77 protein-coding genes and 1 pseudogene are annotated in these 87,567 nt (G+C 67.9%); 46 read left to right on the forward strand and 32 right to left on the reverse strand.

Annotated elements, in window-relative coordinates:
* The first annotated feature begins 133 nt into the window (after positions 1-133).
* Positions 134-817, forward strand: coding sequence for a pentapeptide repeat-containing protein (locus tag ABE434_RS15340; RefSeq protein WP_346479439.1), 684 nt, complete (start codon positions 134-136; stop codon positions 815-817).
* 72 nt (positions 818-889) lie between these two features.
* Here ABE434_RS15340 and dapE read toward each other — a convergent pair whose 3' ends face one another.
* Genes dapE through map form a run of 5 tightly spaced genes read right to left on the reverse strand, consistent with a single transcriptional unit; the run spans position 890 to position 6,876 of the window.
* Positions 890-2,017, reverse strand: coding sequence for a succinyl-diaminopimelate desuccinylase (gene dapE / locus ABE434_RS15345; protein WP_346479440.1), 1,128 nt, complete (start codon positions 2,015-2,017; stop codon positions 890-892).
* Positions 2,014-2,376 carry a Spx/MgsR family RNA polymerase-binding regulatory protein gene (locus ABE434_RS15350; RefSeq protein WP_346479441.1) on the reverse strand — a complete coding sequence of 121 codons (363 nt, stop codon included), beginning with the start codon at positions 2,374-2,376 and terminating at the stop codon, positions 2,014-2,016. Before ABE434_RS15350 ends, dapE begins: the two co-directional genes overlap by 4 nt.
* Before the next feature lie 8 nt (positions 2,377-2,384).
* Positions 2,385-3,461 carry a 2,3,4,5-tetrahydropyridine-2,6-dicarboxylate N-succinyltransferase gene (gene dapD, locus ABE434_RS15355; protein WP_070473271.1) on the reverse strand — a complete coding sequence of 359 codons (1,077 nt, stop codon included), beginning with the start codon at positions 3,459-3,461 and terminating at the stop codon, positions 2,385-2,387.
* Complete coding sequence (locus tag ABE434_RS15360; RefSeq protein ID WP_346479442.1) at positions 3,461-6,100, reverse strand: [protein-PII] uridylyltransferase; 2,640 nt, start codon at positions 6,098-6,100, stop codon at positions 3,461-3,463. Before ABE434_RS15360 ends, dapD begins: the two co-directional genes overlap by 1 nt.
* A gap of 2 nt (positions 6,101-6,102) precedes the next feature.
* Positions 6,103-6,876 (reverse strand): type I methionyl aminopeptidase, encoded by a 774-nt coding sequence (map, locus tag ABE434_RS15365; RefSeq protein ID WP_206677554.1) that lies wholly within the window; start codon positions 6,874-6,876, stop codon positions 6,103-6,105.
* 272 nt (positions 6,877-7,148) lie between these two features.
* On the opposite strand from map, the gene ABE434_RS15370 reads away from it, so the two are divergent.
* The 8 genes from ABE434_RS15370 (at position 7,149) to tsf (ending at position 14,970) form a co-directional block, all read left to right on the forward strand.
* Positions 7,149-7,673, forward strand: a complete 525-nt coding sequence (locus tag ABE434_RS15370) for a spore coat U domain-containing protein (protein ID WP_346479443.1) — start codon at positions 7,149-7,151, stop codon at positions 7,671-7,673.
* Positions 7,674-7,681: 8 nt separating this feature from the next.
* Positions 7,682-8,428 carry a molecular chaperone gene (locus ABE434_RS15375; protein ID WP_346479444.1) on the forward strand — a complete coding sequence of 249 codons (747 nt, stop codon included), beginning with the start codon at positions 7,682-7,684 and terminating at the stop codon, positions 8,426-8,428.
* A gap of 7 nt (positions 8,429-8,435) precedes the next feature.
* Complete coding sequence (locus ABE434_RS15380) at positions 8,436-10,790, forward strand: fimbria/pilus outer membrane usher protein (RefSeq protein WP_346479445.1); 2,355 nt, start codon at positions 8,436-8,438, stop codon at positions 10,788-10,790.
* A complete protein-coding gene (locus ABE434_RS15385; protein WP_346479446.1) occupies positions 10,787-11,836 on the forward strand; it encodes a spore coat U domain-containing protein in 1,050 nt (349 codons plus the stop codon). Before ABE434_RS15380 ends, ABE434_RS15385 begins: the two co-directional genes overlap by 4 nt.
* A 68-nt stretch (positions 11,837-11,904) precedes the next feature.
* Positions 11,905-12,180 (forward strand): hypothetical protein, encoded by a 276-nt coding sequence (locus ABE434_RS15390; RefSeq protein WP_346479447.1) that lies wholly within the window; start codon positions 11,905-11,907, stop codon positions 12,178-12,180.
* Entirely contained in the window at positions 12,180-12,890 is a 711-nt protein-coding gene (locus ABE434_RS15395; RefSeq protein ID WP_346479448.1) for a fimbria/pilus periplasmic chaperone, read from the forward strand. The genes ABE434_RS15390 and ABE434_RS15395 overlap by 1 nt, the downstream gene beginning before the upstream one ends.
* A gap of 214 nt (positions 12,891-13,104) precedes the next feature.
* Positions 13,105-13,965 carry a 30S ribosomal protein S2 gene (gene rpsB, locus ABE434_RS15400; RefSeq protein WP_346479449.1) on the forward strand — a complete coding sequence of 287 codons (861 nt, stop codon included), beginning with the start codon at positions 13,105-13,107 and terminating at the stop codon, positions 13,963-13,965.
* A 126-nt stretch (positions 13,966-14,091) separates the two neighbouring features.
* Entirely contained in the window at positions 14,092-14,970 is an 879-nt protein-coding gene (tsf, locus tag ABE434_RS15405; RefSeq protein WP_176989960.1) for a translation elongation factor Ts, read from the forward strand.
* A 95-nt stretch (positions 14,971-15,065) separates the two neighbouring features.
* Here tsf and ABE434_RS15410 read toward each other — a convergent pair whose 3' ends face one another.
* Positions 15,066-15,761 carry an AIM24 family protein gene (locus tag ABE434_RS15410; RefSeq protein WP_346479450.1) on the reverse strand — a complete coding sequence of 232 codons (696 nt, stop codon included), beginning with the start codon at positions 15,759-15,761 and terminating at the stop codon, positions 15,066-15,068.
* Positions 15,762-16,064: 303 nt separating this feature from the next.
* Between ABE434_RS15410 and ABE434_RS15415 the strand changes: the two genes are divergently transcribed.
* From ABE434_RS15415 to ABE434_RS15490, 16 genes and pseudogenes are all read left to right on the forward strand, one after another.
* Positions 16,065-17,564, forward strand: a complete 1,500-nt coding sequence (locus ABE434_RS15415) for a GGDEF domain-containing protein (RefSeq protein WP_346479451.1) — start codon at positions 16,065-16,067, stop codon at positions 17,562-17,564.
* Between the two features lie 133 nt (positions 17,565-17,697).
* Positions 17,698-18,426 (forward strand): UMP kinase, encoded by a 729-nt coding sequence (gene pyrH, locus ABE434_RS15420; RefSeq protein ID WP_019184398.1) that lies wholly within the window; start codon positions 17,698-17,700, stop codon positions 18,424-18,426.
* Positions 18,427-18,525: 99 nt separating this feature from the next.
* Positions 18,526-19,083 (forward strand): ribosome recycling factor, encoded by a 558-nt coding sequence (gene frr, locus ABE434_RS15425; RefSeq protein ID WP_123728764.1) that lies wholly within the window; start codon positions 18,526-18,528, stop codon positions 19,081-19,083.
* Between the two features lie 41 nt (positions 19,084-19,124).
* A complete protein-coding gene (gene uppS / locus ABE434_RS15430) occupies positions 19,125-19,859 on the forward strand; it encodes a polyprenyl diphosphate synthase (RefSeq protein ID WP_346479486.1) in 735 nt (244 codons plus the stop codon).
* Positions 19,856-20,680: a phosphatidate cytidylyltransferase gene (locus tag ABE434_RS15435; RefSeq protein ID WP_176989963.1), complete on the forward strand. Its 825-nt coding sequence runs from the start codon at positions 19,856-19,858 to the stop codon at positions 20,678-20,680. Before uppS ends, ABE434_RS15435 begins: the two co-directional genes overlap by 4 nt.
* Before the next feature lie 2 nt (positions 20,681-20,682).
* On the forward strand, positions 20,683-21,873 hold the full coding sequence (locus ABE434_RS15440; protein ID WP_346479452.1) for a 1-deoxy-D-xylulose-5-phosphate reductoisomerase: 1,191 nt from the start codon (positions 20,683-20,685) through the stop codon (positions 21,871-21,873).
* A 34-nt stretch (positions 21,874-21,907) separates the two neighbouring features.
* Positions 21,908-23,266, forward strand: coding sequence for an RIP metalloprotease RseP (gene rseP, locus ABE434_RS15445; RefSeq protein WP_346479453.1), 1,359 nt, complete (start codon positions 21,908-21,910; stop codon positions 23,264-23,266).
* A 73-nt stretch (positions 23,267-23,339) separates the two neighbouring features.
* Positions 23,340-25,706, forward strand: coding sequence for an outer membrane protein assembly factor BamA (gene bamA / locus ABE434_RS15450; protein WP_176989966.1), 2,367 nt, complete (start codon positions 23,340-23,342; stop codon positions 25,704-25,706).
* Positions 25,707-26,300: 594 nt separating this feature from the next.
* Positions 26,301-27,323 (forward strand): UDP-3-O-(3-hydroxymyristoyl)glucosamine N-acyltransferase, encoded by a 1,023-nt coding sequence (gene lpxD, locus ABE434_RS15455; RefSeq protein ID WP_121041474.1) that lies wholly within the window; start codon positions 26,301-26,303, stop codon positions 27,321-27,323.
* Positions 27,320-27,775 (forward strand): 3-hydroxyacyl-ACP dehydratase FabZ, encoded by a 456-nt coding sequence (fabZ, locus tag ABE434_RS15460; protein ID WP_019184406.1) that lies wholly within the window; start codon positions 27,320-27,322, stop codon positions 27,773-27,775. Before lpxD ends, fabZ begins: the two co-directional genes overlap by 4 nt.
* Before the next feature lie 19 nt (positions 27,776-27,794).
* Positions 27,795-28,586: an acyl-ACP--UDP-N-acetylglucosamine O-acyltransferase gene (lpxA, locus tag ABE434_RS15465; protein WP_176989967.1), complete on the forward strand. Its 792-nt coding sequence runs from the start codon at positions 27,795-27,797 to the stop codon at positions 28,584-28,586.
* A 104-nt stretch (positions 28,587-28,690) separates the two neighbouring features.
* Positions 28,691-29,863 (forward strand): annotated as a pseudogene (gene lpxB, locus ABE434_RS15470) (lipid-A-disaccharide synthase); the annotation flags it as partial.
* Positions 29,860-30,522 (forward strand): ribonuclease HII, encoded by a 663-nt coding sequence (locus ABE434_RS15475; RefSeq protein WP_176989969.1) that lies wholly within the window; start codon positions 29,860-29,862, stop codon positions 30,520-30,522. The pseudogene lpxB and the gene ABE434_RS15475, both read left to right, overlap by 4 nt.
* 162 nt (positions 30,523-30,684) lie before the next feature.
* The gene (dnaE, locus tag ABE434_RS15480; protein ID WP_346479454.1) at positions 30,685-34,266 is read left to right on the forward strand and encodes a DNA polymerase III subunit alpha; all 3,582 of its coding nucleotides are present in this window, start codon (positions 30,685-30,687) and stop codon (positions 34,264-34,266) included.
* Between the two features lie 33 nt (positions 34,267-34,299).
* The gene (locus ABE434_RS15485) at positions 34,300-35,172 is read left to right on the forward strand and encodes a hypothetical protein (RefSeq protein ID WP_346479455.1); all 873 of its coding nucleotides are present in this window, start codon (positions 34,300-34,302) and stop codon (positions 35,170-35,172) included.
* Between the two features lie 113 nt (positions 35,173-35,285).
* Positions 35,286-36,245 carry an acetyl-CoA carboxylase carboxyltransferase subunit alpha gene (locus tag ABE434_RS15490; RefSeq protein ID WP_176989972.1) on the forward strand — a complete coding sequence of 320 codons (960 nt, stop codon included), beginning with the start codon at positions 35,286-35,288 and terminating at the stop codon, positions 36,243-36,245.
* A 52-nt stretch (positions 36,246-36,297) separates the two neighbouring features.
* Here ABE434_RS15490 and ABE434_RS15495 read toward each other — a convergent pair whose 3' ends face one another.
* Positions 36,298-36,753, reverse strand: coding sequence for a CopD family protein (locus ABE434_RS15495; RefSeq protein WP_176989973.1), 456 nt, complete (start codon positions 36,751-36,753; stop codon positions 36,298-36,300).
* Positions 36,754-36,914: 161 nt separating this feature from the next.
* Here ABE434_RS15495 and ABE434_RS15500 point away from each other — a divergent pair, with 161 nt between their 5' ends.
* Positions 36,915-37,511 (forward strand): class I SAM-dependent methyltransferase, encoded by a 597-nt coding sequence (locus tag ABE434_RS15500; protein WP_346479456.1) that lies wholly within the window; start codon positions 36,915-36,917, stop codon positions 37,509-37,511.
* A gap of 57 nt (positions 37,512-37,568) precedes the next feature.
* Positions 37,569-38,924, forward strand: a complete 1,356-nt coding sequence (gene phaZ / locus ABE434_RS15505; RefSeq protein WP_176989975.1) for a polyhydroxyalkanoate depolymerase — start codon at positions 37,569-37,571, stop codon at positions 38,922-38,924.
* A 174-nt stretch (positions 38,925-39,098) separates the two neighbouring features.
* Here the strand turns inward: phaZ and ABE434_RS15510 are convergent, their stop codons facing one another.
* Both ABE434_RS15510 and ABE434_RS15515 read right to left on the reverse strand, forming a co-directional pair.
* Complete coding sequence (locus ABE434_RS15510) at positions 39,099-40,076, reverse strand: sensor domain-containing protein (protein ID WP_346479457.1); 978 nt, start codon at positions 40,074-40,076, stop codon at positions 39,099-39,101.
* The gene (locus ABE434_RS15515; RefSeq protein WP_176989977.1) at positions 40,073-40,438 is read right to left on the reverse strand and encodes a PadR family transcriptional regulator; all 366 of its coding nucleotides are present in this window, start codon (positions 40,436-40,438) and stop codon (positions 40,073-40,075) included. The genes ABE434_RS15510 and ABE434_RS15515 overlap by 4 nt, the downstream gene beginning before the upstream one ends.
* 149 nt (positions 40,439-40,587) lie before the next feature.
* Here ABE434_RS15515 and ABE434_RS15520 point away from each other — a divergent pair, with 149 nt between their 5' ends.
* Positions 40,588-41,487: a peptidylprolyl isomerase gene (locus tag ABE434_RS15520; RefSeq protein ID WP_346479458.1), complete on the forward strand. Its 900-nt coding sequence runs from the start codon at positions 40,588-40,590 to the stop codon at positions 41,485-41,487.
* Positions 41,488-41,566: 79 nt separating this feature from the next.
* Here the strand turns inward: ABE434_RS15520 and ABE434_RS15525 are convergent, their stop codons facing one another.
* Positions 41,567-42,445 carry a DMT family transporter gene (locus tag ABE434_RS15525; RefSeq protein ID WP_346479487.1) on the reverse strand — a complete coding sequence of 293 codons (879 nt, stop codon included), beginning with the start codon at positions 42,443-42,445 and terminating at the stop codon, positions 41,567-41,569.
* 159 nt (positions 42,446-42,604) lie between these two features.
* Here ABE434_RS15525 and ABE434_RS15530 point away from each other — a divergent pair, with 159 nt between their 5' ends.
* Complete coding sequence (locus ABE434_RS15530; protein WP_346479459.1) at positions 42,605-43,555, forward strand: LysR substrate-binding domain-containing protein; 951 nt, start codon at positions 42,605-42,607, stop codon at positions 43,553-43,555.
* Between the two features lie 87 nt (positions 43,556-43,642).
* Positions 43,643-43,936, forward strand: coding sequence for a hypothetical protein (locus ABE434_RS15535; RefSeq protein WP_019184421.1), 294 nt, complete (start codon positions 43,643-43,645; stop codon positions 43,934-43,936).
* Positions 43,937-43,981: 45 nt separating this feature from the next.
* On the opposite strand, the gene ABE434_RS15540 is transcribed toward ABE434_RS15535, so the two are convergent.
* Positions 43,982-44,752 (reverse strand): DUF4349 domain-containing protein, encoded by a 771-nt coding sequence (locus ABE434_RS15540; RefSeq protein WP_346479460.1) that lies wholly within the window; start codon positions 44,750-44,752, stop codon positions 43,982-43,984.
* Positions 44,753-44,908: 156 nt separating this feature from the next.
* Here ABE434_RS15540 and ABE434_RS15545 point away from each other — a divergent pair, with 156 nt between their 5' ends.
* The gene (locus ABE434_RS15545) at positions 44,909-46,717 is read left to right on the forward strand and encodes a DUF885 domain-containing protein (RefSeq protein ID WP_346479461.1); all 1,809 of its coding nucleotides are present in this window, start codon (positions 44,909-44,911) and stop codon (positions 46,715-46,717) included.
* Between the two features lie 94 nt (positions 46,718-46,811).
* Here ABE434_RS15545 and smrA read toward each other — a convergent pair whose 3' ends face one another.
* Both smrA and ABE434_RS15555 read right to left on the reverse strand, forming a co-directional pair.
* Positions 46,812-48,644: a multidrug efflux ABC transporter SmrA gene (gene smrA / locus ABE434_RS15550; RefSeq protein WP_346479462.1), complete on the reverse strand. Its 1,833-nt coding sequence runs from the start codon at positions 48,642-48,644 to the stop codon at positions 46,812-46,814.
* A gap of 89 nt (positions 48,645-48,733) precedes the next feature.
* Positions 48,734-50,311 carry a serine hydrolase gene (locus ABE434_RS15555; RefSeq protein WP_346479463.1) on the reverse strand — a complete coding sequence of 526 codons (1,578 nt, stop codon included), beginning with the start codon at positions 50,309-50,311 and terminating at the stop codon, positions 48,734-48,736.
* A 111-nt stretch (positions 50,312-50,422) separates the two neighbouring features.
* Here ABE434_RS15555 and ABE434_RS15560 point away from each other — a divergent pair, with 111 nt between their 5' ends.
* Positions 50,423-50,863: a VOC family protein gene (locus tag ABE434_RS15560; RefSeq protein WP_346479464.1), complete on the forward strand. Its 441-nt coding sequence runs from the start codon at positions 50,423-50,425 to the stop codon at positions 50,861-50,863.
* On the forward strand, positions 50,860-51,678 hold the full coding sequence (locus tag ABE434_RS15565) for a DUF72 domain-containing protein (protein ID WP_346479465.1): 819 nt from the start codon (positions 50,860-50,862) through the stop codon (positions 51,676-51,678). Before ABE434_RS15560 ends, ABE434_RS15565 begins: the two co-directional genes overlap by 4 nt.
* 5 nt (positions 51,679-51,683) lie before the next feature.
* On the opposite strand, the gene ABE434_RS15570 is transcribed toward ABE434_RS15565, so the two are convergent.
* Positions 51,684-52,340 (reverse strand): Pr6Pr family membrane protein, encoded by a 657-nt coding sequence (locus ABE434_RS15570; protein ID WP_346479466.1) that lies wholly within the window; start codon positions 52,338-52,340, stop codon positions 51,684-51,686.
* 78 nt (positions 52,341-52,418) lie between these two features.
* Here ABE434_RS15570 and ABE434_RS15575 point away from each other — a divergent pair, with 78 nt between their 5' ends.
* Positions 52,419-53,366 carry a DMT family transporter gene (locus ABE434_RS15575; RefSeq protein ID WP_179459402.1) on the forward strand — a complete coding sequence of 316 codons (948 nt, stop codon included), beginning with the start codon at positions 52,419-52,421 and terminating at the stop codon, positions 53,364-53,366.
* Positions 53,367-53,379: 13 nt separating this feature from the next.
* On the opposite strand, the gene ABE434_RS15580 is transcribed toward ABE434_RS15575, so the two are convergent.
* The 5 genes from ABE434_RS15580 to ABE434_RS15600 form a co-directional block, all read right to left on the reverse strand.
* Positions 53,380-54,450: a sensor domain-containing diguanylate cyclase gene (locus ABE434_RS15580; protein WP_346479467.1), complete on the reverse strand. Its 1,071-nt coding sequence runs from the start codon at positions 54,448-54,450 to the stop codon at positions 53,380-53,382.
* Positions 54,451-54,516: 66 nt separating this feature from the next.
* Complete coding sequence (locus ABE434_RS15585; RefSeq protein ID WP_019184431.1) at positions 54,517-55,239, reverse strand: pseudouridine synthase; 723 nt, start codon at positions 55,237-55,239, stop codon at positions 54,517-54,519.
* A gap of 56 nt (positions 55,240-55,295) precedes the next feature.
* Positions 55,296-56,963 (reverse strand): diguanylate cyclase, encoded by a 1,668-nt coding sequence (locus ABE434_RS15590; RefSeq protein ID WP_346479468.1) that lies wholly within the window; start codon positions 56,961-56,963, stop codon positions 55,296-55,298.
* A 69-nt stretch (positions 56,964-57,032) separates the two neighbouring features.
* On the reverse strand, positions 57,033-59,462 hold the full coding sequence (locus ABE434_RS15595; RefSeq protein WP_346479469.1) for an EAL domain-containing protein: 2,430 nt from the start codon (positions 59,460-59,462) through the stop codon (positions 57,033-57,035).
* 175 nt (positions 59,463-59,637) lie between these two features.
* Entirely contained in the window at positions 59,638-61,590 is a 1,953-nt protein-coding gene (locus ABE434_RS15600; protein WP_346479470.1) for a DEAD/DEAH box helicase, read from the reverse strand.
* A 266-nt stretch (positions 61,591-61,856) separates the two neighbouring features.
* On the opposite strand from ABE434_RS15600, the gene ABE434_RS15605 reads away from it, so the two are divergent.
* A complete protein-coding gene (locus ABE434_RS15605) occupies positions 61,857-62,087 on the forward strand; it encodes an RNA-binding S4 domain-containing protein (protein ID WP_019184435.1) in 231 nt (76 codons plus the stop codon).
* Positions 62,088-62,110: 23 nt separating this feature from the next.
* Here ABE434_RS15605 and ubiM read toward each other — a convergent pair whose 3' ends face one another.
* The 4 genes from ubiM to ABE434_RS15625 form a co-directional block, all read right to left on the reverse strand.
* Entirely contained in the window at positions 62,111-63,283 is a 1,173-nt protein-coding gene (ubiM, locus tag ABE434_RS15610; protein WP_346479471.1) for a 5-demethoxyubiquinol-8 5-hydroxylase UbiM, read from the reverse strand.
* An 89-nt stretch (positions 63,284-63,372) separates the two neighbouring features.
* Positions 63,373-63,762, reverse strand: a complete 390-nt coding sequence (locus ABE434_RS15615; protein WP_346479472.1) for an MAPEG family protein — start codon at positions 63,760-63,762, stop codon at positions 63,373-63,375.
* Between the two features lie 18 nt (positions 63,763-63,780).
* Positions 63,781-64,314: a DUF4019 domain-containing protein gene (locus ABE434_RS15620; RefSeq protein ID WP_346479473.1), complete on the reverse strand. Its 534-nt coding sequence runs from the start codon at positions 64,312-64,314 to the stop codon at positions 63,781-63,783.
* A gap of 62 nt (positions 64,315-64,376) precedes the next feature.
* The gene (locus ABE434_RS15625) at positions 64,377-65,519 is read right to left on the reverse strand and encodes a hypothetical protein (protein WP_346479488.1); all 1,143 of its coding nucleotides are present in this window, start codon (positions 65,517-65,519) and stop codon (positions 64,377-64,379) included.
* Between the two features lie 176 nt (positions 65,520-65,695).
* Between ABE434_RS15625 and ABE434_RS15630 the strand changes: the two genes are divergently transcribed.
* The 3 genes from ABE434_RS15630 to ABE434_RS15640 all read left to right on the forward strand — a co-directional run bounded on the left by ABE434_RS15630 (position 65,696) and on the right by ABE434_RS15640 (position 68,987).
* Complete coding sequence (locus tag ABE434_RS15630) at positions 65,696-67,162, forward strand: AlkA N-terminal domain-containing protein (RefSeq protein WP_346479474.1); 1,467 nt, start codon at positions 65,696-65,698, stop codon at positions 67,160-67,162.
* Positions 67,159-67,650 (forward strand): methylated-DNA--[protein]-cysteine S-methyltransferase, encoded by a 492-nt coding sequence (locus tag ABE434_RS15635; protein ID WP_346479475.1) that lies wholly within the window; start codon positions 67,159-67,161, stop codon positions 67,648-67,650. Before ABE434_RS15630 ends, ABE434_RS15635 begins: the two co-directional genes overlap by 4 nt.
* A gap of 74 nt (positions 67,651-67,724) precedes the next feature.
* On the forward strand, positions 67,725-68,987 hold the full coding sequence (locus tag ABE434_RS15640) for an ectonucleotide pyrophosphatase/phosphodiesterase (protein ID WP_346479476.1): 1,263 nt from the start codon (positions 67,725-67,727) through the stop codon (positions 68,985-68,987).
* Positions 68,988-69,071: 84 nt separating this feature from the next.
* On the opposite strand, the gene ABE434_RS15645 is transcribed toward ABE434_RS15640, so the two are convergent.
* Entirely contained in the window at positions 69,072-69,254 is a 183-nt protein-coding gene (locus tag ABE434_RS15645) for a 30S ribosomal protein THX (RefSeq protein WP_019184443.1), read from the reverse strand.
* A 118-nt stretch (positions 69,255-69,372) separates the two neighbouring features.
* On the reverse strand, positions 69,373-69,786 hold the full coding sequence (locus tag ABE434_RS15650) for a MerC domain-containing protein (protein WP_176990000.1): 414 nt from the start codon (positions 69,784-69,786) through the stop codon (positions 69,373-69,375).
* 156 nt (positions 69,787-69,942) lie between these two features.
* Here ABE434_RS15650 and ABE434_RS15655 point away from each other — a divergent pair, with 156 nt between their 5' ends.
* The 5 genes from ABE434_RS15655 to ABE434_RS15675 all read left to right on the forward strand — a co-directional run bounded on the left by ABE434_RS15655 (position 69,943) and on the right by ABE434_RS15675 (position 77,075).
* A complete protein-coding gene (locus ABE434_RS15655) occupies positions 69,943-72,138 on the forward strand; it encodes a TonB-dependent receptor (protein ID WP_346479477.1) in 2,196 nt (731 codons plus the stop codon).
* Between the two features lie 152 nt (positions 72,139-72,290).
* Positions 72,291-73,532 carry an MFS transporter gene (locus tag ABE434_RS15660; protein ID WP_346479478.1) on the forward strand — a complete coding sequence of 414 codons (1,242 nt, stop codon included), beginning with the start codon at positions 72,291-72,293 and terminating at the stop codon, positions 73,530-73,532.
* A 101-nt stretch (positions 73,533-73,633) separates the two neighbouring features.
* On the forward strand, positions 73,634-74,200 hold the full coding sequence (locus ABE434_RS15665; protein WP_179459416.1) for a TetR/AcrR family transcriptional regulator: 567 nt from the start codon (positions 73,634-73,636) through the stop codon (positions 74,198-74,200).
* Complete coding sequence (locus ABE434_RS15670; RefSeq protein WP_346479479.1) at positions 74,197-75,882, forward strand: MFS transporter; 1,686 nt, start codon at positions 74,197-74,199, stop codon at positions 75,880-75,882. Before ABE434_RS15665 ends, ABE434_RS15670 begins: the two co-directional genes overlap by 4 nt.
* An 8-nt stretch (positions 75,883-75,890) precedes the next feature.
* The gene (locus tag ABE434_RS15675; RefSeq protein WP_346479480.1) at positions 75,891-77,075 is read left to right on the forward strand and encodes an HlyD family secretion protein; all 1,185 of its coding nucleotides are present in this window, start codon (positions 75,891-75,893) and stop codon (positions 77,073-77,075) included.
* A gap of 362 nt (positions 77,076-77,437) precedes the next feature.
* On the opposite strand, the gene ABE434_RS15680 is transcribed toward ABE434_RS15675, so the two are convergent.
* Together ABE434_RS15680 and gltX are read right to left on the reverse strand one after the other, a co-directional pair.
* Positions 77,438-77,923 (reverse strand): Fur family transcriptional regulator, encoded by a 486-nt coding sequence (locus tag ABE434_RS15680; protein WP_019184450.1) that lies wholly within the window; start codon positions 77,921-77,923, stop codon positions 77,438-77,440.
* Between the two features lie 16 nt (positions 77,924-77,939).
* Positions 77,940-79,343 (reverse strand): glutamate--tRNA ligase, encoded by a 1,404-nt coding sequence (gene gltX, locus ABE434_RS15685; protein WP_346479481.1) that lies wholly within the window; start codon positions 79,341-79,343, stop codon positions 77,940-77,942.
* A 138-nt stretch (positions 79,344-79,481) separates the two neighbouring features.
* On the opposite strand from gltX, the gene ABE434_RS15690 reads away from it, so the two are divergent.
* Positions 79,482-80,180: a hypothetical protein gene (locus ABE434_RS15690; RefSeq protein WP_346479482.1), complete on the forward strand. Its 699-nt coding sequence runs from the start codon at positions 79,482-79,484 to the stop codon at positions 80,178-80,180.
* Between the two features lie 8 nt (positions 80,181-80,188).
* On the opposite strand, the gene ABE434_RS15695 is transcribed toward ABE434_RS15690, so the two are convergent.
* From ABE434_RS15695 to creB, 5 genes are all read right to left on the reverse strand, one after another.
* The gene (locus ABE434_RS15695; RefSeq protein WP_346479489.1) at positions 80,189-81,775 is read right to left on the reverse strand and encodes a M20/M25/M40 family metallo-hydrolase; all 1,587 of its coding nucleotides are present in this window, start codon (positions 81,773-81,775) and stop codon (positions 80,189-80,191) included.
* Between the two features lie 94 nt (positions 81,776-81,869).
* Positions 81,870-82,307, reverse strand: coding sequence for a hypothetical protein (locus ABE434_RS15700; protein ID WP_346479483.1), 438 nt, complete (start codon positions 82,305-82,307; stop codon positions 81,870-81,872).
* A 9-nt stretch (positions 82,308-82,316) separates the two neighbouring features.
* Positions 82,317-83,636, reverse strand: a complete 1,320-nt coding sequence (gene creD / locus ABE434_RS15705; protein WP_346479484.1) for a cell envelope integrity protein CreD — start codon at positions 83,634-83,636, stop codon at positions 82,317-82,319.
* A gap of 94 nt (positions 83,637-83,730) precedes the next feature.
* Positions 83,731-85,188, reverse strand: a complete 1,458-nt coding sequence (creC, locus tag ABE434_RS15710) for a two-component system sensor histidine kinase CreC (RefSeq protein WP_176990009.1) — start codon at positions 85,186-85,188, stop codon at positions 83,731-83,733.
* 2 nt (positions 85,189-85,190) lie between these two features.
* Positions 85,191-85,880, reverse strand: a complete 690-nt coding sequence (creB, locus tag ABE434_RS15715; protein ID WP_346479485.1) for a two-component system response regulator CreB — start codon at positions 85,878-85,880, stop codon at positions 85,191-85,193.
* A 45-nt stretch (positions 85,881-85,925) separates the two neighbouring features.
* Between creB and rlmJ the strand changes: the two genes are divergently transcribed.
* Positions 85,926-86,783, forward strand: coding sequence for a 23S rRNA (adenine(2030)-N(6))-methyltransferase RlmJ (rlmJ, locus tag ABE434_RS15720; RefSeq protein ID WP_176990011.1), 858 nt, complete (start codon positions 85,926-85,928; stop codon positions 86,781-86,783).
* A gap of 126 nt (positions 86,784-86,909) precedes the next feature.
* Positions 86,910-87,455 (forward strand): GNAT family N-acetyltransferase, encoded by a 546-nt coding sequence (locus ABE434_RS15725; RefSeq protein WP_019184458.1) that lies wholly within the window; start codon positions 86,910-86,912, stop codon positions 87,453-87,455.
* Positions 87,456-87,567 lie beyond the last annotated feature (112 nt).

The following is an 87,567-nucleotide window of genomic DNA, read 5'->3' on the forward strand; positions in this document are numbered from 1 at the left end:
TGATTGCGTGGCGACGTGGGGAGCCGGCCAGCGGCCGGCACTACCGCGACGTAGGTCTACGACGTGGCTTGTACACACTCCAGAGGGACGTTCAAGTCTGCCGCTCGCGTGCTGCATCACCCAGAATGGCGGCATGAATACCGCTACCTTCCGCGATGAGACCGTCACCCGCGAGCGCATGCAGGCCATCATCGCCGCACATCCGCGGGCAGCCATTTTCGAGAGCTGCAGCTTCGATCACGGCGACTTCTCGCGGCTGGACATGGATGGCTTCCAGTTCCACCAGTGCTCGGTCACCGGCGCGTCCTGGCTGGCGGCCTCACTGGAAGAAAGCCAGTGGACGAAGTGCCGTGGCAGCCAATGCGATTTCAGCTCGGCGCTGCTCAGCGACGCGCGCTTCTCGCACTGCGATCTCAACAACAGTCACTGGCGCCGCGCGACGTTGTCCTCGGTGCAGTTCCAGGACTGCAAGCTGACCGGCGCGCACCTGCAGGAAGTCACCGGCTGGGCGCTGGAATTCCGCGATTGCCTGCTGGTGAGCGCGGACCTGCGCGGGATGTCGTTCCGCAAGGCCCAGCTGGAGGGCATGGATTTCTCCGAGGCTGAGCTGTCCGGCTGCGACTTCCGCGATGCGGTGTTCAACGGCGGCAGCCTGCGCAACGCACAGACGCGGCTGACCCGGTTTGAAGGTGCGGACCTGCGCGGCACCGACATCAGCGGGCTCAACGTGATGGATGCCAAGCTGTTCAAGAAGGCGGTGATCTCGCAGCGCCAGGCGGCGGCCGCGTTGGCGTCGTTCGGGCTGATCGTGGCGTAGGGGCGAACCGACCAACGGTCGGTTCCTACCTGAGGCGGTAGGCGCCGACCGTTGGTCGGCGCAGCACGTGCATCAGGCCAACAAACGCTCGATCAAGCGCTGGTACAGCGCCGGCAAGGCTTCCAGATCCGCCACCCGGACGTTCTCGTCGACCTGGTGGATGCTCGCATTGACCGGCCCCACTTCGATGCACTGCGCGCCCAGCGGCGCGATGAAGCGCGCATCGGAGGTACCACCGCCGGTGCTCTCCTCCGGCGGCGCACCGGCGAACTCACCCAGGACGTCGCGGGCAACCCTGCGCAGCGTGCCTTCCGGCGTGTAGAAGGGCTCGCCACTGCGATGCCACGTGAGGGTGTACTCGAGCGCATGCCGCTCCAGCAGCGTGGCGATCTCCCGCTCCAGTGCCGGTGCAGTCCAGTGTGGGTTGTAGCGCAGGTTGAACAGCACCTGCAGCTCGCCCGGGATCACATTGTTCGCACCGGTGCCGGCATGGATGTTGGAGACCTGCAGGCTGGTCGGCGGGAAGCTCTCGAAGCCATCGTCCCAGTGCCGTGCGGTCAGTTCCGCCAGTGCCGGGGCAGCGAGATGGATCGGATTGCGCGCCTTGTCCGGATACGCGACATGGCCCTGCACGCCTTTCACCGTGAGCGTACCCGACAAGCTGCCGCGGCGGCCGACGCGCAGCAGATCGCCGAGCACGGCGGTGGAGGACGGCTCACCGGTAATGCACCAGTCGATGGCCTGGCCGCGCGCGCGGAAGATGTCCGCCACGCGCCGCACACCATCGATAGCGTCGCCTTCCTCGTCGCTGGTCAGCAGCACGGCCAGCGTGCCGGGATGGTCTGGATGGGCGGCCACGAACTGCTCGGCAGCTACCACGAAGGCGGCCACGCTGCCTTTCATGTCGGCCGCGCCGCGCCCGTACAGCACGCCCTCGCGGATCTGCGGATCGAACGGATCACTGGTCCAGGCCGAGATCGGGCCGGTCGGCACCACATCGGTATGCCCGAGCAGCACCAGCACCGGTGCGCCCTGCCCGTGTGTGGCCCACAGGTTGTCGACCTCGCCGAGGCGCAGGTGTTCGCAGTGGAAGCCGGCGCGTTCAAGACGGCCGGCCAGCAGCGCCTGGCAACCGGCGTCCTCGGGCGTGACCGAGGCGCGCGCGATCAGGTCGCAGGTCAGCGCGACGACGTCGTTCACGCGCCCACTCCGAACCGCTGCTTGAAGCCGTTGTCCGAGAAGCCCTGGGTCATCACGCCCTCGGCACTCACCACCACCGGGCGCTTGATCAGCTGCGGGTACTCGCGCAGCAGCAGCTTCCATTCGGCCTCCGAATCGGCCGCTTTGCGGTTCTCCGGCAGCTGCCGCCACGTGGTGGAGGATCTGTTGATCAACGCGGGGAAGCCACCAGCCTGGGCCGCCCAGTCGATCAGGGTCTCCGGGGTGGGCTTTTGGTCGCGGTAGTCGACGAAGGTGTACGGCACCTGGAAACGGTCCAGCCACTTGGTAGCTTTCCTGCAGGTGTCGCAGTTCTTCAATCCGTACACGATGGTGGTCATGGCGGTACTCAGTCGGCCAGGCCGCGCAGCAGGTCGTTGACGCTGGTCTTGCTGCGGGTTTTGGCATCGACCTGCTTGACGATCACGGCGCAGTACAGCGAATGCGAGCCGTCCTTGGACGGCAGCTGGCCGGAGACCACCACGCTGTAGGGCGGCACCGAGCCGTAGCTGATCTCGCCGGTGGCGCGGTTGTACACGCGGGTGCTCTGGCCGAGGAACACGCCCATGCCGATCACGCTGTGGTGGCCGACCACGAAGCCTTCCACCACTTCCGAACGCGCACCGATGAAGCAATGGTCTTCGATGATGGTCGGGCTGGCCTGCAGCGGCTCGAGCACGCCACCGATGCCGGCGCCGCCGGACAGGTGGCAGTGCTTGCCGATCTGCGCGCACGAACCGACCGTGGCCCAGGTGTCGACCATGGTGCCCTCGCCCACGTAGGCGCCGATGTTGGTGAAGCTCGGCATCAGCACCACGTCCTTGCCGAAGTAGCTGCCACGACGCGCGATCGCACCGGGCACCACGCGCACGCCGGCGCGACGGAACTTGGCTTCATCGAAGCCGGCGAAACGCGATTCGACCTTGTCCCAGAACGGCGCCGGGCGCGCATCGACCACGGCCATGTCGTTGACGCGGAAGTACAGCAGGACCGCCTTCTTCAGCCACTCGTTGACCTTCCAGCCGCCGTGGCCATCCGGCTCGGCAACGCGGAACTCGCCGGTTTCCAGGCCATCGATGACGCGGCCGACCAGCGGCTTGGTGGAACCTTCGATCTCATGCAGGGTCAGCGTGGCACGGCGCTCGAACGCGCTCTCGATGCCGAACTTGAGCTCTTCCACGCCCGGCGTGGCCGGCTTGCGCAGCGACTTGCGCGCGATGGTGGCGTCACGGCTGGCACTGCGCTTGGCGGCGCTCTCGGCCGGGGTAGCAGCGACCTTGCGTGCCGGCGCCTTTTTGACCGGCGCTTTCTTCACCGCGGGCGCCGCCTTCTTTGCGGCGGCGGTCTTCTTCACCGCAGGCGCGGCAGCAGGGGTCTTGGCCGCCGCGGTCTTCGCGGCGGTCTTCTTGGCAGGCTTGGTGGCCATCAGTGGGGGTCTCCGGCTTTTCGATCAGGGTCCAGGCAAGCGAGCATCGTGTCTTGCAGCTGCTGTCTGGCGGATTCGGTCAGGGCGTGATCATGCTCATCGCTGATCACGAACATGTCTTCGGCGCGCTCGCCGAAGGTGGCGATGCGCGCATCATGCACGCGCAGCCGCTGGTTGCGCAGCACGAACGCCACGTCGGCCAGCAGGCCGGGGCGGTCGGGCGCGACCAGGCTGAAACGGGTGCTGGTGGTGTCGCCATCGGTGATGTCGCGGAACTCGATGCGCGGCGCGAAGCGGAAGTGGCGCAGCTGGCGCGGGATGACCCGGCGCGACGGGCGCAGGCGGGTCAGGTCGCCGGCCAACGCTTCACGCAGGCCGGCTTCCAGGCGCAGCGCATCCCCGTCGGCGAAGCTGTCGGCCGGGGTCACCTCGAACGTATCGAAGATGGTGTCGACCGGGCCGTCCAGCACGCGGGCGCGATGGATGCCGTAGCCCTTGCGGTCCAGCGTCATCACGATCGCGGCGAACAGGCCGTCGCGATCGGGCGAGTGCACGAACACTTCCAGCGCATGGTCGTCCGGGGTGATCCGTCGCACCTTGACCAGGGTCTGGCCCTGCTTGATCGGCACCAGCGCGGCCGCCTGCCAGGCGAGTTGTTCGGGCCGCAGCCGGATGAAGCTCTCATCGGGCATCACCGTGAACTGGCGCTCGATCGTCGCATCGTCATAGCCGCGCTCGCGCACCAGCTGGCGCACCGATTCGCGCGCTTCGGCGACACGCTCGGCGGCCGGCATCTGGTTTTCCAGGCCATCGCGCAGCGCGCGTCGCGCGGCGAAATACAGGTCGGCCAGCAGACGATCCTTCCACGCATTCCACAGCTTGGGGCTGGTTCCGGCGATGTCGGCGCAGGTCAGCAGATAGAGGTAGTCGAGCCGGTCGCGGCTGGCCACCAGGGTAGCGAAGCGGTGGATCACGTCCGGATCGGAGATGTCCTGCTTCTGCGCTGTGATCGACATGCGCAGGTGCTGCTCGACCAGCCAGGCCACCAGCTCGGTATCGGAACTGCTCAGCGCCAGCGCCTGGCAGAACTCACGCGCATCCACCGCACCGAGTTCGGAGTGATCGCCTCCGCGGCCCTTGGCGATGTCGTGGAACAGGCCGGCCAGCAGGAGCAGCTCCGGCTTGCGCAGGCGCGGCCACACTTCATGTGCGATCGAGAAGCGCTCGTCGGCACGGCTGCTGGCGAACAGACCGATGTTCCGCAGCACCATCAGGGTGTGCTGGTCGACGGTGTAGACATGGAACAGATCGAACTGCATGCGCCCGGAGACCTGCGCGAACGCAGGAATCCACTGGCCGAGCACGCCCAGGCGCGCCATCCGCGCGAGGGTATCCACCGCGCGCGGGCTGCGCAGCAGCGCAAGGAACTGTTCGCGGGCGGCGGGGCTGGCGTCGGTATACGCGGCCAGCTCGGGCAGGGCTTCGGCCAGCGCGCGGGCGGTCAGCGAATGCAGGCCGCGCACGTCCGGGTTGTAGGCCCAGCTGGAGAACAGCGCGAACACCTGTTCGATGTCGCCCTGCGGCCACGCGGCATCATTGGCCGCCAGGTAGCCGCGACGCAGCGAGAAACCGACGCTGACCGGCTCGGGCACCGCTTCGCCATCGAACTGTTCTTCAAAGCGCTGCAGCAGGCGATCACTGATCCGCCGCACCACGGTGGCGCTGCGGTAGAAGCCCTGCATCATTTTTTCCACGGCCAGGCTTTCGATGTCGTCTTCGAAACCCAGGCGGGCGGCAAGTGTCTTCTGGTAATCGAAGCGCAGGCGCTCTTCCGGCCGGTTAGCGACCAGGTGCAGGCCGAAGCGCAGCCGAGCCAGCGCACAGCGTTCGCGCTTGAGCGCAGCCGCCTCATCCGGGCCGAGATGGCCCAGGCCGACCAGGGCTTCCAGGTCGCGCACGCCGAACGCGCGCAACGCCATCCAGCCCAGCGTATTGAGATCGCGCAGCCCGCCGGGGCCGTCCTTGATATCCGGCTCGAGGTTGTCGGCGGTGTCGCCGAAGCGCTGGTGGCGGGCCAGCAGTTCCTCGCGCTTGGCGAGGAAGAATTCGCGTGGGGGCCACAGGCCTTCCACGTTGACCGCCGCCTTCAGGGCCTGGCGGGCCGCGTCATCGGCGACCACCGGGCGCGACTCGATCAGTGCGGTCAGCACGGTCTGGTCGGCGCTGGCCTGGGTGCACTCGGCCGGCGAACGCACCGCGTGGCTGACCGGCAGGCCGCAATCCCACAGCAGCGCGAAGAAGCGCGCCAGACCGGATTCGTGGCGTCGCTGCTGCTCGGGCGTGCCCAGCACCAGCACGTCGATATCCGAGCGCGGAAACAATTCGCCGCGCCCGTAGCCGCCCACCGCGAACAGCGCCAGCCCCGACCCCGCTGGCAGGCAGCGATGCCAGGCCAGCCTGATCAGGTGATCGGCCGCGCGGGCGCGCAGCGCGAGCAGGCGCTCGATGTTGTCGCCCTGGTCGAAGCGGCGATACAGCCGCGCGTCGGTCTGCTGCAGCGACTGGCGCGCCAGTGCCGCCCAGTCCGGGTCGGCGACGGATTCGGCCGGCGCGTCCAGCATCGGGCTCGCCGGCAGCATGCTCAGACCTGCGATTCGCCGGGCGAGAGGGTCAGCACGTCGACGCCGGTCTCGGTGACCGCGACCATGTGCTCCCACTGCGCCGACAGCTTGCGGTCCTTGGTGACCACGGTCCAGCCGTCCGGGAGCACCTTGTTGTAGCGGGTGCCCTCGTTGATCATCGGCTCGATGGTGAAGGTCATGCCGGGCTGCAGCACCAGGCCCTGGCCCGGACGCCCGTAATGCACCACCTGCGGCTCGTCGTGGTAGACCTTGCCGATGCCGTGGCCGCAGTACTCGCGCACCACGCTGAAACGCTCGGCTTCGGCATAGCTCTGGATCGCATGGCCGATGTCGCCCAGCGTCGCGCCCGGCCGCACCGCGCGGATGCCGCGCCACATGGCTTCGTAGGTCGCATCGACCAGGCGCTTGGCCATGACCGACGGGGTGCCGACGCAGTACATGCGGCTGGTGTCGCCGTGCCAGCCATCCTTGATCACGGTGACATCGATGTTGACGATGTCGCCGTCCTTGAGGACCTTGGCTTCGCTGGGGATGCCGTGGCAGATCACGTTGTTGACCGACGTGCAGACCGTCTTGGGGAAGCCGCGGTAACCGACATTGGCCGGCGTCGCCTTCTGCACATTGATGATGTGGTCGTGGCAGATGCGGTCCAGCTCTTCGGTCGTCACGCCCGGCTTGACGTGGGGGGTGACGATGTCGAGCACCTCGCTGGCCAGACGGCCGGCGATGCGCATCAGTTCGATTTCCTCGGGGGTTTTCAGATTCACGCTCATGGCGGCCATTATCGCCGATCCGGGGCCAATCTGAACGGGATCGGGTGGAACGCTGACAGCCGCGGTTTGGGCACAGGGCGAGTCAGGTCGATGAATGAATGCGATGGGCGTCGCAGAAATCGGTTTTGTGCCGAAAACGGCCATCGAATCGCCCAAATCTCACGGGGTCCCTACGCCGGCAAACCTATAACCAGATCAACACCGTTCCACCGCCCCACCGTTCGGCAGCATCGTGTTGTTCAGCAAAGGACCCGCGTCCAAGGAGCATGCCCATGCGATTTCTCCGTCCCGCCCTGCTGAGCCTGGCCTTCGCCAGCCTCGCTTCGCCCGCCCTGGCGGCCGATACCACGACCTTCAACGTCAAGATCATCATCACCAAGGCCTGCACGATCACCGCAGCCGCCGCCACGGACGTGGATTTCGGCTCCGCACTGTCCACGGCCACCACCCCTTCCAATGCCCAGGGCACGATCACGGCACAGTGCTCGGCGCTGACCCCGTACACCGTCGCGCTCAATGCCGGCTCCAATGCGGGCACCGCCAACGATGTGACCACGCGGCGCATGAAGAACACCGACGCCGGCGTCACCGCCAACAATTTCGTCGGCTACCAGCTCTATCGCGACGCCGCGCACACCGATGTGTGGGGCGCCACGGCGGGCACCAACACCGCCGCCGGCATCGGCACCGGTCTTGCGCAGACGCTCAATGTCTACGGCCAGATCGCCAACCCCAGCGTCAACAACGCCGCTGCGGGTAACTATCAGGACACGATCACCGCCACGATCACCTACTGAGGTCCGCCATGCCGATTTCCGCAGGGCGTCGCCCTGGGCGGTTCGGGTGCGCGGCCCTGGGCTGGCTGTGGCTGCTGATGGGGAGCGCCACCGCCGCAAGCCTGCAGGTCGCCCCTACATCACTGCAGCTCACACCGCGGCAGAACGCCGATGCACTCTGGCTGACCAACAGCGGCACCTCGCCCGTACAGGTGCAGGTGCGGGTGTTCGAGTGGCGCCAGGACGCCGGCCAGGATCACCTTGTGCCCACCACGGACCTCCAGGTGAGTCCGCCGATGCAGTCGCTGGCCGCCGGCCAGCAGCAGCTGATCCGGGTCGTGCGCAGCGTGCCCACCCCGCCCGCATCGCAACGCGCTTACCGGGTGGTGGTCGATGAACTGCCCACGGTGGATCCGCGCCGCACCGGGATGCAGTTCGTCTTGCGCTATTCGATGCCGGTATTCGTCCAACCCGACGCGGACGCCCCGCTGCGACACGCCCTGCAGGCGCGCCTGACCCGGCTGGATGACGGGCGACCGGCCCTGGAGGTGTCCAACAGCGGCAACAGCTACGCGCAGCTGGCCGATCTCGGCCTGGGCCCGGCCAACCGCCCCCAGATCATCCATCCCGGCCTGCTCGGCTATGTCCTTGGCGGACAGACCATGCGCTGGCCACTGGAGGTTCCGGCGGCCCGCCTGGCGGGCGCCACGTTCTCGGCAAAGATCAATGGCGAGTCGGCCCAGACGCCACTGCCCGCCGCGCCGCCGGCTCGCTGAGGCCTGCATGCGGATGCTGCTTACCGCGACGCTGACCCCATGCGCCGCGATGGCAGCCGACGCAGACATCGGCGCTTCGGGCGATGCGATGCTGCCCCCGCCCACGCCGCTGACCGCGGCGCAGACGCTGTACCTGGACGTGACGCTCAACCAGACCCCGCGCGGGTTGCTGCCGTTCACCGAGCTGCAGGGCCGGCTGATGGCCGCCGGCGCCACGCTGCGCCAGCTCGGCTTTCCGGCACGCGGCGAGGAGCCGGTCGCGCTCGATCAGCTCGGCGGCGTGGTCGTGCGCTACGACGCGGCATTGCAGACGCTGGCCCTGGACGTTCCCCTGGAACAATTGTCGCTGCCCACCACGCGGCTGGAGCGCCCGACCGAGACCGCACCGGCGGCAGCCGCCTCGCCCGGCGTGGTGCTCAACTACGACGTCTATGGGAGCCACAACGAAGGCGGCGGCAACCTGGCCCTGACCACCGAGCTGCGCGTGTTCGGGCTGGGCCAGGGGGTGCTGGAGACCAGTGCGCTGCTGCGCACGTACCAGGACCCGGCCGATCATCAATGGCAGGGCGAAAGCGTGCGCCTGGACACCGCGTGGCGCCTGGATTTCCCGGATTCCGCGGTCTCCCTGACCGTGGGCGACTTCTACAGCGGCTTCGTGGACTGGAGCCGACCGGTGCGGATGGGCGGCGTGCAGGTGGGACGCAATTACGGGCTGCAGCCCTACCGCGTGCTGACCCCCACGCCCACCTTCCTCGGCGAGGCGGTCGTCCCCTCCAATGTGGAGCTGTATGTGGACGGCCTGCGCCAGTACAACGGCGAGGTGCCGATCGGCCCCTTCCAGCTGGCCGCGCAGCCCGGCATCAACGGCACCGGCAATGCGCAGGTGGTGATCACCGACGCCTTCGGCCGCATGCAGACGCTGGATTTTTCCTTCTACGGTACGCAGCAGCTCCTGGCCAAGGGCCTGTCCGACTGGTCGGCCGGCGTGGGCAGGATGCGCCGGGACTACGGTATCCGCTCATTCGCCTACGAAACGCCGGTGATCGGCAGTGCCACCTGGCGCTACGGCGCGAGCGACCGGTTTACCGCCGAGGCGCATGCGGAAGGCGGTGGCGGCGTACTCAACGGCGGTGCCGGCGGGTGGTGGCTGCTGGGCGGCGCCGGCGTGGTCAACGCTGCTTACGCGCACAGCCGCCATGCGGGGCTGCAGGGCGGCCAATATTCCCTGGGGTACAGCTGGAACAACCGCCGATTCAACGTCAACGTGCTGACCCGGCGAACGCATGGCGCGTATCGCGACCTTGGCGCGCTGCAGGACACGCTGCCGCCGGACATCAGCGAGCAGGCCACGCTGGGCATCAACCTGCAGGGCGCCGGCTCGCTCAGCGCCAGCTACCTGCGGCTGCGCTATCCCGACGGCGACGACAACCGCTACGCCAGCCTGTTCTGGTCGCGCAGCTTCGGCGATCGCTGGTCGGCCTACCTCTCGTTCAACCAGAACCTGGCCGACAGTGATGACCGCAGTGCGTATCTGTCCGTCTCGGCCGCGCTCGGGCGCAACCGGCAGAGCAGCGTGTCCGCACAGCGCAACGGTGAGCGGCTGACCTATGTCGCCGATCTGTCCCAGCCCGTGCCGGGCGACGGCAGCCAGGGCGGTTATGGCTGGCGGGTGCAGGCGCGCGGGGGCGACGACGGTGCCGGCGGACTGGCCGAACTCGGCTGGCTCAACCGGGTCGGGCGCTATTCGATGGGCTATGCGCGCCAGGGTGATGTCGATTACGGCTACGCCAGTGCCAGCGGCAGCGTCGTCTGGATGGGCGGACACGTCTTTGCCGCCCGCGAAGTACCCGACGCCTTTGCCGTGGTGTCCACCGATGGTTTCGGCGGAATCCCGGTGCGGCTGGAAAACCGGCTGATCGGCAGCACCGACAGGAACGGCCTGCTGCTGGTCACCCCGTTGCTGTCCTGGCAACGCAACCGGCTGTCCATCGACACGCTGGACCTGCCGGCGGACATGCGCGCCGATCGCGTGGATACCTGGGTCACGCCGCGGCAGAGCGCAGGGCTGGGCGTCAACTTCGGCCTGCGCCGCACCCAGGCGATGCATGTGGTCCTGCACGATCCCGCCGGCGCCCCCCTGCCCGTCGGCAGCCAGGTGCGCCTGCCCGGCGGCGGTTCCGCCACGGTGGGCTACGACGGCGAAACCTACCTGGAGGACGTGGCCACGCCGGTCCAGCTCGAGGTCGACCTGCCCGACGGGCACTGCCGCGTGCACCTGGCGCGGCCCGTCGCCGCGACCTCGCCGGGCGTGCCCTCGATCGGCCCCCTCCGCTGCCTGCCGCTGCCGGCGCCGCTGCCATGACGGCCGTGCGCCCGCTCGCGATCGTGCTGGCGGTGATGGCGTCGTGCTGGGCAGCGCCGGCACGCGCGGCTACGACATGCACGGCCACGCCACCGACCGCCCTGGCGTTCGGCACGATCACCAATGGTGCGGCGACCCCGACCAACGCCACGACCAGCTTCACCATTACCTGCAACACGGCCGCGCTGAGCCTTCTGGGCAGCGCCAGCGTGCGTGCCTGCCTGAAGATCGGCACCGGCAGCACCGGCAGCACGCTGCTGCCGACCCGCAGCATGACCAATGCCACCGCCGACCCGATGGCCTTCCAGCTCTATACCAACGCTGCACGCACCACGGTGTGGGGCGCGGTGCCGGGCGCTTCACCGCCGGCGGCGGTGGTGACCCTCAGCTACAGCGTGCCCTTGATCACCGGCGGCAGCGGCGCACAGTCGGTCACCGTGTATGGCCAGATTCCCGCCGCCCAGGTGCTGTCGGCCGGCGCTTTTACCAGCAGCTTCACCGCCGCCAACGTCAGCCTGGAATACGCCTACAACGAAAGCATCATCGGCACCGCCCAGCCCCCGACGCTGTGCACCAGCACCAGCGGAGTCAGCGGACACAAAACCGCCGACGGCGCGTTCCCGTTCACGGTCAGCGCCAACGTCCTGCCCCAGTGCAGCACCTATGTCACCACCGACATGGACTTCGGCAGCAACGCCGGCGCGATCAGCGCCAACCTCGATCGCACCTCGACGATCGGGCTGACCTGCATCAATCGCACTGCCTACAGCATCGGCCTGAACAACGGACAGAACGCATCGGGCAACGTGCGCCGCATGCGCTTCACCGCACCGGACAGCAGCGTCTACTACATCCCCTACGAGCTCTACCGCGATGCGGCGCGCTCACAGCGCTGGGGCAACACGATCAACACCGATACCCAGGCCGGCACCGGCACCGGCGCCGCGCAGAGCCTGACCGTCTACGGGCGGGCGCCGCCCACCACCGGGGCGATTCCCGCCCAGGGCAGCTACAACGACGTGATCACGGTGACCATCACCTATTGAGGGGAAGAACGCTCAAGGCGCGCTGATCGCAGCCGTTAACGGTCGCATCCCCTGCCGTCCGATGTTCGATGCCTCCGCGACCGCCGTCCCTCGTCCTGGCCTGCCTGCTGGCTGCCTGCGCCACCGCCCCCGCTGGCGCACGTCCGGGCGTGGGCACGGCCACCACGCTGCGGATCGGGGTACGGATCATCGCCGACTGCCACGGTGCCGGGGCGCGCGACATCAGCTGCCGGCCGGCCCGGCAGCGCAGCGATGACACGCGCCCGGTACCTGCCCAGGTCGCGGCATTGAGTCCCGCCCTCAAGGCCACGGACCGCCCCGTCCCGGTCACCGTGACCTACTGATGCGCTGGCTGCTGGCCCCCTTGCTGGCGGTGGTGGGCATCCTGCCGGTGCGGGCCCTGGAGATCCGCCCGGTCAGCGTCTCGGTCCCGGCGGGCACCTCGCATGCCGAGGTGTGGCTGGAAAACACCGGAAACACGCCCTGGGATGGCCAGGCCCACCTGTACCGCTGGGAGCAGGCCGGCGACCAGGAGCACCTGCTGCCCGCCGGCGGGGTCGCGGTCAGCCCCGTCCATCTCACCCTCGCCCCAGGCCAGGGCCAGCGGGTGCGCGTGGTCCGGCTTGGCGGCGCCCCCGACGTCGTCCAGCAGGCCTATCGGCTGGTGCTCAGCCCCGGGCCGGATGCGGCGGCCGGAACCGCGCGCTATTCGCTGCCGGTGTTCCTCGAGCCGCAGGCGGTGGCGCCCCGCTCGCGGCTGCGGGTGGCGATCGCCGGCGGCACCGGCGCCCCGCTGCTGCGGCTGTACAATGACGGCGCGGCACACGCCCACCTTGCCGATCTGGCGTTCGTGGATGCCCAAGGCCGGCGACACGGCCTGATCGACGGGCTGGCGGGATATGTCCTGCCGCACAGCGCCCGCAGCTGGACCCTGCCGCCGCGCCCGGATGGCTACGCCGGCGGCCGCTTCCAGGCCCGCCTGGACCACGCCGCAGAGGCCGCCCTGCCCTCCGCAGCGCCCGAGATTGCGGCGCCAGCACAAGCCGGGCTATAATCGACCGGATCTCCTGCCTCATCGAAGCAGGAAACACGTCAACACCGGACGTCACCGGTGAATCCACACCTGCCGCCCATATCCGTGCCGGGGTGCTCCGCAAGGAGTTCGGTCACGGAAGCGACAGGGAAGCCAAACCCCGGAACCACCCGCCTTGCGGCGGACCGCCCAACTATTACCCGTGGCGGCCGGTTCCCTATCAGGAGTTATTGCAATGCCCCAGGTCACCATGCGTCAGATGCTGGAAGCCGGCGTCCATTTCGGCCACCAGACCCGTTACTGGAACCCCAAGATGGGCCAGTACATCTTCGGCGCCCGCGGCAAGATCCACATCATCAACCTGGAAAAGACCGTTCCGCTCTTCAATGACGCGATGAACTTCATTTCCAGCGTTGCGCAGAAGCGCGGCACCATCCTGTTCCTGGGCACCAAGCGCAGCGCCCGCGAGTCGATCCGCGAAGAAGCCGAGCGTTGCGGCATGCCCTTCATGAACCAGCGTTGGCTGGGCGGCACCCTGACCAACTTCCGTACCGTGAAGCAGTCGGTTGCCCGCCTGAAGGAACTGGAAGCCGGTGAGACCGACGGCAGCTTCGAGAAGCTGGTCAAGCACGAAGTGCTGGGCCTGCGTCGCGAGCGCGACAAGCTGGAAGCCTCGCTGGGCGGCATCAAGGACATGAACCGTCTGCCCGACGCGATCTTCGTCATCGATATCGGCCACGAAGACATCGCCATCAAGGAAGCCAAGAAGCTCGGCATTCCGGTGATCGCTGTCGTCGATACCAACTACAACCCGGAACTGGTCGATTACGCGATCCCGGGCAACGATGACGCCATCCGCGCCGTGCAGCTGTACGCCCGCGCCGCTGCCGACGCCGTGCTGGAAGGCAAGGCTGCTGCTCCGCACGCTGCCACCGTCCGTGAAGAAGAGTTCGCCGACGCTGCCGCCACCGAAGAAGCCAAGCCGGCCCGCCGCGCTCCGGCCAAGAAGGCTGCTGCCGCTCCGGCCGCCGCTGAAGCCCCGGCCGCTGAAGCTCCGGCTGCCGACGCTCCGGCCGCTGGCGAAGCCCAGGCCTGATCCAGGCCCACGGTGGGCGCAGCGCGCCCACCGTTCCTGTCCGCAGCCGATGGCGCGACGACAGGACACTGTCATACGGGCCGGCCACCATGCCGGCCCAACCCCTTTCTTTCGTGAGGAAATCCCGTGGAAATCACTGCTTCCCTGGTCAAGGAACTGCGCGAGCGCACTGGCGCCGGCATGATGGAGTGCAAGAAGGCACTCGTCGAAAACGGCGGCAACATCGACGCCTCGGCCGAATGGCTGCGCAAGTCCGGCCTGGCCAAGGCCGACAAGAAGGCTGACCGCGTGGCTGCCGAAGGCATCATCGTGGCAGCCCAGGACGGCGGCAAGGCCGTGCTGGTCGAAGTCAACTCCGAAACCGACTTCGTCGCCAAGGACAGCAACTTCCTGGACTTCACCAAGGCTGTCGCCGGCACCGCGCTGAGCTCGGGCGCTGCCGACATCGACACCCTGAAGGCCGCCAAGCTGCCGTCCGGCGAGTCGATCGAAGAAGCCCGCGCCGCCGTCATCGCCAAGGTCGGCGAGAAGGTCGACGTGCGTCGCATCGTGCGCCTGGAATCGACCAACAACGTCGCTGCCTACGTGCACGGCGGCCGCATCGGCGTGCTGGTTGAACTGGCCGGTGGCAGCGAAGAGCTGGCCCGCGGCCTGGCCATGCACGTGGCTGCCATGAACCCGCCGCACAACAAGGCTGCCGATGTGCCGGCCGAGTTCGTCGCCAAGGAAAAGGAAATCGAACTGGCCAAGATGTCCGACAAGGACAAGTCCAAGCCGGCCGATATCCTGGAAAAGATCATCAGCGGCAAGATCGCCAAGATCGTCAACGAAGTGACCCTGTACGGCCAGCCGTACGTGCTGGACACCAACCAGTCGGTCGAGCAGGTCCTGAAGGCCGCCGGTGCCGAAGTGGTCGGCTTCCAGCGCCTGGCGGTCGGCGAAGGCATCGAAAAGGTGGTGGAAGACTACGCCGCCGAAGTGATGAAGCAGGCCGGCCTGGCCTGATCCATCGCAGGACTGCCGCAACGCAGTCCCTGTAAGACGGAAAAGCCCGGCTTGCGCCGGGCTTTTTCATGTCTGGGGGATTTGCAGGGCTCAGCTCACCCCTTGGCCTGGAAGGTGACTTCCTCGTAGGGCTGCACCACCACCCAGCCTTCACCGGCGAACCGCATCTGCAGGCTCTCGCCCGAGCCGCGGCCGAGCAGCGTCCCCAGCGAAATGTCGGTGACCAGCTCCGGGGTCAGGGTGCCGGCCCAGGCCACGGTCGCATTCGGATCGGTGAAGATCGGCCCCGTCCTGGCATTGACCGGCAGGGTCAGCGGCTCGTAGTGCGAGGTGATCGCCACGATGCCGTGGCCACTCAGACGGATGTTGAACAGCCCCCCGGAGAGCATGCCGGCGACCTTGCGCATCATCGTGATCTTCGACTGCACGCCGGACTCGAACGCCAGCACATCATTGCCATTGACGAAGATCGATTCCCCGTCCAGTCGCAGCAGGGTGATCTGCTTGCCGGCATCGGCCAGGTAGACGCGGCCCTGACCTTCAGCCTTCATCAGCTTCAGCCCTTCGCCACTGGCCATCTTCTTCAACAGCGTGCCCAACCCCTGTTCCAGGATGCCTTCCCGGGTGAACTTGACCGCCCCCTTGCGCGCGACCATGGCGCCGGACTTGGCCCAGACCATGCCGTCCAGACGGACTTCCAGCAGATGCGGATTCTCCAGCTCGAAGGCGTCGGCACTGACATCCTTTTCCTGGGTGGTGGCGAGGAACTGCTCGAGGGTACGTACGGTCATTGCGCTGGACTGCCATGGGGACGGGAGCGCGATGGTAGCCTCCCGGCGTTGCAAAGGGTGACGGAGCCGGACGTGCATGTGCGCAATCCACCCGCCGAGACCCCTTCCGCATCCCTTCCTGCGATGGATGTGATACCAAGGCAGGCACCTGCCGTACTGCACGCGACGTCACCCTTGGCTTTGCTTTGTGTGCCGGATCGGGGCAATACTCCCAAACCGATCTGCCGCGTCAACGCAAGAAATCAAGGACGAAACTGTGATGTACCTCAGGTATTCTTGCCCCAACATACTGAAAGCCCCGCCATGCCTCCCGAGCTGACAGCCGCCCTGGCGCTCTGCCGCAACCTGCCCTCCCCGCCCGGTATTGCCCTGCGCATCATCGAACTGGCGCAGGATCCGGAAGCGGACATCACCACCGCCGCCGACATCATCGCCATCGACATGGCGCTGAGCGCCCGCATGCTGCGCATCGCCAATTCGCCGCTGTATGCCAGCCGGCGCCGGATCGAGAACCTCGGCCAGGCATTGACCATGCTCGGCCTCAACGCCACGGTCAGCCTCGCGCTGGGCTTCACCGTGACCCAGAACCTGACCGCGGCCGGTGACGGCCAGGACCTGCGTGAGCGCGCGTGGCGCCGCAGCATCCTCAGCGCACTGGCGGCCAGCCTGCTCGGCCAGGCCCGTGGCCTGCGCAAGGCCGAGGAGCTGATGCTGGCCGGCCTGCTGCAGGACATCGGCGTGCTGGCGCTCGCCCAGGCGCAACCGGACACCTACCTGCCGCTGCTGCGCCAGGCGACCGACAACGACGCCCTGGTCGCGCTGGAGGGCGAGCACCTGCAGTGCACCCATGCCGATGTCGGGGCGTGGGTCGCCGAAGAGTGGGGCCTGCCGCGCTACCTGGTGGACAGCATCGCGCACAGCGAATCGCCCGCCACCAGCGAAGACAATTTCCAGAACTGCGTGGCCCTGTCCGGCGCCGTGGCCGACATCTGGCTCGGCCCCGATGCCGATGCCGCGCGCGAACACGCCCTGCAGCAGGTGCACGACACGCTCGGACTGGACAGCGCCCAGTTCGACCAGGTGCTGGCCCGCATCGGCGAATCGCTGCCGGACATCAGCACGCTGTTCGAGACCCCGCTGTTCTCGCCGTCGCGCGTCCAGCAGCTGATCGACCACGCCCAGGAGCTGGCCACCCTGCGCAACCTGCGCGAGATGCAGGATGCCGCCCTGGCCCGCCAGCGCGCGGACGAGTTCGAAGCCCGCGCCAACCGGCTGGCCGAACAGGCCCACCGCGATGCCCTGACCGGCGTGCTCAACCGCCGCCAGCTCGAGGCCGTGCTGGAGCAGGAGTTCCTGCGCGCCACCCGGCATGGCTGGCCGCTGTCGGTCGCCTTCATCGACCTGGACGATTTCAAGAAGATCAACGACGCCCACGGCCACCTCATGGGCGACCAGGTGCTGCGGATGTTCGCCACGAAGCTGCAGGAGCAACTGCGCAACAGCGATACCGTGGCGCGCTTCGGCGGCGAGGAATTCATCGCGCTGCTGCCCAACACCACCGAGCCGGTCGCCCTTGAAGTCGTGCGGCGGGTGCTGGCCACCATCGTCAACACGCCGATGGCCGAGGCCGCCAGCGGCCCGCTGTTCGTCACCTTCTCGGCCGGCGTCGCCACCCAGGGGGGATATGAGCGTTTCGCCGATGTTCAGGACCTGCTGAAGGCCGCCGACGACGTGCTGTACCGGTCCAAGAACCTCGGCCGGAACCGCGTCATCGCGCGCTCGCCGAGCACCGCGCCGGCCTGAGCCGAATCCGCGTGCGGGGCCGTGTCCGCGGCGCCTGCGGCGCCTCCATACGCCGCAGTGCAGCAAATTTATGCTGCCCGATGGCCCGGCTTCCAGTAGAATCCGGGCGTTTTCCACGCACCCAGAGATCGCCATGTCAAAGCTCGCCTATCGCCGCATCCTGTTGAAAGTTTCCGGGGAGGCGCTGATGGGAGACGAGGACTACGGCATCGACCCCAAGGTGATCCACCGCCTCGCCCGCGAGGTGATGGAAGCGCAGGCAGCCGGTGCCGAAGTGGCGCTGGTGATCGGCGGCGGCAACATTTTCCGCGGCGCCGGCCTGGCAGCTGGCGGCATGGACCGGGTCACCGGTGACCAGATGGGCATGCTCGCCACCGTGATCAACGCGCTGGCCATGCAGGACGCCCTGGAGAAGCTGGGCGCCAAGGCCCGCGTGATGAGCGCGATCAAGATCAACGACGTCTGCGAGGATTACATCCGTCGCCGCGCCATCCGCCACCTCGAAAAGGGCCGCCTGGTGATCTTCGCCGCCGGCGTCGGCAGCCCGTTCTTCACCACCGATTCCGGCGCCGCCCTGCGCGCGATCGAGATCGGCGCGGACCTGCTGCTGAAGGCCACCAAGGTCGACGGCGTGTACGACAAGGACCCGAACAAGTACAGCGATGCGGTCCGTTTCGACAGCCTGACCTACGACGAAGTGATCCGCCGCGGCCTGGAAGTGATGGATACGGCCGCCTTCGCGCTGGCCCGCGACAGCGATCTGCCGCTGCGCGTGTTCGACATGGGCCAGCCGGGCGAGCTGCTCAAGATCCTGCACGGCGACAACATCGGCACCCTGGTCCAGGGCCGCGACAACGCCTGAGCCTGAGCGGCGCCCCACGCCGGGCGCCCGGAACGGCCCGGAAAGGGTCGGTATTCGCCTATAATCGCCCGATTCCCAGTGACATCCAGGATTCGGGCGATGCTCAACGAAATCAAGCAGGACGCGCAGACGCGCATGGCAAAGAGCATCGATGCTCTGAAGCACACCCTTACCTCCATCCGCACCGGCCGTGCTTCCCCGGCCCTGCTGGATCGCATCACCGTCAAGGCCTACGGCACCGACACCCCCCTGAACCAGGTCGCCTCGATCAGCGTTTCCGAAGGCCACTCGCTGGTCATCACGCTGTTCGACAAGGGCATGATCAAGGACGTCGAGAAGGCGATCTACGCCTCCGACCTCGGCCTGACCCCGAACGTGGCCGGCACCGTCATCCGCCTGAACCTGCCGCCGCCGACCGAAGAGCGCCGCAAGGAGCTGGGCAAGCAGGTGCAGAAGGAAGGCGAAGGCGCCAAGATCGCCATCCGCAACATCCGCCAGGACGCCAACAAGGCGATCGCCAGCCTGATCAAGGACAAGGCGATCAGCGAAGACGACAAGAAGCGCGGCGAAGACGACATCCAGAAGCTGACCGACAAGTCCATCAAGGACGTCGATAGTGTTGTCGCCGAGAAAGAAAAGGAACTGATGGCGGTCTGAGCCCCATGACCCAGGCCCCGACCAGCGGCTCTGCCGCGCCCATGCCGCGCCACGTCGCCATCATCATGGATGGCAACGGGCGCTGGGCACAGAAGCGTCGTCGCCCGCGCGTGATCGGCCATCGTGCCGGCGCGCGCGCGGTCAACCGCACCATCGATTTCTGCCTCGACCACGGCATCGCCGCGCTGACCCTGTTCGCCTTCTCCAGTGAGAACTGGGGCCGGCCGACCGACGAAGTCGATGCGTTGATGAAGCTGTTCCTCAATGCCCTCGACCGCGAAGTGGACGAGCTGCATCGCCGTGGCGTGCGCGTGCGTTTCATCGGCGAGCGCGAGCGTTTCGGCGCCAGCCTGGTCAGCCGCATGCAGCTGGCCGAGCAGCGCACGGCCGACAACCGCGCGCTCACCCTGAGCATCGCCGCCAGCTACGGCGGCCGCCAGGACATTGCCCGCGCCGCGCGCGAACTGGCTGCCGAGGTCGCGGCCGGCCGGCTGCTGCCCGAGCAGATCGACGAAGCGATGCTCAGCAGCCGCGTCGCCCTGGCCGACCTGCCGCCGCCGGACCTGTTCATCCGCACCGGTGGCGACACCCGCATCAGCAATTTCCTGCTCTGGCAGCTGGCCTACACCGAACTGTGGTTCACCGACGTACTGTGGCCCGAGTTCGATGCCGCCGTCCTGCAGCAGGCGATCGACGCCTATGCCTCGCGTGAACGCCGTTTCGGCCTGACCAGCGCCCAGATCGCCGCCTTGGCCACCGAGACCTCTTCCCCATGACCAAGACCCGAGTCATCGCCGCGCTGATCATGGCGCCGGTCGCCATCCTCGCCATTCTGATGCTGCCGACCCAGTGGCTGGCCGCCGCCGCGGCCGCCGTGTTCCTGATCGGCCTGTGGGAATGGCTGAAGCTGGCCGACGTCGAGGACACCCTCGCCCGCACCATCCTGCTGGTGCTGAACCTGGTGCTGATGGTGCTGATCGTGTGGGCCGATGCCGGCTCGCTGGTGCTGTATCAGATCGCCGCACTGGTGGGCATCGGGTGGTGGCTGCTGGCCCTGCTGTGGCTGCGCTTTTTCAACTTCGGCGCCAGCCCGAGCAGTCCGGCGCGTGCGCTCAAGCTGCTGGCCGGCACCCTGGCGATCGTCCCGGCCTGGGCCTCGCTGGTGCTCATCCATGCCAGCGGTGACAACGGCCACCTGTGGCTGCTGACCGCGCTGGCCGTGGTCTGGGCCGCCGATTCGGGCGCCTACTTCGCCGGCCGTACCTTCGGCCGCACCAAGCTGGCCCCGCGCATCAGCCCCAACAAGACCTGGGAAGGCCTGGGTGGCGGCATGGTCGCCGGCCTGATCGTGGCGCTGGGCTTCGGCTGGCTGGCCGGCATCGACAGCGGCCACCTGGTCGGCCTGGTGATCACCGCCGTGGTCACCGTGTTCGCTTCGGTCCTGGGCGATCTCTACGAGAGCCTGATCAAACGCCACGCCGGTGCCAAGGACTCGGGGCACATCATCCCCGGCCATGGCGGCGTGCTCGATCGCATCGACGGCGTGCTCGCCGCCCTGCCGGTGTTCGCACTCGGCAAGGAAATCTTCGGGTTCTAACCATGGCCAGCGCTTCCGCCCCCCGCCAGGTCGCCGTGTTCGGCGCCACCGGTTCCATCGGCGCATCCGCGCTGGATGTGATCGCGCGCCACCCGGACCGTTACCAGGTCACCGTGCTGGCCGCCGGCCGCCAGGTCGATGCGCTGGTCGCGCTGTGCGCCACGCACCGTCCGGCCCACGCGGTGATCGCCGACGCATCGCTGTATGCCGCCCTGCGCGATGGCCTGCGTGACGCCGGCCTGGCCACCCAGGCGCATGCGGGCGCTGCGGCACTGGACCAGCTGGCCGCCAGCGATGTCTGCGACACCCTGGTCGCGGCAATCGTCGGCGCCGCCGGGCTGTCCTCGACCCTGGCCGCAGCCGCGGCCGGCAAGCGCATCCTGCTGGCCAACAAGGAATCGCTGGTGCTGGCCGGCGAGCTGCTGATGCGGCAGGCCGCCGCCGCCGGGGCCGAGATCATCCCGATCGACAGCGAGCACAGCGCGATCTTCCAGTGCCTGCGCTCGCGCGATGCGAGCCTGGACGGGGCCGGCGTCCGCCGGATCATCCTGACCGCGTCCGGGGGGCCGTTCCGCGGCCGCACCCGCGAACAGCTCGCCCAGGTCACGCCTGCCCAGGCCGTGGCCCACCCGAAGTGGTCCATGGGCCCGAAGATCTCGGTCGATTCGGCGACGTTGATGAACAAAGGGCTGGAAGTCATCGAGGCGCATCACCTGTTCGGCGTCCCCGGCGAGCGCATCGACGTGCTGGTCCACCCGCAGAGCCTGGTCCATTCACTGGTCGAATTCGTCGACGGCTCGACCCTGGCCCAGATGGGCCTGCCGGACATGCGCACCACGCTGGCCGTGGGACTGGGCTGGCCGCAGCGGATCGAATCCGGGGTCGGCGGGCTGGATCTGCTGACCCAGGGCCGGCTGGATTTCGAAGCGCCGGACACCGAGGCCTTCCCGTGCCTGAGGCTCGCCTGGCAGGCCATGGCGGCCGGCGGCACCGCCCCGGCGATCCTCAATGCGGCCAATGAAGTCGCTGTTTCAGCGTTTCTTCAGGGGCGGGCAGCTTTCCTTGCCATTCCCGCGCTGGTCGCTAACGCTCTGTCAACACTGTCGACCGAGTCCGCCGATACACTGGAGGGCCTGCTGACCGCCGATCAGCGCGCCCGCCAGATCACCCAAGCCGCCATCGACCACGCCTGAATGCCCCACACGCCCTCTTACAGTGCTGATCACCATGGGTGATTTCATCGGATCCGTCTGGTGGATGATCGTCAGCCTTGGCCTGCTGGTGACCTTCCACGAGTTCGGTCATTACTGGGTCGCCCGCCGTTGCGGGATCAAGGTGCTGCGCTTCTCTGTCGGTTTCGGCAAGCCGCTGTGGTCGCGCCGCAACCGCGCCGGCACCGAATTCGCGATCGCCGCCATCCCGCTGGGCGGCTACGTGAAGATGCTCGATGAACGCGAGGTCGAGGTACACCCGGCCGAGCGCGGCCAGGCCTTCAACCACAAGACCGTGTGGCAGCGGATCGCGGTGGTCGCCGCGGGTCCGGCCGCCAACCTGATCCTGTGCATCGCCCTGCTCTGGGCGATGTTTGTGATCGGCAAGCAGGATTATTCGGCCACCATCGGCCGTACCACGGGCATGGCCCAGATCGCCGGGCTGCAGCCGGGCGAACGCGTGGTCAAGGTGGATGGCCGCAGCGTGGCCACCGCCGGTGAAGCCAGCATGGCGCTGACCACCGCGGCGATGGACCGTCACGATGCCAAGGTCGAGGTCCTGGACGGCCTGGACCAGGTGCAGACCCGCACCCTGCCCCTCTCGCAGCTGCCGGCCGGCTTCGATGAACGCCGTGTTCCCCAGCTGACCGGGCTGAGCTGGCAGTTCTGGCTGCAGCCGGCGCTGGTCGACAAGGTCCTGCCCGAGGCGGCCGCCCAGGGCGTGCTGCTGCCGGGCGACCTGATCGTGGCCGTGGACGGCCAGCGCATCGAAGGCGCCGACCAGGTTCCGGCGCAGATCGCCGCGCTGGGCCAGCGCGGCGGCCCCGGCATGATCGACGTCCTGCGCGGCGGCGAGCGGCTGGCGCTGGAGATCACCCCCCGCCAGGGCGTGGACGGCCGCGGCCAGCCCACCTGGCAGATCGGCATCGGCTTCCCCGAGAGCCATGCCCCGGCGTATGACGCCGAACTCAAGTTCGGGCCGTTTGCGGCGGTCCCAGTGGCCCTGCGCGAAACCGCCCGGATGGCGGGCGATTCGCTGGGCATGATGCGCCGCATCGTCACCGGCAACGCCTCGCTGCAGAACATCTCCGGCCCGGTCACCATTGCCCGGGTCGCCAATGTCTCGGCCAAACGCGGCCTGGACTGGTTCCTGTATTTCCTGGCCCTGCTGTCGCTGAGCCTGTGCATCATCAACCTGTTGCCCATCCCCATCTTGGACGGCGGGCACCTGCTGTATTACCTTATCGAGTTGGTCAAGGGCAGCCCGCTGAGCGAGCGCGCCATGGCTGCCGGGCAGTATGTGGGCCTGGCGCTGCTGGCCGGGCTGATGGGATTGGCGTTCTACAACGACATCCTCGGCCTGGTCCCGCGATGAACTTTTTTCCTTTTGTCGTCGTCTTATGCGCCGGCATCCCGCAATGTTGAAATCGACTCCAACCGGACGTGACATGACGCGACTCCCCAATCGCCGCCTGCTGGCCCTCGCACTCGTTGCCGGTTTCGGCGCGCCCGCCCTGGCGCAGGCAGCCGAGCCCTTCACCGTCAGCGACATCCGCGTGGATGGTCTGCAGCGCATCACCTCCGGTACCGTGTTCACCTACCTGCCGGTGGAGCGTGGCGACACCATCACCGACAACAAGGTCGGTGAAACCATCCGTGCGCTGTACAAGACCGGCTTCTTCGAAGACGTCCAGCTCAACCGCCAGGGCGACATCCTCGTGGTCACGGTCAAGGAACGCCCGGCGATCAACAAGTTGACCGTCACCGGCAACAAGGACATCAAGAGCGACCAGCTGCTCAAGGGCCTGAGCGACATCGGCCTGACCGAGGGCGGTACTTTCGATCGCCTGAGCCTGGACCGCGTGACCCAGGAACTGCGCCGCCAGTACAACGACCGTGGCAAGTACAACGTGGACATCACCCCGACGGTGAGCCCGCTGGACCGCAACCGCGTCGACATCGCCATCGCGATCAAGGAAGGCAAGGCCGCCAAGATCCAGCACGTCAACCTGGTCGGCACCGAGAAGTTCCCGGCCAAGGACATCCTGGAAACCTGGGAATCCAAGGAGCACAACTGGGCTTCGTGGTACCGCCGCGATGACCAGTACTCCAAGGAAAAGCTGTCCGGCGACCTGGAAAAGCTCAACGGCTGGTACCTGGACCGCGGCTACGTGGACTTCAGCATCGACTCCACCCAGGTCTCGATCAGTCCCGACAAGCGCGACATGTTCATCACCGCCGGCGTGACCGAGGGTGAGCAGTACAAGATCTCCGAGATCAAGGTCACCGGCGACACCATCCTCCCGCAGGAAGATGTCGAGCGCATGGTGATCCAGAAGTCCGGCGACACGTTCTCGCGTGCGCTGCTGGAATTCAGCTCGGACCAGATCACCAATTCGCTGTCCAACATCGGCTACGCGTTCGCCAAGGTGAACCCGATCCCGACCAGCAACCGTGCCGACCGCACGGTGGCCATCAACATGCAGGTCGTTCCCGGCCCGCGCGTGTCGGTGCGGCGCATCACCTTCAAGGGCAACACCCGCACCTCGGACGAAGTGCTGCGTCGTGAAATGCGCCAGTTCGAGAACAGCTGGTACTCGCAGGCAGCGATCGACCGTTCCAAGATCCGCCTGCAGCGCCTGGGCTACTTCGAGTCGGTGGACGTGGAAACGCCGCCGGTCACCGGCAGCAACGACCAGGTCGACGTGGTCTACAACGTCAAGGAAACCACCTCGGGCAGCTTCGTGTTCGGCCTGGGCTACTCGCAGTCCTACGGCATGACCACCTCGGTGCAGCTGTCGCAGAACAACTTCCTCGGCGGCGGCAACCGCGTGTCGGTCGAAGCGTCGCGCAGCAGCTACCTGCAGCGTTACGGCTTCTCCTACACCAACCCGTACTTCACCGATGACGGCGTCTCGCTGGGCTACAACCTGTCCTGGCGCGAACTGGATTACTCCGACTTCAACACCGCGCAGTACAACAGCACCAACGGTGCCGCGCAGGTGGTGTTCGGCGTGCCGATCACCGAGAACGACACCGTCTCGCTGATGGTGGGCATCGACAGCAACCAGATCACCACCTACCAGGGCTCGACCCCGCAGGCGATCATCGATTACATCGACGCCATCGGCCAGCGCACGTTCCATTCCTGGCGCACCGAGCTGGGCTGGGCGCGCGATACCCGCAACGACTACTTCATGCCGACCCGCGGTACCTACCAGCGCGTCGGCCTGGAAACCACGCTGCCGGGTTCGACCGTCGAGTACTACAAGCTGAACTACCAGTTCTCCAAGTACTGGCCGATCATCCCGCAGCTGGTCATCAACACCCGCGCCGAAGTCGGCTACGGCGACAGCTACGGCAATGACACCACCCGCGTGATCACCAACCCGGATGGCAGCACCCGCGTGGTCACCGCGACGGGCCTGCCGTTCTACGAGAACTTCTACGCCGGTGGTACCAACTCGGTGCGTGGTTTCGAGGACAACACCCTCGGCCCGCGTTCGGAACCGACCCTGAGCTACAACCGCGGCCAGCCGCTGGGTGGCTCGCTGAAGACCGTCGGTTCGGTCGAAGCCTACTTCCCGCGCCTGTTCGACAGCCCGTCGGCCCGCATCTCGGCCTTCGTGGACTTCGGCAACGTCTACACCGGCGTGGACAACTTCAAGGCCAACGAACTGCGCGTGTCGACCGGTGTGGCCCTGCTGTGGCGCGCCCCGGTCGGCCCGATCTCGATCAGCTACGCCTTCCCGCTCAAGAAGGAAGATGGCGACGAAGTCGAGCGCCTGCAATTCACCTTTGGCGGTCAGTTCTGACCGCCTAAGGTGAATTGCCCAAGGTTTGCGCAGCAAACCTTGGGGCCCAACGATTCCTCCTATCCCCCGCGCCGTCGGCGCGGCCCCCTTAACAGAAGGGGGCCTCTCCACCAGACGGGGTACGCATTCGCCGGGCTTTGCCCGGCGTTTTCGTTGTTGGGTTGGGAGCGATCATTGATTGTTTCCGATTTGGATTCGAGCCAATCGTTGGTCGGTGCCGCTTTGGGTTGGGACTAATCGTTCGATGCCGCTTTGCGCTGGGACTGGTCGGTCGATGCCGCTTTGGGTAGGTGCCGACCGTTGGGGGGCACGACCGTCCGGGATCAACGAGAGCCGGCCCGCGGCCGGCACTACCCTGCCGCGCGCGCGTTGAACCATCGGGGGCCGTGGCGGGTAGCCCGATCCAGGACCGTTGGGCCGCATGGATGCGGCCCACGAGCCCCCATGGATGGGTTTACGGCGCGTCCAGGATCGGGCTGCCCGCCACGGACCCGCGCGATAGCCCCGGATGCGCCACGCCGCAGCAAACCGACCAAGACACCCAAAGCCCCCGCCCCGCATGACCGTTTCGGCAGCACACGGTAAACTCCCCCGGTGAACACTCCTACCTATACCGCCCAGCAACTCGCCGAGCAGTTTGGCCTGCAGGTCCATGGTGATGGCAGCACTGCCATCCATGGCGTGGCTACGCTCGCCCATGCCGGCCCCGGCCAGCTCACCTTCCTGGCCAACCCGCGCTACCGCGCGCAGCTGGCCGACAGCCAGGCCGCGATCGTCGTGCTGCGCGCCGAGGATGCCGAGGCCGCGCCGGGCGCCGCCCTGGTCGCCAAGGACCCGTACACCACGTTCGCCAAGATTGCCGCCCTGTTCGACATCGCACCGCCGCGCGCCCCGGGCATCCACCCCAGCGCCTGCATCGATCCGGACGCACAGGTCGCCGCCAGCGCCCACATCGGCCCGTTCGTGACCATCGGCGCCCGCAGCGTCGTCGGTGAGAACTGCATCGTCGGTCCCGGCAGCATCATCGGTGAAGACTGCACCCTGGAGAACGGCTGCGAACTGATCGCCCGCGTGACCCTGGTCACCCGCGTCAAGCTCGGCAAGCGCGTGCGTATCCATCCGGGCGCCGTGCTCGGCGCCGACGGGTTCGGCCTGGCCATGGATGCCGGCCACTGGATCAAGGTGCCCCAGCTCGGCGGCGTGCGCATCGGCGACGACTGCGAGATCGGCGCCAACACCTGCGTCGACCGTGGCGCGCTGGAAGATACCGTCCTCGAAAACGACGTGCGCCTGGACAACCTCGTGCAGGTCGCCCACAACGTACAGATCGGCGCCCACTCGGCCATCGCCGGCTGCACCGGCATCGCCGGCAGCGCCAAGATCGGCCGCTACTGCCTGCTCGGCGGTGCCGTCGGCGTCGTCGGCCACCTGGAAATCTGCGACAAGGTCGTCATCACCGGCAAGTCGGTGGTGCGCAACTCCATTCACGAGCCGGGCGAGTACTCCTCCGGTACCCCACTGACCGACAACCGCACGTGGCGTAAAAACGCCGCGCGCTTCAAGCAGCTCGATGCGCTCGCCCGGCGCATCCTGTCTGTGAGCAAGGAGAAGGAATGAGCAACAACCAGAATCTGCCGGACATCAACCAGATCCAGCAGTTGATCCCGCACCGCTATCCGTTCCTGCTGGTGGACAAGGTGATCTCGCTCGATTTCGAGAACCGGAAGATCGTCGCCACCAAGAACGTCAGCATCAACGAGCCGTTCTTCCAGGGCCACTTCCCGGGCCAGCCGATCATGCCCGGTGTGCTGATCATCGAAGCCATGGCGCAGGCCGGCGGCGTGTTGACCCAGCTCACCCTGGGCCGCGATGCGCAGTCCAAGCTGTTCTACATGGTCAAGGTCGACAAGGCCCGCTTCAGCAAGCAGGTCGTGCCCGGCGACGTGCTGGAGATGCACGTGGAAATCAAGCGCGTGATCCGCAACATGGCGGTGTACGACTGCGTGGCCAAGGTCGATGGCGAGATCGTCGCCTGCGCCGAAGTGCTGTGCGCCGGCACCCGCGAATGATCCAGGCAGGAGAACTGCAATGAGCGACAACGCCCCTCTCATCCACCCCACCGCGGTCATCGACCCGTCGGCGACGCTGGCTGCGGATGTGCGCGTGGGTGCGTTCTGCCTGATCGGCGCGGACGTGGAGATCGGTGCCGGCACCGAGATCGGTCCGCACTGCTCGATCCATGGCCCGACCCGGATCGGCCGCAACAATCGTTTCATCGGCCATGCCGCGATCGGTGGCGAGCCGCAGGACAAGAAGTACAAAGGCGAGCGCACCGAACTGGTGATCGGCGATGACAACGTCATCCGCGAGTTCGTCACCATCAACCGCGGCACCGTCGGTGGCGGCGGCGTCACCACGGTCGGCAACGACAACTGGATGCTGGCCTACACCCACGTCGCGCACGACTGCCACGTCGGCGACCACTGCGTGTTCTCCAACAACACCACGCTGGCCGGCCACGTCACCGTCGGCGACTACGTGATCATCAGCGGCTTCGCCGGTGCCCACCAGTTCTGCCGCATCGGCGCCCACGCCTTCCTCGGCATGGGTGCACTGACCAATGGCGACGTTCCGCCGTTCACCATGGTCGGCAGCGACACCCTGGGCCGCCCGCGCGGGATCAACAGCGAAGGCCTCAAGCGCCGCGGCTTCGATGCCGAGCGCATCGCCAGCATCAAGCGCGCCTACCGCACCCTGTACGTGGCCGGCCTGCCGCTGGCCGAGGCCAAGGTCCAGCTGGCCGAACAGGCCACCCACAGCGCCGACGTGAAGGACCTGCTGGACTTCATCGAAAGCGCCGAGAGGCCCCTGCTGCGATGACGGGTCCAGGCGGGCACACCCCGGGCATCACGACCGCCGAGATCATTCCGCTTGCCGCGATGGCGACCAGCGTCGAACAGACGCTGGCCCTGCGCACCTCCGACCGGCCGGTGCGGATCGCCCTGGTCGCCGGTGAAGCCTCCGGCGACCTGCTCGGTGCCGGCCTGGTCCGCGAACTGCGCCTGCGCTTCCCCAATGCCGAATTCGCCGGCATCGGCGGCGATGCCATGCGCAGCGCCGGCTGCCAGACCTGGTTCGACGCCAGCGAACTGGCGGTGATGGGGCTGACCGAAATCCTGCGCCACCTGCCGCGCCTGCTCAAACTGCGTCGCGAGTTCCGCGCGCGCGCCCTCGCGTGGCAGCCGGATGTGTTCATCGGCATCGATGCACCCGACTTCAACCTCGGCGTCGAGCGCTGGCTGAAGGAACGCGGCATCCGCACTGTCCACTACGTCAGCCCCTCGGTCTGGGCCTGGCGCGAAAAGCGTGCCGAGAAGATCGGTGCCAGCGCCGACCTGGTGCTGTGCCTGTTCCCGATGGAGCCGCCGATCTACGCCAGGCACGGCATCGATGCCCGCTTCGTCGGCCACCCGATGGCCGATGACATCGCCCTGCACAGCGACCGCGAAGAAGCGCGTGCCGAGCTCGGCCTGCCCTCCAACGCGAAGGTGCTGGCGGTACTGCCCGGCAGCCGCCTGGGGGAAATCAGCAAGCTCGGCGAACCGTTCTTCGAAGCCGCCTGGCAGGTTTCCGAACGCATCCCCGGCCTGCACGTGGTGGTCCCGGCCGCCAACGCCGCCTGCCGCCAGCTGATCAGCGAACAGCTCTCCGCCTCGGCCCTGCCGGTCGCCCACTCGCACCTGCTCGACGGCAACGCGCGTACCGCGATGATCGCCGCCGACGTGGTCGTGCTCGCCTCGGGCACCGCCACGCTGGAGACCATGCTGGTCAAGCGCCCGATGGTGGTCGGCTACCGCGTCGCCGAACTGACCTACCGCATCGTCAAGGCACTGGGCCTGCTCAAGGTCGACCGCTTCGCCCTGCCCAACATCCTGGCCGGCAAGGACCTTGCCCCGGAACTGATGCAGCACGACTGCACGCCGGACAAACTGGCCGCCGCCATCCTGCAATGGTTCGACCACCCCCAGCGCGTGATCGATCTGCAGGGCACTTACGAGCGCCTGCACCTGCAGCTGCGCCGCGATGCCTCCGCACGCGCCGCCGATGCCGTCACCGACCTGCTCGAACGCGGCCCCGACCGCCGCCGTGCCACATGAGCCGCCGTCACGCCGCAGCCGCCTCGCTGGCCCTGTTCGACGGGGCTGCCCTGGCCACCGTCGCCCCGCGCTACGTCGCCGGCGTCGATGAAGCCGGCCGCGGCCCGCTGGCCGGCCCGGTCGCCGTCGCCGCCGTGGTGTTCTGCCCCGACCGCCCGCGCCTCAACGGCCTGGACGACTCCAAGCAGCTCACCGCCGCCCGCCGCGACCAGCTCTACGACAGGATTCTCGACCGTGCCCTGGCCTGGCACGTGGTGATGGTGGACGTCGGCGAAATCGACGCCCTCAACATCTACCAGGCCACGATGCTCGGCATGCGCCGCGCCGTCGAAGGCGTCGCCCATGTCGCCCAGTTCGCCCGCATCGACGGCAACGTCGTGCCCAAGGGGCTGCCCTGCCCGGCCCAGGCGCTGATCGGCGGCGACGCCCTCGACCGCGCCATCATGGCCGCCTCGATCCTTGCCAAGGTCAGTCGCGACCGCTTCATGCAGTCGTTGCACGACACGCATCCCGAGTACGGCTTCGACCAGCACAAGGGCTACGGCACCCCCGCCCACCTCGCGGCGCTGCGCAGCCACGGCCCCTGCCCCCAGCACCGCCGCAGCTTCGCCCCCGTGCGCGCGTGCCTGGACGCCGACCGCAGCAGCGTTCCGGCCTGAGTGATGCCATTGCCGGACACAACCCGGCACGGCCCCAGCGCATGACGGCTGCCACGGGAAACCTGAACCCCACCGCCAGCCCGCGCCCCCGCAACACCCCTGTCAAGCCTTGTTCGCGTGCACCGCCACGGCTACCCTGACCGGGCATCACATTGGTTCGGCATGTCCACTTCCCGTTTCGTACATCTCCACGTCCACACCGAATTTTCGCTGGCGGATTCGACCATCCGTGTCCCGGCGAAGCCGGATCAGGCTGACCCGAAGAAAGCCAAGCAGGCCAACCTGCTCAGCCGCGCGGTCGAACTGAAACTGCCTGCCCTGGCCGTGACGGACCTCAACAACCTGTTCGCGCTGGTCAAGTTCTACAAAGCCGCCGAGACCGTGGGCATCAAGCCCATCGCGGGCGCCGACATCATGATCGCCGAAGAAGGCATGACGCCCTGGCGCATGACCCTGCTCTGCCGCGACCGCGAAGGCTACCTCAGCCTCTCCAGGCTGCTCACCCGCGCCTGGATGGAAGGCCACCGCCCCGAAGGCGGCGTCGCCGTCCACCCGGACTGGCTCAAAGCCGGTTGCCACAACCTGTTCGCACTGGCCGGGCGTGACAGCCTCGCCGGCCGCCTCGCCGGCGACGGCCGCCACGACCTGGCCGAGCAACAGCTCGCCGACTGGCAGCGCGTGTTCGGCGATGGCCTGCACCTGGAGCTGACCCGTACCGGCCGTGACGGCGAAGAAGCCTTCAACCAGTTCGCCCTGCAGGCCGCCGGCCAGCGCGGCCTGCCGGTGATCGCCAGCAACGACGTGCGCTTCCTGCAGCCGGAAGACTTCAACGCGCACGAAGCGCGCGTCTGCATTTCCTCCGGCCGCGTGCTGGACGACCCCAAGCGTCCGCGCGACTACAGCGACCAGCAGTACCTCAAGTCCGCCGAGGACATGTGCGCGCTGTTCGCCGACATCCCCGACGCGATCGACAACACGCTCGCGCTGGCCGAACGCTGCAACATCGAAATGCGCCTGGGCACGTACTTCCTGCCCAACTATCCGGTGCCCGAGGACGAAACCCTCGACAGCTGGATCTGCAGCGAATCGCGCAAGGGCCTGGAAGCACGGCTCGAAAAGAACCCGCTGGCACCGGGCAAGACCCGCGCCGATTATTTCGAGCGCCTCGAATTCGAACTGGCGACCATCATCAAGATGGGGTTCCCCGGTTACTTCCTGATCGTGGCCGACTTCATCCAGTGGGGGAAGAACCAGGGCATTCCGATCGGTCCGGGCCGTGGTTCCGGTGCCGGCTCGCTGGTGGCCTGGGCGCTGCAGATCACCGATCTGGATCCGATCCCGTACAACCTGCTGTTCGAGCGGTTCCTCAACCCCGAACGCGTGTCGATGCCCGACTTCGACATCGACTTCTGCATGGACCGCCGCGACGAAGTCATCGACTACGTCGCGCGTAAATACGGACGCGACCGCGTCAGCCAGATCATCACCTACGGCACCATGGCGGCCAAGGCCGTGGTGCGCGATTCCGGCCGCGTGCTGGGCTTCCCGTACGGCCTGGTCGACGGCGTTTCCAAGCTGGTCCCCAACATCCTGGGCATTTCGCTCAAGGACGCCATGGGCGAAGGCAAGGATTCGGAAATGGCCTCGCCGGAGCTGATCCAGCGCTACCAGAACGAAGACGACGTCCGCGACCTGATCGACCTGGCGCGCCAGCTCGAAGACCTCACCCGCAACGCCGGCAAGCACGCCGGTGGCGTGGTGATCGCGCCGGAACCGCTGGCCGAATTCTGCCCGCTGTTCGCCGAACATGACGAAGGCGGCCGCGGCCGCAACCCGGTCACCCAGTTCGACAAGAACGACGTCGAAGAAATCGGCCTGGTGAAGTTCGACTTCCTCGGCCTGCGCACGCTGACCATCATCGACTGGGCGGTCAAGGCGATCAACAAGCGCCATGAGCGCGCCGGCATCCCGCCGGTGGACATCACCGCGCTGCCGCTGGATGACGTGCCCACCTACAAGGACATCTTCGCCAACGGCAATACCGGCGCGGTGTTCCAGTTCGAATCCTCGGGCATGCGCCGCCTGCTGAAAGACGCGCGCCCCGACCGCTTCGAAGACCTCATCGCGCTGGTGTCGCTGTACCGCCCCGGCCCGATGGACCTGATTCCCTCCTTCAACGCGCGTAAGCACGGGCAGGAAGAAATCATCTACCCCGATCCGCGCACCGAAGCGATCCTGAAAGACACCTACGGCATCATGGTGTACCAGGAGCAGGTGATGCAGATGGCGCAGATCGTCGGCGGTTACTCGCTGGGCGGCGCCGATCTGCTGCGTCGTGCGATGGGCAAGAAGGTGCCGGCCGAAATGGCCAAGCACCGCGAGATCTTCCGCGAAGGCGCGGCCAAGGACGGTGTCGTCGAAGCCAAGGCCGACGCGATCTTCGACCTGATGGAGAAGTTCGCCGGCTACGGCTTCAACAAGTCGCACGCTGCTGCCTACGCGCTGGTCAGCTACCAGACCGCATGGCTCAAGCGCCATTACCCGGCCGAGTTCATGGCCGCGACGCTGTCCTCGGACATGGACAACACCGACAAGGTGGTCGGCTTCCTCGCCGAAGTGCGCAACCTCGGCCTGACCGTGCTGCCGCCGCGCGTGAATGAATCCGCGTACATGTTCGAAGCCTCCAGCGCCGACACCATCGTGTACGGCCTGGGCGCGATCAAGGGCGTCGGCCAGGGCGCCTGCGAAGCGATCGTGGAAGAACGCCAGCGTGGCGGCCGTTATGCGTCGCTGCTGGATTTCTGCATGCGCGCCGAATCCGGCAAGCTCAACCGCCGCACGCTGGAAGCGATGATCAACTGCGGCGCGATGGACGGGCTCGGCAAGAACCGCGCCTCGCTGATGCTGCAGCTGCCCGAAGTACTCAAGGCCACGGACCAGATGGCGCGCGAGAAGGCCTCCGGCCAGAACTCGCTGTTCGGCGCACCCGATCCGGTCAGCACGGCGATGCAGCTGGAGCTGCCCGAAGCCAAGGAGTGGGCGCTGGGACAGCTGCTGGAAGGCGAGCGCGAAACGCTGGGCTTCTACCTCAGTGGCCATCCGTTCGATCCCTACGCCGATGACGTCAAGGAACTGGTCGGTACCGACCTGGGCAAGCTGGAGAAGTTGATCCCGCCGGCACGTCCGAGCAAGGACGGCGAGAAGCGCGCCTGGCGCCAGGAAACCCCGGTGATCCTCGCCGGCCTGGTGGTCGGCGTGCGCCGCAAGGGCGAAAGCCAGATCTTCATGCAGCTCGAAGACGGCAAGGGTCGCGTCGAATGCAGCGCCTTCACCGATGGCCTGGCCGAGTTCGGCCACCTGATGACCAAGGACCGCATCCTGGTGGTCAAGGGCGGCCTGCGCGAAGACGAGTTCAACGGCGGCTACGCGCTGCGCATCCGCCAGGTCTGGGATTACGAAGACATCTGCGCGAACTACGCCACGCGCCTGTCGCTGCGGGTGGACCTGCGCCAGGACGGCGCGGTGTGGAACCGCATCAACGCCCTGCTCGACCGGCATCGCCCGGGCCGCACGCCGCTGCGCCTGGACCTGCTGCTCGGCTCGGAGCAGGGCCCGGTGGCCGGCATGCTCGACGTCGCCGGCGAGATCGCCGTGCGCGTGGACAGCCAACTGGTCGACGCCCTGCGCGCCGATCCCGCGGTACGCACGGTGAAGGTGCGCTACAGCCCGCCGTGGGCGAACTGATCCTTTTTTCTGTTGCAACACAGGTGTTTTGTTTTGATCAAGCGTTTTGCCGTGCTGCTGAGTGCAGCCGTCGCCATCACCGGCTGCTCCGGCCCCGCCCAGACCTTCGAGATCGACAACCCGGGCGCCACGCCACTGACCCTGCGCATCGATGGCAATGAACTGCCGATCGCCGCGCACGCCTCGCGGCCGGTCAAGCTCAAGCCGGGTGAACATCATCTGCAGACCGAACAGCTGGGCGACGTGCGTTTCATCGTCTACGCCAGCGGCAAGGGCGGGTTGATCAACCCGACCCTGGCCGAGTACGTGATCGCCAACGAGATCTATGTCACCGGCGAAGACAAGCTGCAGCACTTCGGCAGCCTGAAGAACCAGATCGCGCTGGGCGGCGTGACCTTCGAAGGGCCGTACCAGGCCACCCACGACCTGTTCATCGACCAGGCCTGGAGCTTCGGCGTCCGCGAGCCGTTCCCCGAGGTCCAGACCGTGTCCCACGTGGACGCCAGCGGCGGCCGGATCAACGCGAAGATCTTCACCGCCCCGGATTTCATCGCCTACGTCGAAGCAGGCATGGGCCAGCCGGGCGCTTACGCGCGCCAGCAGCCCAGGGGCTACGTTGCCCCTGTCTACACACTGGACGCCGCGCCGACCGCCCTGCCCGCGCTGGATCCGGCCTTCGAAGCCCATGCCGGCCCACTGCGCGAGCTGTACAGCCGTTACCTGCAGGCCACCACCGCCGATGCGCAGCTGCAGCTCCAGCAGGAGGCCTTCCAGGCCCAGATGGCGTTCACCGCCGCGACCGCCACGCTGGGCTCGGGCCTGCCCAAGGAGGCCAACGAGGGCTACAACACCTTCGTGCAGACCCGCAGCACGCTGATGGGCAGCGCGGCGCTGGTCGTCCCCTGACCTGACTGGCGCCCTTGGCCCCGCTGCGCTACCGTCGGTTTCCAGACGACGGCGTACGGGGCTTTTCGGCGCATTCGGCTACACTTTCCCTCTTTTCTTCACGACGGTTTCCGATGAATCCGAACTACCTCGACTTCGAGCAACCCATCGCTGATCTGGAGGCGAAGATCCAGGAACTGCGCAGCGCCAGCGCCGGACCTGCGGTCAATGTCGAGGCCGAGGTCAATGCCCTGCAGGACAAGCTGCGGGTGCGCACCGCGCAGATCTTCCGCAACCTGACCTCCTGGCAGGTGCTGCAGCTGGCCCGGCATCCGTCCCGCCCGTACACCGAGGACTACATCCGCATCATCTGCGATGAGTTCCAGGAACTGGCCGGCGACCGCGCCTTCGCCGACGACAAGGCGATCATCGGCGGCCTGGCCCGCATCGGTGGCCGCTCGGTGATGCTGATCGGCCATCAGAAGGGCCGCGACACCAAGGAAAAGATCAGGCGCAACTTCGGCATGCCCAAGCCGGAGGGCTACCGCAAGGCGCTGCGCCTGATGAAGATGGCCGAACGCTTCGGCCTGCCGGTGCTGACCCTGATCGATACCGCCGGCGCCTGGCCGGGCATCGACGCCGAATCGCGCGGCCAGTCCGAAGCGATCGCGCGCAACCTGATGGAAATGGCCGAACTGAAGGTGCCGGTGGTCTGCACCGTGATCGGTGAAGGCGGCTCGGGCGGCGCACTGGCACTGGGCGTGGGCGACCGCACCGTGATGCTGGAATACAGCGTGTACTCGACCATCAGCCCGGAAGGCTGCGCCTCGATCCTGTGGAAGGACCCGGCCAAGGCCAAGGACGCCGCCGAACAGCTCGGCCTGACCGCCCCGCGCCTGAAGAGCCTGGGCCTGGTCGACAAGGTCCTGCGTGAGCCGACCGGTGGCGCCCACCGCAATCCCAACCAGATGGCCAAGCGCCTCAAGGCCGTGCTGCTCAACGAGCTGGACGTGCTGGAGAAGCTGCCGGTCGATGAGCTGCTGCAGAAGCGTTACGAGCGCCTGCGCAGCTACGGGACCTACGAAACAGCCTGATCGGGCTGCGGCGCAGACGAAGAGCCGGACGCGCAAGCGCCCGGCTTTTTTTTCAGAACGGCTTGGCGATCACCAGCCAGACCACGCCAATGAACAGCACCAGCGGCAGTTCGTTGAACCAGCGCAGCGCGCGCGAGGACGGCAGCACCCTGCCCTTGACCGCGCCTTTCAGCAGCCGCCCGGTCCACGAGTAGTACACCAGCAGCAGCACCACCAGGCCGAGCTTGGCATGCAGCCAGCCCGCCGCACCCGGGGCGACCATGGTCGGGAAATCCGGAATAACCCGGTAGCCCAGCCACAGCACCAGGCCCAGGATCAGCGCGAGGCCGAACATCATGTGGCCGAACCGGTACAGGCGCAGGCCCATCAACTGCAGCCGCTCGGTCACCGGCAGCTGGCCGGCGGTCTCGCTGAGGTTGACCAGGATCCGCGGCAGGTAGAACACGGCCGCCATCCACGCCACCACGAACAGCAGATGGAAGGTTTTGACCCAGTAGTAACTCTGCATGCGCTTGCTCCCGCGGCTGGCGTAGGTTGGCCGCCATTCTCGCACGCCCGGTAGAGCCACCCCACGGGTGGCTGACGCGACCCATCGCCACACCTCAACGACGCATCCACGCGCGTCACGCCGTACGATAGGCGCCGCTTCCACCCACGTGCACATCCTCCATGGACAAGACCTACGACGCCGCCTACTTCCAGCGCTGGTACCAGCCTGACCAGACCGGTGGCGCCGCGCGCCTCGCGCGCAAGGTGGCGCTCTCGGTGGCCAGTGCCGAGTACTACCTGGAACGGCCGATCCGCAGCGTGCTGGACATCGGCTGCGGCGAAGGTGCCTGGCGTGCCCCGCTGCTCAAGCTGCGGCCACGCGTGCAATACCTCGGGTTCGACAACAGCGATTACGCGGTCCACCGCTACGGCCGCAGCCGCAACCTGCACCCGGCCAGGGTCGGCGATTTCGCGTGGCTGCGCCCGTGCGCGCCGGTCGATCTGCTGATCTGCTCGGACGTGATGCATTACGTGCCCAGCCGCGAGCTGCGCCCGGCGCTGGAGGGCTTCGCCGAACTGACCGCCGGCGTTGCCTTCCTGGAGGCGTTCACCGCCGAGGACGACTTCGACGGCGACCACGAGGGCTTCCAGGCGCGGCCGGCCCGCTGGTACCGCAGCCAGCTCAAGCGCGTCGGCTTCACCGCGCTGGGTTCGCACTGCTGGCTGTCCCCGGCGCTGGCCGGCCATGCGGCCGCGTTGGAACGCGGCGCCCCTTGAGTCTCCATAACAATTGAGACAGGAGCCGCATTAACGCGCCCGCGCGACGGGTGCGCTATGCTGCGCGGCAACATAAGACCATACATATTGGACGTCATGCTATATCAGCTGCATGAGTTGACCCGCAACCTGCTCGCCCCGTGGGTGCACCAGGCCCAGGCCAACGCGAAGTTCTTCGCCAATCAAGGTCATTGGTGGTCGCAGATGCCCGGCGCGGATCGCCTGGCCGCTGTGAACGAGCTGTTCCACCGCATCGGCAAGGATTACGAGAAGCCCGAGTGGGGCATCAACGAAATCGACGTCGAGGGCGAGCGCGTGCCGATCGTCGTCCACGAAGAGATCAGCAAGCCGTTCTGCAAACTGCTGCGCTTCAAGCGCCACAGCAATGAAGCCGACCAGCTGCACACCATGCTCAACCAGCCGTTCGTGCTGGTTGTGGCGCCGTTGTCCGGTCACCACGCCACGCTGCTGCGCGATACCGTGCGCACCCTGCTGCGCGACCACCGCGTGTACGTGACCGACTGGGTCGATGCGCGCATGGTGCCCGGCAGCGAAGGCGAGTTCGGGCTGGATGACTACATCGCCTATGTGCAGGAATTCATCCGTCACCTCGGTGCGGAGAAGCTGCATGTGGTGAGCGTCTGCCAGCCGACCGTGCCGGTGCTTGCCGCCGTCTCGCTGATGGCCAGCCGGGGCGAAACCACGCCGCGTTCGCTGGTGATGATGGGTGGCCCGATCGATGCGCGCTGCAGCCCGACCGCGGTCAACAACCTGGCCACGCAGAACCCGATGTCGTGGTTCGAGAACAACGTGATCCACACCGTACCGGCCACCTTCCCGGGTGCCGGCCGCCGTGTGTATCCGGGCTTCCTGCAGCATGCGGGATTCCTGTCGATGAACCCGAGCCGCCATTTCAGTTCGCACTGGGATTTCTATGCCGACCTGGTCAAGGGCGACATGGAAGATGCCGACGCGCACCGTCGTTTCTACGACGAGTACAACGCAGTGCTCGACATGCCGGCCAAGTACTACCTCGACACCATCCGCGTGGTTTTCCAGGAGTTCCTGCTGCCGCGCGGCGAGTGGTACGTGCAGGGTGAACGCGTGGATCCCACCGCGATCACCGGCACTGCGCTGCTGAGCATCGAAGGCGAACTGGACGACATCGCCGGCCTCGGCCAGACCGAAGCCGCGCAGGCACTGTGCACAGGCATCCCGGCCGCGCATCGCGAACACTTCATCGTCGAAGGCGCCGGCCACTACGGTATTTTCAGCGGCCGCCGCTGGCGCGAAACGGTCTACCCGAAGGTGCGCGATTTCTTCGCCGCCCATGCCCAGACCGTGGCCAGCAAGCCGAAAAAGGCCGCGAAGATCGCGAGCAACGTCACGCCGCTGCGCCGTAAAGCGGGCTGAGCGATCCGTACCGACCAACGGTCGGTGCCTGCAGCGCCGGTAGAACGCTTGACGAACGCCCCCCCGACTCGGGGGGCACGCTGTGGGTAGTGCCGGCCGCTGGCCGGCTGCGCTTTCATCCAGCAGCCTGGGGAGCCGGCCAGCGGCCGGCACTACCGAATCCTCGTGTCCCGTTTACAGCCGCACCAGCAGGTGCTTGGCCATCATTCCGTGCAGGCGGCCGATGCCGCGGGCCAGGTGCAGCGTCGCGAACAGCAGCAGCACGCCGACCACCGCCAGCAGCGGTGTGATCCAGACCGGCAGCATCTGGCTGCCGTCGATGTGCAGTCCTACGTAGCTGCTGGAGAACAGCGCCGCCACCGGTGCCCAGATCAAGCCCATCGAGGTCGACAACAGCGTGGTGGCGATCGTGAAGTAGACGATGCCCAGCGGCAGCATCAGCACGAAGTAGAGCAGGGTCAGCCAGGTCCGCCCGTCAGTGAACATGTCGCCGATGCGCTGCAGCCAGCTGCGGCTGCGGTCGGAGTACGTCGGCCGGCGCGGCATGCGCTCGCCCAGCAGTGCTTCCACCAGCCGTCCTTCCAGCAGTGACAGGCCGCGCACCGAGCCGAAGAACAGCACCGCCACCGGGATGCCGATGATCAGCACCATCAGGCCCAACGACAGCGACAGGCCGGTGACCACCCAGGTGAAGAAGAACGTGCCGGTGGCGAGCGACAGCAGCATGTAGAACAGCGCGCCATAGGTGCGGGCCTCCAGCGCGACACCGAAGAAACGGGCCAGTGCCGAGCGCGGCCTGGGCGGGGCCGGCGGCGGCACCGATTCCGCGCCGGTGCTGACCGGCGTAGCGCGTCGCAGCGGCGCCGTCCCGGCACTGGGCGTGCGCAGCGCGCGGTTCACGGTGATCTCGGTCTCACGGTAGATGTCGGCGACTTCTTCCGGCGCGCCATAGCTGCCGGCGACATCGGCGATCACCTCGGCCTCGCTGCGGCCGGGCTGGGCGGCCAGCTCCGAACGCAGGTACTCCTCGGCGTCGTACAGGGCGTCCTGCACCATCGCCGGATCGGCGTCGTGCAGCGCCGCGCGCAGCTGGGCCAGATACGCGGGAATGGTGGTCGGCAAGGCCCGACCGGCCACGGACTCGATGTTCATTCGGTTACCCCTTCCAGGACGGAATCGACGGAATCACGGGTGGCGCGCCACGCGGCGGTCCATTGCCTGAGCACTTCGTGGCCCGTGTCATTGATGCGGTAGTAGCGGCGCGGCGGACCGGCCACCGACGGTTCAACATGGCTTTCCAGCAACCCGGCCCCTTCCAGGTTGCGCAACACCGGGTACAGCGCGCTCTGCTTGCCGCTCAGCACGCCCTCGCCGATCCGCTCCAGCTCCTTGGCGATCAGGTACCCGTACAGCGGCTCGCCGGCCTTGGCCAGGACCGCCAGCAGGGCCAGTGAGACCGTGCCGGAGCTGAGCTCTTTCTGGAACTTCTTCAGGTGGACGTCGTGGTCGCTCATGGCGGTCTCCGCTAGCGTGGAGTCCACACTAGTCCGAAGTTCGCTATAGCGGATGTGTCGTTAGTCACCGTGCCGGTGGGCATGGCCGGCTGGCCGTGGCTGGCGTGCTCGCGCACAATCGGGGCACTACCTTCCTGAACGGGTCCGCCATGTCGCCACGTCGTCCTGCCCTGCTCGCCCTCGCCCTGGCCTGCCTGCTCCCCACCCTGGCCAGCGCGGCCACGCCTTACCGCAGCCCGCAGCAGATCCTGGACGCCTCGCCGGACAGTGACTGGCGCACGCCCGACCCGGCCAACCTGCTGTACATGAACCTGCCGGCCGGCCGCGTCATCATCGAGCTGGCCCCGGCATTCGCGCCGCAGCACGTGGCCAACATCCAGACCATGGCCCATGAGCATTTCTGGGATGGCGAGAGCATCTACCGCGCGCAGGACAATTTCGTGGTGCAGTTCGGCGATGCCGACGCCGATGATGCCGCCAAGGCAAAGCCGCTCGGCAGCGCCACGCGCAAGCTCCCGGCCGAGTTCCAGCGCGACAGCAAGGGGCTCAAGGTCAGCCTGCTGCCCGACCGTGATGGCTGGGCTGACCAGACCGGTTTCGTCGACGGCTTCCCGGTGGGCCAGGACCGCAAGGACGGCAAGACCTGGCTGGCGCATTGCTATGGCGCGCTGGGTGCCGGCCGCAACAACGAGGAAGACAGCAGCATCGGCGCCGAGCTGTACGTGGTGACCGGACAGGCACCGCGCCAGCTGGACCGCAACATCACCGTCGTCGGCCGCGTGCTGCAGGGCATGGAACTGCTCAGCGCCCTGCCGCGCGGCCCGGCGCCGATGGGCTTCTACACCGATCCGGCGCAGCGCACCGCGATCCAGTCGATCCAGCGTGCGAGCGACGTCCCGGCGGCGGAGCGCCCCAAGCTGCAGGTGCTGCGCACCGACTCCAGGACCTTCGCCGATGCGACCGAAGCACGCCGCAACCGCGTCGATGATTTCTACAAGCGCCCGGCGGGCCACATCGACCTGTGCAACATCCCGGTGCCCGTGCGCTGAGGATGAGATAACCGACGCGTCAGCGTCCGGATGCCCCGGTAGAGCCACCCCATGGGTGGCTGCACGCGGACCCGCCGGCCTATCGCTGCGATGCCGCCACGCTGCCAAGGATCAGCACACCCGCCACCACCATCGCGCCGGTCACCGGTTCGCCCAGGAACAACCAGGCGAACAGTGCGCCGAACATCGGCACCAGATAGGTCACGGTGGAGGCCCGCGCCGGGCCGATGCGGGCGATGAGGCGGTAGAACATCAGGAACGCCAGGCCGGTGCAGACCACGCCCAAGGCGATCGCGCAGGCCCAGGACAGCATCGGGATCGGGCCGGTCGGCCAGTGGGTCAGCGCCATCGGCAGCAGCAGGATCGCCGCGCAACCCAGCGTGGCGCCGGCCGAGGCCGCCGGCGGCAGGCCGGTCATGTGGCGCTTCACCAGATTGACGCCCAGGCCGTACAGCAGCGCCGCCAGTGCACCGGCCAGCACCGCCGCGCCGATGCTCAGGCCGGAGACCTTGGCCGTCGCCAGCACCACCACCCCCGCGAAGCCGACCAGCAGGGCGATCGCGCGGCGCATGCCGATCTTCTCGCCGAAGAACAGGAAGGCCATCAGTGCGGCGAACAGCACCGTCATTGCATTGCAGATCGCACCGATCGCCGCCGGGGCGCGCTGCGCGGCCCAGGCGAACAGCACGAACGGGATGGCCGAGTTGATCAGGCCGATCGGCGCCAGCCACAGCCAGCGGCGGGCCGGAAACTGCGCCCGCGCCTGCCACAGGAACGGCAGCAGCACGAGCGCGCCGAGCAGCAGCCGCACCTCCACCAGTGCGTAAGGTCCGAAAGCCGGCACGGCCACGCGCATGAACAGGAACGAGCAGCCCCAGATCGCGCCGAGCACGGTCAGCTCCAGCGGCGTGCGCCAATCGCGCTCGACCGCGCCGGCGGCCAGCGGCGCCCCGCTCATGGCCGGCCCCCCAAGCAGGGCAGACACGCGGGGCGAGCGGTAAGGGACGGCAACATGCGCGTGAATCCTGGGAGGAAGGGCGACAGCATCCGCCCGCCGTTGCACGCCCACAAGCGCGTAGTATCCGTGCAAGCCACAAATATGATTTGGGTCTCGACCATGATCCTTCGCCCTGCCCTGCTGCCCGCCCTGGGGGTGTTCGCGGTAGCCGCCCGCCACCAGAACTTCGCCCATGCCGCACAGGAACTGCACCTCACCGCCAGTGCGGTCAGCCACCACGTGCGGCGGCTGGAGGATCTGCTGGGCACGGTCCTCTTCCAGCGCCATGCGCGCGGCGTGCGGCTGACCGCCGAGGGCCGCCAGCTGGCCGATGCAGCCGCGGCGGCACTGAGCGATCTCAATGCGGTGGCCGGCAACCTGCATCCCCAGGCCGACATCGTGCCGCTGCGGGTCACCACCATCCGCTCGCTGTCGTACTGCTGGCTGATCCCGCGCCTGCCGCGTTTCACCCACCAGCATCCGCGCATGCGCATCGAGCTGCAGACCAGCACCGAGCTGGTCCGCTTCGACGAGACCGGCCCGGAGCTGGGCATCCGCTACGGGCTGGGCCAGTGGCCCGGCATGACCGCGCATCACCTGATGGACGACGAACTGTGCCCGGTCGCCTCGCCGTCCCTGGCGGGCGTCTCGACATTGCGCGAACCGGCGCAGATCGCTGCCCTGCCGCTGCTCAGCGACATGTCACCGCAGGGCTGGCGCGACTGGTTCCGCGCTGCGGGCGTGCGCGGGCTGGATCTGCCGTCGCTGCACACCTTCAGCGACAGCACCGATGCGATGCGCGCGGCGGTGTACGGCATCGGCGCGGTGCTCGCCCGCAAACACATCGCGCAGCCCTATCTGCAGCGCTACGAACTGGTGCGCCTGCCCGGGCCTGCGCTGAAGGCACGCTACGCCTACTACGTGGTGCACGCCGAGCACCGTCCGCTCAGCCCGACCGCGCAGGCGTTCATGGACTGGCTCAAGCGCGAGGCGCTGGACGAACGCACCCCCCTGCCCGCGCTGCCCGACGAACTGCTGGGGCTGCCCCCTGCCGACGGCACGCACGACTGAACCGCACGCCGCGGTCGGTCGCGCGTCCTCACCCGGCCTTTTCCGTCCGCTGGCTAGGCTGGAGTCCCTTTCCCCGAGGCTCGACCCATGGCCCTGTTGCGACTGCGAATCACCGGCACCGAAGACGATGCACGTGCCATCACCGACCTGCTGCAGAGCATCGAGGGGATCGAACACGTCGAAGAAACCGACGACCTGATGCCGCACATGGACGACGACGATTCCAGCTCGGCCGGCCTCTCCGACGACATCGGCCCGGGCACCCACGAACTGGAAGTGGAAGTCGGCAATGCACTCGGCGCCCAGCGCGTGCGCGATGCCGTGCAGGAGCTGGCGCTGGAGCTGGATGTCTTCGTCGAATACGAGCAGGACGAAGGTTGAGTCAACGGTCGTGCCTCGCGTTGAGGCGCGGCACGACCCGTTTCATCAGCGCGCGACTGCGGCGGCCTTGCGACGCTTGCGGCGGCGCCACAGCGCCACGACCACCGCACCGACCGCCCACACCACCACGCCGACCGGCAGCAGGGCCGCCACCGCGCGGATCACGAAGGCGATGCTGGTGGTGAAGATCGCCCCGAACTCGCTGAACGCCTTGCCGATCTCGCTGCGGCTGCGCTGCCCGGCCGGGCCTTCGAAGTTCATCGTCACCAGCTGGGTGTCGATCCGCCGGCGTTGCTGCGCCGCGTCCCTGTTGGCCTGCTCCAGCCCGGCCTCGATCTCCGCCATGCGCTGCGAGACCGCCAGCAGGTCGGCCACCTTCATGTCGCTGCGCTGCTGATACGCCTGCAGCTGCGCGTGTTCCTTCTGCAACCGCGTCTGGGTCAGCGCGGTATCGGCCACCTGCTGGGCCAGATCTTCGGCATGCGTATTGCGCGAGGCCACATCGCCGCCTTCACCGGCCAGGGCGATGATCGGTTCCACGCCCTTCGGCGCGATGCGCACGCGGATCGAGCCGGACCGGGTTTCACCGCCCTCCTCGCCCACCTGCAGGACGGCGCAGTCGCCGAAGCGATTGCTCTGGCAGGCCTCGGAGACCGCCTTGACCCGCGCGCTGATGCGCTGCGCATCGAGCTGGATGCGGATGTCGTGTTCGTAGGCCAGGAACGCGCCTTCCGGCGACGCGACGGCCCCGGCAGCCGCATCGGCGGCGTAGTTCGGCGCGCCGCGGCCACAGGCCACCAGGCCCAACAGCAGCATCCCTGCCAGCCCGGCGCGGGCCCCTCCTGTCCATCCAGTCACAGTGCAGCTCCATCAACGGCGGTGAATTTCACAGCGCATGGTAATCCAATGGCACGGGGACAAAGGGGGCCATCGGCCCTATGCTCGGGGATTGTCCCCAGTACAGGAACACCGATGCGCCAGCATCTGCTTGCCCTCGCCCTGATCGCCGCCCTTGGTGGCTGCCAGCAGGCCGACTCCCCGACGCCCGCCACCGGCACCGAAGCGGCCACCCCGGCCGGCGATGCCGCGGTCGATGCGGCCTTCGCCGACCTGTCCAAGCGCGCCCTGGACACCTGGATGCAGCTGTCCCCGATCAGCGCCACGCAGATCGGCGACCATCGCTACGACAGCGAGATCGACGACCTCAGCGCCGCCGGCCAGCAGAAGGTGCTGACCGCGTACAAGGCGCTGCTGGGCGACCTGGACAAGATCGATGTCAGCAAGCTCTCGCGCGAAAACCAGGTGGATGCGGCGATCCTGCGCAACCAGTTGCAGTCCGAAGTCTGGACGGCGGAAGTTCTGCAGTCGCCCAAGTGGGATCCGCAGATGTACAACGGCATGGCCGGCAGCGCGCTGTACGGCCTGATGGCGCGTGAGTTCGCGCCGCTGCCCGACCGCCTGAAGTCGGCGACCGCGCGCATGGAGAAGCTGCCGCAGATCTTCGCCCAGGCCCGCGAGAACCTGGACCCGGCCCGCGTGCCGAAGATCCATGCCGAGACCGTGGCCAAGCAGAACCGCGGCATCCTCAGCATCGTCGATACCTTCATCACCCCGCACATCGGGGAACTGCCGGCCGAAGACCAGAAGCGTCTGCAGGCCGCGATCGACGGCCTGAAGAAGGCCGTCGACGAACAGCAGACCTGGCTGGACAAGACCCTGGTGCCGAACGCCAAGGGTGACTTCCGCATCGGCGCCGACCTGTACGACCAGAAGCTGAAGTTCGCCCTGAACTCCTCGCTCTCGCGCGCCGAGATCGGCGAGCGCGCGCGTGCCGAACTCAAGCGCGTACGCCAGGACATGTACGGCATCGCGCAGACCGTGCTCAAGGACAAGCCCGGCGCCCCGGCGCTGCCGGCCAACCCGAGCGACGAGCAGCAGCAGGCCGCGATCGAAGCCGCGCTGGAGCTGGCGTATGCCGACAAGCCGGCACGCGACAAGGTCGTTGAAGACGCCAAGGCCGCGCTGGAGCAGTCCACCGAATTCGTGCGCAAGCACGACCTGATGACGCTGCCGGATTCCCCGGTCGACATTATCCTGATGCCGCAATTCCAGCGTGGCGTGGCCGTGGCCTACTGCGATTCGCCGGGCCCGCTCGACAAGAACCTGAAGACCTTCTACGCGGTCTCGCCGATTCCGGACGACTGGACCGACAAGCAGGTCGATTCGTTCCTGCGCGAATACAACAGCCGCATGATCCACCTGCTGAGCATCCACGAAGGCACGCCGGGCCATTACCTGGAAGGCTGGCACTCGGGCAAGTTCCCGTCGACGCTGCGCGCGGTGCTGCGTTCGGGCCTGTTCGCCGAAGGCTGGGCGGTCTACACCGAGCGGATGATGCAGGAGCAGGGTTACCTGGACAACGATCCGCTGTTCCACCTGGTGCAGCTGAAGTTCTACCTGCGCACCATCTCCAACGCGATCCTGGACCAGGGCGTGCACGTGGACAACTGGACGCGTGAGCAGGCGATGCACCTGATGACCCATGACGCCTTCCAGCAGGAAAGCGAAGCCTCGGGCAAGTGGGTGCGTGCACAGCTGACCTCCGCGCAGCTGCCGACCTACTTCGTCGGCGCGCAGGAACACTTCGACACGCGCAAGGCCGTGCAGGACAAGCAGGGGGCGAAGTTCAACCTGAAGGCCTACCACGACCAGATGCTGTCCTACGGCGCTCCGCCGGTGCGCTTCGCGCGCCAGCTGATGCTGGACCAGCCGATCGAGTAAATCCACGCCATGCGTGGATGAGCCTGCAGACGGCCCGGGGATCCCGGGCCGTTTTTTTTTCACGGAACCAGCTGCATCCACGCAGGGCGTGGATCTACGCGTCGGCGGCCACGAATCCACCGGTCTGCCGCGCCCACAGGCGTGCATACAACCCGCCCGCCGCGATCAGCTCGGCGTGCGTGCCGGTCTCCACGATGCGGCCCTGGTCCATCACCACCAGCCGGTCCATGCGCGCGATGGTGGACAGCCGGTGCGCGATCGCGATCACCGTCTTGCCGGTCATCAGTTCGTCCAGGTTGTCCTGGATGGCCGCTTCCACTTCCGAATCCAGTGCCGAGGTGGCTTCGTCCAGGACCAGGATCGGCGCATCCTTGAGCAGCACCCGTGCGATCGCGATGCGCTGGCGCTGGCCACCGGAGAGCTTCACCCCGCGCTCGCCGACGTGCGCGTCATAGCCACGACGCCCTTCCCCGTCCACCAGCGTGTCGATGAAGGCCGAGGCACGCGCCTTGGCCACCGCCGCATGCAGCTGTTCCTCGGTCGCATCGGGGCGCCCATAGAGCAGGTTGTCGCGGATCGAACGGTGCAGCAGCGAGGTGTCCTGGGTGACCACGCCGATCTGCCGGCGCAGGCTCTCCTGGGTAACCCCTGCGATATCCTGGCCGTCGATGCGGATCTGTCCGCTTTCCAGGTCGTACAGGCGCAGCAGCACGTTGACCAGGGTCGACTTGCCGGCACCCGAGGGACCGACCAGGCCGATCTTCTCGCCCGGTTTCACGTTCAGATCGAGTCCGGCGATCACCCCGCCGCTCTTGCCGTAATGGAAATGGATGTGATCGAAATGCACGGCGCCCTGGCTGACCAGCAAAGGCACGGCATCGGCACGGTCCTGCACGGTCAGCGGCTGCGAGATGGTGGTGATGCCGTCCTGCACCGTACCGATATCCTCGAAGATGCCGTTGATCGTCCACATGATCCAGCCGGACATGTTGTGGATGCGGATCACCAGGCCGGTGGCCAGGGTGATCGCGCCCACCGTGATGTGCCCACCGTTCCACAGCCACAGCGCCAGCGCGCACGTGCCCACGATCAGGAAACCGTTGACGACGGCGATGGTCACTTCCAGCCCGGTGGTGACACGGGTCTGGCCGCGGTGCTTGGTCGCCAGTTCCCCGATCGCTTCGGCCACGTAGGCCTGCTCGCGCCCGCCATGGGCGAACAGCTTCAGCGTGGGCACGTTGGTGTAGCCATCCACGATGCGGCCCATCGCCTTGGAACGCGCCTCCGAGGCAAGCCACGCCCGCTCCTTGGCGCGCGGCACGAAGTACCACATGATCACCACGTAGCTGCCCATCCACAGGGCCAGCGGGATCATCAGCCGCCAGTCGGCCTGTGCGAACAGGTACAGCGCGGTGCCGGTGTAGACCAGGATGTACCAGACCGAATCGACCATCTGCACCGCCGACTCGCGCAGCGAGGTGCCGGTCTGCATCACCCGGTTGGCCATGCTGCCGGCGAAGTCGTTCTGGAAGAAGCTCAGGCTCTGCCGCACCACGTAGTTGTGCATCAGCCAGCGCGAACGGTTGCTCAAGCCCGGCACGATCGCCTGGTTGACCAGCAGGCTGTGCAGCGATACCAGCAGCGGCCGTGCGATCAGGGTGATGCCGGCCATCCACAGCAGTGTGTTGGCATGCCGTGCAAAGAAATCACTGCCGGGCTGCTCGGCGACCATGTCCACGATGCGGCCCAGGAAATCGAACATCGCCACTTCGACCAGTGCCAGCAGCAGGCCGGCGATCAACGTGGCCAGCAGCACCGGCCAGACCGGGCGCAGGTAATGGATATAGAACGGCACCACCTTGCGGGGTGGCATGCGCGCGTCGATCGGCGGGAAGACCGGAATAATCGATTCGAACCAGCGGAACATCGCAGTGCACCAAAAACAAAACAGGCCGCGATTATCCCACCGCGGCCTGCCCTTTTACTCTCACCCCCATCACAGGCTGGCGACGGGGTTCAGCCCCTGGCCTCCACGGCGATCGGCATCAGCAGCAGGTCCTGGAAATCGAAACTGAAATCGGTGAGCGAGGACACCGCCTGCATGCGCACCTCGCGGACCTTGCCGTCCGGATCGAGGCTGAAATTCACGAAGGCATCGGCATTGAGCGAACGATCATCCCAGCGCACCAGGAAGGTATCGTGCTGCCAATGCTCCAGCGTACCGATCAACTGCGCGGTCTTGCCGAAGCGCAGGCGCAGCTTGCCGCCCTGCTGTTCGACGAATACATCGCCGTACCACGCGTCGCGGTAACCACCGGCATAGCGCGACAGCGGCAGCGACGGCCTGGATTTCGCATCGCGCGCGGCCTGGTGCCTGGCCCAGCCTTCGTCTGCTTTCTCCTGTGACTTGGCAACGGCAGCGGCATAGGCGGCGACCCAGTCGGTGGCCGGGGCCTGCAGGTAAGCGTCCAGCGCTTCCATCGTGATGGCGTTGAAGGCCGCGCCGACTTCCTGGTTGGTGAGCACCACGATGCCCAGCTTGTGCTCCGGCACCAGGGTCACGCGCGACACCATCCCCGGCCAGCCGCCGGTATGCCAGACCAGCTTCTGGCCGCGGTAGTCGCTGAGGCTCCAGCCTTCGCCATAGCCGGCGAAGTTCGGCCGCGCCGCGGCCAGCTGCGGCACGCTCGGCTCGGGCACGACCTGCGGCGTGATCATCTGCCACATCGCCTGCTGGGTCTTGGCGGTGAACAACGGCTGCCCGTTCTCCAGCGTGCCGTGGGCCAGCTGCACGTTCATCCAGCGCGCCATATCGTGGACGCTGGAATAGATGCCGCCGGCGCCGGCATTGTTGGACCAGGTCAGCGGCGCGACGGTGCGCAGCTGGCTGAAATCGAACTTGGCGTGTCCGACCGCGGCGTTGTCGCCGGGCTGCAGATGGTCAGCGTTGTAGCGGGTGCCGCGCATCCCGACCGGCGTGAAGATGTGCTGCTGCAGGAAGTCCGCATAGGTCTGCCCGGACACCTGCTCGATCACCTGCTGGGCGACCGCGTAGAGAATGTTGTCGTAGGCATAGCGATCACGGAAACCCGCCTTCAGCGGCACCTTGCCCAGACGCTGCACCACCTCTTTGTTGCTGTAGGAGGTGGTCGGCCAGAACAGCAGGTCGCCCGCCCCCAGGCTCAGGCCACTGCGGTGCGAAAGCAGATCGCGGATGCGCATCTCGCCGGTGACGTACGGATCGGACATGCGGAAGCCGGGCAGATGATCGATCACACGGTCGTCCATCTTCAGCTTGCCCTGCTCGGCCAGCAGGTTCAGCGAGGTGGCGGTGAACGCCTTGGTGTTGGAGGCGATCGCAAACAGCGTATCGGCCTGGACCGGATCCTGCTTGCCCAGTTCGCGCACGCCGTAGCCGCGTTCCATCACCACCTTGCCATCCTTGACCACCGCCACGGCGATGCCGGGGATGTCGAACTCGGTGCGGGCGCGTTCGATGGTGGCGTCCAGCCGCTGCAGTTCGGCCGGCAGGGCGGCCGATGCCAAGGGTGCGCATGCGAGCAGCACGGCGCCTCCGATCCAGGATGTGTTCAAGCAGTGTCTCCGGTTGCGTGTGGCGGGGGCGTCGAGGGTCGCGATGCCCCGGTTTCGCACGATGGTAACGCGGCCCGGATCAGGCTCGCCTGTGCCAGAAGGAGGCCCGTCATGACCGCGCCCGCCGCGACCACCGCCACCATCATTCCCTGCCTGCGCTACCGCGATGCCCACGCCGCGATTGCCTGGCTGCAGCAGGCGTTCGGCTTCCAGAAACACGCGGTGTACGCCGATGGCGATACCGTCCACCACGCCCAACTGGTGTACGGCCACGGCATGATCATGCTGGGCTCGGTGGACAACGCCAGCGAATGGGGCCGTTACAGCGTCCACCCCGATGAGGTCGACGGCCGCCAGACGCAGACGGCCTGCGTCATCGTCGCCGACCCGGACGCGCACCATGCGCGTGCCGTCGCCGCCGGTGCGCGGATCGTGATGGAGATCGCCGACCAGCCTTACGGCGGTCGCGGTTACGCCTGCCGGGACCTGGAAGGCTATCTGTGGTGGTTCGGCAGCTACGATCCGTGGGCCGACCCCGCGGGCGGCGCATGAGCACAGCGGCCGGCTCCATCCGCACCGGTATCGGTGGCTGGGTGTTCCCGGCGTGGCGCGGCGGTACGTTCTATCCCGCCGGGCTGCCGCAGCGCGAGGAACTGGCCTACGCCAGCCAACAGCTGGGCTGCATCGAGATCAACAGCACGTTCTACCGCGCGCAGAAGCCGGCCATCTATGCGCAGTGGCGCGAACAGACGCCCGAAGGTTTCCGCTTCTCGGCCAAGGCGCCGCGCACGATCACCCAGACCCATGACCTCACCACGGTCGGCGAACGTGCCGAGCGCTTCATCGATGGCATCGCGGCACTGGAGGACCGGCTGGGGCCGTTGATCTGGCAGTTCGGCGACAGCCATCCGGCCGGTGCGGCCGAGTTCGAGCGCTTCCTGGCGATGCTGCCGCGCAAGGTCGATGGCCACCGCCTGCAGCACGCACTGGAGGTGCGCAATCCCGCAGCGTGGACGCCTGGGCTGCTGACCGCCGCCCGTGCGCATGGCGCCGCGCTGGTGTTCAGTGGCTCGGACGAGCATCCCAGCTTCGCCGACCCCACGGCGGACTTCCTCTATGCGCGGTTGATGGGCTCGCGCGCCAACCTGCGCGCCGGCTACCCGGCGCGTGCGATGGAGCAGTGGTGCCTGCGTGCGATGCGCTGGGCCCGGGGCGAGGACAATCCGGAGCTGCCCCATCTCGGCGCCGAGGTGCCGGCCTCGCCGCCACGCGAGGTCTATGTGCTGTTCATCGGGGCGGCCAAGCAGCGCAATCCCGGCGCGGCCATGGCCCTGCGCGACCAGCTGCAGCAGCTCCGCGGCGGCTGACGCGCTTATCCGCGCCGGCTGCGTTGCGCCAGCGCGCCATCCAGCCACCACAGCAGCCCGCCGCACACGACGAACACCACCGCCACGGCCAGCACGTTGCGCAGGACCAGCACGAGGCCCAGCGTGCCCAGGTCCAGGAAGGGGTACGGGTACTGGCCACTGACCCGGCCGACCAGCAGCGCCCAGCCGAGATAGACCGTCGGAAACGCCAGCGCGCCGAGCAGCCCGCGCCGGTGCAGGCCACCGTGCGGGCCGGCCAGCCAGTCCAGCAGGTACAGCACCGGTACCGCGTAATGCAGTCCCGCGTCTGCCCACCATTGCGCACCCTGCGGGTGCCACAACGGGCGCAGGATGATCACGTAGATCAACCCGGTGATGCCGATGAACAACGCCACCGCCGCGCGCGGAACGGGGCCGGCCAGGCCGTCGCCACGGCCGCGGGCCAGTGCCAGGCAGACCGCGGCCACCCCGATGTTGCTGAGGATGGTGAAGTAGCCCAGGTAGCGCAGCGTCGCGTCCGCCGCACCCAGGCCGGGCGTGCGCAGCAGCAGGTGGTACTGCAGCAGCAGGGAGGCCACGGCAATGACCGCGGTCAGGCCGGCCCAGGCGCGCAGCGCGGAGGTCGGGGCGGCACGGACGGGATCGGTGCGGAGGCGTGTCATCGCCGCAGGATGCCACGGCCGTGCAGCGGATCGCGTGGAAGGCATCCTTCGCGGCGCGGCTTGCCGCACAATATGCGGATGCCGATGACCGATACCCGCAGAGCCCTGCTGCAAATCCATTTCTGTGTGCTGCTGTGGGGCGTCACTGCCATCCTCGGCAAGCTGATCACCCTGCCCGCCCTGCCGCTGGTGTGGTGGCGCATGCTGCTGGTGGTGGCGATGCTGGCGCTGGTGCCACGCGTCTGGCGCGGCCTGCGCCAGCTGTCGCCGCGTCTGGTGGCCGGCTACTGCGGCGTGGGCGCCCTGGTCGCCCTGCACTGGCTGACCTTCTACGGCGCGGTGAAGCTGGCCAATGCCTCGGTGGCGGCCACCTGCATTGCGCTGGCGCCGGTGTTCACCGCGGTGATCGAACCCTGGGTGGCCAAGCGGCCCTTCCAGTTCCGCGAGCTGGCCTTCGGCCTCCTGGTGCTGCCGGGCGTCGCGCTGGTGGTCGGTGGCGTGCCGGACGGCATGCGCCTGGGCGTGCTCATCGGCGCGTTGTCGGCGCTGCTGGTGGCGATCTTCGGCTCGTTCAACAAGCGCCTGGTCAGCCACGCCGACCCGCTGACCGTGACCGCGCTGGAACTCGGTGCGGGCACCCTCACCCTGACCCTGCTGGCGCCGGCGCTGCCGTTCCTGCTGCCGGCCCTGGCCAGCCCGTTGTGGGTGATCCCGGACCTGCACGACGGCCTGCTGCTGCTGGCCCTGGCCGGGCTGTGCACGCTGCTGCCGTTCGCACTCGCGCTGGTGGCGCTGCGCCATATCAGCGCCTATACCTCGCAGCTGGTGACCAACCTCGAACCGGTCTACGCGATCCTGCTGGCGATGGTGCTGCTCAGCGAGCAGCGCGAGTTGACGCCGCTGTTCTATGCGGGCGTGGCGATCATCGTCGGCGCGGTGTTCCTGCACCCGCTGCTCAACCGCCGCAGGAAGGTCCAGCACCCGGAAATCCTGGCGACCTCCGAGGCGCGCAACATCGCCGAGTGAGGCGAAGCCGGCCTCAGTCGGCGCGGATGACCCGGTTGCGGCCGTCGCCTTTGGCCCGGTACAGCGCCGCGTCGGCGCGGGCCAGGGTCTGCTCGATCGCGTCGCCATGGCGGTGCGCGGCCACCCCGATGCTGATCGTCAGCGGCAGGCCCAGCGGCAGATCGGCCACCGCCATGCGCAGGAAGTCGCACTGCAGTTCGGCCGTGGCCAGCGGGGTATCCGGCATCAGCACCACGAACTCCTCGCCACCGTACCGCGCGGCCAGGCCGTGCCCGGCGAAATGCGCGCGCAGCAGCCGCGCCAGTTCCGCCAGGACATGGTCGCCGGTGGCGTGGCCGTAGAGATCGTTGACGGTCTTGAAGTGATCGATGTCGAGCAGCGCCACCGCGGTCGCACGCGGTTGGCCATCGGCATCGACCACGGCCGCTTCCAGCGCGGCGCTCATCGCGCGGCGGTTGGGCAGGCCGGTCAGTGGATCGGTCCGGCTCTGCTCGGCCAGGTCGGCGTTCTGCTGTTCCAGCAGCTCGTTGTATTCGGCCAGGCGCTGCTCGTACCAGGCGCGGTCGGTCATGTGCTGCTGGATCTCATGGGCATACCGGCGCAGCTCCATCACCAGCGAGACCTGTCGCGACAACGCCGACAAGGCCTCGCGCTGGCCCACGCTCAGGTGCCCCGGAAGGGCATCGAACACGCACAGCGTGCCCAGTGGCAGCCCTTCGCTGCTCAGCAGGGGGGCGCCGGCATAGAACCGGACATGCGGATCGTCGACCACCACCGGATTGTCGAAGAAACGCGGATCGGCAAGGGCGTCCTCGACCACCATCACCTGGTCCGGCTGCAGGATGGCGTGGCCGCAGAAGGAAATGTCCCGGTGCGTTTCAGCCGCCTCGAGCAGCTGACGCGACTTGAACCACTGGCGGTCCTGGTCGACCAGGGTCACCGCGCCCATGCGGGTGCCGCACAGCGCGGTGGCGATCGTGACCAGATCGTCGAAGGAGCGCTCGCGGGGCGTGTCCAGGATCTGGTACCGCTGCAGCGCCAACAGGCGCTGCGCTTCGTTGTCCGGTTTGGACGGCTTGATCATCGTGGCAGGCGGTAGCGTGTGCCTGCGCAGTCTAGCCCGGGTGGCGTCAACACGTGACGCCCGGCATCACCAGTCCAGCTGTTTGGGCAGCAGGCCCTTGAGCTCGGCATCGGTGAGGTTGCGCCACTGGCCCGGCTTGAGCGCGCCGAGCTTGATGTTGTCGATGCGCACGCGGCGCAGCTGGGTGACGCGGAAGCCGAACGCGGCGGCCATCAGGCGGATCTGCCGGTTCAGGCCCTGCTGCAGGGTGATCCGGAAGCCGAACTTGGCCAGTTTGCTGGTCCGGCACGGCAGCGTCACTTCATCGCGGATGCGCACGCCACGGGCCATGCCGCGCAGGAACTCATCGGTGACGGCCTTGTTGACCGCGACCATGTATTCCTTCTGGTGGCCGTTCTCGGCGCGCAGGATCTGGTTGACGATGTTGCCGTTGCTGGTCAGCAGGATCAGGCCTTCCGAATCCTTGTCCAGGCGGCCGATCGGGAAGATGCGCTGCTCGTGGCCGACGAACTCCACGATGTTGCCCTTCACCGAGCTCTCGGTGGTGCAGGTGATGCCCACCGGCTTGTTCAGCGCGATGTAGACGTGCTTGCGGCCACCAGCCTTCTTCGCTTCGCGCGCGCGCAGCGGCTGGCCGTCGACCAGCACCACGTCCTGTTCGCCCACCACCGCACCGGTGCCGGCCGGATGGCCGTTGACGGTGACGCGGCGCTCGCCGATCAGGCGGTCGGCTTCGCGCCGGGAACAGAAGCCGGTGTCGGCGATATGCTTGTTGAGTCGGGTTGTCATCGGCCCATTATCGGGCAAAAGGCGGCCGCCGCTGCGTTTTTCCGCGCGCGGGCGGTTCAGGCCGGTACCGGCTCGCCGGCCGTCGTGGTGCGCGCGCCATCATGGATCTGGTTGCGGCCGTTGCGCTTGGCGCAGTACATGGCATGGTCGGCCCGGCGCAGCAGCCCGGCCAGGTCATCGCTGCCGGGCCTGAGCACCGCCAGGCCGATGCTGGCCGAGACCGTCAGGCCGGGGATGCCGAGCGCCTGGGTGACCGCCGCCACCTGCTGGCGCACCGTCTCCAGCCGCGCCACGGCTGCCGCATGCCCGGCCCCGGGCAGCAGCACCAGGAATTCTTCCCCGCCCATCCGGATCACGTCGTCGTGGTTGCGCACCGACCCGCGCAGCGCGCGCGCCACCGCGACCAGGACCTGGTCGCCCACGTCGTGGCCGAACTGGTCGTTGATGTCCTTGAACAGATCGATGTCGAGGAAGCCGATCGCCAACGCCTGCGGCTGCTGATGCGCACGCTCCAGGTATTCGGCCAGCAGGCGCAGGCCGGCGCGGCGATTGGGCAGCCCGGTCAGCATGTCGGTATCCGCCAGCTGGCGCATTTCATCGCGCTGGCGACGCAGGCGCCCGAGCCGCAGGTTGAGCGCGTAGGCGGCCATCATCAGGAACCAGGTGGCCGCCAGCTGCAGTGCTTCGATCCGGTAGGCCACCAGCCAGCGCGCATCGAGCACATCGGCCACGATCATGATCCACCAGGGCGCCAGTGCGGCCAGCCCCGGCAGCGCATGCGCATCGCGCCGCCACACGCCCCACAGGCCCGCGCCGAGGCACAGCGTGCAGACCGCCAGGAAGCTCCACTCCAGCACGAACGCCACCGCGCCCAGCCCCGCCAGCCCCCACAGCGGTACGCTCAGCCCGATTGCGACCAACCCCCACAACACCAGATGCTGCGCCGGGCGCGAGCGCGGCCAGCGCCGGTCGCCGCCACTGAGCCGCCACAGGATCGGCAGCAGCAGCGCCTCGCTGAACGCGGTGAGCGCGACCAGCCACCAGGAGGCACGGTCCTGCACCGGCAGCCAGGGCTCGGGATAGCCGCTCAGGCCGCCGAGCACGGCCTGCCACAGCACGAACACGGCACAGGCACCGACATAGACCAGGAAGGATTGATCGCGGGTGGTGGCCCAGCCCATCAGCGCCGACAGCGCCAGGGCGATCGCCACCGCGATGCAGGCCGCGCGCACCAGCAGGCGGGCGGTGTCGTTCTGCTGGACCGGACTGGGCGCGCCGAGCTGGATGGTCGGCACCCAGCGGGCCTTGAGCGGGCGGGTCCAGGAGACCACGATCGGCTCGTGATCGCCGGCCTCGGGCACCACCACCAACCCGACCCCGGCGCGGAAGCGCGAATCGCGCGTGCGGGCATCGTGCATGCTGCCGCAGATCTCGCGGTCGCCGTGGCTGATGCGCACTTCGCCGGTCAGCACCCCGAACACATCCACGGCCTGCGGCTTGCCCGACCAGCCGGCGGCGGGCGCGGGGATCGAGAGCACTTCCTGATGGCGCGCCAGCACATCCGGCGCACAGGCGCGCTGGGGCGTCACCTCGTCGGTCGCCCCGCCGAGCAACAGGAAATCCTGCCCCGCGCGCGGGGCCGCCTGCAGGCTCCATGGCAACAGCCACAGCAGCACCGTGATCAGCGCCGCCCACCCGATTGAATACCCGCCCCCGTTGCTCACACCTGCGCCCTGCCCGCCCGTGATCGCCTGCGGACACCCTGTCCGCTGCCGTCGGTGGCGATTATCGCATCATGGCATGCCCCGCCAGGCATCGGACGAGCGCCCTGCCCGCACCGGCCGTATCGCCAGCTGCGTCATCCTTTCCAGCGGAATCGGCCGTTCGATCGCATACCCCTGCAGGCCTTCCACGCCCATCTGGGCCAACTGGTCGGCCACCACCGCCGATTCCACCCACTCGGCGACCACCATCATGTGCAGCTCGCGGCCGACCTCGGTGATCGCCCGTACGGCGGCACGGTTGACCGGATCCACGTTCATGTCGCGCACGAATACGCCGTCGATCTTGAGCATGTCCGCCGGCAGCTGGCGCAGATAGCCGAACGAAGAAAGCCCGGAGCCGAAATCATCCAGCGCCATGCGGCAGCCACGCGCTTTCACCGCATCGATGAAGGCGCGCGCCTGGGCCAGGTTGCTGACTGCCGCGGTCTCGGTGATCTCAAAGCAGAGCTTGCGGGCCAGGCCGCGGTTGCGCTCGAGCAGGTCGGTGACGAACGCCAGGAAGCTCGGCTCGGCGATCGACTGCGCCGACACGTTGACGTTGCACAGGCCCAGCTGCTGCACATGGTTCGGGCACACCTGCAGATGCCGGAACAGCAGCGACAGCACGTGCCGGTCCAGCGCCATGGCCATACCGTAACGTTCCACCGCGCCCATGAACTCGGCCGGCCCCTGCAAGGCCCCTTCCGGGCTGCGCATGCGCACCAGCACTTCGTAATGCAGGAACTCCGGGGCGCCGACCCGCTCGATGCGCTGGGCATACAGCAGCATGCGGTTCTCGGCGATCGCGCTGGAGACATTGGCCAGCCGCTCCGCCTCGTGGCGGCGCTCGTCCAGCGCCATGCGGCTCTCGTTGTAGCAGTGCACGCGGTTGCGGCCGGCCTCCTTGGCCGCGTAGCAGGCGCTGTCGGCCGCGCTCATCAACCAGTTCACGTCCGGTGCCTCGGCGGTCACTTCAACCACGCCGATGCTGCAGCTCACCTTGGGCGCGCCGTCGCCGTGCTGGAAGCTGACCTGGCCGAGCGTGCGGATCACCCGCTGCAATACCTGCTTGGCCTCGTCCTGGCTGGCGTTGGCCAGGAACAGGGCGAATTCGTCGCCGCCCAGGCGGCCGACCCAGTCGCCGTCGCGCACCGCCCCCACCAGGTGGTCGGCGAAGCTGCGCAGGAGCTGATCGCCGGCGGCATGGCCGAGCCCGTCGTTGACCAGCTTGAAGTAGTCCAGGTCGATGTAGCACAGCGCGTGGGTACCGCCTTCGGCACGCACCGCCGCCAACGCCTGGTCCAGCAGCCGCTCGATTTCGCGGCGGTTGATCAGGCCGGTCAGCGGATCGTGGCTGGCATGGTGTTCCACCTCGCGCGCAAGCGCATGGTTCTGCGACACGTCCTCGACCAGCGCGAACACGGTCGGTGCCCGCGCCCGGGTGTGTACCACGGTGCCGCTCCAGCGCCCCCACATCAGGCTGCCGTCGGAGCGCCGGAAGCGCAGCTCGCCCGGACGCAGCTGGCGCGGCCAGTCGATCCGCCCGTGCGCGTCCAGGATCAGCTCGCCCTCCACCAGCAGGTCGGCCAGCGACAGGCCGAGCAGCGCCTCGCGGCGATGGTCGAGGATGTCGGCCATCGCCTGGTTGGCTTCGACGATGCGGCCGCCCTCGTCGAGTTTGAGCATGCCCACCGTGGCCTGGTAGAAGGCCGCGCGGAAGCGGCTCTCCTGCTCGGTGAGGTCGTTGCGCACGCGCCGCGCCAGCAGCACCGCGATCAGGGTGATCGCCAGCACCGACAATCCGCCCACGACGAAGGTCGTCATCCGCACCATCGCCGCGGTATGCAGCAACGCACTGGAGAACGCACGCGCCTGGTTCTGCATGCCCACGTCCAGCGCCTGCACCCGGCGCACCAGGGCCTGCTCCACCGCCGGGGTCAGGCTGCCGGCGGCATGCCCCGCCTGGACCCGGTCGGTGATGGCGGCCAGCTGCAGCAGATCGTCATCGGTGTCGCGCCACAGGCGGACCGCATCGCGGAAATACGCCTGATCGCGCAGGTAGCGGTAGGAGAGGATAAGGCGGTTGATGTCACCGCGGGCGTTGCCGCCTTCGATGAAGCCCTGGCGTGCCGCGGCAACGTCCGGCTCGGCCTGTTCGAGGGCGAGGCGGGCATGTAGATCGCCCAGCGGCACCCGCAGCGCCTGCCGCGTCGCGGCCAGATCGGCGGGATCGCCGGAGGTGATGTACCGCGACAGCGCATGGGTGGCCTGCTGCTGGCCACGCGACCAATGGCTCTGGCCCATGATCCACGCCGTGGAAGCCGCCTGCAGTTCCTGGATCAGCGCGGAGATGCCGACCAGGCCGATCGCCATGCCGGTCAACAATGCAAAGCGCAGGGTCAGGCCCCGCGTCGAATACGGTATCGCGGTGCTGCCACTCTCCCTGCGACCTCCTGACATCGCCGATCCCCCCGGGGCTGCGAATGTGGAAACTCATTCCATTGGAGCATGGTCCAATCCGCAGGCTAGGGCCAGCACTGTTGAGACCGTGCGAAACCGGCACGGCGGGGATGCGGACCCCGGAAACGACGACGCCAGCCCGGAGGCTGGCGTCGAGGCGATCACCCGGGGGCGATCAGAAGTTGCGCGGACCGCGCGGCTTGAAGCCGTCGCGACGCGGCGGGCGGTCGTTGCCGCCCGGGCCGCTGCGCGGGCCACCCGGGCCACCCGGACCACGCGGCTTGCCCTGGCCGAACTTCGGCTTGAACGGCGGACGCGCCGACGGGGTCAGGTCTTCACCCGGCTCGACCTTGCGCATCTGAAGCTGCTGGCCCGAGACCCACACCTTCTTCAGGTGGGTCAGCAGGTCCTGCGGCATTTCGGCCGGCAGGTCCAGCACCGAGAAGTCGTCATGGATGTCGATGCGGCCGATGAAACGGCTTTCCAGGCCGGCTTCGTTGGCGATCGCGCCGACGATGTTGCCCGGCTTCACGCCGTGGACGTGGCCGACTTCGATACGGAAGGTTTCCATGCCCGCCTCGGCGGCACCGCGCGGGGCGATGTCACGGCGCGGGGCGCGCTCGAAACCACCCTCGCTGTTGCCGAAGTCGCCTTCCGGACGCGGCGGACGCGGGCCGCGGTCGTCTTCACGGCGCGGGCCACGCTCGAAGCGCGGCTCGAAACGGGCCGGGCGTTCGCCACGGTCGTTGCTGCGTTCGTTGCGCTGGTGCGGGGCACGCTCTTCACGCGCACCACGGACCGGCGGGGTCAGCAGGAACGGCGAATCACCCTGCAGCAGCTTGGCCAGCGCGGCGGCGATCTCGATCGCCGGCACGTTCTTCTCGCCTTCCAGGCGCTGCAGCAGGTCGCGGTAGAACTCGGTGCCGCCGGCATCGAGCACATCGCTGATGCGGCTCATGAACTTGGTGATGCGGGTGTCGTTGACCGCGTCCACGCTCGGCAGCTGCATTTCTTCGATCGGCTGGCGGGTAGCGCGCTCGATCGCACGCAGCATGCCCTTTTCGCGCGGGGTGGCGAACAGGATCGCGTCACCGGTGCGGCCGGCACGACCGGTACGGCCGATGCGGTGCACGTAGCTTTCGGTGTCGTACGGGATGTCGTAGTTCAGCACGTGGCTGATGCGCTCCACGTCCAGGCCGCGGGCGGCCACGTCGGTGGCGACGAGGATGTCCAGCTTGCCTTCCTTCAGCATGCCGATGGTGCGCTCGCGCTGGGCCTGCTGCATGTCGCCGTTGATGGCGGCGGCGGCCAGGCCACGGGCCTGCAGCTTCTCGGCCAGCTCTTCGGTGGCGGCCTTGGTGCGCGAGAAGATGATCATCGCGTCGAACGGTTCCACTTCCAGGATGCGGGTCAGCGCGTCCAGCTTGTGCATGCCGCTCACCCACCAGTAACGCTGGCGGATGTTGGCCGAGGTCGTCGTCTTGCTGACGATGGTCACTTCGGCCGGGTTCTTCAGGTAGGTCTGCGCGATGCGGCGGATCTGCGACGGCATGGTGGCCGAGAACAGGGCGACCTGGCGGGTCTCCGGCAACTTCTTCAGCACGGCTTCGACGTCGTCGATGAAGCCCATGCGCAGCATCTCATCGGCTTCGTCGAGCACCAGCGTCTTCAGCTCGGACAGGTCCAGAGTGCCGCGCTCGAGGTGATCGATCACGCGGCCCGGGGTGCCGACGATGACGTGCACGCCACGGCGCAGGGCCGACAGCTGCTGGCCGTAGGGCTGGCCGCCGTAGACCGGCAGCACGCGGAAGCCGGGGATGCCCGACGAATAGGTCTGGAACGCCTCGGCGACCTGGATGGCCAGCTCGCGGGTCGGCGCCAGCACCAGCACCTGCGGCTTGGTCTGGTTGAAATCGAGGTTGGACAGCACCGGCAGCGCGAACGCGGCGGTCTTGCCGGTACCGGTCTGGGCCTGGCCCAGCACGTCGCGACCTTCCAGCATGGCGGGAATGGTGGCGGCCTGGATCGGCGAGGGGGTTTCATAGCCGACGGTGGCGACCGCCTGCATGACGGCGTCGGACAGGCCGAGGTCTGCGAACAGCAGCGGCGTGGTGGTTTCTTGGGACATGGGGAACTCCGAAACACTGCCGTTTACAGGCAGTGAGATAAAAAAGGGGGATGGTCCGCGCTTTGGGCGCCCTTTCTTATCGCGTGCCCTAGCGCTGCTCGGTCGGAGGAGAATTCACTCGCTCAGGGCGCGATGATACCGCATTGTTCCTGAACAACGCGTACAGATTCCCGCATGGATGCGGTCCTGCCCCGCGCTGGCGCACAATACGCGCCCTCTTCCGGCCCGGCCCAGCGGCCGCGCCCCTTCCCCAGGATACCCGTTCCATGCAGACCCTCGAATTTGAACTGGACCGCGACTATGTCGAGCTCAAGCAGCTGCTCAAGCTGGCCGACCTGGTCACCAGCGGGGGCGAAGCCAAGACCGTGATCGGCGACGGCCAGGTCCTGGTCGATGGTGAAGTCGAACTGCGCAAGGCGTGCAAGATCCGCGCGGGCCAGCAGGTGCAGTTCGCCGACACCGTCATCCACGTGATCGCCGACAGTGACGCGCCCTGACCATCTGTGACGACCGACGGTCGTCACCTGCCGGTGAGGTGGGCCGCGATCAGCTGGCGGAACGGGGCCACCCCGTGCGCCAGCCGCAGCCCGGCCCGGCGCAGCAGCCGCGCTGGCAGGCGGTCATCGGTATACAGCGTGGCGATCGCATTGGTCGCCTCGTACAACGGGCGCGAGGCCAGACGATGGCCGCGTTCGTAAGCGGCAAGTCCGGACGGTGCGCCGATGTCGCGCCCCTGCCCCGCGGCCTTGCGCAGGATGCCGGCCAGCCGGTGCTGGCTCTGCAGGCCCAGGTTGAATCCATGCGCGGTGACCGGGTGCATGCCGACGGCGGCATCGCCGATCAACGCGCAGCGATCGCCGGCGAACGCGTGGGCATACACACCCACCAGCGGATAGGCCACCGGTTTGGCGTCCGGCCGCATCGCGCCCAACCTATGCTCGAAGAACGTGCTGATGCTGCGGCCGAATCCGCCCTCGTCCTGGGCCATCAGGCCGGCGATCTCGCGCGGCGTCAGGGTGATCACCGCCGAGGCCTGGTCACCGTTGAGGGGCAACAGCGCCATCGTGCGGCCATAGCCGAACCATTCCCAGGCGGTGTGCTGGTGCGGCACCTCGATCTGCATGCGGCAGACCAGCATGGACTTGCCGAAGTCGCGCATCTGCGCGCCGATGCCGAGCTGGCGACGGGTCGAGGAGAAGCGGCTGTCGGCCGCGACCACCAGCTTGGCGGCCACTTCGCGGCCATCGGCCAGGGTCACGGTGCTGTGCGTCTTGCCGGGTGTCACGGCCGTCACGCTGGCCTGGTCGACGATCTCCAGCCCGGCCTGGCCCTGCACGCTCTGCCACGCCGCGCGGCGGAGCAGATGATTGGGCACCAACCAGCCCAGGTCTTCACCCGTGCGCGGGTCCGCCGCGAAGGTCAACGCGAACGGCGAGCCGCCATCCATCACCTTGGCATCGCGCAGCGGGGAGATCTCGGCCGGGTCCAGCCGTGCCCACAGGCCCAGCGATTCCAGGATCTGGCGCGAGGCATGGGTCAGCGCGATCTCGCGGCCATCGAACGCGGGCGCGGCCAACGCGGCACGCGGCTGCTGTTCGATCAGGGTGACGCTGAGGCCGGTATCGGCCAGCGTGCGTGCGAAGCACAGCCCGGTCGGGCCGGCCCCCACCACCACCACATCCACTGACTGCATGATCCCCTCCTGCCGTTACGTGTCCGCTGCAGCTTACCGCCGCGGCACCGGCAGCGTCCTTGATCTGGATCAGGGGCGCCAGCGGCGGTTCACAGCAGCGCCCACAGCAGCATCAGAATCCCGAGCAGGGAGACCAGCCAGACCAGGCTGCGCACGTACGGCACGCCGGCCGCGTACAGCGGCAGATAGATCAGGCGCGCCCAGAAGTAGAGCTGCACGGCCACGGCGGTCATCCCGTCCTGGCGCTGGGTCAGCACCACCGCCAGCACCGCGGCGGCGAAGAACGGGAACGTCTCCATGAAGTTGCTCTGCGCACGCTGTAACCGCCCGGCCAACGGCCCCGGCGGCGGCATCGGTTGATCGCGCGCCGACGCATTCCAGCCGATCCCGCGCTCGCGGGTGATCAGCGTGGAAGGGGCGAAGACATGCACGATGCCCAGCAGCATTGACCACACCAGCATCTGGATTTCGATACTCATCTGCGCAGGCTCCGGCAATCAGGGGGTGGCGGCACGCACGCTGTAACCGGCCAGGCGCCAGATGCGGTCTTCATCGAACCGGAAGGAGACCAGTTCGCGGACCGGCTGGGCACTGTTGGCAAAGCGCGTGGGGAAACTGACGTTGATGTAGAGGCCCTCGGGCACGGTCGCGCCGGCGGCGTACTTGACCCGGGTCACCACCGGCTGGCCACGCGAGGCCAACGCACCGAGGCGCTGGCGATCCGCGGTGAGCTGGCTGACGAAGGCCTGCTCGGTCACCGATTTCTTCGCCACGGCGGAGGCACCCTTCCAGGCTTCACCGGCACGGTTGGAGTCGATCAGGCGGGCCACCTGCAATGCGGCGGCGGTCATCTCCGCATCCTGCTTCTGCACCTGCGCCTGCTGCGCCGGACTCAGTGCCGGGCGTGCCGCAGGAGCGGCGGCGGGCGCGGGGCGCGCCGGGGCCGGTGCAGGCGTGGCTGGCGGGGGCGGCGTCTGGGCCAGCGTGGCGAAAGGCAGCAGAGCGGACAACAGCAGCAGCGGAACACGCATCAGGGACACCGTTGGCTGGAAGGAACTGCGCTCCAGTCTACGGGAAGGACGTGAGTCCTCCGTCAGTTGCGCTCGGCCGCGTCCGCCGGTGCCGGGCGGGCATCGCCCAAGGTCTGCTCCACCGCCTCCGGCTGGCCCGGTGCGGTCGTCTCCGGCAGCAGCGTGGAGACATCGATCTCCGACAGCGGGCTCTCATCCGGGCAGGTCTCATCCGGGAAACCGAAACGCTGCTTCAGCGCCTGCCCGCAGCTGTTGACGGCGTCCAGCTCGCTGCCCTCGCGCTTGCACTCCTGATCGAAGGCGACCAGGAACGCATCCTTGCGGCGGACGAAGGCATCGCCGCATTTGCGCATCTGCTTGATCCGCTCCAGATCGTCCTGCACCGCATTGGTGCCATCCAGACCGAACTGACGCAGCTCCTCGGCGGTCAGCAGGCGCAGGCTGCGGTTGGGCACGGTCATCATCAGGTCGGCCACGCCCACCGCCACGCCATTGCGCTGCAGGTAGTCCTTGACGTTGTCGTAGACCTCGTGGAGCTCGCGGTTGAGCTCGGCGCGCGAGGTCGCCTTCGAGCTGATCCGCATCATGCGATGGATGCCGACCTTGCCCGACACCAGCCGGTTGTCGCCGGCCGCCAGCACGAACACGCAGGCGCTGTGGCAGACCGAGCCTTCGCGCACCCAGATCGTCCAGTTGGATTCGCCGATGCGGTCGCCGGCCACGATGGCGGCTTCGACCTGGCCACCGCTGGAATCGAGATCGAGGATGCGGCGCGAAATGCGCTGCGCATCGGCGACCACGGCCAGCCGCGCCACCAGCTCGGAGAAGCCGGGGTTGATCTTGCCCACGTAGCGAACGCGCAGCAGGCCGCGTTCCGCACACGGCTGCAGGGCGGCATCGATGCTGGCCCGATCCAGCGCCTCCAGCGGCGCACCATCGCCCGCATCGCCGGCGTAGTCGGTATCGCAGCTGATCCACGCCTTGCCGTTTTCCAGGGCGGCGCCCGGCCAGTTCAGGTCGCCGCGCTTGGGCGCGGGCGGCGGCGGTGGCGGCGCATCGGCCGCGTTGATCGAGACCATGTGGTCGCCATCGGCGGTCTGTGCCCGCACGGCCTTGTCGGCGGCGGTGACATTGCCTGGGTTTTCCAGCTGGCTGCAACCGGCCAGGCCCAGGCACAACAACGGCAACCACCACGACTTGAGCAACATGGACAACCCGGAATCCTTGCGAGGGGGAATGCGCGGCAGAACGAGCGCGGATGCACAGTCTAGTGCGCGGCCGCCGCGCCGCGGCAACCTGTCCTGAACCGGGCGGCGCGGGGCTGGCATTGCTGTCCGAAAATGGCGAGCCTGCACCAGCCGGCAGGCATAGACTGGCCCCCATGGAGACCACCCTGCCCCTGGATCACGCCGCCTGCGAAAGCGCCCGCCTTGCCCGCGATGCGCGCTTTGACGGGGTGTTCTTCACCGCCGTGCGCAGCACCGGCATCTATTGCCGGCCGGTCTGCCCGGCCCCGGCGCCGAAGCCGTCCAACGTGACCTACTACCCGACCGCCGCCGCCGCGGCCGCCGCGGGTTTCCGGCCCTGCCTGCGCTGCCGCCCCGAGCTCGCGCCGGAGGCGCAGGACGCGCTCAACAATGAAACCCTGCAGCGCGCGTTGGCGCTGATCCAGGATGGCTACCTGCAGGACCAGCCGGTCGCCGATCTGGCCGCGCACGTCGGCCTGAGCGCGCGCCAGCTGCAGCGCCTGTTCGTCGCCCGCCTCGGCGCGGCGCCGGCGCAGATCCACGCCACGCGTCGGCTGCTGCTGGCCAAGCAGCTGCTGACCGAAACCGCACTGCCGGTCACCGATGTCGCGATGGCCTCGGGCTACAACAGCCTGCGCCGCTTCAACGCGGCGTTTCTAGAGGGCTGCGGCATGCCCCCCACCGCGATCCGCCGCCAGCGCGGCGCGCTCACAGAAGGCGCATTGACCCTGCGCCTGGGCTATCGGCCGCCGCTGGATTTCCCCGCGATGCTCGGCTTCCTGCGTCGCCGCGCGATTCCCGGCATCGAACAGATCGACACCACCAGCTATCAGCGCGTGATCGGCCCGCCCGAGCGTCCCTCGCTGCTGCGCGTCACCGCGGACCCGCGGCGCCCGGAGCTGCTGCTGCAGCTGGGCCAGGTCGACCCGCGCGCGATCCCGGGCATCGTGCGTCGCGTGCGCCGCATCTTCGATCTCGATGCGGACCTGCGCATGGTGCACGCGACACTGGGGCAGGAACCCCTGCTCGCCACGGGTATCGCGCAACGCCCCGGGCTCCGCGTGCCCGGCGGCTGGGACGGGTTTGAAGTCGCCGTGCGCGCGGTGCTCGGCCAACAGGTCAGCGTCGCGGCCGCAGCCACCCTCGCGCGGCGGGTGGTGGATCGCTTCGGCGCCACCCTCGAGGGCATGCCGGAGGGGCTGGACCGTCAGTTCCCCTCCCCCGCAATGCTGGCCCAGGCCCCTCTGGAAACGATCGGCCTGCCGCGTACCCGTGCCGCCACCGTGCGTGCCGTCGCCCAGGCGGTGGTCGATGGCCGGCTCGATTTCCGTGCCGGCCAATCGCTGGCCGGCTTCGTGGAGCGCTGCGTCGCCTTGCCCGGGATCGGCCCGTGGACCGCGCATTACATGGCACTGCGCGCGCTGGCCCTCCCCGATGCCTTCCCGGCCGGCGACCTGGTCCTGCAACAGGTGCTCGGCGGTGATGCGCGCTTGAGCGAACGCGCCACCGAGGCACGCTCGCAACCCTGGCGTCCGTGGCGCGCCTACGCCGTTCTCCACCTGTGGCACCTGGCCACGCCTTCTTCCGGAGTCACCTCATGAGCCTGCTCTACGACACCTTCGACAGCCCGATCGGCGCGCTCACCGTGGCCGGTGACAGCCAGGGCATCCACCACATCCTGTTCGAGAACAACCGTTACGACGCCAAAGGGCGCGAACACTGGCAGCGCGATGCCCATGCACTGCGCGACGCACGCGGACAACTGCTGGAGTACCTGCGCGGCGAGCGCGTGCGCTTCGATCTCCCGTTGGCGCCGCACGGCACGCCGTTCCAGCTGCGGGTGTGGAAGGCGCTGGCCGATATTCCGTTCGGCCAGACCTGGAGTTACGTGGCGCTGGCGCGGCATATCGACCACCCCACCGCCAGCCGCGCGGTCGGGGCCGCCAATGGCCGCAATCCGCTGCCGATCGTGCTGCCCTGCCACCGCGTGATCGGCAGCAGCGGTGCGCTGACCGGGTTCGGTGGCGGGCTGGAAACCAAGGCGGCCCTGCTCCAGCTGGAAACCCGGCGCGACTCGCTGTTCGCGTAGGGCATCACGCGTCACCGCGGGCATGTGCCATGGGTTGTCTTCGACGCGTCACCGCCACGCACTATCATGTCGCGATGATTTCCGTCCGCCTTCCGCTGGCGCTTGCCGCCGCTCTTTCGCTGGCCGCCTGCGCCACGACACCGTCTTCCCCACCTGCCGCAGCGACCGCGACGACCGCGCCGAACGTGGCTGCGCAGCAGCAGAAGCTGCTGCTGATCTCCATCGACGGCCTGCGTGCGGACATGCTTGATCGGGGCATCACCCCGAACATCGGCCGGCTGGTCCGCGAGGGCGTGCGCGCGCAATGGATGACGCCGTCCTATCCATCGCTGACCTTTCCCAACCACTACACGATCGTGACCGGCCTGCGCCCGGACCACCACGGCATCATCCACAACAGCATGCACGAGGACGCACTGGGCCAGTTCCAGCTGCACGTGCGCGAATCGGTGGCCGACGCACGCTGGTGGGGGGGCGAGCCGATCTGGGTGGGCGCGGAAAAGGCCGGCGTGCGCACCGCGGTGTGGTCCTGGCCGGGCAGCGAGGCCGCCATCCAGGGCGTCCGCCCCAGCCAGCTGCACGGTTACGACGAACGTGTGAGCCTGCCGGACCGCGTCGATCAGGTGCTGGGCTGGCTGGACCAGCGCGGACCGCAGTCGCCGCGCCTGGTCACGCTGTACATGGAGCAGGTCGACAAGGCCGGGCACAATCATGGCCCGGAATCGCCCGAGTACACCGACGCCGTGGCAGTCGCCGACAGCGCGGTCGGTCGCCTGCTGGATGGCCTGCAGGCGCGTGGGTTGGCCGATACCACCAATGTCATCCTGGTCTCCGATCACGGCATGGCGGGCGTGCCGGCCGGCCAGGTGGTGGCCACCGAAGACATGATCGATCCCGCCATTGCCCGGGAAATCTCGGTGGGCCAGTCGATCGGCTTCGCGCCGCTGCCGGGCAGACAGGCGCAGGCCGAACAGATCCTGTTGGGCGCGCACGCCCACTACGACTGCTGGACCCGCCAGACCCTGCCGGCGCGCTGGAAGTACGGCAGCCACCCACGCATTCCGCCGATCATCTGCCAGATGCATGAAGGCTGGGATGCCCTGACCCGCGATCGCATCGCAAAACGTGGCCCGGGCGATCGCGGCTCGCACGGCTATGACAATGCCCTGCCCTCGATGCGCGCGGTATTCGTGGCGCGCGGCCCCGCGTTCAAGCAAGGGCAGAGCCTGCCCGCGTTCGACAACGTGGATGTGTATCCGCTGCTGACCCGCCTGCTCGGAATTCCGACGGCACCCAACGATGGCGACGCCGAGCGACTGCTGCCTGCGCTGCGCTGAGCACGCAGCGGCTTCGTCGCCGGAACGCGGGCACAAAAAAAACGCGGCGCAAGCGCCGCGTTTTTCATGACCCGCCTGGCTGGATCAGCCGGCCTTGGCCACCGCTTTCTTGGCAACGGCCTTCTTGGCCGGCGCCTTCGTCACGGTCTTCTTGGCAACCGGCGCAGCTGCGCCCACGGCCGCCTTGCTCACGACGTGCGAACGCGAATTGCCGTAGCTGGCATTGAAGCGCTTGCCCTTGGCGGTCTTGCGGTCACCCTTACCCATGTCGTAACTCCTTAGTCTGAATGCTGCGAAATCTGATTACCCCGTACTGACACGGGTTCGGCGGGGCCGCCCTCTCAGGCGCCCCCGCGCACGATCGGAAAGCCTACCATGCGCGCTCTCAATGAGCACAGCTGGCGTCATGCACGTGGCCGTGGTTCAGCCGCAGATTCACCAGATGGGCCACACCCACCAGCACGCCGCCCAGGGTCATCACCACGGCATGCGGCACCGCCGAATGGTGCAGCGGGCCGTACAGCAGCCCGGCCCAGAGCGCGGTCAGGCCGGGAATGAGGAAGCCCAGCGCACGCAGCGCGCCATGCCGACGCCAGCCCCAGACCAGGCTGAACAGGCCCAGCAGGGTCACGAAGCTCACCAGCGCCAGCTCCACCCCATCACTCATCCAGACCGACAGGCCCAGCGAGGGCGCGGCGGCCAGCAGCACCGGGAGCACGGCGCAGTGCACCGCGCACAGCAGCGAACCGGTGGCACCGAAACGATCGATCAGATGGCGGAGGCGAGGGAACAAGGGCATGACTTCCAGCAGGGTCGGCGAAGCGTTATGGAATAATATAACATCAATCCTGACGCGCACCCTGCCTCCCCCTGACTTGCCCTCCCCCGTTCCGCTACGGGATTCGCGCGCCCCACCATTGATATATTGTAACAATTGACCGAAGGCCCTTGCCCTATGCGCTCCAGCTCCCTCCTGCTCACCCCCCACGCCCTGTCCCTGGCCCTTGCCGCCGCGATGCTGCCCTCGCTGGCAAGCGCCGCCGACGCCCCCGGCAGCCATCGCGACGGCCACCTGACCGAACTGTCCACCGTGAAGGTCACCGCTTCGCCGCTGCAGGGCGATGCCGAATCGCTGGCCCGCCCGGTCGACGTGCTGGCCGGTGAACGCCTGGACGAGCAGAAGGCCGGCACCCTCGGCGACACCGTGGCCAAGCTGCCCGGCGTGCAGAGCACCTTCTTCGGCCCCGGCGTCGGCCGCCCGATCATCCGCGGCCAGGAAGGCCCGCGCGTGGCGGTGCTGTCCAACGGCATGGGCAACATGGATGCCTCGACCGTCAGCGCGGACCATGCCACCAGCATCGAGCCGTTCCTGGCCGACCAGATCGAAGTGCTGAAGGGCCCGGCCACCCTGCTGTTCGGCAGCGGTGCGATCGGCGGCGCGGTCAACGTGGTCGATGGCCGCATCGCGCGCGAACTGCCGGACCGTCCGCTCAGCGGCCGCGCCGAACTGCGTGGCAATTCGGTCAACGACGAGCGCAGCGGCATGTTCCGCCTGGACGGTGTCAGCGGCAACGTGGTGCTGCATGTCGACGGCCTGGTCCGCAATGGCGATGACTTCCGCATTCCCGGCTACGCCGTGATCGATGGCCTGGAAGACCACAGCGGCCACGACCATGAGGAAGGCGACACCGAAGAACCGCGCCGCGGCCGCCTGGACAACAGCTCGATCCGCACCCGCGCCGGCGGCGTCGGTGCCACCTGGCTGGGCGACGAGGGCTACTTCGGCGTGTCCGCCAGCACCTACCGCACCAACTACGGCATTCCCAACGGCGCGCACGTGCATGCGGACGACGACCATGATCATGACCACGATCACGACCATGGCGACGAGGAAGAAGGCGACGAGCATGACGTCCGCATCGACATGGTGCAGAACCGTTTCGAAGCCAAGGGCGGCATCTACCAGCCGACCTCGTTCCTGAAGAACATCAATCTGCGTACCGCCTACACCGATTACGAGCACACCGAACTGGAAGCCGGCACGCCGGCCACCCGCTTCACCAACCGCGGTATCGAAGCCCGCCTGGAAGCGGTGCAGGAACAGATCGGCGGCTGGGACGGCGCGTTCGGCCTGCAGTTCGGCAACAGCGACTTCGGCGCCAAGGGCGAAGAAGCCTTCGTGCCGGACACCGGGACGAAGAACATCGGCCTGTTCGTGCTGCAGGAAAAGCAGTTCGGCCCGTTCAAGCTGGAACTCGGCGGCCGCCATGACCAGGTCAAGCTCGACCCGACCGGTGACTACCGCGCCCGCAAATTCGATGCCACGAATCTCTCCGCGGCCGGCATCTGGACGCTCAATGACGCCGTCGACCTGCGCTTCGGCATCGACAGCTCCGAGCGTGCCCCGACCAACGAAGAGCTGTACGCCGCCGGCGCGCACATCGCCACCCGCTCGCTGGAAATCGGCGATGCCAACCTGAAGACCGAACGCGGCCAGCGCGTCGAACTGGGCATCCACACCCACAGCGACCGCGTCGATTTCTCGGCCTCGATCTACCAGACCAGGTTCAAGGACTTCATCTACCTGGCCGACACCGGCGTGGTCGAATCGCTGCCGGTCCGCCTGTGGACCCAGCAGGACGCCACCTTCAAGGGGGCCGAAGCCGAAGCCCTGTTCCATCTCTTCGAAGGCAACGCCGGCGACTGGGACCTGCGCGTGTTCGGCGACTACGTCAAAGCCGAACTGGATGGCAGCGGCAGCCGCAGCGTCGATATCGCCGTCCCGCACGGTGACCACAACCACAACTACACCGTGGACCTGGCCAACACCGGCTACCTGCCGCGCATCGCCCCGGGCCGCGTCGGCGCCGACCTGCGCTGGTCCCGGGACGGCTGGCGCGCCTCGGTCGGTGCCGTGCGCTACAGCAGCCAGAAGGATGTCGCCCAGAATGAGGACCCGAGCAACGGCTACACCCTCGTCGATGCCCACCTCGCTTACCGCTGGGACCGTACCGACAGCAACAGCTACGAAGTCTTCCTGGATGGCAACAACCTGACCAACCGCGAGGTCCGTCCGCACACCTCCCTGCTGCGCGACTACTCGCCGCTGCCGGGCCGCGGCGTCGCGTTCGGCATCCGCGCTTACTTCTGATCGTTTGATCGGGCGTTGGTTTTACCCGAGGGGGCCGCAAGGCCCCCTTTTTTGGTGCGCGGCCATCGGCGTGCTATGCCCTGCCCGCACACTGTGGCAACGTGCATGCCGAGCGTGCCGTTCGGCCACGCCCTGCCTGCCGGAGCCGACGCATGAGCACGTCCACCGCCGCGACCCGCGCGCCTTCCATGCATTGGGGCCTGCTGGTCGCCGCCTCCGCCATCCTCATGGTCACCATGGGCGTCCGCCAGACCTCCGGGCTCTATGTCGACCCCATCCACCGCGGCACCGGCGTCAGCATCGTCGAGATCAGCTTTGCGCTGGCCATCGGCCAATTCGTGTGGGGCGCGGTGCAACCGGTGTTCGGGGCCATCGCCGATCAGCGCGGCGCCTTGCCCGTGCTCATCTTCGGTGCCCTGCTGCTGGCGGCCGGGCTGCTGCTCGCCCCGTTGCTGACCAGCCCACTCGGCATGACCTTCACCCTCGGCCTGCTCATGGCCGCAGGTGCCGGTGCCGGCAGTTTCTCCGTGCTGATCGGCGCCACCGCCCACCGCCTGCCCGCCGAAAAGCGGTCGTTCGCCGCCGGCCTCATCAATGCCGGCGGCTCGCTGGGCCAGTTCGTATTCGCACCGCTGGTGCAATGGATCATCGGCACCGCCGGCTGGGCGCGCGCCATGATCACGATGGCCGTCATCACGCTGCTCTCGGTTCCTTTGGCCTGGCCGCTGCGCCGTCGCACCGGGGACCACGCGCCTGCCGTCGGCGGGACCGATGAAGGTGGCCTGCGCGCACAACTGCGCGTCGCCCTGCGCGATCGCAGCTACTGGTATCTGCATCTGGGCTTCTTCACCTGTGGCCTGCACATCGCCTTCCTGGTCACCCATCTCCCCGGCGAGATCGCGCTGTGTGGCCTCTCGCCCACCGTCGCCTCCTCCTCCATCGCGCTGATCGGCCTGTTCAACGTCGCCGGCAGCCTGATTGTCGGCGCCCTCGGCCAGCGCTACCGCATGAAGTACCTGCTGTTCTGGATGTACGCCAGCCGCGCCGCGATGATCGGGGTCTACCTCGTCGCTCCGCCCACCCCCCTCACCTTCTACGTCTTCTCCGCCGCGCTCGGCTTCACCTGGCTGGCGACCGTTCCGCCCACCGCAGGCCTGGTCGGCAAGCTGTTCGGTCCGCGCTACCTCGGCACCCTGTTCGGCCTGACCCTGCTCTCGCACCAGCTCGGCGGCTTTTTCGGCGCATGGCTGGGCGGGCTCGCCCTGGCCCACACCGGCAATTACCTGTGGATGTGGTACGCCGACATGGGCCTGGCCGTGCTCGCCGCGTTGATCAATCTGCCCATCCGCGAGGCCCGGATGGGGGGCTGTCACGGCGTGCCCGCCCCGCGCTGAGCTCACCCGCCCTCGACATTGCCCAGCGCGCGCCAACCAGCGCGCGCCAAAACCGACACCTCCCTCTTCCGCGCCGGACAGTTGTGTCCGATGATGCGCGCATGCCTACCCAACGTGCCGACGCGGCCGCCCGCCGCGCCCAGATCCTCGACGCTGCCGATGCCGTGTTCGGCCAGCACGGTGTCACCGCCCCCCTGGATCTGGTGGTCGAACGCGCGCAGGTCGGCCGCGCCACCCTGTACCGCAACTTCCCTGACCGCACCGCGCTGGTCGAAGCCCTGCTCCAGCGCACCGTCAACCGCATCGCCCGGCAGGTACAGACCCTCGGCGACCGCGACGACGCGCTGTTCGAGGTGCTCGAGAGCATGGCCAACCGCATCGTGCAGTCACCGGCGCTGTCGGACTACTGGCGCGCCGTCGATCCCGACCAGATTCCAATCCGGGCCGCGCGCGAGACCATCTACGAACTGCTGCGTGAACCGATCGCGCGCGCGATCGCCGCCGGGCTGTGCCGGCCGGATCTGGAAACGACGGACATTTCACTCATCTCAGGCATGCTGGGAGCCGCGCTGCGTGGCAAGACGCGTGACGAACGCGCCCGGCTGGTCACGCGCGCCCTGCAATTGCTGCGTGGCGGATTGCGGGGGCCTGCCGACGGGGAGGGATGATGTCGCAGTACCTCAAGCCGGTTCCGGACTGGGAGGAGCACGAAAAACCGACCCTGCCGGGCTCGGCCTCGATGCCGTGGCATCCCCCGCACCGCCGCGTGGCCTATGCGCTGGTCGCCCTGCTGGTCGGCATCACCGGTGGCCTTGGCAATGCACTGGTCAGCGCCAACCTGCCGTTCCTGCAGGGCCAGCTCGGGCTCACCCCGGCGCAGGGCAGCTGGCTGGTGGCGGCCTATGCGATGGTCAACGTGACCGCCAACCTGCTTGCCTTCAAGTTCCGCCAGCAGTACGGCATCCGCCTGTTCGCCGAGATCGGGCTGGGCCTGTATGCCGCCCTCGCGGTGCTGCATCTGTTCGTCGGCACGTTCGAGACCACCGTGTTGATGCGCGCGGCCAGCGGCTTCGCCGGTGCGGCCTGTACCACCCTGGGCACCCTGTACATGCTGCAGTCGCTGCCGCGCAGATACACGGGCAACCTGCTGGTGATCGGCGTCGGCATCTCGCAGCTCGCGGTGCCGATCGCCTGGCTGGTCTCGCCCGGGCTGGTCGACACCGGGCAGTGGCACAACCTGTATCTGTTCGAAGCCGGCCTCGCCCTGTGCGCGTTCGCCGCCGTGGTCGTGCTCAAGCTGCCGCCCGGCGCGCAGATCAAGGCGTTCGAACCGCTCGACTTCCTGACCTTCGCCCTGCTCGCCCCCGCGGTCGGCCTGCTGGTGGTCGTGCTCGCGCAGGGATACACGCGCTGGTGGCTGGATACCCCGTGGCTGGGCTGGGCGCTGGTCGCCTCGATCGCGCTCTCCACCACCGCCTTCATCATCGAGCACTACCGCCGCAACCCGCTGCTGCAGACGCGGTGGCTGGCCAGCCTGCCGGTGGTCCATTTCATCATCGGCGCGTTCCTGATCCGCTTCCTGACCACCGAGCAGTCCTACGGCGTGGTCGGCCTGATGCGCACGCTGGGCATGGGGCCGGACCAGATGCGCCCGTTGTTCGCAGTGATCCTGGCCGGCGTGATCACCGGCATGGCCGCCAGCTCGCTCACCTTCGGCCCGAAGCGGCTGATCCCGCAGCTGCTGATGGCGATCCTGCTGCTCGGCAGCGCCGCCCTGCTCGACCAGAGTCGCACCAGCCAGGACCGGCCGCACGATTTCTTCGCCAGCCAGTTCCTGGCCTCGGTCGGCGCGGGCATGTTCATGGGCCCGCTGATCATGCTCGGCATCACCCAGGCGTTGAAGCAGGGCGTGGACCACATGATCACCTTCCTGGTCACCCTCTCGATCACCCAGACCCTCGGCGGCCTGGCCGGCTCGGCGGTGCTGGGCACCTACCAGCTGCACCGCGAGCAAGTGTACTCCAGCGCGCTGGTCAGCCAGCTGGACCCGGCCGACAACGTGGTCGCCCAGCGCCTGAAGCAGCAACAGCAGCTCTACGGCCGACTGATCACCGACCCGGTCCAGCGCAGCGCACAGGGCACCGCACAGCTGGCCCAGATCACCCGCCGCGAAGCCAACGTGCGCGCCTTCAATGATGTGTTCGCGCTCAGCGGCCGGGTCGCCCTGATCTTCCTCGGCTGGTTGCTGCTGCTCGCGGTACGCACCGCCGTGCTCAAGCAATGGCGCAAACGCCACGCGCCGACACCTCCCCTTTCCGCGCCGACGCCTGGCAGCGTCGCGCCCCGATGAGCCCGCCCATGTCGACCCAACCGCCGCACGACGACGCCGCCCCGGAAAACGTCAACCCACCGCCGCCGACCGACGCCGCGCCCGCCCCTGCGCCGCCACCGACGGCCGCGCCGTCGGGCGTGCCCAAGTACCTCAAACCCAGCCTGCGTGCCGTGATCATCATGATCGTGGTCGCGTTGATCGGCATCGCACTCATCCTCCGCGCCTGGTCACTGTGGCCGTTCGAAACGGCACGGGTGACCACCGACAATGCCTACGTGCGCGGCCAGATCACCGTGCTCGCGCCGCAGGTCAACGGTTACGTCACCGAGGTGCTGGTCAAGGACTTCCAGCACGTCAAACAGGGCGAGCCGCTGCTGCGCATCGACGACCGCATCTACCGCGAGAAAGTGGTCCAGGCCGAAGCCGACCTGGACAGCGCGAAGGCCGCACTGGCCAACTCCGACCAGTCGCAGGCGCAGAACCGCGCCCAGATCCAGGCGGCCCAGGCCAACCTCTCCGCCGGCCAGGCCGAGCTGTCCCGCTCGCGTACCGAACTGAAGCGCTACGAAGAACTTGCCGCCCAGCAGCTGGTCGCCCTCAACGACCGCGACAAGTTCCGCACCACCACGCAATCCGCGCAGGCCAGCGTGCAGCAGTCGCAGGCCCAGATCCGCATCGCCGAGGAAACCCTCACCTCCACCCAGGTCGCCCGGAAAGGACTGGAGGCCCGCGTCGAGACGGCCCAGGCCCAGCTGGAACTGGCCAGGATCGACCTCGCCAACACGGTGATCCAGGCCCCACGCGACGGCCAGGTCAGCGAAGCGTCGGTGCGCCTGGGCCAATACGTCACCGCCGGCTCGCAGCTGCTGTTCCTGGTGCCGGACACCTTGTGGGTGGTCGCCAACTTCAAGGAAGGCCAGACCTGGAAGATGCGCATCGGACAGCCGGCCACCTTCACCGTGGATGCCTTCGATGGCCAGAAGCTGCGCGGCCACATCGAACAGATCGCACCGGCCACCGGCTCGGAGTTCAGTGTGCTGCGCCCGGACAACGCCAGCGGCAACTTCACCAAGGTCGTCCAGCGCCTGCCGATCCGCATTTCCATCGACCCCGATCAGCCGCTGGCACCGCGCCTGCGTCCGGGCATGTCGGTGATCGTCAAGGTGGATACCGGCGTGGAAGGGCGTGAGCCGGTCGAGGGGACGCCGTGATACGGCTGCGATGACGCCGACTGGCGTGGCAATGATCCCGCGCATCCCGGGGCGGAAGATGGCCGTCAAAAGCATCGAGCGCGGCCTCGATCCAGCGTACGCGACGCCCAACGCAACGCAGAAACGGCAGATCAAGCGGGCACGGAACAGCGCCACGTAGCGGGAGACGGGGCGACGAGCATGGAGTCATCCGGTGGCCATGAAAATGGAATGGCTGCTCTCGTGCAGAAACGAAAAAGCCGCGCAGGTGCGCGGCTTTTCAACATCAACAGCGTACCGACCAACGGTCGGTACCTACCGGTGCAGCGGACCTACCGGTGCAACATACCTACCGGTGCAACGTACCGACCAACGGTCGGTACCTACCCCGCACAGCGCGCGCACAGGCCATGCACTTCCAGCGTCTGCGCCTGCGGCTGGAACCCCAGCTCCTTCGCCCGCTTCTCCAGCTGGCTGACAATCTCCTTGTCCTCCAGCTCCACCGCACTGTGGCAGCTGTTGCAGATCAGGAACGGCACCGAATGCTGCGCACTGCTCGGGTGGTGGCACGCCACGAACGCGTTCACCGACTCCAGCTTGTGCACGAAGCCATTGGCCATCAGGAAATCCAGCGCGCGGTACACCGTCGGCGGCGCGTCGGCACCGACGCCCTTGCCATTGCGTACCCACTCCAGCAACTCATACGCCTTGACCGGTTTCCCGGCCTCGGCGATCAGGCGCAGCACGTTCGCGCGGATCGGCGTCAGCCGCAGCCCGCGTTCCGAGCACACGCGTTCGACCACCTTCACGAAGTCGGAGGCATCGTGAACATGATGGTGCGGAGCGGTACAAGCGGTCTTTGCGGACATGCGCGGTCTCCTGTGGTCAGGCCGTCGGTACTTTAGTGAGTGCGACGTCGATGCGTTTCAAGGCCTCTTCACGCCCGGCCAGGAACACCGTCTGCGAAATGTCCGGGCTGACCTGGGTGCCGGTGATGGCCACGCGCAGCGGCTGGGCGACCTTGCCCATGCCGATCTCCAACGCCGTTGCCACGTCATGCAGGGCGGCAGAAACGCTCTCCACCGTCCACTCCCCGGCCGCCGCCAGCAGCTCGCGCGCCTTGCCCAGCGCCAGTTCCGCGCCCGGCTTGAAGTGCTTGGCCACGGCAGCCTCGTCGTACTCGGTCAGCGGCTGGTACCAGACCACCGCCTTCTCGGCCATTTCCTTCAGCGTCTGCACACGGTCGCGCAGCGCCACCACCACGTCCGCCGGCGCCGGACCGGCGTTCAGATCCAGGCCCAGTTTGTTCAGCTGGTAGACCAGGTGCGGGGCGATGTCGGCCGGCTGCTCGGTCTTCAGGAAGTGCTGGTTGACCCAGCCCAGCTTGGCCATGTCCAGGCGCGCGGCCTTGGAATTGCAGTGGGTCACATCGAACAGATCGATCAGCTCCTGGCGGCTGAACAGCTCCTGGTCACCATGCGACCAGCCCAGACGGGCCAGATAGCTCAGCAGCGCGTCGGGCAGATAACCGGCGTCCTTGTACTGCATCACGTCGGCCGCACCGGTGCGCTTGGACAGCTTGGCGCCCTGCTCGTCCAGGATCATCGGCATATGGCCGAACTTCGGCACCGGCGCACCGATGCCTTCATACAGATTGATCTGGCGCGGGGTGTTGTTGATGTGGTCGTCGCCGCGGATGACCTCGCTGATGCGCATGTCCCAATCGTCCACCACCACCGCGAAGTTATAGGTGGGGAAGCCGTCCGGACGGAAGATCACCATGTCGTCCAGCTCGCTGTTGGCGATCTCGATGCGCCCCTTGATCAGGTCATCGAACACCACCGTGCCTTCCAGCGGATTCTTGAAGCGGATCACGCGGTTCGGGTCGTCCTTGTACGGCAGGCCCAAGTCACGCGCAGCGCCGTTGTAACGCGGCTTTTCCTGCTTGGCCATGGCGGCCTCGCGCATCGCGTCCAGTTCTTCCCTGGTCTCGTAGGCGTAGTACGCCTTGCCCTGCGCGACCAGCTGCTCGGCCACTTCCAGGTAACGGGCCACGCGCTGGGTCTGGTAGATCGGGCCTTCGTCATAGCCCAGGCCCAGCCACTCCATCGCCTCCAGGATCGCGTCGATCGCGCCCTGGGTGCTGCGCTCGCGGTCGGTATCTTCGATGCGCAGCACGAACTCGCCGCCGCGGTGGCGGGCCTCCAGCCAGCAATACAGCGCCGTGCGGGCGCCACCGATGTGCAGGTAGCCGGTGGGACTGGGGGCAAAACGGGTGCGGCAGGTCATGGAGGGCTCAGGGCGGGAAACGGAATCCCGGCAATTTTACCTGTCCGGGCCGGACCCTGCCTAAATCGGAGAATCCCTACTGTCTGCTGGGCGCAGACATGGTCTGATTGCGGGATTGCCCGCTTTTCAGCCATCCCCATGACAGCCTCCCGCTTTGAGCCGCCTTCACGGCACCACACCGCCACCCGCGCCGTCACCGCCCTGATCCTGCTCGCCGCACTGGGCGCGTGCTCTGCACCGGGCAGCGACGGCGCGGCGGCTGCTTCAGTGGCCACGAACGCGCCAGCCCAGCAAACGGTACCGGCAGACGTGGGGGCCAGCGCGTCCACGCTGCCGCCCGACACGTCCTCCTCGGGCACGCGCGCTGGCATGCAGACGCCCGCCGTCCACGCCTCGACGGCAGCCGGCGACACCGAACGGGCGCTCGGCCTGGGCGATGGCCTGGCGTCGGATGAACTGCGGCAACTGCTCCGTGACAGCGCCGCCTTCGACCAGGCGATGGCGGCCCTCGATCACGCCTACGCCACCGATGGCGATGCTCACGACGTTCGCAGCAGCTATCAGCACGCGTTGCAGCAACGGCTGGGCACCGGCCCGGACGCGCCGCGGCTGAGCCGCCTGCAATGCGGCATCTCCCATTGTCTGGGCGAGATCACCGGTCCGCTGGAAAATCCGTCCGTGCTGTTTGGGGCGCCCCGTGATGCCGCGGGCCGTCAGTTGCCGGTCAACGAAGCGATGGTGCGCAGCATTCTGTCCGCGGAAGGCAGGCCCACGGGCTACCGCCTCGCCTTCTCGCTGGATCCGGCGCCCCGCACCGGGCCGTCGCCGGCCCGGTAGCCCTTCCGTCAGGGCGCCAGCAACGGCTTGCGCGGCAGCTTTTCATCGCGCATGGCCGCGTTGTACACGAACGAGGCGACGATGGCGGCGGCCTGCTTCAGGTCTTCCGGCTCGGCGTGGTCCCAGGTGTCCAGGTTGCTGTGGTGGACGTTGGTGAAGTAATCCAGGCGATCCTGGATGAACTGGAACCCGGGCAGGCCGACGCGATCGAACGCGATATGGTCGGTGCTGCCGGTGTTGCGGGTCGCCACGGTGGTCGCGCCGACATCATGGAACGGGGCCAGCCATGCCTCGAAGATCGGCACCGCGGCCAGGTTCTCCTGCGCATAGATGCCGCGGAAGCGGCCCGAGCCGTTGTCCATGTTGAAGTACGCCGAGAATCTGTCGTAATCGCGCTGGCGCTGCAGGGCGCCGGTCGGCTCACGCATCGAGGCCGGCAGCGTGAGCTGCGCCGGGTCGGTCGGCTCCGGGTAGCGCGCGAAGTGCTTGGACACGTAGTCCTGCGAGCCGACCAGGCCCTGCTCCTCGCCGCTCCACAGCGCCACGCGGATGGTGCGCTTGGGCTTGGCACCCACCGCCTTGAGGATGCGCATGGCTTCCATCATCACCGCCACGCCGGCGGCGTTGTCGGCCGCACCGGTGCCGGTGTGCCAGGAATCCATGTGCGCCCCCAGCATCACGATCTCGTCGGCCTTGCTGCTGCCGCGGATCTCGGCCAGCGTGTTGTAACCCGGCTGGTCCTGCGCATCGGTGAAGCGCGCCTCGACATTCACGCGCAGCTTGACCGCCTGCTTCTGGTCGACCGCCCGCACCAGCTGGTTGTAGTGCTCGGCCATCATCGCCAGTTCGGGCACGCCGACCGGTTCACCGGCCTTGCGCGAGCCACCGCCGCCGACGCGGATGATGCCGTTGTCCCAACCGCTGATGCTGATCGTGGCCAGCACACCCTGCTCGGCGAAGAAGGCGTTGGTGGCGCGGGTCAGCGCCTGCTTTTCCAGGTATTCCTTGGCCTTCTTGGCCCGGTCGGCCTTGGCATCGGCGACATCCTTGGGCACCGCGAACACCTGCAGCTCGGCCAGGCCGGCGTCATCGTGGCGGTGCGAATCGGACTTGGTGGCCCGCTCGTAGTCGCGCGCATCGTTGAGCAGCAGGATCTTGCCGGCCAGCTTGCCCTTGTACTGATCCAGGTCGGCCAGCTTCTTGATCTCGACCTTGATCACCTCGCCTTCGACCGCACCGTTGGTGCCGGGCGTCCAGGCCTTCGGCAGCGCATACAGCGGCGCCACGCGCGGGCTCAGCAGTTCCACGCTGGCGTTGCTGAATTCCCAGCCGCGGCCGAACGCGTCGAACGCCTCGTCGTGCACATTGACCAGACCCCACTCGTTGAACTTGCTGCGGGTCCAGGTGTTGGCCTCGCCCATCGCGGGGGAATTGGTCAGGCGCGGGCCGATCTGCTCGGTCAGGTGGCTGAAGGTCGCCATCACCTGTGATCGGTGGAAGGCTTCCTGACGGATGCGGCTGACCATGTCCAGGTCCACCGTCTCCTTCGTCTGTGCATCGGCGACGCCGCTCAATGCCAATGCCACGCTCAACATGCCCCACTTGAACACGATTACCCCCGCCTCTCGGCCAGACCACGAACAATCCCCGAGTCTATCGAGCGCTGGCCCGGTACCCCCGGGCCAAGAGTCATGGTCCATCCATCCAGCCGTACCAGAGCTGGCCGCGGGTCGGCAGCACCAGCAACCAGCGACTGCGGTCCAGGGAGGCGCTGGCGTAGACCGGCGCATGCACCGGCCAGTCGCCGGGCAAGCCGCGGATGCCGATCTCGCGCAGGGCCTGGGCACCTTTGCGCCATGGCCGATACTCGCCACACCACTGCGGCAGCGGCAGGCGCCCGCGCGCCTGCCGTGCCTGTTCCAGAAAGCGCAGTCCCTGCGCTGCGATCGCCTCGCAGGTGACCGGGGCCAGCCCGAAGCGGACCAGGCCCGGTGCCCCCTGCGCGCCCGGCAATGCCATCAGCGGGGACGGCCATCCCGGCGCCTCGCCGTCCAGCAGCGAGGCTACCTCCAGCCGGGCGGGGAGCGCCCGGCGCATACGTTCCTGAAGACAACGGCGCCAGCTCATGGTCGGTCCTTACTTCAGGCTCGCGCCGAGTTCGTACCAGTCGACCCGGCGGGTCACCCACATCACCGCGGCCAGCACGCCGAACAGCAGCAGCGAGCCCATCAGCAAGGCGTTGTTCTCCGAGATCAGCAGTCCGTACAGCGCGCCATACAGTGCGCTGAGCATCAGCGCGAAGCCCAGCCCGCGTTTCCAGCTTTTCAGCACCCCGGCCAGGTACACGGTCTGGATGCCGATGCACGCCAGTGCCGAGAGCGCATAGGCCTGCCAGAAGGCGATGTGCTCGGAGAGGCTGAGCAGCAGCAGGAAGAAGATCGCCAGTGCCAGGCCGACCATCAGGTACTGCAGCGGGTGGATACGCAGCTGCTTGATCAGCTCGAACAGGATGAAGCCGACGAAGGTGAGCAGGATGAAAAGGATGCCGTACTTGCTGGCGCGGTCGGCCTGGGTATACACATCGACCGGGTTGACCAGCTCCACGCTGACGGCTTCGGCGTCGATGTCCGGGCGGTTGCGCAGCTGATGCTGGGCACGCGAGGCCAGCGAAGACACCGCCCACTGCGCGTCGAAACCCTGCGCGTCGACCTTGCGCTCGTTGGGCAGGAAACTGCCACCGAACAGCGGATGCGGCCACGGCGAGCGCAGCGCGATGCGGCTGTCGTCGCCGACCGGCACCACCGACAGCGACCGGGTGCCATCCAGCACCAGCTCCAGTTCGACCTTGCTGCCCTTGAGCAGCCCGCCGCGTGCATCCTCCAGGCCCGGCAGGCCGACATGCAGGCCGGTGCCGATGCCACTGACGCCGCCGGCATCGGGCAGCAGGTTCAGGGCATTGCCATCCACCCGCAGGTTCGGCGAACCCACCAGGCCGCGCACGTCGGCGATGCCCACGGTCAGGAACGGGGCGCCGTAGACGCGGCCCGCCTTCACCGGGTAATCGTCATCGGCGAACTCGGCGGTGACCGTGGCCTTCCAGCTGTAGACCGGCACGCGGAACAAGCCGACGCGGCGCTCGTCCGGCTGCATCACGCCGTCCACCTTCAGCGTGGCCGGCATCTGCAGCCACTGGCCCTGCTCGACCTGCTTTTCCTTCTTCTTGGTGCCGGCCGCATCCACTACCTCCACCTCGCGGGTCTCGGTCCACGGCACCACGCGGATCGGGCCGGTCAGGATCTGCGCGCCGGCGCGGCTCTGCGCCACGCGCTGGTATGCCTCGTCTCGGTACGCCTCGCGTTCGCGGATCACGCCCTTGATCAGGCTCAGCGGAATCAGCAGCAACAGGATCAGCCCGCCCACGATGGCGAACCGCAACAGCATCTTCAGGGATTTCATGACCCGTCCTCGGTTGGGAGGGGGCCAGCTTCCCGCGCGCCGGTGTGCGGGGTTTGTGCCGGGTTTGAAGTCTGTGTGAAGTGTGGCGCTGCGGTCAGCGCCGCGGCGGGAGCGCGGGCAGCCGCGACGGCAGCCACAACACCGCCTGCGCGCCGCCGTCATCGCGGTTGCGCAGGCTCACGCGGCCGCCGTGCAGGCGCGCCACTTCCTGCACGAAGGACAGGCCGAGGCCGGAGCTGCGCTGGCCGGTGCCGGGGCGCGCCAGCGAATAGAAGCGTTCGAACACACGGTCGAGCGCGTACTCCGGCACGCCGCTGCCGCGATCGGCCACGGTCAGTGCGATGCCCTCGCCTTCCACACCCGCACCCAAGGTGATGGCGCTGCCGGCCGGCGAGAAAGCCACGGCATTTTCCAGCAGGTTGTTGAGGGCCTGGCGCAACAGGTAGCCATCGCCCTGCACGCTGTCGGCCCGCACGTCGATCGCGATTACCACCCCTGCCGCCTGCGCGCGGACCGCCACCGCGTCGGCCGCGGCCTGCAGCAACGGTGCCAGCGCGAGCCGCTCATGCTTCTGCAGCCAGCCGTACTGCTCCACCTCGGCCAGCGCCAGCAGTTTGTCGATGGTTTCGGTCAGGCGCTGCGCCTGGCCTTCGATGCTGCGTGCGAAGTGCGCGCGGTCGGCATCCGGCAACGGCTCCTGCAGCAGTTCCGCCGCGCCGCGGATCGCGGCCAGCGGGCTCTTCATTTCATGCGTCAGCGACTGCACGTACTGCTCGACGTAGGCCTTGCCTTCCAGCTTGCGGCGCATGGTTTCCAGCGCCTGGCCCAGATCGCCGATCTCATCGCGGCGCGGCTTCGGTGGCGGCACCGGCTCACCGGCGCTGACCGCCTTGGCATAGCGGTTGAGCCGGCTCACGCCGTGCATCAGCCACGCAGTCATCAGCAGGCCGATCAGTGCCGACAGGCCGATCAACCACGCGCCACGTTTCATGATGGCGCGCTGGCTGGCCGCGATGAACGGATCGATGCTGCGGTTGGGCTGGGCCAGGCTGAGCACGCCGATCAAGCGGCGCCCATCGGCCGGATCGAAGATCGGCGCGGCCACGTGCATCACCGAGTGGGTATCGTCGCCCGGGGTTTCCGGGCTGGAACGCGCGCCGTATTCGCCACGCAGTGTGCGGTAGACGTCATTCCAGCGCGAGTTGTCGCGGCCGACATCGCGCCCGGTCGAGTCGTACACCACGATGCCCTTGGCATCGGTGATGGTGACCTGATAATCCAGCGTGCGTTTGGGGAACCGCCATACCATCGCCTTGGGGTCGCGCCGCTGCGCCCGGGCCAGGTCGGCGACGAAGCGGCCCTGGCGGATCTGCCCGGCCTTGAGATCGGCCGCGGCCATTTCCGCCAGCACGTTGGCCGCATCGACCAGCGTCGACTCCATCGCCTGGCGCACGCCCGGCTTCACTTCGTTGACGAAGATGCGCATCACGAAGAACGCGGCGATGCCCACGATCAGGAAGAAGCCCAGGAACAGTTTCAGGCCCAGCCGCATGCCTACACCTCCAGTGCGTAGCCCAGGCCACGGTGGGTGCGGATCGGGTCGGTCGCGGCCCCAGCGGCACGCAGCTTGGCGCGCAGCGTTTTGACGTGCGTATCCACCGTGCGGTCGGCGCTGTCGGCGTCACTGTCCCACCCGCGGTCCATCAGCTGGGCGCGGCTGAGGATCGCGCCGGGGCGCTGCAGCAGGGCCGCCATCAGCGCGTACTCGTAACGGGTCAGGTCCAGCGGCTGGTCGCCGAAGCGGATCCGGCTGCCCTCGCGGTCGATCGAGAAACGGCCGTGCTGCTGCCAGCCCGAGGTCTCCGCGGGCGCCGCCGACCGGCGCAGGCGCGCACGGACCCGCGCCACCAGCTCGCGCGGCGAAAAGGGTTTGGCCATGTAATCGTCCGCGCCCAGTTCCAGCCCGAGCACGCGGTCGAACTCGTCATTACGGGCGGTCAGGAAGATCACCGGCACCTCGCTGAAGGTGCGCAGCGTGCGGCAGACCTCGAAGCCGCTCATGTCCGGCAGGCCGACGTCCAGCACCACCACGTCGAACGCCTGCTGGCGCAGCCGGACCAGCGCCTCCCCGCCGAGCAGGCTGTGGTGGGCACCGTAGCCTTCGCTGCGCAGCGCATACAGAACGGTGTCGGCGATGGCGGTTTCGTCCTCGACCACCAGGACGTTGTGCAGGGGGTGGTTCATGCGCGCAGCATAGCCGCTGGGCCCGCCGCCCCGTACACTGCCCCGATGAATTACCGCCACGCCTTCCATGCCGGCAACCATGCCGATGTGCTCAAGCACATCGTGCAGCTTGCCCTGCTCGACACCTTCAAGCGCAAGGACAGCCCGTTCTTCGTGCTGGACACCCACGGCGGCGCTGGCCGCTACCTGCTGGCCAGCGAGGAAAGCCGCAAGACGCTGGAAGCCGAGGACGGCGTGATGCGCCTGATGGCCCAGCCGCAGCTGCCGGCGGTGGTCGAGCGCTATCTCAAGGCAGTCCAGGCCGACAATCCGGTCGGGGCGATGATCAGCTACCCCGGCTCGCCGTTGCTGACCGCCCAGACCCTGCGCGAGCAGGACCGCATGGCGGTCTGCGAGGTCCAGGATGCAGAAGCCGCCGCGCTGAAGGCGCTGTTCGCCCATGACAGCCGCGTCGCGGTGTACCAGGCCGACGGCTACGCCCAGAACCGGAAGCTGCTGCCGCCCAAGGCCAACGGCGTGAAGATCGGCCGCGGACTGGTCCTGATCGACCCGCCCTACGAGGGCCAGGACGCCGAGTACCAGGCCATCATCGCCTCGGTGACCGAGATCCTGGGCCGCTGGCCGCAGGCGAGCTTTGCGATCTGGTTCCCGATCAAGCAGCGCCGGACCATCCTGCATTTCCTGCGCAAGGCCTGCGCTCTGCCGGTGAAATCGGTGCTGACCGCCGAGTTGCTGATCCGTCCGGACGACTCCCCGCTGCGGCTCAACGGCAGCGGCATGCTGCTGCTCAACCCGCCGTGGCAGTTCGACCAGGTCCTGGCCCCGGCGATGCCGGCGCTCAAGCAGTACCTGGGCGAGGCCGGTGCCTCGACCCGCCTGCAGTGGCTCAAGCAGGCCGAATGACCCCTCCAGGCCAGACCGGAACCCCGGCCTGGCCGGCTCCTCCCGGCCGGATCGGCGTGAGTGATCCGTTCACGGAACGCTGCCCCCGGGATGCGAGAATCCTGAGACCACCAAGGAATCACCGGTATGGCTACCCGTAACCGCATGCCGCCCTGGCACGAGATTTTCAAGGCACCCAGTGGCCACGAGCTGCTGATCCGCCCGATCCGGCCGGAAGACGGCCCGCCGCTGCATGCTGCCTTCAGTCTGTTCGGTCCCGAAGAGATCCGCGACCGTTTCCTGCAGTCGGTGACCGAGCTGTCGCCGGAAACGACGCAGCGCCTGACCCACCCCAATCCCAAGAGCGAAATCACCCTGGTCGCGGCCGAATCCCTGCCCGCCGGTGAAGCCGTGGTGGGCGCGGTGGCGCGCGCCTCCATCATCCCCGGCACCCGCGAAGCCGAGTACGCGATCCTGGTCAGCCGCTTCCTGGTCGGCCAGGGCCTGGGCCGACAGCTGATGCGCAAGCTGGTCAAGTGGGCCCGTGGCAAGTACCTGGATCGCCTGTACGGCGATGTCGCCGAAGAGAACGAGCCGATGAAGCAGCTGGCCGCCTCGCTGGGCTTCCAGCCGATCCCGCACCCGAACGGTACGCCGGGCCTGGTGCGCATGGTGCTCGAACTCGACAGCTGAAACAGGGCGCCTGTCCGCGCCCTGATCGGTAGTGCCGGCCGCTGGCCGGCTGACCTTGCCCCGGTAGTGCCGGCCGCTGGCCGGCTCCCGAACATCACGCATCGCCTGGAGC

The sequence above is a fragment of the Stenotrophomonas sp. TWI1183 genome (genome assembly GCF_039673115.1).
Lineage (GTDB): Bacteria > Pseudomonadota > Gammaproteobacteria > Xanthomonadales > Xanthomonadaceae > Stenotrophomonas > Stenotrophomonas maltophilia_AA.

What these genes read in the sequence shown, in the direction of transcription:
- ABE434_RS15340 (WP_346479439.1), top strand. Translation starts at nt 134, where the DNA reads ATGAATACCGCTACCTTCCGCGATGAGACCGTCACCCGCGAGCGCATG.
- ABE434_RS15350 (WP_346479441.1), bottom strand. Translation starts at nt 2,376, where the DNA reads ATGACCACCATCGTGTACGGATTGAAGAACTGCGACACCTGCAGGAAA.
- dapD (WP_070473271.1), bottom strand. Translation starts at nt 3,461, where the DNA reads ATGGCCACCAAGCCTGCCAAGAAGACCGCCGCGAAGACCGCGGCGGCC.
- ABE434_RS15360 (WP_346479442.1), bottom strand. Translation starts at nt 6,100, where the DNA reads ATGCTGCCGGCGAGCCCGATGCTGGACGCGCCGGCCGAATCCGTCGCC.
- map (WP_206677554.1), bottom strand. Translation starts at nt 6,876, where the DNA reads ATGAGCGTGAATCTGAAAACCCCCGAGGAAATCGAACTGATGCGCATC.
- ABE434_RS15370 (WP_346479443.1), top strand. Translation starts at nt 7,149, where the DNA reads ATGCGATTTCTCCGTCCCGCCCTGCTGAGCCTGGCCTTCGCCAGCCTC.
- ABE434_RS15375 (WP_346479444.1), top strand. Translation starts at nt 7,682, where the DNA reads ATGCCGATTTCCGCAGGGCGTCGCCCTGGGCGGTTCGGGTGCGCGGCC.
- ABE434_RS15380 (WP_346479445.1), top strand. Translation starts at nt 8,436, where the DNA reads ATGCGGATGCTGCTTACCGCGACGCTGACCCCATGCGCCGCGATGGCA.
- ABE434_RS15385 (WP_346479446.1), top strand. Translation starts at nt 10,787, where the DNA reads ATGACGGCCGTGCGCCCGCTCGCGATCGTGCTGGCGGTGATGGCGTCG.
- ABE434_RS15390 (WP_346479447.1), top strand. Translation starts at nt 11,905, where the DNA reads ATGCCTCCGCGACCGCCGTCCCTCGTCCTGGCCTGCCTGCTGGCTGCC.
- ABE434_RS15395 (WP_346479448.1), top strand. Translation starts at nt 12,180, where the DNA reads ATGCGCTGGCTGCTGGCCCCCTTGCTGGCGGTGGTGGGCATCCTGCCG.
- rpsB (WP_346479449.1), top strand. Translation starts at nt 13,105, where the DNA reads ATGCCCCAGGTCACCATGCGTCAGATGCTGGAAGCCGGCGTCCATTTC.
- ABE434_RS15410 (WP_346479450.1), bottom strand. Translation starts at nt 15,761, where the DNA reads ATGACCGTACGTACCCTCGAGCAGTTCCTCGCCACCACCCAGGAAAAG.
- ABE434_RS15415 (WP_346479451.1), top strand. Translation starts at nt 16,065, where the DNA reads ATGCCTCCCGAGCTGACAGCCGCCCTGGCGCTCTGCCGCAACCTGCCC.
- pyrH (WP_019184398.1), top strand. Translation starts at nt 17,698, where the DNA reads ATGTCAAAGCTCGCCTATCGCCGCATCCTGTTGAAAGTTTCCGGGGAG.
- frr (WP_123728764.1), top strand. Translation starts at nt 18,526, where the DNA reads ATGCTCAACGAAATCAAGCAGGACGCGCAGACGCGCATGGCAAAGAGC.
- uppS (WP_346479486.1), top strand. Translation starts at nt 19,125, where the DNA reads ATGCCGCGCCACGTCGCCATCATCATGGATGGCAACGGGCGCTGGGCA.
- ABE434_RS15435 (WP_176989963.1), top strand. Translation starts at nt 19,856, where the DNA reads ATGACCAAGACCCGAGTCATCGCCGCGCTGATCATGGCGCCGGTCGCC.
- ABE434_RS15440 (WP_346479452.1), top strand. Translation starts at nt 20,683, where the DNA reads ATGGCCAGCGCTTCCGCCCCCCGCCAGGTCGCCGTGTTCGGCGCCACC.
- rseP (WP_346479453.1), top strand. Translation starts at nt 21,908, where the DNA reads ATGGGTGATTTCATCGGATCCGTCTGGTGGATGATCGTCAGCCTTGGC.
- bamA (WP_176989966.1), top strand. Translation starts at nt 23,340, where the DNA reads ATGACGCGACTCCCCAATCGCCGCCTGCTGGCCCTCGCACTCGTTGCC.
- fabZ (WP_019184406.1), top strand. Translation starts at nt 27,320, where the DNA reads ATGAGCAACAACCAGAATCTGCCGGACATCAACCAGATCCAGCAGTTG.
- lpxA (WP_176989967.1), top strand. Translation starts at nt 27,795, where the DNA reads ATGAGCGACAACGCCCCTCTCATCCACCCCACCGCGGTCATCGACCCG.
- ABE434_RS15475 (WP_176989969.1), top strand. Translation starts at nt 29,860, where the DNA reads ATGAGCCGCCGTCACGCCGCAGCCGCCTCGCTGGCCCTGTTCGACGGG.
- dnaE (WP_346479454.1), top strand. Translation starts at nt 30,685, where the DNA reads ATGTCCACTTCCCGTTTCGTACATCTCCACGTCCACACCGAATTTTCG.
- ABE434_RS15490 (WP_176989972.1), top strand. Translation starts at nt 35,286, where the DNA reads ATGAATCCGAACTACCTCGACTTCGAGCAACCCATCGCTGATCTGGAG.
- ABE434_RS15495 (WP_176989973.1), bottom strand. Translation starts at nt 36,753, where the DNA reads ATGCAGAGTTACTACTGGGTCAAAACCTTCCATCTGCTGTTCGTGGTG.
- ABE434_RS15500 (WP_346479456.1), top strand. Translation starts at nt 36,915, where the DNA reads ATGGACAAGACCTACGACGCCGCCTACTTCCAGCGCTGGTACCAGCCT.
- phaZ (WP_176989975.1), top strand. Translation starts at nt 37,569, where the DNA reads ATGCTGCGCGGCAACATAAGACCATACATATTGGACGTCATGCTATAT.
- ABE434_RS15510 (WP_346479457.1), bottom strand. Translation starts at nt 40,076, where the DNA reads ATGAACATCGAGTCCGTGGCCGGTCGGGCCTTGCCGACCACCATTCCC.
- ABE434_RS15515 (WP_176989977.1), bottom strand. Translation starts at nt 40,438, where the DNA reads ATGAGCGACCACGACGTCCACCTGAAGAAGTTCCAGAAAGAGCTCAGC.
- ABE434_RS15520 (WP_346479458.1), top strand. Translation starts at nt 40,588, where the DNA reads ATGTCGCCACGTCGTCCTGCCCTGCTCGCCCTCGCCCTGGCCTGCCTG.
- ABE434_RS15525 (WP_346479487.1), bottom strand. Translation starts at nt 42,445, where the DNA reads ATGAGCGGGGCGCCGCTGGCCGCCGGCGCGGTCGAGCGCGATTGGCGC.
- ABE434_RS15530 (WP_346479459.1), top strand. Translation starts at nt 42,605, where the DNA reads ATGATCCTTCGCCCTGCCCTGCTGCCCGCCCTGGGGGTGTTCGCGGTA.
- ABE434_RS15535 (WP_019184421.1), top strand. Translation starts at nt 43,643, where the DNA reads ATGGCCCTGTTGCGACTGCGAATCACCGGCACCGAAGACGATGCACGT.
- ABE434_RS15540 (WP_346479460.1), bottom strand. Translation starts at nt 44,752, where the DNA reads ATGCTGCTGTTGGGCCTGGTGGCCTGTGGCCGCGGCGCGCCGAACTAC.
- ABE434_RS15545 (WP_346479461.1), top strand. Translation starts at nt 44,909, where the DNA reads ATGCGCCAGCATCTGCTTGCCCTCGCCCTGATCGCCGCCCTTGGTGGC.
- smrA (WP_346479462.1), bottom strand. Translation starts at nt 48,644, where the DNA reads ATGTTCCGCTGGTTCGAATCGATTATTCCGGTCTTCCCGCCGATCGAC.
- ABE434_RS15560 (WP_346479464.1), top strand. Translation starts at nt 50,423, where the DNA reads ATGACCGCGCCCGCCGCGACCACCGCCACCATCATTCCCTGCCTGCGC.
- ABE434_RS15565 (WP_346479465.1), top strand. Translation starts at nt 50,860, where the DNA reads ATGAGCACAGCGGCCGGCTCCATCCGCACCGGTATCGGTGGCTGGGTG.
- ABE434_RS15570 (WP_346479466.1), bottom strand. Translation starts at nt 52,340, where the DNA reads ATGACACGCCTCCGCACCGATCCCGTCCGTGCCGCCCCGACCTCCGCG.
- ABE434_RS15575 (WP_179459402.1), top strand. Translation starts at nt 52,419, where the DNA reads ATGCCGATGACCGATACCCGCAGAGCCCTGCTGCAAATCCATTTCTGT.
- ABE434_RS15580 (WP_346479467.1), bottom strand. Translation starts at nt 54,450, where the DNA reads ATGATCAAGCCGTCCAAACCGGACAACGAAGCGCAGCGCCTGTTGGCG.
- ABE434_RS15585 (WP_019184431.1), bottom strand. Translation starts at nt 55,239, where the DNA reads ATGACAACCCGACTCAACAAGCATATCGCCGACACCGGCTTCTGTTCC.
- ABE434_RS15595 (WP_346479469.1), bottom strand. Translation starts at nt 59,462, where the DNA reads ATGTCAGGAGGTCGCAGGGAGAGTGGCAGCACCGCGATACCGTATTCG.
- ABE434_RS15600 (WP_346479470.1), bottom strand. Translation starts at nt 61,590, where the DNA reads ATGTCCCAAGAAACCACCACGCCGCTGCTGTTCGCAGACCTCGGCCTG.
- ABE434_RS15605 (WP_019184435.1), top strand. Translation starts at nt 61,857, where the DNA reads ATGCAGACCCTCGAATTTGAACTGGACCGCGACTATGTCGAGCTCAAG.
- ubiM (WP_346479471.1), bottom strand. Translation starts at nt 63,283, where the DNA reads ATGCAGTCAGTGGATGTGGTGGTGGTGGGGGCCGGCCCGACCGGGCTG.
- ABE434_RS15615 (WP_346479472.1), bottom strand. Translation starts at nt 63,762, where the DNA reads ATGAGTATCGAAATCCAGATGCTGGTGTGGTCAATGCTGCTGGGCATC.
- ABE434_RS15620 (WP_346479473.1), bottom strand. Translation starts at nt 64,314, where the DNA reads ATGCGTGTTCCGCTGCTGCTGTTGTCCGCTCTGCTGCCTTTCGCCACG.
- ABE434_RS15630 (WP_346479474.1), top strand. Translation starts at nt 65,696, where the DNA reads ATGGAGACCACCCTGCCCCTGGATCACGCCGCCTGCGAAAGCGCCCGC.
- ABE434_RS15635 (WP_346479475.1), top strand. Translation starts at nt 67,159, where the DNA reads ATGAGCCTGCTCTACGACACCTTCGACAGCCCGATCGGCGCGCTCACC.
- ABE434_RS15640 (WP_346479476.1), top strand. Translation starts at nt 67,725, where the DNA reads ATGATTTCCGTCCGCCTTCCGCTGGCGCTTGCCGCCGCTCTTTCGCTG.
- ABE434_RS15645 (WP_019184443.1), bottom strand. Translation starts at nt 69,254, where the DNA reads ATGGGTAAGGGTGACCGCAAGACCGCCAAGGGCAAGCGCTTCAATGCC.
- ABE434_RS15650 (WP_176990000.1), bottom strand. Translation starts at nt 69,786, where the DNA reads ATGCCCTTGTTCCCTCGCCTCCGCCATCTGATCGATCGTTTCGGTGCC.
- ABE434_RS15655 (WP_346479477.1), top strand. Translation starts at nt 69,943, where the DNA reads ATGCGCTCCAGCTCCCTCCTGCTCACCCCCCACGCCCTGTCCCTGGCC.
- ABE434_RS15660 (WP_346479478.1), top strand. Translation starts at nt 72,291, where the DNA reads ATGAGCACGTCCACCGCCGCGACCCGCGCGCCTTCCATGCATTGGGGC.
- ABE434_RS15665 (WP_179459416.1), top strand. Translation starts at nt 73,634, where the DNA reads ATGCCTACCCAACGTGCCGACGCGGCCGCCCGCCGCGCCCAGATCCTC.
- ABE434_RS15670 (WP_346479479.1), top strand. Translation starts at nt 74,197, where the DNA reads ATGATGTCGCAGTACCTCAAGCCGGTTCCGGACTGGGAGGAGCACGAA.
- ABE434_RS15675 (WP_346479480.1), top strand. Translation starts at nt 75,891, where the DNA reads ATGTCGACCCAACCGCCGCACGACGACGCCGCCCCGGAAAACGTCAAC.
- ABE434_RS15680 (WP_019184450.1), bottom strand. Translation starts at nt 77,923, where the DNA reads ATGTCCGCAAAGACCGCTTGTACCGCTCCGCACCATCATGTTCACGAT.
- gltX (WP_346479481.1), bottom strand. Translation starts at nt 79,343, where the DNA reads ATGACCTGCCGCACCCGTTTTGCCCCCAGTCCCACCGGCTACCTGCAC.
- ABE434_RS15690 (WP_346479482.1), top strand. Translation starts at nt 79,482, where the DNA reads ATGACAGCCTCCCGCTTTGAGCCGCCTTCACGGCACCACACCGCCACC.
- ABE434_RS15695 (WP_346479489.1), bottom strand. Translation starts at nt 81,775, where the DNA reads ATGTTGAGCGTGGCATTGGCATTGAGCGGCGTCGCCGATGCACAGACG.
- ABE434_RS15700 (WP_346479483.1), bottom strand. Translation starts at nt 82,307, where the DNA reads ATGAGCTGGCGCCGTTGTCTTCAGGAACGTATGCGCCGGGCGCTCCCC.
- creD (WP_346479484.1), bottom strand. Translation starts at nt 83,636, where the DNA reads ATGAAATCCCTGAAGATGCTGTTGCGGTTCGCCATCGTGGGCGGGCTG.
- creC (WP_176990009.1), bottom strand. Translation starts at nt 85,188, where the DNA reads ATGCGGCTGGGCCTGAAACTGTTCCTGGGCTTCTTCCTGATCGTGGGC.
- creB (WP_346479485.1), bottom strand. Translation starts at nt 85,880, where the DNA reads ATGAACCACCCCCTGCACAACGTCCTGGTGGTCGAGGACGAAACCGCC.
- rlmJ (WP_176990011.1), top strand. Translation starts at nt 85,926, where the DNA reads ATGAATTACCGCCACGCCTTCCATGCCGGCAACCATGCCGATGTGCTC.
- ABE434_RS15725 (WP_019184458.1), top strand. Translation starts at nt 86,910, where the DNA reads ATGGCTACCCGTAACCGCATGCCGCCCTGGCACGAGATTTTCAAGGCA.